The sequence below is a fragment of the Aquimarina sp. genome (assembly GCF_977115655.1).
In genome coordinates this window covers 1-88,852 of the sequence record NZ_CDSBKO010000018.1, presented here as the reverse complement: position 1 = coordinate 88,852, position 88,852 = coordinate 1, and the positions used below count along the sequence as shown (strand labels likewise).

Sequence of the window (88,852 nt, the reverse complement as noted above, 5' to 3'; positions counted from 1 at the left end):
CAAAAATATAGCCTATAAAGAATCTAATCAAGATGTACTTAGACGGATGCATACGTAATAAGATCCAATAATTGTGATAAATGTGTGATAACTAATAATGATTTGTCTTGTTTCATGATTTTTGTTTTTTGATTGATGATTAAAAAACTGCTAATAATTTTAGCAATCTTACTTATAGGACGAAAAAAATAGTATTTTGTTACATAAATTTGATTAAGGGCTAGTGTAATTTTAGAGTAAAAGCTTATAAATCAAAAAACACCTCGCCAAAATAAACGAGGTGTTCCTTACTATATTTAATATCTTTTAAAAAATTAATTTAATTGATGATAAGTTTTTGTGTGTTAGTAGCACCATCGCTACTTACGATTTTTACTAAATAAATCCCAACACCTAAAGATAAATCACGTGTGGATATGGTATTTACTCCTGGCTGTAACTTCAAATATCCTTTTTTACTTCCTAAAATAGTGTAAACTGTAGCTTCAACTTTTCCTTTAGCATACGGATTTATGTGTACTGAAAAAATATCTTTAGCAGGATTAGGAGTCATTCTTAGCCCTGCAAGATCCCCTTCTTCTTCATTACCTAATATTGGAGAAGCAGATTCTAATTCTGCCACCAAATTTTCAGAAGTAGCAGATTGACCACAAGACCCCTCATATATTTTCACATTACTAAATATTGAAGTGTTACCACTACCAGCATCATTATCATTAATAAAAACTAACCTATCCATAGCCCCTGTATAGAAATTCCCAACTGGTATAGTATATTTTTTAGTTCCTGATCCTGAATAATCATCAAAATTACCTACTCCATAATTTTGCGTTCCGTATACTTTAAAATATCTTGAAGAAGTAAGAGAGTTATCATTTTCGAATCCTATACCATGTATTTCTCCTTGCGAAGTACTACTAAAATCAAATTCAATAACGGTATTTGAAGTTACCGTATAATTTAGAGAAATATATTTCCAAGTATTATTTTGCATGGATAATCCTGCCCCATTACTTACAATTGAAAAATTACCTGCAGAATCCTGATTCGAGAATGATGTTATTTGATAATCATTAAAATCAAGAGTTGTACAAGTTGGTGGAGGCGGTGGGTTTCCGTCTAATCCCATAGCGTCCCAAAAAGCAGGTATAGTAGCTCTCTCTCCAGAGTTAGACCCTCCAGATGAGGAACAACCTCCATAAGCATGAACTCCTATTGCGTTTCCTGTAGCTTCGTCTATAATCGGGCTTCCAGAATTTCCTCCGGTTGTATCTGTTCTGTATCTAACAAATGTATTTGTAACCGAGGATAGTGGTCCTGCGTGAGTTTGCTGAGTTTGATTATCAATTCCTGTATCTGTACCAAAACCAGTAATTCTTATAGTACCGCTTGGTGCACTTTGTACTACATTAAACGATTTTCCTTGTGCCTGTATAGGTGTTTTGCCTGTTTGTGAATTTGCACTTGCAGTAAATACAGCCCAGTCATTAGCCTGACTTGCATTATTTGGATAAGGAGATACAAAATTACCTATTGGATATTGATCTTCCGGACCAGGATGCACTATTGTTCTATCTGGATTAGATTTAGGCACATTAAACTCAATTAATTGCGCTCTGCTTCCAACACAATGCCCTGCAGTAACTAATTTCCCATTAGTAATAATCCATCCGGTACAGCCAATTGGCACTATTCTTCCAATAGCATTATCTGCAGAATCTACTCGATCATCTGCTGATCCACATTGTGATTTTACATTAGGATCTTCTTCCCCTACACCTACCTCGGCTATGTTTAACCCTATGGATTTCTCTCCAGGAGCTATAGTTAGTTTTACAATAACTTTATCCCCGTTAAAATAGGCTGTGGTGTTTTTCCAATCCTTTATCGTTTCTGCTGTTAATGTTTGTGTAGCACCATCTAATGCAGAAGTTATAGTTACGGTACTTTTAGCTCCCAGATTTACATCTTTAAAAAATAAACGTAACCATGTTGCTCCTTTTTCTGATATGGTTTGAGTAATAACCTCTGAATCACTTTTGTTGTTATTACCATCAGACTTTAAGGTCATGTCATATTTTGTATAATGACGAGCCAGCTCATCCTGAGCAAAATTAATATATGGCGACAGCATAAAAACCATACATAGTAACAAACTGAACTTTTGTACAGAATGTTTTGAAGTTAAATTAAATGAGTTTGTGTTTTTCATAAGAATAAGATGATTAAAAATTATGTGTTAGACATTAAATATAGTTAGTTTCTAAAGTATTTAAAACCCAAAAGGTTGTAATAAAATAGTATTCCACTAACTGGTCATATAATTTTTAATCAAATGAAAACCAGCGTTTTCTCGTATTCTTTCTATTTTCCAAAAAATTATCTATCTATGCAAAGTAGTGATAATTCCTTCTACAAGATAGAAAAGAAAAACCACTCTTCAAAAAAGTTTAACGTGCAAAATTTAAAATACTTTATTAATGCCTATTTTTGTGTTTCGATATTTAAAATAATGATAACACAAGATACTATCGTTGCATTAGCAACGCCATCCGGAGCAGGAGCTATAGCGGTTATTCGTGTTTCCGGAAAAGATGCTATTACGATTTGTTCTCCTTTATTTCGTTCTATTAGCGGAAAAAAACTAAGTTCTCAAAAAACACACACCATACATTTAGGTCATATTATTGATAAAAACAGGATACTTGATGAAGTTTTGGTTTCTTTATTTAAAGGTACAAATTCGTATACCGGGGAGCCAACTGTCGAAATTTCTTGTCATGGATCGGTATATATCCAACAAGAAATCATTCAATTATTATTGCGCAAAGGTTGCAGAATGGCAAATGCAGGAGAATTTACGCTTCGTGCATTTATTAATGCCAAATTAGATCTTTCGCAAGCTGAAGCTGTTGCTGATCTTATCGCATCAGATTCTGAGGCTTCACATCAAATTGCAATGCAACAAATGCGGGGAGGTTTTTCTAATGAAATTAAAAAATTAAGAGATGAATTATTGAACTTTGCATCCTTAATAGAATTAGAACTTGATTTTGCCGAAGAAGATGTAGAGTTTGCAGATCGCACTCAGTTTAATGACTTAGTTTTTAAAATTACGAACGTATTAAAACGTCTTATTGATTCTTTTGCTGTTGGTAATGTTATTAAAAATGGAATCCCTGTAGCTATTGTAGGCGAACCCAATGTTGGAAAATCAACCTTGCTAAATGCTTTACTTAATGAAGAAAGAGCTATTGTTTCTGAAATTGCCGGAACCACCAGAGATACTATCGAAGATGAAATTAATATTGGCGGAATTGGTTTTAGATTTATAGACACGGCAGGAATACGAGATACTAAAGATGTTGTAGAAAGTATTGGAATAAAAAAAACCTTTGAAAAAATAGAACAAGCACAGGTTGTTATTTATTTAGTAGATAGTTCTCTTTTAACTCCAAATCGTTTACAGGAATTAAAAACAGAAATTGGTAAGATAAAAAACAAATACCCACAAAAGCCTTTACTTATTGTTGCTAATAAAGTAGATAAGCTTAATGATGATCAAATTTCAACTTTACGATCTGAAATAGAAAACATCCATTTACTTTCTGCTAAACAAAACACAGGGGTTGAAGAGCTACAAAATAAACTTTTAGAATTTGTAAACACAGGAGCTTTACGAAACAACGAGACTATTGTAACCAACTCTCGTCATTATGATGCTTTACTAAAAGCTTTAGAAGAAATTCAAAAAGTACAATATGGTTTGGATTCCGGGCTTTCTGGCGATTTAATGGCAATAGACATTCGCCAGGCATTATATCATTTTGGTGAAATAACTGGTGAAATAACCAGTGATGATCTACTAGGAAATATCTTTGCTAATTTTTGTATCGGGAAGTAATTATCTTTCTTTTGTTTTCTAACTACTTGTTTTTATTGATTTTATAGGTTTTTAGCATCTCTTTTTTGTTGCCCAATTGCTCTTTATTTCTTATATTTGTTGTTCAATTGTTGCCCTAATAGCTTATCTGTTGCCTAAATCAAAAAGCAACAAATCAAAGCGAAATGATGCACCATATAGCACCACCAAGCAACATTGAGCTACAAGTAGCACCAAATGAGCAGTACAATTAAAATACCGAAATTCTGTCAATTCTGTGGAATGGCTTTTGTTGCACAAAAGACCACTACTAAGTATTGCGGTCATACGTGTGCAAGTAGAGCTTATAAACAACGTAAGCGAGAAGAAAAAGTACAAACCGTATTATCCAAGCAAATAAATAAAAGCAAGCCTACATCTTCCGAAAACTTGCAAACTCTGCAAACCTTACCTACACAAGCAGGGAATCATATCAACCTAAGAGATAAAGAATTTCTAAGCATTACAGAAGCTGCCGATTTATTAGGTGCAAGCAGATGGACTATTCAGCGGATGATAAAACGCAACCAATTGAGCATTGCAAAATTAGGTAGGCGTACTATTATAAAACGGACAGAAATCGATAATCTCTTTAAAATTTAGCCTTATGAAAGTAACATTAAGAAAACGCAAGAAAGGAAACAAAATCAGTCTGTATTTAGATTACTATGCTAATGGTAAGCGAGAATATGAATATCTAAAATTGTATCTAAAACCAGACCCAGAAAAAGGTTCACTTACTAAGGCAGAGAAAGCCCAAAATAAAACGATACTACAATTAGCTGAAAGTATCAGAGCCAAAAGACATTTAGAAATTCAGAATAACATTTATGATTTTCAAGACAAGGAGAAACTAAAAGGCAGTTTCTTATTATACTTTGATGCACTCACAGAAAAGAGAAAAGCCAGTTTAGGTAATTATGGCAATTGGGATAGTGTTGGGAAGCATTTAAGAAAATACAGTCCAAGAGACATTTCATTTGATAGAGTTAATCGTGAATGGGTACAAGGCTTTAAAGATTATTTAGACAATGAAGCCAAAACCAAAAGTGAAAACGAATTATCACAAAATTCCAAGTACTCCTACTTCAACAAATTAAAGGCAGCATTAAAACAAGCGGTTAGAGATGGCATCTTAAAATACAATCCTGCGGAGCAAGTCCAGGGATTCAAACAAGGAGAACCACAAAGAGAGTTTTTAACCTTAGAAGAAGTACAAGCATTAGTAAAAGCAGATTGCGAAAGCAAGCAGCTAAAAACTGCGTTTTTATTCGCTTGCCTTACGGGTTTAAGATGGTCAGATATAAATAAGTTAGTTTGGTCAGAGGTGCAACATTCTGATGAAATGGGCTACTATATTCGTTTCAGACAACAAAAAACCAAAGGAGCGGAAACCCTACCAATTTCCGAGCAAGCTCGTAATATGTTAGGAGAAGAAAAGGAAAAAACAGAGCGTGTTTTCAAAGGCTTAAAATATAGTGCTTGGCACAATGTTAAATTAGCTCAATGGGTACTTCGTGCAGGTATTACAAAAAACATCACGTTCCATTGTGCAAGACACACCTATGCGACCCTACAGCTTACAATGGGTACAGATATTTATACCGTATCAAAACTATTAGGTCATAGAGAATTAAAAACCACTCAGATATATGCCAAAGTAATAGACAATAAGAAGAAAGAAGCAGCTAATAAAATTCAACTCGATTTATAATATGGAACTAACTATTTTTAAAAGCATCATCTATGGCGACCTAAAACCTTGGGCAAGTGATGCAGTCAATGAAAAGTTTTACAGACAAAATTTGTCTCCAAAATTTATACAGCCAAAACAGACTATAAACGAGTATTACAAGGCATTAAAGGAAATGCACAAGAACAAGCCTAATCTATTCAAAGAAGATGGTTTGGAAATTTATCTTTTGCAACCAGATACAGATATTAGCCACGATATACTGCATCCATTAGTAGAAATCCAATTAGCAGAACCAACCACAGCAACACAAAGGTTTTATCATTACTTGCTTTTGAATGAAGCTACAAGACTATCGGACAGAGTTTTTAAATGTGTGAATAAGGACATTGGAGAAATTCAGAAAAAAGAGATAGTTCAAAATGTAGTGAAATCCTGCAAGGACTTATTATTAAGAATAGGAACAGACCAAGACAGCTTTACCCAAACCGACTTAACAGCTTATGTTATTCCTCAACTCATTACTAACGTAATTCGTTTTCTAAAAGAAACTGAAAAATTATATCCTCAATTCCTTTCGGAATTACCGTCAAACAAAAACGAGCTTTACGGAGAACTACTTCAACAACCCATTCCAGACATAGAGATTGACAAAACAACTCCTGAATTTCAAACCGTAAACAATATTCTTTTAGGTGTAGATGATTATAAGTTTGAAAAAGATACTCGTTTCTCATTCGGTTTTACTGGAGATATAATAAAGCTAAAATCTACCTTATCAGCTCTGAATATTAATGTAGAGTTATTGAATGAAGATAAAACCACAGTTGAACAATTAGTAAGCGTATTAACAAGCAAGGATTTAAAGATAGGTGCTCCTCAAATTCACTTGAATTGTGAAACAACCCAATTCAGTTATATAGTTTCAAAAATGGAGCAACACTTTAGCAATTTTAATCCTACCACTATTGAGCAATCAAACCTCTTTTATTCCAAAAAGGGAACTGATTTAAAACGTAATAATTTGTATAAAAACAAGAACAATTACCCTAAAGAACAAGGCACTATTGATGACATTCTCAGACAACTGTAAATAAAAACAGTAAGATGAGTAAGATATAGTAGTAAGACGTTACCGTCTTACTGATTACCAGCCTGTTACGATAGAAGTTTGCAATAGAATTTATTGTAAAACTTTTAAAAATCGTAACAAAATGAGTAACGAAAATTTAATTTTAGAAAAGCTCAACAGACTTGAGCAAAAGATTGAGGAACAAAACCTCTTAAAGAAAGAAGTACTAAACTTCAATGATGCTTGTAGCTATTTAGATATAAGTGCTTCGCATCTGTACAAACTTACCAGTCAGAAATCCGTTCCGCATTTCTGCCCACAGGGTAAAAAACTCTATTTCAATCGTACCGAGTTAGACGAATGGTTACAGCGTAACCGTCAATCTTCTACGGATGAAATCGAAAAAGCAGCAGCCAATTATCTAATTCAAAACAAACGCAGTTAGAGATGGGCTTTTATCATCCTTTAGACGAAAAGTTAGAACAGATAGACGATAGACTATCAGAACTAACGCTTATGCTTAAAGACAAGCAAAGAAGCAATCCTGAACAAGTGTTTTTCGACACTCAAGAGTTTCTACAGATAATGAATGTAAGTAAGCGTACCGCCCAATATTGGCGAGATAGCGGACTCATAGGCTATTGCCAAATTGGGTACAAAATCTACTACCGCTTATCAGACATACTCCAATTGTTAGACCAAAATTTTAAAGCACCTATCAATGGAAAATAATCACATAAATACTTCTAAAATGGCATCATCAACTATATATAAAAATTTCAATCAACCCATAGAAAATAAAGCCTTACTACTGATAGTAAAGGACGTTATTGAGGGCAAATACAAAGAACCTATTGAAGCTATCCGTATGGCTATTGGAATGGGTAAACCAGAACGAGCAGACCAATTCAAAAAAGAATTAGTTGCCTTTACACCGTCAGCAACTTTTGAAGGTGGTCGTAAAATGGAATACTTTAAAATGTACAGCGGTTTTGTACACTTAGATTTTGACAAGTTAGAACCAGACGAGCTTCAAGAAGCGAAACAGAAAATACAATCCATTCCTTACACTTTTGCTTGTTTCACAAGCCCAAGCGGTAATGGCCTAAAAGTGTTTATTGAAGTTGATACTACTATGGAGCAGCATAAATCCGCTTATGCACAAGTGCAAGCGTATTATGAAAAAGAAGTTGGTATTGAAGCAGACCCAAAATGTAAAGATATTACAAGGTTGTGTTTTGTGTCTTATGACCCTGACGGATATAAGAACATTCAAAACGAAAAGTTCAAGGTAAAAACCGAAACGGTTTTACAACCTATCACACCAACAGCACCCAAAACAGTAGTAACACAAAATCTTAGCAATAATGAAAACAGTAATAGTTCAGAAATCTTTACCGAGTGCATCACATTCACCGAAAACAAAGAAAGTTATTCAGAAGGCAACCGAAACAATTTCATATATCAATTGGCTTGTAATTGCAACAGGAGAGGAATCGTGTATGATGATACTTTGCATCTTATTCTAAATACCTACGACTTAAACCAAGATGAAATAAAAGCATCTGTAAAATCAGCTTATGATAATAATGCTATGCAATTTGCAAGCTATCAAAGTTATAGACAAACAGCACAACCAAATGAGATAGTAAGTGATGAAGATTACCTAAAAAACACACCCACTTTTGACGAGCAGTTATTTGACAACCTACCTGAGATATTAAGAAAAGGTACAATGGCATTTACAGACCCAAGAGAACGTGATGTTTTTTTTACTGGTGCATTATCTATTCTTAGTGGTTGTTTACCAAATGTTTCAGGCGTGTATGCTCAACAGACCGTATTCCCTAATCTGTTTTCGTTTATCATTGCTCCAGCAGCAAGTGGAAAAGGTGCTTTAAAATTTGCTAAAATATTGGCAGACCCTTATCAAGAAAGTGTATTGGAACAAAGCAATCAAGATAAGTCCATTTATGAAGCCGAATTAGCTCAATACAAGGTAGAGCAACGAAACCGAAAGAAAGACGACACAGAAACACCAGAAGAGCCTGTAAAACCACCTTTTAAAGTCGTATTTATTCCTGCAAACACCTCTTATGCAGCTATTTTACAACACATACAACAAAATGAGGGGAAAGGAATTATTTGCGAAACAGAAGCAGATAGTATGGGGGCAGTTTTTAAGCAAGATTGGGGCGGATATTCAGATATGCTCAGAAAAGCGTTTCATTCTGAAACTATTTCTGTTTCAAGAAAAACAGACAATGAATATGTTATCATTAAAGAACCTAAAATTTCTGTGGCGTTATCAGGTACGCCTGGTCAAGTAGCCAATATCATTGCATCCGCAGAAGATGGTTTATTCAGTCGTTTTTTATTCTACACTTTTAAGGTGGAGCAACTTTGGAAAGATGTATCGCCTTTCGGCAATACCTTAAATTTAAACGACCATTTTGAAGCCTTATCACAGAATGTATTAGATATGATTCACTTCTTAGAAGCAAATCCAACGCAAATACACTTATCTAAAGAACAATGGCAAACGGTTAATTACACAGGGCAACAATGGTTGACAGAAGTAACCACCTTTACAGCAGAAGAAGCTGGTAGTGTAGTAAAACGTTTGGGTTTAATTCTATATCGTATTTGTATGATATTATCCACGCTTCGCAAGTTCGATAATGGAGATTGTACCGAGAATGTTACTTGTACAGATGAAGATTTTGAAATGGCATTAATGATAGCAAATGTCTATCTACAACACAGTTTGTTAATGTATAACAACCTACCAAAGAAAGAAGAAACAGGAGTTTTTAAAGGTGCGAATAACAAAAAACAATTCTTTGAAGCCTTACCGCAAAACTTTAAACGTGAAGAAGCCATCATCATAGGGAAGAAATACCAACTCAAAGACCGTTCTATTGATAATTTACTCAAATCCTTATTAGGTTCACATCTCTCACAACCCAGTTACGGACACTATCAAAAAACTACAGACAAGCTGTAGTTTGCAACCTTTGCAGTTTTTGAAATTCTTCTTGTGGTTTTTGTTCTTGTTTGTTTTAAATTTGTCTATTTTTGACAAACGTATTTAATACAAATAAATAAGCAATGAACAAATTCGGAGACTTAATACGGTCTAAAAGAGAAGAACAAGAAATGCTACTCAGGCACTTATCCGCAGAGTTAGACATTGATACCGCAATGCTTAGTAAAATAGAAAGAGGAGAAAAAACCGCTAAACGAGAACACATAGAGCCTTTAGCAAAACTTTTTAAACTCGATTATAACGAACTGTTTTCACTTTGGTTAGCAGACCAAGTGTTTCAGTTAGTAGAAAATGAAGAACAGGCATTGCAAGCTCTACAGATTGCAGAAAAAGAACTCGTAAAACTTAAAAAATAATCAAGTGAGCGAATTAGTACCCAACAATAATAACTTTATTCTGTACACCGCCCCAAGTGGTGATGTAAAAGTTCAGGCTATTTTGAATGATGAAACCATTTGGTTAACTCAAAAAGCTATGGCAGAACTTTTTTCGGTAGGTATTCCTGCTATAAGCAAGCATTTAAGTAACATTTTTGAAAGTGGAGAATTAGAAGAAAATTCAGTTATTTCCATTTTGGAAACAACTGCATCTGATGGTAAAAACTACAAAACCAAATACTACAACTTAGATGCCATTATTTCTGTGGGTTACAGGGTAAATTCTACCAAAGCTACCCAGTTTCGTATTTGGGCTACCAAAACCCTAAAAGAATACATCATTAAGGGATTTGTAATGGATGATGACCGTTTAAAACAAGGTACATCCGCTTTTGGTAAAGATTATTTTAAAGAACTATTAGAGCGTGTACGTTCCATTCGTGCCAGTGAGCGTAGAATCTACCAACAAATCACAGACATATTTGCCGAATGTAGTATAGACTACGACCCAAAATCAGACATTACCAAGAATTTTTATGCTACTGTACAAAACAAATTTCACTTTGCCATTACAGGCAAAACAGCAGCCGAAATTATCTACCTAAAGGCAAATAGCAAAACCGATAATATGGGCTTAACCACTTGGAAAAACGCACCTGAAGGAAGAATTTTAAAACAAGACACCAAAGTAGCCAAGAACTACCTACAAGAAAAAGAAATCAAACAATTAGAACGTACCGTATCGGGGTATTTTGACTATATAGAAAATCTTATAGAACGTAGAAATACCTTTACAATGGAGGCTTTGGCAGACAGCGTAAATAAGTTTTTAAGTTTTAACGAATACAAGGTATTAGAAGGCTTAGGCAAGGTGTCTCACCAACAAGCCATTACCAAAGCAGCAAAAGAGTACGATAGCTTTAACAAAACACAAAACATAAATTCCGACTTTGATAAACATATCAAAGCATTGGAACAAAAAAATAAAAAATCTAAATAACTATGTCATTAGAACTACAAATAAACGGTAACAAAATATTTGCTCCCCTATTAGGGAAAGAGTTGATAATGACTCCTGAAGAACACGTAAGACAAAAATACATTTGCAGATTAGTAAATCATTATGAATACACTTTAGAGCAAATGGCTCAAGAAGTAAAACTAACAGGTTCTAAAAGAGGAACAGGAAGAGCAAGTGCGGATATTGTAATATGGCGTAGCAAAGAGGATAAACTCAAAAAGTTGAATCCAATTATTGTGGTAGAATGTAAAGCCGATTACATTACTATTAAATCGGAAGATTACTATCAAGGTCAAAACTATGCTCGCTTTGCAAATGCTCCGTTTTTTGTAACTACAAACGAAAAAGAAACCAAGGTTTTTAAAGTTAATTTAGCGGTTACACCTAAAACATTAAGTGATGAAATCTTAGATATTCCAAACGCTAAAGAAGCCAATAGCAATGATAAAATTCAAAAGTTATTAGAGCAAACCAAAGCATTTGAAAGAGACGAATTTTCTAAACTACTTTTTCAATGTCATAACGTAATTCGTAATAATGACAAACTTTCTCCAGAAGCAGCATTTGACGAAATAAGTAAAATTCTCTTTATGAAAATCAGGTATGAACGTAATCCTGATGAAGATAATATTTTCACATTAAAGCAATTTGAAAAACAAGAATCTAATTACGAGAAAAATATTCGTCCTGTTAATGTAAAACGTAATGGTCCAAAAGACGACATCCCTTATATGGATTATTGGTTTGAACTAACCAAAGATGAATTTGAAGAAGATGAGCTTTTTGATGTCAATGATAAAATTAGAATCAAACAAGGTTCATTTAAAGAGATAGTAAAGAAATTACAGAAATACAATCTTTCTACTACATCTGATGACGTAAAAGGTATTGCATTTGAACAATTCTTAGGTGGTACGTTTAGAGGAGAATTAGGTCAGTTTTTTACACCAAGAACAGTCGTAGATTTTATCGTAGAAGTATTAGATCCACAAGAAGATGAAGTAATGTGCGACCCTTGTTGCGGTTCTGGTGGTTTCCTTATTAAAGCATTTGAGTATGTAAGAGAGAAAATTGAAAACGATATTAAATTAGAAAAGGACAAGGTTAATAAAACCTTTGACGAGATAAAAACAGCAGACCAAGATGAAGAGAAGCTAAATGATATTTCTAACGAAATCATTCACAAATTAGGTTTTGAAACACAGATAAGAAAACGTGAAGAACAGGAGAAAGCCAAAGAAGCTGGTAAATATATTTCTCGTTTAGAAAAATTATCATCCGCTTGCATATTTGGTACAGATGCCAATCCTCGAATGGCTCGTACTGCCAAAATGAATATGATTATGCACGGAGACGGTCACGGAGGTGTGCATCACAGAGATGGTCTATTAAACATCAACGGAATATTTGAAAACCGTTTTGATGTCATTCTTACCAATCCGCCTTTCGGAGCAAGAGTAGAAAAATCTTTATTGATTACTAAAGCAGACCAATTAACAGATGAAAAGCGTATAGCAAAATACAAGCAAATGTATGGAGAAGAAACATACGCTAAAGCTATGCTTCAAGTAGATAACAATATAGATAAGCCATTATTAAATACCTTACATATTGGCAAAAACGGTATGAGTGGTTTAACGGAAGTATTGTTTATAGAAAGATGTATCCGTCTATTAAAACCAGGCGGAAGAACTGGAATTGTTTTACCCGAAGGCGTTTTAAATACACAAAACTTAGCAAAGGTTAGAGAATACTTTGAGAGTACAGCAAAAATCATCTTAATCACTTCTATTCCTCAAGATGTATTTATGAAAAGTGGAGCTACCGTAAAATCCAGTTTGGTATTCTTAAAAAAGTTTACCAATGAAGAAGCTAAACAATGGAAAGAATATACTGCCCAAGCTACTAAAACAGTAAAAGCAAAATACAAAGACGAGTTAGAAGAGATTAAAACCAAATTAGCCCTAAGAGGTAAAGATGCTTTGGATACAGCTACTAAAAAAGAGCTACGCCAAAACAAAAAGAAAATAGAAGTCCAAATACAAGAAGAAATAAAAGCGATTGTAAAGGAGAAATTTGATTACGACATACCTATTGCAACCGTAGAAAAAGCAGGAATTAGTAGTACGGGTGGCGTAATAGATAATGAACTGACAGACATACAAACAGAGTACACACCTTACAGAATTAAAAATGAACTGTGGAAAGAACTCAAACCTAAGTTTGAGTACAAATGGAGCAGTAAAACAGGCAAAGCAGAACGTATTAAAAACGATACCGAAACCCAATTAATAGAATGGTAATGGAAGTAGCTACTATGCAAAATATAAATTTCATTAAGTTTTCTCAATTATACAATTGGAGTGTTCAATATTTATTGGATGAGCAGTTTTCTTATAATCAGGATTTTCCATTGGTTGCAATTGGCAAATTTTTAAAAAGAAATAAAACCAATATTTTAATTGAAAACGGAAAGACTTACAAAAGGGTAACTATTAAAACCAATAATGGAGGTGTCTATTTACGAGATATTGCCAAAGGAGACAAAATTGGAACTAAAAAACAGTTTACAATTAAATCTGGTCAATTTATAGTTTCTAAAATAGATGCACGTAATGGTGCTTTTGGGGTTGTTACAGATGAAGTTGATGGGGCCATCATCACAGGTAATTTTTGGACTTTTGATGTAGATTATAATTTAATAAATCCTCATTACCTATCTCTTATCACTACTACGCCTGAATTTATTAGATTCTGTGAAAAGAGTAGCACAGGTACAACAAATAGACATTATTTACAGCAAGACCTGTTTTTAGAAGTACAAATCCCTTTGCCACCATTAAATGAAGCAGATGCTATAAAACAAGGTATACCTACAGGTATTACCCAAGAAAAACTCGTAGCTGAATACAATCAAAAAATAAAAGAAGCGGAGCAAGCAAAACAAAACGCAATAGATAAAGAAGCTGAGATTGAAACTTATTTATTAAATGAGTTAGGAGTTAAAAGTACTCTTTCTGTTAATTCTAAAGGGCTACGTTTTATTAAATTTAAAGATATTGACGACTGGAGCACAAAGCAGACAGATACAAATAATTTGTTGTTCTCGTCTAAGTTTAATAATAAGAGAATAAAAGAAATTGCAGAAATAAACCCAACTACCAGTTTTTCTCAATTAAGCAATGATTTAGAAGCTTCATTTATTCCAATGACAAATATATCAGATGTTGATGGTGAAGTAAAACTATATAGTCTAGGTAAAGTAAGTTTATCATCTGGTTATACCAAGTTTGAAGATGGAGATTTATTATGGGCACGAATTACTCCCTGTATGCAAAATGGAAAATCTGCAATCGTTCAAGGTATGAAAAATGGTATAGGATATGGCTCAACTGAATATCATAGAATTAGAACCAACAGTAAAATACTTACAAAGTATCTTCATCTTTTACTAAGAAATAATTTGGTTTTAAATTCTGCTAAAAGCTATTTTACAGGTTCTTCGGGTCAACAACGTGTGCCTAAATCTTTTTTAGAAAATTTATCTATTCCTATGCCTCCTGAATTAGTTATGGAAAATATAATTAATACTATTCATCAAAAAAGAGAAGAAATAAAATTGGAAAATAAATTATCGAAAACACTTCAAAAACAAGCTATTGAAGATTTTGAGAACATCATATTTAAACCTAAAAATGAATGAAACAAAAAACAATCATACAAGTATGGGGCAAACAAGGTTGTGGTAAATCAGGTACTATCAAAATCCTTAGAGAAGAACTTATTAAAAACTATATTAATACTTCGCATAGTTACACCTTACCATTACCAGGAGGAGAAATTTCAGATGTATTAAATTGTTTAGGTTACACAGTTGGTATAGAGAGTATGGGCGATTATTTGTGGGCTTATAACTTACACGACCGCTTAAACGATTATGTATTAAAACATAATTGCGATTTAATTATTTGTGCCAGTAGAGTTAGAAATGACGTATCTCGTCATATCAAACATTTGGCAGATACACACGGCTATAGACTTATTAAAGTCACTAATTACAGAGGAGACGAGCCTCCTTTTATACCAGATAGTTTAAATCAGCCTTCAGCAATTCATTTAGCAAATTTGGCACATCAAGTTTTAACAGGATTAATTTAATAAGATATGCAACTATTAAACCTATACATAGAAGATTATAAAGTACTGCAACAATTTGATATTCAATTTTCAGAAGACTTTACAGTAGAAGATAGTCTTAACGTGATTATTGGTAAAAATGGTGCAGGCAAAACAACATTAATAGAGTGTTTGTTAAAAATATTTTCTTCACTTTATAGTTGCAATAAAGTAGAAGATGTATCAAAAATTACAAATAAAAAGTTAGGCTTTCAATTTACATTATCCTACTTCATAAGAACGGAAAAAATAATTGAGGCAGCATCTACTTTTTCTGAACATAAGATTGATTATGTAAAAGTAACCGTTAGTAATATTAATAAAGAATGGCTCATCTTAGAATATGAGGATAAAAAATTAATCAATCAGGATGTTAATAATTTCCTTTTTAAGTCTCAATACACGCTACAAGATTTATTACCGAAAAACACTGTACTTTATTATGCAGGTTTTGACAGTAGATTAAGTGGTTTTGTTCAAAATTATACTTCAGATTATTTTAAAGAATGGTTCACATTTTTAGAAAATGATAGCAAAGGGTTAGATATTAATGCACCTGTTTTTTATTTTAACCCAATACAGTTTAACTTATTATTGTTCTCTATTTTCTGCAATCAAAGTTCAGATATAGCAGTTTTCTTTAAAGAGAAATTTGGTATTGTAGGCTTTACAGAGATTATTCTAAAAATGAAAATGCCTACTTGGCACAGAAGTAATCCTGCAAGTGAATATTGGGGAGCAAAAGGTATTTTAAAAGAAGCCTTATTAAAGTTTGAAAAGGCAAGTCAAGACACAGAAGTTTCAAAAAGGAGTATAACGCATTCCTACTTTATTCCTGATGTTCTAATTGGCTTGGTTGGTTTTAGTAGTGAAGATTCATTTACAAGCGAAAAAGAGGTTTTTCAATCTTTAGTAGCATTAGATATAATGGGCTTATTAGACGAGATTCAAATAACATTAGTAAAAGACACTAACGGGATTAATAGTGAAATTTCAAGTCAAGATTTAAGTGAAGGAGAAAAGCAATTAATCTCTATTTATGGTCTAAAACAAATTCTTTCGTCAAATGAAGAATCTTTATTTCTATTTGATGAACCGGATACGTTTTTACACCCAAAATGGAAAAAAGAGTTCTTCAAAAACATTTATTACGACCAACAGAACACAAAAATTCACTACGGAGATTTTGATATTATTACTACGCATTCTCCAGAAATCATAGGAAATATAGACTTAAACACATCATTAAAAAGGTTGGTTGATGGTAAAATATATGATAGTCCATTGTTTGTAAAAGGGAGAGATTATAATTCAATCTTATATGAGGCGTTTGATTCAGTTAAAAGAGGAGAATTTGGGAGAGTATTAATAGATGAATTTTATAAACTTCTTGAAAGCAAGCAAATAGATTTAGCTAAACAAAAATTGGATGAAATTATAAATACATTCGGTTTAGATGATGTAGAGACACAGAAAGCAATTGATAATTTTGATGATTACAATTGATATGAAATACATTAATAAACAAATAGCGTTAGAGCCTCAAACTTTAACATTATATCGTAATACTACGCCAAATGCCCATTATAAAGGTTTTGTAGACACCGATAGTTTATTGAAACAGGCTTTATTGAACGAACAAGGTTATTTATGTGGCTACTGTATGAAAAAAATACCTGAAGCTAATGGCAAGTATGTTTCTGTTGAGCATTACATATCACAAGAAAAACACGCAGACTCTAATTTTACTGAACTTAGGCATAGGCAGTCTTCTTTACGCTATAATAATATGCTTGCAGTATGTGTAAATAATGGTGTTCATTGTGATAAATCCAGAGGCAATTTACCTTTTAAAGTACTAAATCCACATCATATTTCTTGCGAGCAAAGAATAACATACACATTAACAGATAAAGTTGAAAGTAAAAATAATGTATCTGTAGATTTTGATATAGAGTTGTTAAAACTCAACTGTCAAAATTTAAAAGAATTAAGAGGTTTTTTTTGGCTTGAGGCCAAAGAAAAATTGAAAAGAAAACATCCAAAAGGTACTTGGACTAAGCAAATTATAGAAGCCGAACGTCAAATTTATATAGATAAAAAAGCTGGTAAGTATAAAGCATTTTGCAATTACATAATTTTTAGATTCAATCACCTTTTGAGTTTGCCAAAATATTCTAAATGATTAGATTATGAATAACCTTACTATAAATATCATCCCATTCAAACACCCTTCTATTCAGAAGGAGTTTGGATTTTATACCGAGAAAAAAGAAGGTTATTTCCCTATACACAGAACCGAGCTTCCCAATGAGTTATGGGATAGTCAAAAAGAAGAAGTTGTAAAACATAAATTCTACTATACTAATTTTGAAGATACAGAAGATTGTGTACTCAAAACAAAAGTAGATTTATACAGCAGTACAAAGTTTGCAAAGCATCTTTATACTCGTTTGGTTTATCAATATTTCATTGCTATTGCAGATGCAATACAGTTCAATTATGTAGGCGATATAGAAGTGTGGTTATTAGATGCTAAAGCATCAACAACCAAATACAACAGTTATAACAAATACACCCTAAAAATTGAGTTTTCAGGTTTAACCAAAAGTCCTGCATTGCTATTATCTTATGATAGCACTTCTAAAGTTGCTACTACAAGTATTGATGAAATCAATATCCCTACGGAATGTTTCAAAACAGTAGTTTACAACAAAGAAATACAGCGTTTTAAGTACCTTACAGAAGATGCAAAACAACATTTAGACCAAGTATATCCATTACTCAATATACCGCTTAAAAACCATTTAGAAATACCGCATACAGTACCAAGAAAAGGAAATAGATACAAACCTTACTTTAATCATATAACCACTTTTTACAACAACTATCTAAATACAGATGAATTTAGAGCCATACTACCATTAGATGAAAATGGCTTTTTTGATATTCCAGAAGATGAAGTGTTGCAAACACATTATCACTCAAACAATTTAAGGTTTTATGATGGTGTAGGTATAGACCCAAAAGCAGGAATGAAAAATCCTGGTCCTTACAAATCAAGTCCACACGATAATGTAAGGTTCTTTTTTATCTACCATAAACCAGATAGAGCAGACTATGTAGTTAAATTATATAACTATTTTGAAAAAGGCTATAAGACGTTCTTTCCACCACTAAAAAAACATATTCGTCAACCATTTTATATGGATAACGATACCAGTTTAGCATTTGAAAGTCCTGATACTGCAATAAAAGAAATCAAACATCATCTAATCAATTTAGAGAAACAACCAAATACAAGATATGTTGCGGTTTATGTAAGCCCAATACATAAAGAGGATGAAGATAACAAACACTTATATTATCAAGTAAAAGAAGAGCTTCTAAAACACGAAATAACCTCACAAGTAATTTACAAAGAGAGTATCAATAATGCCTATTTTGGTGCATTCTTAGAGAATATCACACCTGCATTGTTAGCTAAAATAGACGGTATTCCTTGGCGTTTAGATAGAGAACTCAAACAAGAGTTAATTGTGGGTGTAGGTGCTTTTAAATCAATGGAAACCAATACTCGTTTTGTAGGTAGTGCATTCTGTTTTAATAACAAAGGAGAGTTTAAAGGATTTGATTGTTTTAGAGATAATGAATTTGACTTAATAGCTGGAGCAATAGGAAAACAGATTTTAAAATTTGTTGTGGATAATGATAACAAAGCAGAAAGACTAATTATTCACTACTACAAACCAATAAGCAAAGACGAAATAGACCCTATTCAAAAGACTTTAGGTCGATTAAAATTAGATATTCCAATAGTTATAGTAACTATCAATAAAACAGAATCAAGCGACTATGTAGCGTTTGATACCAATGATGATGCCTTAATGCCTCTAAGTGGTACTATAATAGAAATTGCACATCTGAAATATCTATTATTCAATAATGCCAAATACAGTAGTAACGGTTTTGCAAAAGACCATCCATTCCCTGTAAAACTAAGTCTGTATTGTACAGAACAAGACTATTTTGAGGATATAGCAATTGTAAAAGAGTTGATAGACCAAGTATATCAATTCAGCAGAATGTATTGGAAATCCGTAAAACAACAAAACTTACCAGTAACCATAAAATACCCTGAAATGGTAGCCCAAATATTCCCTCATTTTGAAGGCGATAAACTACCAGACTTCGGTAAAAATAATCTTTGGTTTTTATGATAAATAAAGAAAATAACACACAAACTTCTGATAAAGAATTAGACGTAAAACTTAATAGATTTTCTAAATTATTGATAGCGATTGGTTTTTTGGCAATAGCACTATCATTCTTTGCACCTTATCTGTTTACATTACCAAATTTTAGAGGTTTAGACTTTACTGAAACAGGGCAAATTGGAGATACAATTGGCGGTATAATGAATCCTTTTATTGCAATTGCAGGGGTTATTGCTTCTGGTCTTGCTTTCTATTTACAGTATAGGGCAAATATTTTGCAACGTAATATGTTTTACAAACAGCTCCAAGAAAATAAAACACAATTTGAAACTGAATTAGCAGAGCAAAAGAAGCAATCAAAGTTAGATAAATTTGAAGCTCAGTTTTATGAAATGCTTAGACTTCATAAGGAGAATGTAAATGAACTTGAACTTAAAGCAGCTCGGAGAACAACTTGGAAACCATACGGAGAAGATGGAGATGTAAAATATAAATATGACTATTATACAGTTTCAAAAAGAAATGCTTTTGTAGAGCTGAAAAACGAATTTGAGTACATACTTCTGATTTATAAGAGAGCCAATAATATAACAGAGTTATCCTCAAAAGACTTTCATAATTGTTATCAAACTTTTTTTTGGGGTATATCTATTCCAATAAACGCTACTTTGGTTGAAAGAATGCAGCCTTTTGATGAAGCAGATTATCGTAGTTCATTGTTAGAAATTCAAGCCAAACAGTATTCTGAAGAGATTATGGATGTGCCTGACAATATAAATTTTGACATTCAAGCATTTAGAGGGCATTCAGAGTTTTTAGGTCATTATTTTAGACATATATTTCATACGGTTAAATTTGTTGTAAATCAACCTGATAATTTCATTTCTTATATTGAAAAAAGACAATATCTAAGAGTTTTACGTGCTCAACTATCTAACCACGAGCAAATAATGTTATTTTATAATTGGTTAAGTGGTTATGGTAATCCTTGGGAAAATGATAAAAATAAGTTCTTTACTGAATATACAATGATCCATAATTTATGGTATCAATTATTAATTGAAGATAGTTTCATAAAATCTAAAATTCAAGAGTTACGTGATAAACCAGTTGAATTAAGGAAAGATGAACTTTTTGAAATTGATTAGTTATTTATTATAAGGTGTGCCACAGGCACGTCTTTAATAACGGTTGGTTCCGTAGGTTTCTTTCCCCAGCCTATAAAAATCCAATGTTATTCGTGCCTCATAACTCCTCTGTCTTTTTATAGGCTTCCGCTCTTCCCACGCTACAGTTGTTATTTTCTGTCACACTTTTTGCAAGCCCACGCTAATTATAGCACATTACTATCCTCGTTCCTGCGGTAGTAAAAAGCTATGCCAACACACAAAAGCAAAAAGGCGTATGCACTCCAAAGTACCGCTCTGTGCAACTTGTGCCAGAAAATAACAACCCAAAGCTACATTAACATAATGTGGCATTATAGTACATACCACAAGGGCTTCATTGCATTACGGGCTAAAGCCTATGTCCTATAATAACATTATGTTAAGTATCCGCTCATTGCCAACGCTTTAAACCTACTTCACCAACCGAAAGACCAACAATTCCCCACCACCCTTTTCAGCGGTCAGAAAAAAAATAAACTATGAGTTAATGTCGGTTTATAGCAGGTACATTCCATTCTTTCATTTCGTGCCTACATTCTTTCATTGCATATACCCACTAACACCTAATAATGCAAGCAAGAGTAGCTCATTCTCTACACTCCACTAAGCCACACACTATTCCATTACGCAATCCGTATGCAAGCCCACCGCACAACAACTTTGCAGTAAATTGTAAAGTTTGCAAAGTCTGCAACCCTGCAATGCATACAGTATTGCTTCATTCCATCCCACCGCAATTAGTTCCGTTTCTTTCAATCGCTACACTTGCCACACACCAGCCCACGCTTTTAGAATAGGTATAGTTTATTTTTTTTCTGGTCATATTTCCCCAAAGGAATTGAACAACCAAATAGGCATTTTACAAATAAGAGAGTAAGTAAAGAATGTTATGCCAAAAGAATAAAAAAGGCAGCAAGTATAGGCGGTTACAATTGGTCTGAAAAGGTCAAGCCCTACGGGTTTTAAAAAAAATCTCCACCCACAAGGGGTAGTATTTTCCTTAAAAACCTTGTCAGTCCACTTTCCACCACCAGTTGAATGGCTTTCTTTTTTTTTCGTTTTTTTCTTTGTCAAAAAATTTTGTGAAGGGGATTTCGGAAGCCAACTAAAATTCTCGGAAAATGACAAAATTCACTCTCAAAACTTACAGACCATCAGCCGAAACTGAAAAGCCACATTTCTACATTCTGAACAAAGGGATGAACAGCGGAAAGCCACTAAAACAACCTTGTCCGAATTGCTTCATTTTGATAGCACCCACAGAGGAAGCCAAAGAGCAGTTATATTGGTTATCCTTTGGGCTATGGCGTGCAAAATCCTTTCATTACTATTTAAAAGGTTCAGTTATTCCATTCATCACAAAAAACGACCTTAAACAAGGCATTTTAAATGGATTTGAACAGGCAAATAATGATATTCCAATTTTTAAAAAGTCGGTCAAAGCCTTACAGCTTTTAGAAGAACAAGAAAAGGTTTATCAACTTAACCTAAAACTCATTGATGATGCACGTAGGGCGGTTTTCTATCGCTATATTTCTAAAAAGCGATATTCTTAGGGCTACTCATAATTGAGTACTGTATAAGTCATATTATAGCCCAATATGATTGCACCGTCTTAATAAAAAAATGCAAACCTTACAAAGTGCAAAAAAGAAAAGCCTACTCAAATGAGCAGGCTTTCTTCTAATTCCATAAATCTCTAAAATGGCATCTTAGAATATTTCGGAAATCTTTAAGGCGTTACCTTGTGCAAATACATAGTAGTTTGAACCTACTTCTTGATAAAACTCAATACCGATAGAGTTTAAAACACTTACATCGGTTGTCATAGTTGGAGAACCTGGTAATGTAGCAACCAATGAAACCAAAGAGGTAACAGAATCCACAGGTAAATAAGCAGAATACTGAACATCTTTCAATTCATTCAAACTTGCCTCTTTAGGCTCATAAACCTTTGTAGTTGTGTTGAACTCATAATCAGACAATACTGAAATAGCATTGATAATTCTAAAATGAGTTGCACCGGCTGGAATGTTTAAGTAATTCAACGGATTGAATGCAGGAACATCTAAAGTTGAACTATCACGAGTACCAGCAGGAGTAATTGTGAAAGGAGCATTGAAAGCACCATTGAAAGAAGTAAATCTGTTAAAATCAAATCCTTTCAAATAGTTTGGTACAGCCGAAATCAAAACAGCTCTTTTTCCTCTGGCTTCTGAACCATCTTCTAAATTGATTTTCTTCATAATAGCAGTCAATCTTCCAGTCACTTGACTATCTGCCATATTTTTCATTAGGCTTGCTAATCCGACTCTAACAGATTTACCTGCCATTGCACAACCTCCAAATTCGTTCATATTTTCACGAGTTCTTTGAAATGCTGGGTCAGTAGCAATTTGTTCAGCAGTTGGACCACCAGTCAAACCTGCAAAATAACCTTCATTTCCTTTAATTTTAAAATGTCTAATATCTCCAAGAGTACCGACATATTTTAGGGGACCTTTCTGTCTTGCCATTTTTCTAAATTTTTAAATGTTAATAATAATTCTTACTATTACAAAGATAAGCCTAACATATTGACTGTCAATTCATTAACAAACGTAAACAAATGCAAACAAGTGCTAATAAACAAACAAGGGTAAGACCACACTATGAAGTGGTTAAAATATTGGACGGAGATGGACTAATCGTTAAAAATATTTTTACAAATCTTGAAGAAGAAATAAGGCTATTAGGAATTGATGCTCCAGAGATAAAAGTTTGTAGAAAATTAAAACAAGATGAAAGAGAGGTGAATATCTCAGGCACGTATTTAATTGAGTTGGGTTTTAAGTCTATGAAATTTCTACTTAAAAAAGCCAAACCACAAACAAGCGTTACCATAGTCCAAGAACAATCAAATCTTACTGATGCTTTTGGAAGAACATTAGCTTATATCATTTTGCCAAATGGCAAAACGCTTAATGAAATAATGGTCAGAAGAGGTTATGCAAAGCCATACAACAAGGTTTTCTGTTCAGAGCTACCAAAGTACCAAGCACTTAATTTGAGGGCTAAAACAAAGAAAAAAGGTTTATATTCGCTTATCAATACGTTCTAATCTCCCTACATTTACTTGCTCTTATTGTCTCTTATTTATAGTTTATTGTTGCCTATTTGTTGCCCAATAAACATAACTAAATGATATACAGTATTGCTTTACTTTTTGTATCGGGAAATAAATAGTTATCAATATTTCATAGTGTTTAATTTAAAATCAGACCTGTTTTGGTGAAAAATAAAATCAGAAAGCTCTCATTTCTTGAATTTAACAACTTCATAACTGCTTAAATAATTTTCAAAATATATCTTTATCTTTTTGTAAAAGTTAGTCATGCAAAAAATAAAACAATACTTAAACAAGATATCTCCTATATCCAAAAATTCGTGGAGTCTAATCAAGGAGATGTTTACAGAAAGAACATACTATAAAGGAGAGTTCTTTGCAAAAACAGGACGTATAGAAACCAAGTTGGGAATTCTTCTGGATGGTGTTTTTAGAGCTTATATATCTATAGATGATGGCTCTCAATATACCAAAACTTTTTTTACCCCAATCCATTTTAAAACCCCTGTACCGTTTATGGGGGCACTTTCTTCTATGACCACCAACACCATAAATCAAGTAAATATAGAGGCTTTGACAGAAGTGAAGTTGCTAGAAGGAAAATATGAAGATTGGTTGAGTTTAATAAATAAAAACAGAGAAATTGCCGAATGGAGCCGAAAGCTTACAGAACTTTTTTTTAGAGGAAAAGAACAAAAGGAATTAGAATACTTTACTCTTCAGGCAGATGACAGGTATAGATTATTTAAGGAAAGGTATCCCGAATTAGAAAGTTTAATCAATCAATATCATATAGCACAGTTTATTGGTATTACTCCCACTCAATTATGCCGGATCAGAAAAAAAATGCTACTGGATAAATGATTTATTTACATATGTAAATAGAAAACAAATAAGTCAAGCTTACTTTTGAGGATTACTTCTAATTAAATTTAATGAATTATGAAAAAAGCTTACACCATATCCCTTCTTTTTTTATTGTCTATATCTTGTAGTAATGATGATGATAATTCTTCTAAAGATTGTTATGATTGTAAAAGGGTCATTCAAACCAAAAACGCAGATGGCATCCAGATATTAAGACAAGAAGATATACTTGTATTATGTGACAAAACAAAAGAAGAAATATTGGATTATGAATTAAAAAACACCAAAACTGTAAAAACAGATAGTGGCGGAACACAAGAATTTTTTACTACTTGCCAACTCCAACAATCACAAAAATAAAATCTAAAACGAAATGAAAGCGCTTAAGACAATACTTATTGCTATTTTAATGATATTGGCAGTAACACCTATTATAGCACAAAAAAAGGATCATAAGAAGAAAAATGAAATCACTGCACTTAAGTTATATGAGGGGCCTCAACTCTCAGCAGAGCAACAAGTGCAAATTACAACCGTTAATGAGAAAAAAAAGTATGCTTATTTTATTGAAGTAGATGGCAAAAGTATACCTGGTAATGGTTTGATGAATGGAGCAAAAGGAGTTTTGCTTTTACCCGGAGAGCACAAAATACAGCTTAGGTTTGTTTCCAAAGGACAAATTGCCATTCCGGTAGAGCCCTTTGACCTTTTTTCTTTTGAAGCAGGAAAAGAATATCTGGTTAAATTTGAGTATTTTCATGGAAAAGGAAGCTATCCAAATAATTTGGAAAACACTAGTATAAAGCTTTGGGTTGAAGAAAAAGGAAAAGAGGGTGTGCTGATGGAAAAAACAGTCAATGGATATGGTATAAGTATTAAATAGATTTTTTTTATACCTGTTTTGATTTTCTTTCTTTCAGGAAATCATCATATTACTTCTTACTCGAACACCTGCCGGTATTTAAAGATAATGGATGGATGAAAAAATGGTTAATTTTTATTTTGAAGCATAGACGGGAAAGAGAATTTTATTGCGATAAATTAAAAGTGTGTAAATGGCATAACATCATTATAATCTCAAAGACAGCCTTGCCAAATCAAACAAAAGCTCCAACCATAAAAGATCATCCATTCCTTTATTTACAAGGGTTTATACCGATTATACTAAATTTTTATGCTAACATCAATAACCCCCTTCTTGTTTATAAACAAGAAGGGGGTTATTGATACATGCTACAGATTCGCTGAGCAATTAACAGAAATGAAATTATCTTCCCTGAAGTGCCTCATATATATTTATTGGTAAAAAATTATATCGTTGTTCATTATCTTCTCCATTAGAGGCCGCATACAACTCGTTAAAAAAACGTACTGCACCAACAGAATAATTTATTTTTTCTATCCATTTATTGAAGTTATTTTCTTTTTTATCTGTAGTAGTATATTCAAACACTTTGGCTTTTAACTTTTCTAATCCTTGGTCTGTAAAAACAGGGCGTGATGGAAATATTTCAAACTCTCCTTCTTCAATATCTAATGCTAACTTAATCCAATCCACATCAGATCGGTATTGCTCTAAAAGTTTATTTTCTAAAGAGTGATACATTTCTTCTTCAAATACAATTCTAAGAGTACTTCTTTCATCAATCATATCTTCAATCCTGAAGGTAAGAATACCATTACTAGCCAGGTGATATTGCCCGTCATTATTACTCTTTTCAAGAACAACGGTAAAAGGGATTCCGTTTATGGTACTAACTGTAAACTCTTTGTTATTTATTCGTTCAAGGGATATCTGGTCGTTTTGTGCTTGCATTTGCATAAAAAAGCATAGAATTACCGGTATCAATAATAGCTTTTTTGTGTTCGAAGTCTTTACTCTGTACATAGTAGATTATTTTAGGTTCTCAAAGTTATAATTTCATAAGCTGTTTTCAAAACCTTGTGTGTACTTATTTCTCTTTGTTTCAGAAAAAATGTTATATAAAAAATCTTAGCTCAAAAAACATGTTCATATATAAACAAAAAACTCCAAATAACCACCCTTGATTTACTACAGTTTTAAGTTTTTATAAAAAGTAAAATTTGGAGGAGTTACAAAAATCATTATTTATGTGATTTTACAGGATCAAGAGTTTTCTCCATAAAGTTGTATAAATCCTGCATTTCCTTTTTTCCTGCTTGTTTTCCTAAACTTCCTGCAAAATAAAGTACAAACCATATAATAAACAGGAATATCATTGCAATTACAGATAATAGATACGGTTTTTCTAATCGTATATTAACATACATCCAAATCAGGGCTCCAATAAACAATACAGCAACTACAAAATGTAAAAACATAAATAATGTCCATACTGTAGGACTTGGACCAAAAAGCCCTTTAAGTTGAGGTTGTTTTTCTTCGATTTCATAAATTTCTAAATGAAGTTGTGGCGACCAAAAATGTTGTTTGTTTTTTGGTATTCGTATAAAAACGTGGTGATCTATTCGGCTTACTACAAAATTTGTATTGCTCTTTCCCTCTTTCTCAAAAGCTTGTAATGCTTCTTCTGAGGAAACATTGAGCTCTTTAAAGAATCTGGGGCGTAAAACAATATCTTTTGGAATTTCCATAAATGCAATTAAGCATCAATGTTAAATTTTTTTATGATTTTAATTTATGATTTTTATCAGTTATAATAAAAAAAATAAAGGTAAGAAGTCTTACCCTATTCCTTTCATTGTAAGCAAAGTAGTTACCCAAACAATCACGGATGAGAAAAATATACCGATAGTGTTTGCTACAAATGCTTCTCTTTTTCGGATTTTAAATAAATATGTTGCAATGCTTCCTGCATACACTCCAGTACCAGGTAAAGGGATCATAACAAAAAATAGCAGTCCCCAAAATCCGTATTTCTGAATTTTATCCCCCGACCCTACTTTTGCTTTTCGAGCCACATAGATTGCAGATTTTTTATATGTTTTCCATTTAAGAAAATAATTATTTACCTTTTCCAGAAAAAACATCATTAAAGGAAAAACCAATACATTGGATACAAAACATACCACAAATACCAAATAAATATTCAGCCCTCTGAACATTCCATAGGGAATCCCCACTTTTGCTTCTCCAAAAGGAGAAATACTCCACAAAATTGCAATAATTATATCCTGAATCACAAGTTAACTTTCTTAAGATTTGCAAAGTTACAGTTCTAAATAATTTACACCATACTTTTAAATCATAAAAAACGATTAATTTTTTGTTTCCTACTATTTTCTATCTATGATCTCCCATACCCAATCTATAATTTGCTTACTAATATTATCGTTCCATTCTCCTGGTTTAAAATTATAACTTGAACTATAATCTTTATGAATGGTTGACCAATGATCGAGATCAGTATATTTATATAGCTTATAATCTTGGTTTCCTGATTTTTTAAGTACTTCTATAATCATATCATTGTCTGTTTCAGACATTATCCAATCATTGGTTCCCCATCTTATTCTAACCGGCACTTTAATTTTTTCCCATTCTGCCGCAAAGTTAAAATCCTGTAATTGGTGGTAATATTTCATAGGTCTCCCATACATGTGCTGCAATCCTTGTCGATGATATTTTGTATACAAGGGATTTTCTTCTAATATTTTTTGATAGCTCTTTTTTTCTATAAGCATTTTATAATATAACGGTATGTATACCATATTCATTAAATCATAGATTTCTTTTTGGGATTTACCTTCTATTTCCAAAATCCTCCTTTCTATTTCCAGCATGTGTTCATACCAGGATTTAAAAAAAGTACCATCTGAAATTACTCCTGCCAAATTGTACTTATTTGCTAAGTAAGGTGCTATGGCGCTTCCCATACTATTACCGTACACCACTACCTTTGTTGTGTCAATATATGGTTTTGATTTTAACATTTTAACAGCAGATTCGTATCCGTTTAATTCTGTTATAAAATCTGTTGCGCCACAATCTCCTTCACTATCCCCTACTCCTGGTTTTTCAATCCTTACAAAAACCATATTAGACTTTTCTGCCAAGTCTTTAATAAGTTTTATCCAATTATTACTTCTATCTGAGTATTTTTCGACAGAAGAACAGCTTAATCCCTGAACCAGAAATATAGCAGGTAGCTTAGTTTTTTCTTTGGGTTTTGTTATTATCACCCGTTGTTTTATACCATAATCTGTTACAATATCTTCATATAGTGTATTTACTCCTTCGTTGTTTTCTTTTGGTAAAGGATTTAATTGTACATTTTTTTTGATAAAAAACTCTCCTCTTTTTACTTCAATTATAGTTTCTTGACCTGATTTAATTGCATATAATATTGCACCCCAATCTTCACTATTTTTTATTAGCCTGTTGTTAACCCTTATAATAATATCATTTTCTATAAAACCAGCTTTGGCTAAAGGAGTGTTTATTGTTACTTTCTGGATTTTAACTCCCGGGGTTTTATTGTCTGGCCAGGATATTTTCGCTTCAAATGATGCTCTTCGTGCTAACTCCTGAGTATATACCGATATTGTGAAGAAAAAAAACGATACTATACTTATAAAATATTTTGTCATTTATCGTATTATTAAGATTATTTAATGAGGCAATCTATATTTTTGATTGTTTTGAAATAATAAACTTATACGAAATCCATTACTTTTTATTTGAAAATATAGTTTTACAGGATATATGACCACCGTTTCTGAAGAATTGAGAAGAAAAAAGAAAATAAGCATCCAGATACTATTCTGGGTTTTGTATTATATCTTATTTAGTTTTATCTGGGTAAAAAATAATGATTACAAATCCTCTTTCTATTTAGAATTCATACTACTTCCTATTAGAATATTTGCGGTTTATTTTACTGTTCTTTATTTAATTCCTCAATTTTTACTAAATAAAAAATTTATTAAGTTTATTTTGTATTATGCCATATTACTTATTATAGCAGGAGTATCTCAAAGGTTTTTTATATATTTCTTTTTTGACAATAAAGAAATCTTCAACATTGTTGAAATTCTGGAAATAAACTTACTTATACGATCGATAATACTAATTAACAGCACTATCTTTTTTGTTTCTTCAATTTATATCCTACATCTTTATTTTAAAGAAAGGTCTAAGAAAGAAATCCCTACCAATAACTTTGTTTTATTAAAATCCAACAGACGTGTTTACAGGGTACAAACTAAAGATATTATATACATAGAAGGGTTAGGTAATTATGTTAACTATATGATGAGTGATGGTAAAAAAATTACGGTATATCAAAGTCTAAAAAAATGCTTAGAAAACCTTTCGGATGATTTTATCAGAATCCAAAAATCTTCGATCATTAATAAAAATCATATAAAATCATATAATAATGAATCTGTAGAAATGACCAATGGAGAATTTATATCTATCGGAAACTCTTTTGACTTTAACCTGTTACCAATAGAGTAATACCTGTTTTAAAAAAAATAATTATAGCTTGTTTATTTTATAACATATCCATACATATCATCCATGCTTTTTAAACCCAATAAATTAATTTTAGGGTCTATAAATAATCTTGATGGTCTTCCGTTAAGAGATACTTTAGAGGTTACAAATATGGATATATTATTATATTCTTTTTTATGATATTCTTCTTTTAAATATTGTGCAAATTGCCAAATCATATCTGGTTGAAAACTCATTTGTTTTTCTTGTATACTTGTTAAATGGTCTGAAGGGTATACTGTAAACTTTTTATTGGTATCCTTATCTATAATGGTAAACTCGGTAAAACCATTTTTTTCCATAATCATAACATGCCATGCAAATCGAAGTCCGTTTTCTGTCCACAAAACATTATCGGTCAAAATATAATGTCGTAACGGAAATAAAAATTGAAAAGTGATAAAGAATAACAACAAAGGTATCGCCATTTTATGTGTGACATATCCTTTTGTCGTTGTTTCCCATTTTTTTAAAGGAACACCTATTTTTTTAGAAATAGTTTTCCACTCACTGTTTGTTATAAAAATTAAACTTCCGGCGATCATTAACCAAGGAAACATTCCTATATTAAAAAGTATATAAGTTAAAACATGAAATACAACCACCAAAACATAAGCCCAGGGTCTACTCTGTTTGTTCCATAACAAAAATGGAATACTAAGATCATATAGCATACCACTCCAACTAAAAAAATATGCAGTAGTGTCGTATGAAAACAACGGTCCTAATACTGGTATATCTGTTCTTGCTTTTAGCCATATTTTAAGAGGTTGCCCGTCTAATAACCAATCTGATTTAAGCTTGGCAATACCTCCAAAAATATATACTACTGCTATTTGTATTTTTAAAATATCTATAGTCCAGGATGGTACTCTGGATAGTCTTATCTTTTTTTGTAGTAAAGCATCTACACTATAATTGCGGTGTGCAGGAATCCATATTAATAAAAAGGCTACTAAAGAAGCAAAATAGTAGTGATTTAAGTACCATGATTTTTCTATCAATTCTAAATAAGTAAAGGATAAAAAAAACAAAATGGCAGATACTCTGTACAACAACCCAATACTTATAAAAAATGCAAATACAGCAGATGCAACAACAATTATATACATTGTTGTTGCATCTGCTGGCTTTATCCAATCAAAATATTGATATGTAAAATGCATTTTTGGAGAAATATAACAATCTTCAACCCAACCTTTCCATAAAAAACGTATTTGAGAAAAACACATTAAAATCCCAAAGACTATTCTGTAAATAACTAATGGCACAATAGATGTTGATTTATTGAATATTGCTAATACTTGCTTAATCCCCATCATTGTCATTAAATGTTATCGTGGACCCTAAAATATTAGCCATGTCTACTTTTATAAGCACCAATAAATCCCTAAAGGAGTCTTTAAGTTCTATTACTGATTGAGGGTTCACTATTATTTCTTCTTGTAAAGTGCCATTTATAGCATCTAATTTTGTTTGACAAACAGAAAATTGGGTGCTTATCTTATCAGAGAATTTTTCGTTGCCAATAAGCGTTAAGAAATCTGTAAACCCAACACGAAATGGTGTTTTTGAAAAATCACCGGTAAAACATTTTTCTAAAGCCATGAGGTGCTGTTGAAGAATTTCTTTTGAAAACCCGCTATAAAATGCCTCTAACCGTTTTGGCTCTATCCTACCTCCATTAGTATCCCCCAATGCGTTTCCTAATTTTGAGATTATGATTTCCTCTATTAAAGTTACCATAGCATTTATAACTTGATTTTGGCTACCATTAATTCCGTTTTCCAACGCATTTACAAAACCTTCTTTATTATCTTTCCAAAGCTTTTGCAGATCCGTAGATTTTATTTTTAAGTTTGTACTCAAAGCTAATAAATACTCTAACCTTCGGGCAGCATTTTCACTACCTGTAAACGTATCCAATACTACCTCATTACCTTCAGGAGAAAAAATAAGGTATTCTATCCCTGATATTCCTTTTGAAGAAGATCCTATTGAGGCTATAAAGTTTGTATTAAGCACTGCTGTTCCTTCAATATTAGCATTAATTTTTGCTATATCTGCAGGCCAGCGATTAATTTCAAAAGAAATAAAAGTATTGGCTATTTCACCTAAATCATATAGCTCTAATTGTTTCCAAACCATTTGTACATCCTTCCATTGCTTTTGAATGTTTTGTAGATTGGCAAGTGTTGTTTGTTCTTTAAATAATGAGATCGAAACTTCTAATTCCCCTGTTTGTTTTACAAAATCTGCGCTTAGTGGCACTATCGCATTATCATATATGTTTGTTAATTGATTTTTTTTATAAAACTGCACTTCCGAGGTATATTCTGAATCCTCTTCGCAACTAATAAATAAAGAACTAGCAATTGCTGTTACCCCTAAAATAGCGATGTATACTTTTTTGATTGAAAAATTCATTTATAAAGATTTAATAAAGTCAATTAGTTTTGATCTGTCTGTAGCGGTCAAATTCATAAATTTTTCTTTAGAAGCAGATGCTTCTCCTCCATGCCATAAAATAGCCTCTTCAATAGTACGGGCACGACCATCGTGCAATAAATTGGTATGGCCATTAACTGTTTCTATAAGTCCAACCCCCCATAATGGTGGTGTGCGCCATTCTGTACCTGTTGCTTTAAAATCTGGTGTATTATCTGCCAATCCATCCCCCATATCATGCAATAGCAAATCGGTATATGGCCTGATAATTTGATTTTCTAATGCCTTTATGGGATACGTCCCGGTCTTCATTACAGGAATATGACAAGCGATACAATCTGATTTTCCAAATAATTGTTTTCCTTCTAATATTTCTTGTTTATCAAAATCCCTACGAGCAGGAACCGCTAAAGTTGCAGAATATAATGCTACTTTGTCCAGATTTTCATCTGGTATTTCTGGAGTTCCTCCGTTAGCTATTGTTGCACAATCTATAGTTGGAGGACAATTTTCATCTGGAAATAACGATGACGTAATCCCCAAATCACCTGCAAAAGCACCTGCTACCTGCTGTTTTAAGTTTGGTTGGTTACTTTTCCACCCAAAACGCCCCATCTTTATCGATTTTGTTTCTATATCATATACATAGTTAGGCTTGCCTGAAATTCCGTCCCCATTACCATCTGCTTCATCTGCAAACCCCAATATGGTACTTTCGGGAACTGCATCTAATAGGCCTAAACCAATCATTTGGTTAGCAACCCTAGGAGAAACCTGAACATTACCAGCCATTGCGCCATAGTTTAAGTTTACAAAATTATAAGTAGGTTTTTGTAAGGTTACAGTTACCCCGTCTGGATAGGATACAGGTATGGATTCGTAAGTAATTTTTATATTTCCTTCGACCAATATACCTTGTACTACATCGTCTTGAAACTGCCCACCATAATTGGGATCAGGCAGATTAGCCCCTACTGCATTAGTACCTGGGACACTAAGACGAAATAACAATCCTGATGATTTTTCTCCATCAAATAAAGGGGCGCGTCCTCGTCCATCTTTAAAATGACATCCAGAACAGGAACGAGAGTTAAAAAGTGGTCCTAAACCATCTCTTGCCGTGGTAGATGCTGGAGCTGTAACCCAATTTTGGTTAAATAAAGAGTTTCCTGTAAAAAAAAGTAATCCATTATTTTCATCTAAATTAGGAGCCTGAAAACCAAAGGCATTTGGTGAAATATCAAAAACGGTAGTTTCCCCACCAGAAAAAGCTTCGTTTTCTTCTGGAGCAAGAACTACATAATCAGAATCATCATCGTTTTTACAACTAATGATTACTATTGCCATACTTAGTAATAGTATTTTTTTTAATACGATTTTATGTAGCATTAATTTTAATTTTTCAACCACAAAATCAGAACCCAAAAAGGTTCTGATCTGTATTTTTATTTTAAAATAAATTTATTCTGGTAATTCTGAAGAGACTGTAATACCTAATGCAGTACCACCTTCAACAAACTTATCCCCTAATGCTCTAAGTGCATTAACGGCTTCTAATATTTTGGATCTTTCTGTCGTATCCGAAATTGCAAAATCAAAAGGAGCAGCTGTCGCATTTGTTGCAACTTCTGCTAGTGCTAATTGTGCTGTAATTTGTGCTCCTAAAGTTGGATTTTTTTCAGTTATTAAATCTTCCAGGGAACTCCCATCTACTGTACTATAACTTCCCCTATATACATTTGCAATTCCTGCTAGGTTTAACCTAATGTCCCTATGGGTATTATCACTAAAACAAGAATGTTCATCTTCTTGATTTTGGTTATCATAGGCTACAAAAATTCTTTCCCCTGCTAATTCTGATTTAGCTAATGTAGAAATGCCTGTAAGCATATTTTTTAATGCTGCATCCTCTTCAAGAGCCAAAAATTCGGTACGATACTTACCTCCCAATTTCCACTCGTCTAATAATAGTTGTAAATGGTCTGTCAATAATTCTGCACAGGCAGATAAATAATCCCTTCTCCTACCTTGATTTGTTGCGGTACCACCATCTACAAAGTCAGTATATGGCCGTTGTCCTGCTTTTTTATCTGCTGGTGTGGTTAAATCTTGTCCCCAAAGTAAAAACTCTATTGCATGGTACCCTACACTTACGTTTTCTTCTCCACCAACACCATTTAAGGTTTCTAAAACGGTTTTATTAATTGTTGGATATGTTGTAACATCATTAATGATTCCCGAATTAGGAGCCCCATCTACATAGTCCACATAATTTTCATCTAATGGCCAAGAATTTAGTAATCCCTCTGGGCCATCATTATCATCTATTGGTCCATTTGCAAATCTAAATGCTTCGGTTTGACCGTATGTTTCACGAGCCGTTTTCCAAGCAGTTTTGGCTGCTTCAAAATTTGTTTCTGTTGGTGTTGTAACAAATGTATCAATAGACGTTTGTAATGCTTTAGCCCCATCAAATGCATCCTGATAGTTTTTAAACACCAAATTTGCATAGTTCTCTATTACTGTTGATTTTTTTACTAAAGATGAGTCTGTAATATTACTATCGTCATCATCAGAACATGAAATCGCAGATAGTGTTAATACACTCAAAAAATAATATCCAATTAGTGTTTTTTTCATCCTATATTTATTTAGACTTTTTATAAATAAAGTGCAAATGTATTTTTTCGGTTTAAAAAAAACAAGCTTTATTTAGATTAAATTCAAATAAAACAACTAAGTTATTTATTAATTACTTTTTAAAAAGAATCAAATAAATAGCTCAAAAACAAAACTGACCTCATTCTTATAAAGAACAAGGTCAGTCCAACTCAACTAACTATAATAAGGATTCAACAACTAAATTTACTGCATCATTTTCTGAGACAATTCTTGCAATTGCTCTGATTTTTTCTGCATATACTCACTTAGTTTTACCACATCTTCCCCAGAAAGGTTCCCCATTACTTCCTGCGCTTTTGTCCCCAATTCCTGGCCTTTTTGCCCAAGAGAAGCAAAAGCTGTCATATCCTTACTTTCTACTGCTTTTTTATATTCTTCTATATATGCTTCATAAGCATTTACGTATTCCTGAACATTTTTATCGCTAAAACTTGGAACTCCTGCTGTAGCAGATTCCTTAGAACTATTATCTTCCTTTTTTTCGGTTTTCTCTGTGTTTTCTGAAGATGTTGATGTTTCTTTTGTTTCGCTCTTACAAGAAGCAAACAATATTGCTATAACTAAAGAAAGATTTACAATTACTTTTTTCATGATCTGTTTTTTAATGTTAACTATTAAGATAAACTCTTGTTCTTTATTGATGGTACAAATTTGATATATCTCGCCCTTATCTCAAACACTCTTTTCCGTGAAAACGCAGTACCCCGAAAACAGGGGGGTCCATATTTTGGATCAGTAAAAAGGAAAAGGAAATTATACCTTTTTAACCTTCTCTTTTTTATTAATAATTTATACTCTAACTTTATCCTCTATAGAATTTTTAAAAAGAAAGATTGATTCCTCTTTTAACAATTTAGCTTATGACAGTACAGGATATATTACAATGGTTTGAAAACTACCCGTTTCTAATAATAGGTTATTTTGTAGCCCTTTTTGTGATATCTTTATTGGGTCTTGCTGTAGTTAACAGAAGGAATTTTAAATCTCCTATTACCTATTTGTATAGTATTTTGGTTTATGCAGTAGCTATTCCCGGGTTATTAGCTTTAATTATAACTGTATATAGTTTTTTCTTTTTGAGAACAAATTTGCTCGAAATTAATATTCTCGCCTATTTTGCTCCCATAATTGCTATGGTAATAGTTCTGCTTATTATCAATAAAACAGTACCTATGTATTTAATACCAGGGTTTGACAAGCTTTCTGGATTATTTGTAATTATTGTTATTACTTTTATAATAACCTACATTTTACAAAGAATGTTTTTTGGAGTATTTTTTGTTGGAAAGATTCAATATCTATTGTTATTCTTCTTGGCTTTGCTTTTTATATTAAGATTTGCATGGAAAAAAATCACTAAGTAAGATTTTTCTATAACGATTAAATTAATCTTTATTTTATACTGCTTAGTGTCTTCATTGTTTTTTAATATTTTTATTTACCTGAAGATAAAGCTGTTCTACCTTATCTCTTGCCCATGGTGTTTTTCTTAAAAATTTAAGGCTGGACTTAATTGATGGATCTTTTTTGAAACAATTAATATTGATTTTCCCCGCCAATTGTTCCCAACCATAATGTTCTACCAAAAACTCTAATATATACGCTAATTTCACTCCATGCAAAGGATTATTAGGTTGTTCTTTATTCTGGTTTTTATTATCCATTATAAATATTTCTTAATCCTTCATAAACAACAATACTAACAGCATTAGCTAAGTTCAGGCTTCTAATATGAGTACTATACATTGGTATTTTATAGAGTTTATCCAAATTTTTGGTAGTTATATCTTCTGGCAATCCTACAGATTCTTTTCCAAAAACAAAAAACATATCGTCTTTATAATCTATAGAATAGTGATCTTTTTTTGCTTTACTGGATAAGTAAACCATATTTTTATCCTTATTTAACAAGTAAAACTCTTCTATACTTTCATAAATATGTACAGAAATGTGTTTCCAATAATCCAAACCAGCTCTTTTTAACCGGGAGTCATCCAACTCAAAACCAAAAGGTTTTACCAAATGCAATTTAGATCCCGATGCTAAACTTAGCCGACCAATATTACCAGTGTTCATAGGGATTTCTGGCTCTATGAGTACAATGTTATACCCCATACGTATTTGTGTTGTTTTTAATTGCTATTTATATTTCCTTTTGGAATTAATCTATACATTTTATCATTAGTATCCGATAAAGATTCAAGATTGCTATCACTCTAAAAAATAAGGTTTTATGAAAATTTTTAATATTCTAATAACTAGTGTTTAAAAATAGTTCCTATTGAAAAAACAAAATCTTTTTAATAAAAGTCGAAAGGCAACCTCTCAAATGATTAAAATCCTGAAAATTTAATGATTTAACGGAAGGAGGGGGTAGATACTTTACTTATTTTAACCCGACAACACTAATATTTTATTAGAAATTTAAAAAAACACCTTGCAATCTTACCAAAACCCAAATTACCCAAAGGTATTGTTTCCAAAATGTAATTATAATTTAATTCCAAATGATAATTGTATTACTTCGTTTTTAATTTTATCGTTAGTTTTTACAGTATTAATTTCTGAAAAACCATAATTATAACGAACACCTAAATTAAATATACTCTCAAAACTATAAACAATACCTATATTTAATCCGAAATCAAGATCTTCAAAATTATCATTTATGTCTATTTCTTTTCCATCGACATGAGTTTTTTTGGAAATCAAAAAACCAAATTCTGGACCAAATTCAACATTAAAATTATCTAATACCCTGTATTTAATCATTATAGGTAAATCAACATAGCTTAAATTTGTTACAGTTTCCTTATCCATGGTCATTTTTGAAGAGCCTTGAGTTGAATATAGTAGTTCTGGCTGTAAGCTAAACCTATCTTTAATTAAAAGCTCTGTAAATAAACCAATATGAAAACCTGGTATTCTTTCATATCCAGAAGTATTAAAATTAGAAACATTGATTCCTCCTTTAAAACCTACATTTACATTTTGTGCTTTAACAAACGTTAAATTAAATAGTAAAACAATAAAAATTAATATATTCCTCATTATAACTCATATTCAAATATAAAACAAACAAGCATATTTACGAAGCCAGCATAGTTGCTTTTATTTGCTTCACTACTTCAATATGATCCAGTCCATAGTCTTTCCAAGCCAGATTTAGCTCTTTCATATCAAAATGCTTAACTATGGTGCCATACTCTTCTTTTTTACCATTAATAGTAGGATAGCCAATTACATATATGCTATCTGCCAACTCAACTGCCAGCTCTATATCGTGTGTAGAATATATAATGGTATTAAACTCGTGCGTGGTGGTAATTAAATTAAATGCTTTTTTAACGTCTTCAATGTTTCCTACATCCAAGCCTGAAAATGGCTCATCTAGCACCATATAATGACCAGAACATAGTATTTGTTCTATAATTGCAGTACGCTGTCTCTGTCCTCCTGACAACTCATTAGGATATTGGTCTTTTGCTTTTTCTAACCCCCAATCCGACAGGTACTTCATTATTATAGTATGCTTTTCTTCTTTAGAGATGTTCTTTTTACGCAATGCAAACAATAATGCCTGATATACTGTTTTATTCCTGAACAGTGTATATTTTTGATCTACAAAGCCAATATCTCCCTCGTGTACTTCTTTTGCATCATTTTCTATATCTGTAGTGGTATCTGCTATCAATATTTTACCTGTAGTAGGTTTGATTAAACCTGTCATTGCTCTAAACAAGGTAGATTTACCACGCCCGGACCTACCTACAAAAGCAATTACCTGCCCTGTAACATTGTTTTCTCTAACCACATCTTTTTCTACAAAATTTATATCTTTTATTACTGTTTTATCACCATAAGCGACACTTAAGTTTTCTACATATAATAATGTATTGTGCGTGCTATAATTCATTTATCTAAATTTTGGAGTATCTAAAAAAAGCTTTTCTTAAGTAGTCTAATACAAAATCTATAGACAACCCTACTAGCAATATTACTATTTGTAATGCTATAATCCTGCCGTGGTTCATAAACTTATCTGAGTTCTTGATCAGGAACCCCAGTCCTCCTGCTGCTACCAAAATAGACTCTACCGTAACCAACATCATCCAAACAATTGCTAAGTTTTGTCGGATCACCTCGATAACATAGTCTATTCTTCCTTTTATAACGACTTCCCACAGTACCTCCCATCGGTTACATTGCAAAGATCGTGCATGATCAAATTCTTCTTGCGGTATAGAACTAATCATACTTAATAAAGAGGTGGTAAGATATGTGCTCATAAATACTACCAGCACCCATACTTGCATGGTTCTTGCATCGCTAATAAGGATTGCCAGATAAAATGATATTCCTGTAAGTGGTAAATATCTAAGTTTACTTAGGGTTTTGGCTATTGGCGCCATTACCGGTATTGTAGATAGGTACGTAACTATTAAAGAAATAATTACGGCTATTATTATGGCTTTTACACAAAGTAACAATGAACTACCTATATGTACTACCAAGCCTTCATTATAAAGCTCTGTAAATCCTGTTAACACTTGTTTTGGAGAAGGAAATAAATGTCGCTCCCCCATACTGGAAACAAACCAGAAAACCAAAACTATTGCTACCCATGCACCGATGATTAGCAATCGATTGTTTTTGCTGATTTTTTCAAATGGTTTAAATAAATGCTTCATAAAACTGGTTGCTAAAAGTAGAGCCGTCTTATATACAAAACATATTATCTTTTATATATAAGACGGCCCTTATTGGTTTACTATCATATTACTTTAAAAGTGTAATCACAACTCTTCTGTTTTTGGCTCTACCGCTTTCTGTAGTATTTGCTTCTACAGGTTCGTCTTCTCCTTTTCCTATTACAGATTGAAAACGAGATTGCGGTATTCCTTTACTTCTAAGGAAGTTAACTACCGATTGCGCCCGTCTTTGGGATAAATCATAATTAGATTCTGTAGACCCAGTATTATCTGTATGCCCTTCTAATCTAAGTTTTGTGTCTTCTGCCTGAATAAGAAGGTTGTATATGGTTTCTAAAGTTTTGGCAGAGGATCCTGAAATATTTGCACTTCCTGTATCAAAATTAATATTCCACTCTCCAGAGGCTAGTACTTCTTCTGCTTCTTTTGTATAATCTGCTTTATAAGCTGAACCTGCATCAATATCATTGATATTTTTGATAAAATAAAGATTTACAGCTTCATCATAAGGCACAATCCTTTTTACAGACTCGTTGAACCCAAAAGGGTTAAGCTCGCTTAGATAAGAAGATACCTGATTGTATACTGCTTTATATCGGTTAGTACCATCGGTAATCCCATAATATTGCATTACATCTGCATAGTTGAATACTCTGGATCCTCCCATATTATAATCGATTCCATTTTTGTTTCCTTTTTGTCCTTTAAACATATCATACCAATATTTTGGTGTTTCCAAATCGTATGTTTTTGCAATTGCCTCAGACGCTCTTACTCGCCACTCATCGTATTGTTTCATTTGGTTAGAGGCTGTTAAAGCAGATTTTAAAATATTACTTACAATATCCGGATGTTTTACAGACCATTCTTTTACTGCAATTACCGTTGTTGCCATTTGGTTATTAAACTCTTTTGTCGAGATAATATCTGTAAATCCATTTAAAGCATCAAAAACCATTTTGTCTCCTGGCGTCCAGGTAGCACATCCATCTACTTTTTTATTGATCGTTTTTCCTGTTAGTTTTCCGTTTTTAACTTCTTTAAGAGGAACTGTCCATCCTGCTTTTTGTGATTTGATAAGTTCTTCGGCAGATTTTATATAATCATCATCTTGCGATGGATAAAAGTTTACTGCGTCCGGATCATACGTAGTAACATCTGGGTTTACTTTTAAACCATTAGCAAAAGCATAGTTTAGTGCAGTAACCCAATCCCCGTCTCCAAGTACGGCAGAAATTAAAGATCCTTTCATACTCTTTGGATCTACTTTCCAGCTTGGTGGCCCAATTAATTTATCCTCTCCATAACTAAGTCCTACAGCTCCTACTACTTGTACATGATATTTATCTTTCCCAAATTTATCATCCAGTGCTTGTTGCATGGTACTAATATAAAAAGGTGCCCCATCCCCCATCATCATGATAGCAAATGCACTTTTATCTGCGTCAGGAAATTCTTCGCCTCTATCAAACTCCTCGATAAATTTCATTTGCATATTTCTTAATTCAGAAAGCCAATCCTGACGGATGATCTCTAAATTAACTCCATTCTTTTCCATTAAAGAACCTTTTGTGGTCTTTGGTCCTCCGTTAGACACAATTATACCAGACTGAGCGTTCCATGCATAAGCTGCCATTCTAACAAGTGGCTTATTTTTTACATCACTAGAAAGACTGGTAGATGGTAATTCTAATTTTTCTGAAGTTGTAACGTTATCTACTTCATCTTTATTTATGTTTAGTTGGTCTAATTGTTTAGCTTCTCCAACTCTTAAACCTGGTGCAAAGTAATATACTGCCCCCAGAATACCTCCTAGCAAAATAATTACAAGAATGAGTTCGGATAATGTTGTGAGTTTCTTGGTTCTTAAGATTTTACCCATTTTTTAATTTTTATAATAATTTTTATTCCAGTTAGTTAGTCAAACATATTTCCAAAACCTCCACTAGCATCTTTATCTTCGGCTGTTAGTTTGTAGTTAGGGTTTTTGTATTTTTTAGAATCCGGGATATAGTCTTTTCCCGTTTTAATATTATCTGCCAATGTATCTAATTGCGAGTATAATTCATCACTATCCATATCATACTTAGAGGTTAACATATCAATATCTGTAAGATTTTCTTGTGTTTTTGCTATATCCATGGCAATAGTTTCTGTTATTACATCCAGTGCATATTCCAGTTCCCAGTCTTTGGTGAACAGCATAGCGGATTTAGCACCATCTGTTGCTGCTTTTGCGGATTTAGCAAATTGGTATTCTTTCTCCAGCATTTTGATAGTTACTTCAAAATCTGATATTTTAATATCTATAGCAGTCCCTGCAAGTGTTAGCTTTCTATCTAATTTACCCATTACATTGGCCCTGCTACCATATTTTTGAATAAAGCTTTTACTTTGCTTTAACTGGTGTGCCACTTGTTGTGATTGTGACAGCTTTTTTGCAAGAGCACTATGTAACTCTACATACTCGTCTGTGTCTTTACCTGCCTGTCCTTTTTGAGCTATAATAGCTTCCATCTTACTTCTAAGAGTTTCTGCCTGTTTTTGTAAAGTTAATACGTGGTCTTGAAATTCTTTAGATTCTTTTTCGGCTTTAGACGCCTCTAGTTCCATATTACTTTTTAAAGCTCTTATTTTTGCTTTGGAGTCCTTAAACACTTTTCTGTTCAAAAGCATTTTTTCTTTTTGTTCTTGCAATTCTCCAAAAGGGTCATGTTTAATTAATGATTTATGAATCCCTCTTGTTACTCTTCGCAAAAATTTAAAGATTACTGGTAACATTAAGATAAAAAATATAACAAAAACAGCTACTCCTGCCAATGCTATTACTTGTCCTAATGCGGTAAACAAAGGTGGAAGAACATATATCCACGCTGCATACCCTAATCCTGCAAATAATGCTATTTTAAGAAAAGTATTTAATCCTTTTTCACCATTTCTCCAATTTTTAGGATTTAAAGATATTTCTCCTTTTTCATCATCGAAATGCTTAAGAATAGGAAGATCTAATAAATGACTTTTTGATTCTTGATCCATTAATGTATTGCTTATATATTACTTTTTATTCCGTTTACAACAACTTCTATCGTTTCTAAAATTTTTGATCTTGCTTTATCATTAGCAACTATCTTTTGATCTATTTCTGAAACTTCTGACATTATATCAGCATCTAAAGACTGAAGTAAATCTTTCTTCACGCTTATCTGATTCTGAATTTCAATTAATTTCTTTTCTAAATCAGATATTTCTGTATTTAAGGTATCTTTTTTAGCTTTTTGTTCGCTAAGAATACTTGTTCTTTTAGCATTGCCTTGAGTTTGATACTGCTTATGTACCTTCTCTATTTCATTTATATAAAAATCTGCTTGTGTAAGAAGTGTGTCTTTGGTTACACTTTGGTCTACTCCTTGTGCCATTGTTAATGCCATCTTATATATAGATGGATCATTTGAGCCTACTGCTTTAATCGCTTTAAAAAACTCATAAAAATCGTATCCTGGTTTATTAAGAGAATCAAAACCAGATTCGTACATTTCTATAATTGTATTTAATACAGTATCACTTACCAAAGTTGCTTTTGGTGGTTGTTCTGGAAATTTTGAAACTGGTTTAACAGATTCTGGAAAAGAATTAGAGACAGGTTGTGATTGTGGTGGTATTTCTGTAGTATTTTTTTCTTCAGAAGTTTCTTCGTTTATAAAAAGACCTTTCCAATTAAATTTTTCTTTAGCCATTTAAAATTTTATTTGATAAACGTATTGGTACTAAAATGTTGGTCAAGGTGGTAAATTTATACAAATTCTAATAAACAACACTGTTTTTTTAGTTTTCTCCCGTCCTACAATTATATATTACCATACGTGTTTACTTTATTTTATTAGTGTTATCTTATTGTAATTTGTTACAGTTTATATAGCTCATAAATATTTTGAAACTATATACATAAAATTCTAAAATACGTTTTTTTTACTGTTTTTACTATTTTTTGTACGGGACTTTATTGATATTTTTCTTTATTCTTCTTCTTCAAAAAGAATAATTTCTTTTACTGTTTTTAATATTTCGGGGATATCGTCTTCGGTCAATGTCATTAATATATCTTCGGTAATTGGGCTTATCGAAATAATTCTATTGGCTTGTCTTTCTATAATTTTTTCAAACAGATTTCTAATTGTTCTTGCGTTACCAAACCCTTTATGTCTTTTTTCATAAATCCTGTCTAATATTTCTTTTAATTTTTCTTCAGCATCTTCTGTTAATTTAAAATCTGATTTTTTTGCAAAAAGTTTAAAAATATCCAACAATGCGACTGCATTAAAATGATCAAATTTAAAATATCTGTTAAATCTGGATTGTAATCCGGGATTGCTTTGAATAAATTCTTGCATTTCGTCTGGATAACCCGCTACTACAATAACCAGATCATCCCGATAATCTTCCATTCGTTTTAATAACGCCTCGATTGCTTCTGATCCAAAATCATTCAATCCTCCAGAAGTAAGTGCGTAAGCCTCGTCTATAAACAAAACTCCCCCTATTGCTGATTTAATGATTTCATCTGCTTTGATAGCTGTTTGTCCAACATATCCGGCTACCATACCTGCTCTGTCTGTTTCTACCAAATGTCCTTTTTCTAAATACCCCAGATGTTTATATATTCGACCTAACAGCCTTGCTACTGTTGTTTTACCAGTACCCGGAGGCCCCATAAAAACAGCATGCAAAGAGTTATTCGAGGATTTTAATCCTTTTTCTTCCCGTATTTTTTGAATCTTTAAAAAATTAGTAAGGTCTTCTATATTTTTTTTGATATCACCAAGCCCTATTAATTCATTTAATTCCTGAAGTACAATCTCTATGGTATCTTCTTCTGGCACTTCATTATATCTTGCTTTTTTTACAAATATCTTTGGATTATTTGTTTTATTAGATATTTGCTTTAAAAACTCTCGTTCTTTTTCTGTAATGGTACCGTCTGCGTTTACGATAAGAGAAGCTATTCTGTTAATAAACGAAATAATACTTAAGGTTTGTTCACTTTTAATTTTTAGCAAAACAGAAGGGAAAACAAACTCATTTTTCATCTCCTCTACTGCTTCAAAAAAAGAAGTTTTTCTAATGATATCTATATTTTTATCAAAATGTGAGGATAAAGGAAGCTCGTTTAATTTTTTCAAATCATAAGTTGTACTTAGATCTCTACCTTGTAGCTTTTCATAAAAATAGACTAAAATAAACTTGATCTTTGTTACTACTTTAAAAGACCCCTGATGTATATTCAAAAAATCTTCAAATACTTTAACTACATCTCTTAAAAGAATATGCTCTGCCTTATAATTAGCACCTCGAAATTCATCTTTTACAACGGAAGAAATTGTATTTGTAAATTCTGTTTTAGTATTTAAGTGCTTACAAATTGCAAATACTTTATCTCCTTCTCTTTTAAGGATATTTATATAGTCTGAAGAGATTTCCAATACTTTCTATTTTAAAATTTTTAAACAAATATAGTAACTGGGGGTTATTATCTTGCTAAAAATAAAAAAATGCCTGTTATCATTAATAATTAATAAGCAAACTAACAAGGTATACCTTAATGCATTTTATTTCCCTAATTTTTTTCCAAAGTCCTTTCCTTTCCTTTTTTCAATTGGATCGATATTGGTTACTTTATATTCTGCTTTTGACGCTATAGTTCCTGCTTCTAAATTTTCTTTTTTCTCAATCTGTGCTATTTGTTCCATAGCTGCTTGCCGATAAAGCATAGCTCCTTCCGGATCACAATTAAACAAATTTGAATAACAGGAAGAACTATTTAAATCTATTGGATTAGGTTCAATTACTTCTGTTGCTTCTAGTATACCTAGACTATTATCTTTTGCAAAGTTCAGCGCTTTTAAAAAAACATGTATTCTATTATCAGAAAACAATTGATCTAATTCTTGTCTAATTTCAGGTTCACTATCATAATCATCGATTAATTCTATTACTTTATCTTTAGGAATGTAAACGCCCGAGCAATAATTCTCAATGATTTGATTGTTTACATTTTTAATCCGTTTTTCGTTTGGCAAAAACTCCTCCCATTTTTTAAAATATTTTTCAAGTAATGGGGTTTCAGAAAATGAAAGTGCAGAGCCTCTGGTATAGAAAAATTTCTGAAAAAACCCTTGAACAACAGCTATATAATATCCATGACTTTTATCAAACACATCGTCTGCTTTAGTTTGTGCTCCTATTTTAATTGTTTCGGCATACTTATCTTTATAGAAATCTTCAATATTATTTTCAGAAGCTAATTGTTCTATTAAATTTTGATTGTCTAATACATCAAAGTACCAATCTTCAATTTGTTTTTCTGATATTGGATGATAGCTTATATCCCAACCCATAATTTTTTATTTTTTTAATCTTTTATTGAGTGTATAATTACCCGATACTTGCCCCGAAACAAAATATATTTTCCGGAAGCGCATCCCTTATGAGTTTGTTCCGGAGGTTGTTGTTTTTTCAAAGATAATGAACTCATTTAATAACTAACCTAAATATATACGCCTACAATCTTAATTTATGACAGAATAACAAAACCGTTTATTTGGGGGATAAACGGTTTAAATTAGGCTTAAAGTTACTTTTATATTGCTATTCTATAATTAACTTTCTAACTTGACTGGCAGAAGCCGTTTCTAACAAAATAAAATAAATCCCAGACGGCAATGCTTCCATATTGTAATCAAATGTATATGTATCTTTTTCTTTTCCTGTTCTGGAATTAATTAAGGTATTGTTAACTATATTAAAAATTTTGAGGCTAATATTCTGAGATTTTGACAAGTTCACATCTACTTTAAACCTTCCTGTATTGGTAGGGTTTGGATATACCAAATAATCAATATAACTATTAATTTCAACATTATTTTCGGCTCCTCTTTCTCCTTCAAACTCTTTATCTACAACAACAACTTTTTTAGTAGAAACCGCAGTACATAATCCTAAATATGTTTTCATCGTTATTTCATATTCTCCCGGAGTGTTAAATATCGCTTCAGCATAGTTATTATCTTCAAAGGTTACTTCTGCTTCTTCTGGAAATATCCAATCTACATGATCCGGTATCGGATCGCTATTATCTACAATCACAAATTCTTCTCCTACAAACACTTGCGTAGAAGCAATAAACTGAGCTGAAATTACATCTTCTATTTTATCAATAAATATACTATCCGATGTTACACACCCTTTAGAGTCAGTAACTACTACTTCATAGGTATCTGGTTCACTTATCTTGATTGTTGGTTCTGTACTGTTATACCCATTTGTAGAAGTCCACAAATATGTTGCATTAGGGTCTGTTATAGTTGCATTTAATACAATACTTTGATCTTTACACAAGGTAATGTCTTCTCCTAAATCTACGATTAACTCTTCTGGGCTATCCAGAATTATCTCTTTGGTAATTTGACATCCTTTACTATCAGTTATGACGACATTGTATGTATTTGAGCATATATTGATCAAGTCTTCTCTTGTATCTCCATTATTCCATTGGTATGTATAAGGGGGTGTTCCTCCTGTTGTTTCTAAAAGTATACTCCCGTTACATCCTTCATAACATGTAGGAATTGTAGATATATGACTTACCACTAATGTTTCCGGAGAAATCGTAACAACCTGATTTGCAACATAACATCCTCTTACATCGGTAACCTCAAGACTATATGTGCCTCCTACAACATTTTCTAAAGCATTATTCGTTTCTCCAGTATTCCATACGTAATTATATGGTGCTGTTCCGCCTTTTACCTGAGCTACAATCGCCCAATCTTCACCATCCCCACAATTTTTGAAATCTGTATCGAATGTTATTTCCAATTGATCCGGCTCGTTCAGCTCAAACGTAAGACTTCTTGTCGTTTCTCCGGCTGCATCAGAGATTATCACATAATAATTTCCTGCTCCGATATTTTCTAATACTGCACTATCAACTCCAACCTGCTCATCTGTATCTGCATTATACCATTGATAATTATATTGTTTTGTGTTATTGAATGGTCTCCCGCCCATTGCCAGTGCACTTAATCGTCCTGTTGAAGTATTTCCATGACATGATATAACACTAACCTGGCGAATTGTAGCTTCTAATGCAGGCGGTTCAAATAAGTCTACATCTTTTATAAATAATTCACAATCATTAGTATCTGTTATTGTTAAAGAGTATTTTTCTACACCAACATTGCCAAGAACATTGGTCATACTACTTTGTAACACTCCACCGGTATCTCTCCACTCATAACGATAAGGAGGTGTTCCTCCTCTTATCTCTACAGTAATATTTCCATCCCTGAGCCCATTAGAGGATGGATAATGTCTAATGATATCGCCAAAGACAAACATTGCAAGTGGTTGTTTTACTCTAATTGTTTTTGCTACTGTACAGTTATTAGTATCCTTTATAACAACTGTATAATCTCCGTAGATTAAATCTTTTATATCTTCAGAAGTCTCGCCATTGCTCCATAAATATGTATATGGAGGCACACCGCCACGTACCGTAATATCAATTTCTCCATTAGTCTCCCCCGCACATTTAAGATGCGTTATTGTTTCAGAAACATCTAAGTTTTCAGGTTGAACAACACTATAAGTATCCTTATCTGTGTTTCCGTTTTTATCTGTAACCACTACGGTATAGGTTCCTGCTAAGACCGGAGTTTCTGTAATAGATGTGGTAAACAATATTTTATCAGGATCTGCTTGTTCATACCATTGATAAGTATACTCTCCCACACCTCCATTTACGATTGTTGTTAAAGGTATTATGGTTTTTTCTCCAAAACATTGAATTGCTTGATCATCTGTTAACGGTATAATTGTGACAGTTAATTCTTCTGGCTCTGTAACCTCTTGAGATATTGATATAGTACACCCATTTTTGTCTGTAACCAAAAGTTGGTAATTTCCCCGTTTTAGACCAGAAACATCCTCACTTGATGATGTATATGATGTGTCTTCCAAATTACTCCAATTGTAAATATAAGGTTTTACCCCTCCATTAACATCGAGGCTAATACTACCATTACCTGTTTGGTATCCTGTAAGATGTGTAACCTCGATATTTGATATTTCTAAAGAAGCATCTGGCTGGTTGATTACTACTGCTTCCTTAAGAGTTGTTGTACATAGGTTATCATCAATCACAACTACGTTGTATGTACCTGCGGGCATATCCCGAAGATCTTCTGTTGTAGCTTCAAAATCAGGATCTTCTGCTTTTGTCCAACGATACGTATATGGCAAATAATCCCCTGTATCGGGATTTTTTGGCCCTCCTATTACCGTAACATCAATCCTTCCTGTTTCGTCGCCATGGCACAGGATTTCTGTAAAAGCACTGCTAAGCGTAACTACAAGGTATTCTGGCTGAGTAAGGTCTATAATAGTTTCTGCAGTAGCTCCTTGAGAGTCATTGGTTACTACTTTATAGGTTCCTGCTTTTAGTTTTTCTAAACGATCAAGAGTAACATCTGTATTGATAGCAATATCTCCACTATTTTCTACTCTATACCATCGATATTCAAAATCTGCGGAGGTAGATTCTATTGGATATCCTCCTTTTACTGTAGCTAAAAGTTCTCCCAAAGCATCATCATAACAAAGGATAGGGTTCTTAATCTCTATATCTACCGATATAAGAAGAGGTTGGCTTATTTCGAAAGTTTTTTTGGCTATACAAGCATTGGCATCTTGTACAGAAATCGTATATGCGCCAATCGATAAATTATCTATATCCTTTGTTGTTCTAATAAAACCTGCATCTCCTAGTTTGTTCCAACTATAGGTATATGTTCCTGTTCCTCCTGTAATATCATTCAATATAATACTACCATTAGTACCTCCTACAGTAGTTGTATGTACTATTGATTTTGCGGTAACCTTAATCTCATCTGGTGAGTTAAGTGTAACTGTTTGGGGGGTTGCTATTTCACAACCGTTAGCATCTTTTAACCAAACATCATAGGTTCTCGCCCCTAATTTTTCTAAAGTTAAATTCGTTAGGTCATCTTCTGAAATATATGTCTTTTTATCATCTATAGAAAAATAATAAGGTCTGGTACCTCCACTAGGATTAGCAATGATTTTTCCATCATTACCCAAGAAACATGAAACATGTTTAACCGCAGGAAGTGGTAAAATCAATTCTTTGGGTTCTTCTAGCTTATAAGAAATATCTGTAGATGTATATCCATCCTCTATATGTACACTATAACTACCTGCTTTTATATCTGATAAAGTATTAGAATTTTCATCATTTATCTTTTTGCCATCCTTAAACCATTGGTATGTATATTTTAATGATCCACCTTTTACATTTGCTGTCAATGCTCCTACCTCATTATAACATGGTATACTAATTGTTTCTTTTATAGACACGGTGAGTTCTTCAGGTTCTTCTATCGGTATTACCAATGATCTTACCTCACAATTATTAACATCCTTTACAACGGCAACATAATCACCTGCTGTTAAACCAGAAACAGAGGTGCCAGTATGAGAGGTTAGAACACCATTTCTCTCCCATGTTATGCCATAATCTGGTGTTCCTCCTGCTACATTTATCTCTATTGATCCTTTATTATCATTAAAGATGTTGTTATGTGTTACACCAACAATGCTAATATCTATTCTACTAGGTTGATCTATCAATTGCCTATCAGATATCTCAGAATCACAAGTTATTACATTACGATCTCTTATTCTAAAACGATACCCCGAAGTTGTATTAGCATCTAAGGCAAATACATTACTATCTTGCCAAACCGAAGTAGCTGCACCTGTCCATAATGCGTATTGATACTCTCCGGATTTCCCTCCTATTGCTGTAATGGTTACAGAAGACTTATCTCCATAACACAATATGGGTTGGATATCAATACTGGCAATAGAAATTGGCTGAGGAACATTATCAAACTGAATTCCCGTTTGTTCTGCTCTGCCTCCTCTTTTATCAATAATAACCACATCATAACTACCTAGATTTCCTGTTATTATAGTACCTGTACCATATCCTATACCATCTTTACTCCATGAAACGGTATAGGGTGCATACCCTCCTCTTAAATTAATTATTTCCAGAGATCCATCTGCATCAGAACAATTGGGCTCTTGTTTTTGTATGTCAAATTGTATTGGTAATGGATCTTCTATTTCGGGTAAATTAATTGGTGGAATTGTAGAACATCCTTTTGCATCGGTATATACAATGGTATGGTTTCCTGCCGGAAGATTTGATATCGTTGTACTACTGGCTGTAATTGTACCGCTTGTAAAAGATGTAGAGCCGTTTAAAAAAACTTGATATTTATACATGTATCCCACACCTGTAAATGGGGTGCCACCTCTTACCCTATTTATAGTAATAGTTGCATCTTTTGCATTGGGGACACTGGGATGAACCACTCCATCTGCAAGTATTTGATGCTCGATTTGTGCAATAGCATCTATTGTAACAGGTATACTTTTATTTAGGTCTGTAGCATTATCTTTATCAAAACACCCTCTGGAATCCCTTACTTGTATGTTGTATGTTTTTGGTGGCAACTCTTTAACAGTATAAGGAGATTCTGGTAAAGAAACCCATGTTCTCCCGTTATCCAAACTATATTGATAGCTTCCTGTGCCACCGGAAGCCGTAATTATAATTTGCCCATCCTTACTACCATAACAGACTTCATCTCGTATTTTTTCTGCATCAAATCGTACTCTGGAGGGTGCACTTACAGAAAATAAATACTCGTACTGTTTACAAAAAGGTGTGGCACTATTTCCTCCTCTTTTATATCCGCTAACCTCTATTTTATAGTCCCCTACAGTAATATTTTTTCCAGGTTTGTATTTATACCCCCATGTACTGTTATTAATTTTGGTAAAAGATTTAATATTTGTGTTATTATCGACACTTCGGTATGCGCCTGTTCTAACATCTTTTACCAGTAAATTAATATTAATTGCTTCATGATCCTGTACCTGTCGATCAAAAAACAGTGTAAACTCAGCTGTAGCACTATAGGAACATGCCATAGGCTCTATTTTTGGTACTCTAGCTATTTTTGGCGGTGGTGGTAGATATTGTACTGTTACTGGTGTTACTTTTTTAGGAGAAATATAACAACTTGGGTTTAATCTAATATCTATGTTTTTGGTTAATGCTTTTTTTTGATCTTCTGTATTTGAATATATATCACTAAGTTTTATTGCAACATCAGATCTGCCTCTTACATTGGAAACCAACCTCCATACCGGTACTTCCTCATATTTATCCAGGTCTCCGTTTTCATACTTTTTTAATAAAGCAACAGCTGCTTTCCATTCTATGAGCAGATCTCCACAAGCACCGCCGCTATAATACTTGCAGCTTTCATATCTATATCGTTTATTTTCTTCATCTTTCTTTGCATTTATATATCCAATGGATAACTGTCTTTTTTTATTGATATGATCCAGAAACTCCCATACATATATGTCATTTCCTGATACAAATCCAGATGGTGCTTTTATCCCAATTGCACCATCTGCACACCCTTGGTATATACTGGTATTAGGTCTGCCATCTGCAAAATTTAGTTCCAGATCAGGGGTTATATTGATAGTTGCTTTGCTTCCAGGACCAAATCTCCCCTCAAATATTTCGTTTTTAGTATATGTTTTATAAAAACAATGTGTATCCCCCACAGGTATTCTTTTATTTAAATACCAAGATTCGTTACACTTATCTGATCCCGGTTTTTTATTTCTTTTGATAGTGGCACTATATATAGTAATTTCCCTAATTCTTTTAGATATAGGTATTTTTTTAGAGTAATCAAAATCCTTATTCATTACCCCTACAGTATTGAGCGGTTTATTTAAAAGATAATCCCTGGTACCATCCTGATATACCAAAACAATATTCATTAATCCATTTCCTTTTGCATCTGTACAAGTTGCAGACAATTTTTTTGCTCCTCCATTTATAGTTATATGCCCTTTTATATTAACAGTATATGTTTGGGCAGATATCTTAATTGAGGTTAATACTATTATTAAAATAAATATTATCTTTTTCATAGTTTATGGTTCTAATAATTTACTTCAATTTTTTTTAATGGTGACTTGGCTCCCGAGTTAAACACGGCTTGCAAAATATATGTGTAATTGGTGTTCACCTTTACATTACTATCAAGAAATTTTTGATCATGATCGTCTTTAAACACCTTGTACAAGGTTGGTTTTGTTTCTTCTTCTGCCCTATACAGGACATACTCTACTACATTATTTTCTGTATACTTCCAGTTTAACGAGATTTCTTTTTCTTCTCTATTTACCAATGCCAAAAACTTATTAATTTCGGGTTTTATGTGAGTATCCGGCAAACTAATAGTTAAAGGGGTTACCGGCTCTGATTCTAATCCTGATTTGTCTATAGTAACCAACGTATATAAATATGTAAGCATGGGTCTTGCACTAACATCTTTATATTTACTTTCTGGAATCATAGTCTCGGCAATGAGCTCCCAGGGAGTATCTTTTCCTTTTTCTTTTCGATACACTATTGTTTTTTCTGCATCTGCACTACTACTGGTTACCCAACTTAATTCGATGCCCTCTTGGTCTGTGGTAAAAGATTTAAAAACCGGTTTGGTTGGGGGGATGACGTCGGGTTTTTTTAGCATGATTACTTCAGAAAATGCTGAGGGGTTATACCGTTTGTCAAATGCTTGTACTTTATAAAAAACTTTATCGTTTAGTGTCTTTATATTTACTGTATCTACAATTTCGCTTTTTGGAATAGGACGAAAAGTAATCTGAGTAAACTCTTCTTCCTCCAGATTTGCTTTAAAAACACGGTATCCCAAAAAATCTGTTTCCGTATTTCTATTCCATTTTAATTGTACTACTCCTGTAGAATCAATTATTCCTGTTATCCCAAAAGGTACTGCTGGTGGAATGTCATCTACGGGCTGCACCATTTTTGGAAAAGAAGTTCGTTTTGTTCCGTCCAATCCTACAGCGGTTATAGTAAAATAGTTTATTGCATCCAGGTTTTTGTAGTTGATGGTCCTGGTGTTTTTTGAGATATTAGGCACTACCACCTGATAGTTTTCTTTAAACACATCAGATCGGCTTAACTCAAAATATGCTGTAGATCCCATCCCTTCATCCGGAAACTCCCATATAATCATTGCCGTGCTATTATCCGGCATTAATTTGGCTTCGGTTATGGCGGGGCCGTGCTTTAGTGCTTTTGTTCCTTTACCAATAAATACTTTTGAAGTTGGTCCTACTTCTCCAAAAGGAGAAATTCCTTTTACCCTATAATAATATTCTTTATTATTTTCAGAGATGCTATCGATATAAAACATTCTGTTTGAAGGGTTTTTATCGTTTTCATTTAGATTTACAATGGGTTTATCTGTTAAAGCATTGTATGTACTCCCTTTATCATCAGAGCGCTCAATCATATAATTGGAATATTGATTTTTTAGAAGTGTGATATCCCAGCTCAACATTATATTTTTATCTCCAGAAATACCAATGAGATCTTGTGGTTTGGGCAAAGGTTTATAATCACTTAACCCCATATATACTCCGCCAAAGTCAATTTTTATTTTTTCTGAAGGAACTGCTGCATATACCCTATAGAGATAACGTTCATTTGGTTTTACATCTGTGTCTTTATAGGCCAATCCTGAATATTTTGCTACTTCATAATCCTGATCTGCTGCAAATAAAGCAAAAGAGAATCGTTGTTCTAATCCTCTTGCCTGATTAATAATAGCCATAACATCATTGCCTCCCTCTTCTAACGATACGTCAAAATCTTCTCCGTAAATTGCTTGTGCGGCTATAGCTGCATGATCATTAGTATTCACAAAATCTTCCCACTGTATCATTGGCTTTGGTACTATAGGGGTTGTGGTTATTTTTTTTACAATGGGGTCTTTTAATAACTGACTCCCTATTGCAACTGTAGTGCGCTCTATAGTATATCCGTATGTATTACCATATTTCCATCCCAAAGGAGTATTAGCTGCCCACCTGAGCATAATAGCATTTTTGGTTACTGTTCCTATAACTTTTACAGCGGCTTTTTGATCGCCTACAGGCTTTTGTGCTGCTCCTTGAAATGGTAACATACCGATAACTCCTACAATATATATGTAGATTATAAATTTATTCATAAAGCATATTGGTAAATTTTATAATTTCGTTTCTTCCTTTTTTTACCTGCCCCGGTAATATATATTGGAGTTTTGTTTTATACTTTCCACTTTTCATTAATGGTAACGGATCTATAATCAATTTAGAATATTTAGATCTTACTTCCCATGGCAGGTTAGAATTTACTAATTGATATCGTAGATCTTCATAGTCTTTATAGTAGTAATACGTTAAATTATATCTGTATGGGTTATACTCGCTAATTTCGCCTGTATACTTATTTTCCAGATAAGTAAGATACCATGCCATAGGTTCTACTCCTTCTAATGGAGGAACACTAACTTTATCGGTTTTTCTGGTTACAGAAAATGTACCTTCCAAGGGATAGTTTTGATATAACAACGGATAAATTTGTTTCTGATAATATGAATCATCAGGAATTGCCCGTGCCATAACAAGTGGAATATTTCCTGAATATTTATTTCCCACCAATTCTGTCAAATCAAAAGGTTCTATTGGATCGATAGTTGTATATAAAACCAAACCATAAGGGTAAGGAACATACTCATACAAATCTTTGTTTTGCTTTAGGGCATTCATTTTTTTATGAAAAGTGGTGTATTGGCTTGTTTCAAAATCAAAAACCAATACTTTTCTTTTTTCACCATTTACGAGTACTCCTTCTATTTCTTTAGATCTAATTTCTATTTTATTTCCTGATTCTTCACCTCCTATATCTGCAGACCTGTAAGATTCTTTAACATTATCTGCTATGTTAGCTGTTGAAGGGTTTAAAACAATCTGTACCGTATATTTTGAGTCTGTTGCCATTTCTTTGGGCAAGCCAAAAGTAATTTGTTTATCTCCTTTGTTATAGCTGAATTTTTCATTCATTTTTTCCCCCATAGTACTCTCCATAACCATCGTCTTATCCCAATTGGCCCCACCTTCAAACAAATAAGATTGCCCTCTCTTCAATTTTATATATCCTTTATCGTACTCTTCTATAAAGAAGTTTTTTTGTTCTATCGCAGGGTACATATACGCTATATTGTTTAATGGTATGCTTTCCGGGGCAGTTCCTGTGGTAAAATTAACCTCCTTGGATTCAAGATATGCTTTGCCTTGATCTTCTATTGTTTCCCAATTTCCATTTCTATACTCTTCAAAATGTAGTTGAACATAGGCTTTAAGGTTTGTATTTGGAGGCAATATCTCATGAGAGTAAAATACTACCAAATCATTATTATCATTCCACTCTATCTCTCCTGCAATTTGCTCTTCGTTTTTGGTTACTTCAAATTTATCCATTAGGATACGATATTTTCGATATCCTGTATCATCCTGTAATTCAAACACTTTATTTATTTGTAGATTAAACGCCACTTGTGGTGCTGCAAATACATCCACATCTACAGTTTCTTCTTTTGGGGACATATCCCCAATTACTACAATCCCATCAAGAGCTCCTGCACCATCGATTTCACATTTTTGCCCTATTTGCACTTTAAACCTAAAGCTTCCTTTTACCAATCCTCCCAATATATTATAATTTCCTGCTAGGTATCCTCTTAACCATATCGGGTTAGGTAATTGAGCTTGCAAGAGCACTGCTCCTCCTCCACTAAAAATGGATACCTTTTTCTTTTTTCCAAACAGTCTAACTTTAAGCCCTACTTCTCCTTGCATATATGCATACGCTTGCCCTGTAGAATACCATCCATTTAACCCTATTGGTCCAGAAGATCCTTTACAATGCGCTTCTCCATAATCTTTTAACATAAAATCAAAACCAATTCCTGCATCAAATCGTGCATAAAGAGCCAGAAAACGAAGATCTCCCGTACTTGTACTAAAGTTTGCTCCAAAAGCCATTCCTCTACCTGCTCCCAATGTATTAAGATCCCTGTTGGCATCTAATTGCGCAGCTTCAACACCTAGCAAGTCAGCTAAAATTTCTGGTGGTGGTGCGCTATTAGGTATGTTATCTCCTGCCATAAAGTAACTCTCTGTTCTCATGCTTGATCCAAGCAGTTTTAACTCTACTCCCAGGGGATCGGTTGGTGTTCCTGCCAGAATATGCCATTCGTCTGGCCCTATATATATATCCATCCATCCTGCACGACCATTTGGTCCTATTCCTTTTAAAATTCCAAAATTGACATATAACTCTGCTGTAGAATGAAATATGCCATTTACAAAATCATATCCAATATATACGTCGCCGCTTATTGCTGCAGTAGGGCTTTGCGCAGGGATTTCTAATCCATTAGCCAAGCTTCCTAATTGATCATTAAGTTTATCATAAAAATCTATTGGCAGGTCTGCTATTAATTCACCATGACCTTTAAAATATATCTCTTGTAATCCTCCTGAGTTTAAGAATGATATACCAAATTCTACTGTTGCATGAAATAATTCTTCTGAGTTTTGAGTTATAATTCCTACTGTGGCTTTCAGTCCAAACCCATTTTCTTTATAGGGTTCATAAATTACTCCAGAAGTAGAAGCCCCGATCATATTATAGGCAGCGTCTTCCTCGTATGTAACTCCTGCCATTTTCATGTGGTTATAAACCCCTCCTCCAAAAGAGTTTAATGCAAAACCTGTAAAAATTGGTATTCCTGTTGGCAGAGTCACCTGAGCATCTGCAAACCAATATCTAAACTCAGGAGTACGTCCGAATAATGCCTTAGCTTCAACCTCCAATTGCATCCCTGTACTAAATTTGGCTCCTACAGCCCCAGCAAAGCCTGTTCCGTAAATCGGATCATCTTCAAAAATAAATATAGCTCCTTTAAGTTCTGTTCCCGCAACTTCCATCTTAACAAACAGTCGTTCCAAGTCTATACCATCATATTTCCAATGATCTCTACCATTATCGTTTTCTTCTAATTTAGCTTTAATAGCTAACTTAGCTCCTCCACCATTACCTCCATCACTTTCTGAAGAAAGATTGACATTAAAATCAAAAATAAGTGCTGCTTTATTTCCTGATCGTGTTCTTAATCCAATTTCGTTAACTGTTATCGGGAAATTTGCCAAACTCATTTTACCCTTGTATCCAAAATAGGATACAGAAAATTTTGGGGATTCTGTTTGTAATAACATATTTTCGAAAACAATCCCTTTAAAATCGACTGTTTTATCTCCAGAAGAACCGGATGATGATTTATTTAATCCGGATTGAATACTAACTGAGCCATTAAGGTTTGCCTTGGGTCTAAATTTGTCGTCTTTAACTTTTATTTCTATATACGAATCTTTGGTCAAAGAAACTTTGGCGTTCCACACATCAAAATTAAGTTCTTTGGTACTGGTGACCCGCAAGCTATATTCATCGTCTGGTCGAATAATTGCATCATATTTCAACCGGTCCAGTTCTGAAACCGGCAAAAGCATTTCGCCACTAAATTCTCCTGCTTTCAGGCTGTTGGTTTCAATATCCAAAAGAAAGCGATCTAAAGAAAATTTCCATTTTGATGCTGATCCTTCGTCTATTGTCAATATGTTTTTACCTTCAAACCTTCCTGTTATTCCTTTTTCATCTATAATAAGATTAGAAGCTCCAAAAGTTACTCGTTTATCACTATTATTTTTACGAAAAGATTTAGGCAACAGAACTTCTAATGTGTTTATATAAACTCCTCTCCATAATGCAGAATCCTCTGTATAATATTTATTTAAATAATCCCCAGGCATTGCATCATCGTTACGTAAATCGCTAAAATCAAATATGGCGGTATTAAGTTTAAAAGTGGTTCCTTTTATCCCCTTGATTCCAAATTCGGGTAATGAAATATTAACTATAATATCATTCCAGTCGCTTACAACTGTTTTAAAGTTTCCTTCTACATATCCTAATTTTTCTTTGCCATTTTGATCTACCGGATATAAAAACCCATTAGAAAATCTTAGATTAGCATCTATTCCCAGTTCTTTAAACCCAGAACAGTCTATAGTTGCATAGGTTCCTGGTTTTTCGAAGCTACCATTAAGGGTCACCAGTGCCTGACCATTGTTAATGTTAAAAGTAAATTGAGAGATCAGATTAAGTTTGGCATCTCCAATAATTCCTCCTTCATGAGAAAGTTTTATATCAGATGCTCCTAAAATGAGTACTCCTCTTGCTGTTTCTACTTTTAGAAAAGCCGTAAGCTCTGTATAGGCCGGTTTAAAAACTGCTTTTGCTATCCCAACGGTATATTTTACATTGCTTATTTCTGTAGGACGAATGGCAACGGGTAATTCTTTCAGGCTATCATCAGAAAGTAAATCAACATAATTTTGGGTTTCTTCGATTATAGCAAATGCTTTATTTGCCATATCCAACCATTTTTTATTTACTTCGGCATCAACTGTATTAAATAGAAAGCCTTCTTTGTGTTCTAACCTTAATGATTTATTTTTTACTGGTATCTCATCATATCGTTTAAGAGATTCAAAATTTCTGAGAAACTTTACTGGTTTTACAGTTATTTTTTCTTTAGCCAGAATGGTTATACTGTCTTTAACAGGTCCTGTATTTTTAATTTTTGTTTTTCCTGTTTTTATGCTTGTAGTATTATATTCGTCTTTTGCTAGCAAACTAGTTGTTAACAGACAAACAGATATGAATATTACAATATGTATAAGTTTATTCATGTATTTAGAGTCAAGTTAATTTAACAATCTTTACAGGTTTTATCCTTTTTATAAAATTCTATCTATTATTATTCTTCTATATTCTGGTACAATATTATTTATATTCTCTTTATTAAAAATCACTGAAAACAGTGATCTTAAAAAACATAGGGCTTGTTCTCTTATAATCAAGTAATATCCTAACACACAATCAACTCATGGATACACACTTAATGATTTTTGCAAAACCATTAAGTGTATCCACTATGTTAATTCAACTTTTGTTTTATAATGCTATTGAAAAAGTATATCGTTCTGGAAATTATAAAATAGATTTGTGGTATTTTTATCTGAGGCAGAACTCACATCCAGTATCATATATCCTTCATTAATAATTTTTTCGCACCATTGTTGATTTGCCTTATACAGTAATGTTTTTGGTAATTCACTAGCTTTTATTTCACCATTTTCATCGGTAGTATATATGTTATTTTTATTTCTAAAATCATCTAAAAGCTCCTTCCATGTATAAGATTTACCATCTATCATGAATGTTTTTGAATATTGCGAGGCTTCATTAAAAGTTTCTACCTGTTTTGCTTTTAATAGTTCGATTTTTGAAATAATCTTATTTGCATTTCCTTTTTGCTCATCTATACTTTTAATAGTTTTGCCTACAATAGCTATCTTTTCTTTCAAGCCTTTCTTAATTTTATTGATCCTCATATCATCAATACGATCTCCTGCTGTAACATCTATACTATTGATATCTTTAAGTTCAATACCTATATCATCTCCATTTTGAAGGATTTTGATATTTGCTGTTTTAGACTGGCTTTTTACTGCACCTTCTGTTAGGTATTTTTTATTTCCAACAAGCTTTCCTTTAACAATACGGGCTATTTCTTCTTTTTTTCCATCAACCAGAGTGATAATTTTAACATCCCCTTCCTTTATTCCGCTAATGCTATATTTTAATTGTAGGTTCTCAGGAAATAGTTCATCTGCAAGCCTGAATCCTTGAATAAGATTTTGTTTACTTGCATCACTTCCTTCACTTATCAATTTGTTTAATCCTTTAAATCCGGATTCTTTCTGGTATTCAAACCTTTTACTAATTTTAGCCAGTGCTTCTAGATTATCATTTTTGTTTCTTGTTTTAGAAAAAGGCTTTAGTACTTTCCATGCATCGATTAGATCATGTTTTAAAATAAAATCTGGACGAGCAATTCCTGGTTTAAATTCAAAATCCTTAGTTAACAGAACAATATCCGTATCTGTTAAATCCATCAATTTATCTATTAGTTTAGAGTCTTTAGGTATCGTATTGGTCCATTTTTTAAAATCTTCTATTCCTTCAATATTATCAATTTTGGCTCTTAGTTTTCCTAAATTAGTAACAGGCATACTTCCTATTTTTAAACTTAGATCATCTAAATACTTGTTTATTGTACTTCTAGAGTTTTGACTTAAATCTGGTATGGCATGAACCTTTTTACGAGTGCCCATCAGAAACTCTGATACATCGGATACATCTTTTATGTGCCCTGGCATAGACAGATACATCCCTAACACCGCTAATCTTGATCTTGTGTCTGCATCTATGGTACTTTCATCTAGTGCTGTTGTAACAATGTTTATCCCAGAGCCTATTATGCTGGAAGTATAGGCTGCCTTAGCCAAACGGCTTCCCATAGTAAAAGTTAGTTTTGCTGCTCCTACCCCTATAGCAAAAGATACTATATCGGTAGTTAACCATGCACTTTCTTTTGCTACTGTATTAGTATTATTATTGCTAATTGCTAAAGCATGAATAATAGGCATCGATAGTACCTGACCTTTTTTGAACTTATGATTTAAGAAATTGAAATCATCAACAACATATATTAAGACCTCTTGATTATACTCTATTTCTTTTCCATTTACCTTTACAAAATTCTTTTCATCTCTGGAAACAAATATGTTATCATTTTTGAACTGAAAAATATTTTGCTCTAACTTTATTACATATCTATGATTAGAATTTATTAAGTCTTTCTCTTTCAGGATATCTTCTATATCTTCTTTTTTAAGACGGTTCACCTTTTCTGAATTGGTAATATATTCTCCAAACCAAGCTAAAAATTTACCTAATCGATCTCCAGATAGTTCTTTATAGATTTTATAAAGTCCAATTTCTTCAATAGCACTGATTAGGGTATTGTTTTTGGTTCTAAAGCTGAGTGCTATTTTTAATAATGCATCATTTTGTAAATCTTTGTATATAGGTTTATCTTTTACCGGTTTGGTTATTATATTTTTTAGTACCGCTATCTTTTTATCCGGATCAACACTTCTTAAGGATTTTGCATTTTCGTTTTTGTTGATATGATCTATTATTTCCTGATATTTTTTATCAACACTGGCTATAGTTACAGTATCCCAAAAATCTTTATTCAATTTTTTATATTCTTTGAGGAATATTTTATATTCTTCTCTAAATTTCTTGAAAAAATCCTGATATGGTTTTTTAAGCAGCTCTGTATTTTTTATGTTATCTCTATCATATTGCCCCGTGGCATTACTAAGTACATATGCCCAAAAGAATTTGTTTTCTGCATTTATGGATTCTTTAGAATCATTTAACTTATAATCATACGGTAACACCCAGGATTTACTTCCCACAGATTGTACTGTACCATTATCTAGGCTTATAGTTTCTGATTGTGTAAATTTTGAAAACGCTTCTCTGTTCCTATCCCTGTCTTTTGCTATTTCATAAATAATTTTATAATCCTCCAAATGTTTACAATCTGAAATCAGCATTTCTGCAAACAATTCTACAATTGCCTGTATATCACTTTTATTAGAATAATCGTTTTTTAATGATGAAAAAATAGTAACTAACGATTTCTGTGCTTCTTTATCTTTTTTGAATTTATGGAAAATGTGAAAAGTCTCCTCGAACGTTTGTTTTATTATTTTATTGATTATTTGCCATTTACTATGGTCTGTTTCTAATTGTGCTGTAAGTTCTCCTATTATTTCTATAAATTTTTTAGATTCTTTTTTGCTATCTAATTTATCATAAAGAATTTGAAACATAGTTTCATCCTTTATCTTAGTATCTGTTATTGTAGAAAGAAAATACTCCTTATCCATTGTAGCTAAAGCATCGATTATAGTATAAACTGCTTTTTCTTCATTCGTCAGTTTTTCATCCATATTGCACGATAACAATATTTCTAAAACCGTCCATAGCTTTGATGCATCTATCGTTTTTACTATATGTTTATCAGGTATTTCTGAGAAATATAAATCTACATCATTACAATTTGTTTTTGATTGTATTCCTTCTTTTGGAAATACTTCATCATCAAGATATGTTATAATTGATTTGGAAAATTCTGTTTTTGAAAAGAGATTAGATGTAGTATCAGTTTGTAGATAGTTATAAAATTTTTCAATATCTTCATAATGATCAAATTCAAAAACAAAAACATCTTTTGTTTCTCCTTTTAAAGTTAATTCATAAAAAATATTATATATCCCTACTCCTACTATTTCATTTTTTTCAATCTTAATATTATTATCAATTTTAGATATTTTAATTTCCTTACTTAGATCATTAGGTTGCGAGAGCAATTTAAATGTCAACTCATTATCCTCAGATGTTTTTAACTTATACTCTCTTTTATCTAAACCATATACTGTGATGCTATTGTTACCGTTGCTTATTTCTCTAGCAGTAAATTCCTTCCACTTTAGGACATCATTACCTCCATTGATATTAGTTTTTATATGTTTTAATACAACTAACATTTTCTCTTTCATAGTTTTCAACTTCTTGGTACCATCAACACTCTCCCCTTCTTCATCTCCCTGAAACCAATATAGTTTAAATCCGGGGGCAAATATTTTTTTCCAATCCATGTGGTTAAAAACGGTTCCCTGATTATAATCCATCAAAAACCCTGTGCTTCCTTCGGGAGTACCATACTCACTAAATGGGTGCTTTAACCCAAAAACCCCATGCCCTAATTCGTGAGCTATGGTTATAGCATCATCTTTGGATTTTTTAAATATATATCCAAACTGTCGCTTAAGAGGCATAAATCCGTCTATCTCTTCTTTGGTTGTAGAATTAACCCCCTTAAAATCTGTTACAAAAACATAGTACGCATCTTTTTTATAAGTGCTTTTGGTTTTGAAATATGTATTAATTGCCATCTCTTCTTTACTATAATGAGAGAGAACACCACTATCCCCTGCATTAACCTCATTATATGGTTCTTCTATATCCCATATACTTTCGGGTATCTGTAAGCGTTCTCCAATAGTAATATTAAAATTAGCTCCTGCTCTACTATAGATTTCCTTAATTTTTCTTTCTACAGCCCTACTTATAATAATATTGTTTACAGGTACTAATACTATATTAATATCTGTAAATTCTTTACTGCCTAAATGAATTACATTAAGGACTCCTGCTATGGTATGTTTTTTGTTTTTTTCTTTGGGCTTTACAGTTGCCAATATTTTGGTCACTGCATAATCAAATGTTTTTTCGAGGGTTAATGTCGCCACATTTCCATTCCATGTTGCAGGGATCAAAACTCCACTTTTTGTTTTAAATATAATATCTTCTGTAGTAATAGATGTATCCTTAAAATCTGCATAAGCCGTTACAATGTCGTTTCCATTAGTATTTGAAATCGCTTTAAAAGCCGGGGTATATGTACCACCTCCTACTATCGGAACAGAAGGATATAACTCTTCTATTCCTAAAACACTTTCTGCTCCTTCTGGCAATTCATCAAAATAATAGTACCCAGAATTTTTAAACGTTACAAGTACTCCTGTTGCTGAAATCTGAAGAATATCACCTCCTTCTACTCCTTCAGTATTATTACTATCAGAAGCACCTTCTTCAGCAATTTCTCCTACTTCCTTAGTGTTACCTTGTTCGTCCACATTCCATACTTTTCCTTCAGAGTCAACCACTTGTATATCCTGACCGCCGGGAATGATAGCTTCTTCTTCATTAACGCCTGTTATAACGACCGCTCCATGTTCATTAATTCTAATATCTTTTATGGCAAAACCAACTTCTACTTGTGTGGTTTCCCCTTGATCTCCATTGATCACTTCTACTACATCAGTGTTAACATCTACAGTCATCGTTTCTCCCTCTCCTAATTCGGGATCATAAAGGGTTATAATTTCACCTTGCGCCAACTGACTATCTGTATTAATTAAAATATTATTGAACTTTACTCCAAAACGAGCAAATTTTAAATATGGGATCGCCACATATCCTCTTCCTGTAATTCTTCCTTCAGACTGGCTTTCGATTTCTACCAATGTTACCACAAAGTCTCCTGCTGTAATTCGGTTTCCGATATCTAGCCCCGGGTGTGGTTCTCTATTAGTTATGGCAATAGCATCTGGCACAATCCCACAATTGTAATTCGCGGTTTCATCTTGTGCTGTCTCTGTAGTGATTTCTTGTATGTCTGAGTATTCTCCGTATTGATATTTACATTTCCCTTTTACCTTATATTCATAAGTTGTTCCTGATTTTAAATCCCATATTGTGGCCCAACTACTATTGGTTTTTATTGTAAACCAATAGGCATTAGCTTTGTTAGCTTCCCTATATGCTATGGTATATTCTTGGTACACAGACGGGTCTTCATCCCAAAAAACATTGATCTTTGATATTCCTTTAGGCTCTGCATACACATTGAAAGGAATACTACATGGTGATGTTCTCGAAAACCAAAACACCTCACTGTAACCTCCGTTTCTAAACAGACCAATCTCTTCGGCTCCTTGTATTGCTTTGGCTTTTACTCTCCATGCATAACGTTTTTCTGGTAGTAATAAAGGTTGTGCCGGACCATATATAAATGATGTGCCTCTGATTGTTGTTTGAAAAACAGGAGGCAATGATAAAAAAGCCGTTTGTGGATCTACAAAATCATCCCAAATCTCTACTATGCTAAGTTCGTATTCTACGTTGCTTACATTAATATGTCTTGGTGTCCATTGAAAAACAATATTATCTACTTCTGAAGGTTCAATATTGGTTTCTTTGAGTGGCAAGTTTAATATTGGCGGTTCATTTTTAAGGATATAAGTTGTTGTACAAGTTTTTGAAGACAAGCGATTACCTGTAGAATAGTCATACACCTCAAAGCAGAAATCAAAGCTTCCCTCGGGAATACTGCTTCCATAAATATTGGGGTTAATTCCCTGTATATTTTGAAGTTCAAAATATGGGGCTAATTCTGTATTTGTCAATACCATAGGAATGCCTCCGTCTATAAATAACGACGAAGCACCTACAATCACATCCTTGCTTTCAAAAGCAATACCATTACCTTCAAAATATACTTTTAAACGAATTTGCTCGTTAGTAATGGTTATATCATTAAGTAATAACTGTACGCGTAATGGGCTATTGATTGTAGTCCCATCTGCATAGTTATAAAAATTTACAGGTACTGGTGGATTAACTTGTGGAACAATAGTTATGGGAAATCGCTGTGCAATAACCTGACCAGAACCATAAAGTATAATAAACAGTAAAAGAATAAGTTTCTTCATAAATTAGTTTTTTTCAATATATTTTAAATCAAATTTATCTGGACTTGTATAGTTAAGAGATTTTTTCAGGTAAAAATCGATGATTTGGGTAATCATATATAGTTCGATTTTTTGTTTACCTTCTTGTTTATCCATCATACGGAAAATATTATCTTTTTCTTGCTCCATTATTTCTCTAAGAAATTCATCGGGGTTTTCAACTTTATCTATGGTGGTATAGCTTTGAATAATCGGAAGCGTCCATCGATGTCCTATCAATCTGGCTAACGCATTCTTTGAATTTTGCTCTAACTCTGCATATTTCTTTTTCAAAGCTTCATGAGCTTGTACACGCTCTTCCACAGTTTTATTATGTAAACTATGATTATCCACTGCTATTTTAGCTCTTACAAAACCTTTTTCAAAGGCATAATCCAAACGCAACATATCTTTTCTTAACTCTGTAAGCATTTCAAAAACCAACTGATTATACCCTGCAAGAAAATCCTCATAACTATATAACTCTTTCAGAAAAACAATGGCTTTTGGCTTATATTCTTTTGCTTTTCTTTCGTCTGCAACTGCCAGACGTAATATAGTAAGCTCTTGTTTTTTATACTCAGGAATATGATCAAAGTGAGAATGCTTTTGAAGATCTGCCAATTGCCCATCAATTTGATCCATTGTACCTTGGTATAACGAATCTCTATACCTGAATTCTAAAATCTCATCACTTCTGAATTTTCTTCCTTTTTTTGGCCTTTTCTTCTTTTCTTTTTTATGCTTTTTTAGGAGTTTTAATTTAGGTTTGAACTTATCAAAAGTATAGTTATAACCAAAAGTTACTGTTAGATCTGTACTAGATGTTGTAGCACTTCTAAATTGGGATAATGCATTAAGGTTAAAGTTATGTTTCTTACGATATGTATAGTTACCACCAACTCTTATATTAGTAACTTCTCCTTGTTTCTCTCCATTATTTCTACTCTGATTATAGCTAACCGAGCCAGTCACTCGCAATTTTTTATCAAAATATTTTTTATTCACCGATACCATAGGACCGTATGTCAAACTGTTATCTACCCCAATTGTACTATAACTTGCATTTACCGAAGCAGAAATATTCAGATCAATTAATGGATAACCTAATGTATATGACATATTTCCATTATAGAAGTTAGACTCCCCATTTTCTATAGTATGCCCGTCTTGTTTGTTTGTTGCGTTTTGAAAAGACAATCCAATACCAAGATTTCGGTTTTGTGTTTCTGTATCTTTTAATATGTAATTGGCATTAAGATTAGCATTCTGGGATATTTGCTGAAAATCCAGTGTATCCAGGTTATCCGAAAGAGAAACTTCGTTGATATAATCAAATTGATTCTTGATATTGGTAAATGATTGAAAATTAGAATACCCCCCTGTTACACTTAGTTTTTCTGATGCATTATAGTTTACATTTATGGCACTTACTACTCGTTGTAGTTGTGTGCTTTTTTTGTTCTCCAAATCATCTCTCTGTAAACCAGCATTAAAAGCAATGCTAATTTTATCCCCAAACAAATTTTGACTGGCATTAAGAGTTATGTTTTCCAGATCATTATTAAAAAAATAGGCTCCTAATGTTCTGTATTCCGGATCTATATATTCATACCCGACACCCACTGTACCATGTCCTACAGGATAAGAAAAATCAATATTATATGCTTTATAATTTTGGGTAGTAGAATTATTTTCAAGCAATGTTGACAACAAAAAAGAACCTTCTTTTTTATCTTCAGAGTTTGTGTTCTCTGTTATTGCAGATGAAGCTACCTCGGCATGAATTTCTCCTTTATCAAAAAGTTTTACTTTTCCTTCAAAACTTACCACTACATTTTCTTTTGGCTGTAATTCTAATTCTATTGGAAAAGGGTTCCTGACAGAGTTTTTATCATCAGAGGCTTTGAAGAAGATCGCCCCGATGAAAACCTTTTCAAAATCATAAGAAACTTTAAAGCCGTATCCCATTCTTTTATATGCAGGTTGGGATTGAGGATCGTCTGGATTATATTCTGATTCCTTAAGTAATCTACCATACATTGCGCTAATCTTAAAAGGTCCCTCCGGAGTAAAATCTACACCAAAACCAGTAAATTGATGAGCATTTAAAGTATATGGAGAAAATGTCATACTTACATCTCCAATATGTGTCGTTACCCATTTATAAGATGGATGTATACTCAACCTGTTAAAAGAAAAAGGATTACTACTTTGAAACTTTTGGTTAGAATAAGAAAAGGAAACAGGAATATTATATACCCCACTAATATTCAGATTAACATTTCCTGTCAGAAAATATGTAAAAGGCTCTCTGTTAGATTGTCCATCATAAAAGATTGCATTTGCTGCCATACCACCTGTTAACTTAAATAATTTTGCTTTTCCTATTTGGCTTAAATCCTGACCAGATGCAATAGTTACGAAGCAAAATAAAAAAGTGAAACACAGTATTCTTAGGATTGCATAACTATATTTTCCTAATAAAAAACCTACTACATTATTCTTTTTCAACGTGATATCCAAAAAAATAAAATACTTTTAATAAAACTTCTTAACACTATTTACATTTCAGATATACCATCAATAAAATTAAGGATATGCTACATTTTTACTAGCACGCACATGTATAGTTTTACTTGTACAAGTATCTATTTATGCCATTATAAGCAAGCCTTCATTTTTTATATGATGATATACCATACTATTTAATATGATCCAAAAATACCTTGGAATGTTTTCAAAAAAACCACGGTTTTCAGGGATTTTTTATAGTACGTTAAAAAAATATTAAATCCATAACCTCGGAGCTAGCTGAGGCATGTTTCTGGGAATATGCTCTAGTTGTATTATAAAATATTAATAACCAATAATTTACTACTGTACTAAATATTCTATTTCTTTTAAACAGGAATTGTAAAATAGAAAGTGCTTCCTGATCCTTGTTTAGATTCTAACCAAATTTTACCACCATGAGCTTCGACTATTTTTTTACAGTGCGCCAAACCAATGCCTGTACCCTCATACTCTTCTCTGGAGTGCAACCTTTGAAAAATAGCAAATATACGCTCCTGATGTTCTTTTGGTATTCCTATACCGTTATCTTTTATCCTAAATTGCCAAACTCCTTTAGATAGGTTTTCTGGATCATTTATCTGTGCAGAGGATATATTTATTATTGGTATGGTATTCGGTGCCCTAAATTTTATTCCATTACTAATAAGGTTTTGAAACAATAAGCGAAGTTCTATTTCTGACCCCTTAATGACTGGTAATTTTTCTATAGTAATTTGTGCTTTTGTTTTTTGTAAGGTATTTCTTAAATCATTTTTTAGTTCTGTTAAGATTAGGTTACAATCTACATTTTGATAATCTCTGCTCCTGCCTAATCTGGAGTATTCTAACAAAGCATCAATTAGTTTTTTCATGCGTATGCTCGCATCTTTTATATAAGTCATACTCTCTTTGCCTACATCATCAAAGTTTTTTCCATAATCTTCTTCCAGCATCCCTATAAAACTGGATATCGTATTTAAAGGCTCCTGAAGATCATGACTAGCTATATATGCAAATTGTTCTAATTCTTTATTTTTAATTTCCAGTTCTAAGGATTGTGTATGTATAGCTTGATTTTTGTTTTCTAATTTTTCATTAAATTTTTTCTTTTCTATATATCCTCTGTATATAAAAAAACTAACTCCAATTGCCAAAAGGATCAAAACAATAAGCAGCATATTTATTTTTTTTTGCAAGCTAATTTTGTTTGCTTGTTGATCGAGTATTGCTTCTTGTTTTTTGATTTTATCTATTTGTTGTATTAAAAAATCTTTTTGTCTCTTAATTTCCTCGTTACTTTGCTGTATTTTTTCGTTCTGGTTTTTTATAAAACTTACTTGTTCTTGAATATTTTTTTCTAATTCCCGCTCTATTTCAATCTTTTCTTCATACTTTTTTAGTTGTATTTCACTTTGGGTATATAATTTTTCAATTTCTCCTTCTTTGATAAATATTTCTTTTTGGTGATCTCTTATTCTGTTTTTTTGATATTGTATTTGGTCATCTTTGTCTTTTATAACGATATCCTGTTTTTTTTTATCTTCTATTACTTCATCCAGTACTCTTTCTGTTTTGCGATATAAACGCTTCCATTTTTCTGAAGAAGTGATGGCATATTTTTTTAATGAGGGTGTAAAAACAAATCCTTCTTTATACATCCGGTTTGTATTTATTTCATATTCAAAAGAGTCTCCTACATTAACCATATTGATCATTGAGGCATTAAAATTATAATCCTCACTAACCAATAGTATATCTTTTCCCGAAATTTTACTTAAAATATAATGCATATCATAATTATATTTATGATTTACATATAACAGTTGAATATCTTTTACATCTTTAATAAACTGAAACCTAACTATCTTGACATTTTTATCCTGTATTTTACGTTTTTCTGCCATGGTAAAAAGATCTGATATGGTTTCATCCGGACCCAAAACCCCTATTTTAAAATCCTGATCTTTTTGCAGGTTCTGCCAACCTACCTGTTGCGCAAAATTAAAGATGAATATAGCTCGTTGTAATCTTTTTACCTCTTCATTTTCTATCTCTTGAGCTTCTATTTTAAAAACAGGAAACAAAGTGATAAAACATAGAAAAATTAAAATAAAATTAGAATGTAAGATGGATAAATTTTGATGTCTACATATCATAACCTAAGTAATAATCGTAAATAATAATTAGATCCATTAACCCCAAACTGTTGTACTCGTCTGCTATACCTAAAATTACCTTCTTCTGTATTTGCAGAATGTGTATGTTTATCCGGATATACATTAAAGATATTATTACCCCCAATCGTACATTTTATAAAGTCACTAATTTGATACGAGATTGCCGTATTTGTTACTATTTTAGGAGAAAATGTCTGATCTCTGGTCTCTGGTACTCCTGTAAAATCATTCACTACCCAATTAGCAGGGTTTCCATCATTGGGGTGCACAAATTTCACTTTTCCAAAGAGCGAATTTATTAATTGAAACCTAAACCTGTCTAACTCATAAGATAGTAAGGAATTTACTTTATAATCTGGCTGAGCAGATTCTACTCTTGCTATTTCTTCTCTATTAAAAAGCACTTCTTCTTGTCCTGCTAATGCCTTAGATACCTTAATCGGTCCTTTTACCTTTGTTTTTGTCAAATTAGCGCCTATAGATGCATTAAATTTTCCTTCTCCCAGCATAGTTTTATAAAATAATGACATATCTAAACCAGAAGTTCGGGAATCTATAGCATTGGTAAAAAACTGAGCTGCACCAACATCAAAAGGTTTTAATATATCCTCATAACCATTTGCAAACCTACCAGATAATACAATCCTGTTTTTGATATTGATTGAATAATAATCAAAACTAAAGGTAATATTCTTATATAATTTTCCGCTTATTCCTGCACTTAAATGACTGGATAATTCTGGTTTTAGTTTTCCTATATCAAAGGCTTCTGCCGTAACAGCACTTTCATTATTAAAGGTACCAACCTGCATGCTCTCTCCATTAATAAATTGTGTGCTTATGTTTTGAAAAAACACCTGATGAAGGGATGGTGCTCTAAACCCTGTAGAATATCCCGCTCTAACACTAATAGCATCTTTAACTCTGTATCTTCCCGATAGTTTCCAAATAGCCTGGCCTCCAAAATCATTATAGGCTTCGTATCTGGCAGCTGTTCTTACCAATAATTTATTGGTCAAATTTACTTCAACATCCATATATCCTGAGCTGTTGGTCCTAAAACGATTTAACTCATTTTCGGGTTGAAATCCCGGAAAAACCTGTGCCCCAACTATTCTTGGCAATTCTATTCCCAGGGTATTGGTATAAGTGTTCCCCCCGTTAATATACGATGCTTCTTCTCCTGCTATAATTTGATAGTTTTCTACTCTTAATTCTGCTCCAAAAGCTATATTTACCCCACTAAACCAATCAAATGTTCTTGATATATCAAGATTAGTGGTATTTTGTTTATATAAAAAACCTCCTGCATAAAAAGTTCTGGGCGAAATCCCTCCCATAGATGCATTATTAGAATTATTTACGGTATAGTCCAATCTATTTACCCCTATAGAATGGCTGAAATCTACGTCCCAATTATTTTTTATCCCTCTTATTCCTCCTGTTATTGCATCATCTTGAATATCGGTAAGAATTTCTGGAGAAAAACCATTAGGAAACAGTTCCAAAACTACTCTGCCCTGATTTTTTGGAAAACGATAAAACCCTTTAGACTTGCCTTCTCTATAATTTCTGCCACCATGCATATAAAATGTTGCATAATCTGACATGGATATTTCTCCATTAAAAGATAATGCAAGATTTTGTGTCTCTGCACTACCAATTTCCATTACCTGCTTACCAGAATACGCATTTTGAGAAAAAAAATCATTTTGATCTATTAATACCTTATCATTAGCAATATCATTTGTGTATACAGTACCTGTATAATCCCCTGCTCTGTTAACAGATTCTCTGTCCCTGTATTCTGCGGTAACATTAATGTATCCTTCTTCTCCTATTTTTAGTCCAAAATTTGCCGAAGAATACAGATGAAGTCCATCTCCTTTTGTATTTATACCAACCCTGTTATCGACTTGAATAATTTCTACCTGTTTTTTTAATATAATATTAATTACACCGGCTATTGCATCAGAACCATATTGTGAGGTAGCCCCATCCCGCAATATTTCGATACGTTCTACAGAAGCTATGGGTATTGCATTAAAATCTGTACCTACAGACCCTTTGCCAACGGTACCATTAACATTTAATAACGAGCTATTGTGCCTTCGTTTACCATTAATCAATACCAACACTTGATCTGGTCCTAGTCCTCTAACGGTTGCCGGATCAATATGATCTGTACCGTCTGCTATGGTTTGATTTGTAGAATGAAAGGATGGCATGAGGTAATGTAAGATATGAGACAATTCTACCTGAGGGGAGTTCGTTAATTGTTGTGGGGATATAATATCTACTGCTGCTGTATTTTTTAAAAGCGATTTCGGTTTAGCTCTTGATCCCAACGAAATTGGTTGGTCTATAGAAAACCCTGTTTCTAGAATAAAATCAACTTTTACTGTATCTCCTGCTTTTACTGTTATCGATTTAGAAACAGATGTATACATAACAAATCCTGATGTAATGATATACTCCCCCTCATCTGCATCAAAACTATAATTACCATTAATATTGGTAGTTGTATTTTTGTCTGTACCCTCAATAAAAACTTTTGCCCCGGGCAAATTACCAAATTGATCAGAAACATTACCCGTTATAATTGCTCTTGATTGAGAAAAGGCCCCAAAAGCAATACAAAAAAACAATAAAAAAATACTATGCTTTTTATAGTATTTTGATAAACTTTGAGGGTTCTTTTTTATCTTAATTTTAATGATATTTATATTTTAAAAGGTTACCTTATATATTTTTTCAAAACTATCATAAATAATTGTATTACAAAACCATCGCTTTTGCTTTTATGATATCAAATCGTTACATATCTTAGAGTTTATATTGCCATAATATTTGGCTACTATATCACAAACAACATCTTTTGTTAGCATTTTATCCTGAAATTCCTTGACTTCAGAAAAACTTTTTGCTTTTTCAACTTCTTCTTTATTAAGCTTTGTACCAATCATTAAAATAATAATGACAGATTTTTTTAAGTCGTTGTCCAGTTTTTGAAATTCTTCCAAAAACTCCCATCCCCCCATAACCGGCATATTAATATCCAAAAAAAGTATTTCTGGAATTACCCCTGATTTTAAATAGTCTAGTGCCTCCTTACCATTTTTTGCAACCAATACCTCCTCTACACACTCCGTTTTTTTGATTATTGTTTTATTAAAAAAATTAGTAGCATTATTATCATCTACCAGAAGAAACCGTTTTATTTTTCCCATCTTTATATATTTTTTTACAATCAGATTCCCAAAACACATTTTGTTTGTAATCACCAAAATCGTTCCAAATCTTTTTATAAGTCTACAGATTAGTATAAAACTTGCAATTCTGACATAATATCCAGTTCTTTTTCTTTTTTTATAAAGGAAGGATGTTTTGTTTACTATACATCTATAGCAAAACAATTTAAAAAATTAACATTACAATAAAATGTTTAAAAAACAGAGTATTGTTTTATGCTAAAACATATAAATATCCGACAAAAAGACACCGAAGTAATTTAACCGTCAAAAAAACAAAGTAAATTTTTAATTCATAGACCTTATGTTATTCAAAAAATATTATGTACTAAATAAAACAATTTTTAAAAATGATTTTCTAATACATTATCTAACAAATCCAGGGATAATGGTTTGTTAATAAAATCATCAACCGAGTGATTCTTAGAAGAGGCTTTAACATCATCGGGGTTAGAAGATGTAGACAACAAAATAACCTTAATATCTTCTGTTATTTTGTTATCCAGCTTAGAAAACTCAGTTAAAAACTCCCAGCCATTCATTGCCGGCATATTGATATCCAAAAAAATAAGATTTGGTTTTGTTGCTTTGTCATTTCCTACACAGATAAGATATTCAAGAGCCGCCATACCGCTTTGTACAGTATTTACTTCTCTAAATCCTTCGTGTTTTATTACAACTCTTTTGTTAAAGAAATTAGTAGCCTTATCATCATCTATTAATAAGACACAGTCAACCAATATATTCATTATAAATTCCCAATTACAATCAAATTAAATAAACTTAATCCAAATTACAATCACAAAACCAAATTTTATGAAACTGTTTTCGTTCAAAAACATAAATTCCCTGTTAAAATGTTTTAGATTACAAATATTTGTATCAAATTATGGTTTTTGAAGTCCTTTTAAGAAAGACTCTAAAAAATAAATGTAAATTTGGAGCGCATCAGGCCTCGTCTGTCTGAAAATTTCAGCTAGGGATATATGACTCATAAATCAAAAAGCAAATACAAAAACGTATCTCTTCGATATGTTTTTTATAATAATATCGATGACATCCCTATTATTAACTGGAGCTTGCCAAACCCCAAAAAAAACATTTTCCTTTCCCTTTCTTATTTAAAAGCACTAGAATACACTCTTTCTGAAACTATTCGTTTTAGATATATTCTTTTTTATGATGAAGAGACCCCTGTTGGATTTGCAGCAACACAGCTTATAAAATTTAATCCCGAGAAATTAAATTTTCAAGGGTTCCCGTGTAAAATAAGCGATACTATCAAAAATACTTTATTTAAAAACACCGAAGTTGGGGTTTTAATTTGTGGAAACTTATTTTCCTGTGGTGAGCATGGCTATGTATACAATTCTGATTTTGTGTCCCCAGAAATAATATTGGACGGTTTATTGAATGCTTTAAACGAAATACGAAAATCTGAAAGCTCGAATAAACCATCTTTTATATTATTAAAAGAATTTTGGCCTGCATCTTTTGATCAAACAGATCATATTAAAAAATATAATTTCAGAGAGTTTAATATTGACCCTAATATGGTTTTAAAAATACATCCTTCCTGGAATACTTTTGAAAGTTATCTGGCTGATCTTAGAACAAAATTCAGATCCCGTGCAAAAAATGTTTTAAAAAGATCAGAAAACATCACTACAAAAGATTTTACTGCTATGGATATTGATGTCTATAAAAATGAAATCAACACTCTTTATTTATCTGTTATTGAAAAAGCAGATTTTAAAATAGGAAAATTAAATGCTTCTACTTTTAAAAGTTTAAAAAAAGAACTAAGAAATTCTTTTATATTTACCGGCTATTTTTTGGAGCATAAATTAGTAGGGTTTGCTACTTCTTTTATACATAACAATATAGTAGAAGCAAATCATATTGGTATTGATTATAGCTATAATACAGAATATGCTGTCTACCAAAAAATGTTATATGATTATGTTATTTTGGCTATTTCAAAAAAGGCAGATGAGCTTAGGTTGGGAAGAACCGCTGAAACTATAAAGAGTTGTGTAGGTGCTGTACCTGTGGATATGAAACTGTATGTAAAACATGGAAACTCTATTTCTAATACCCTTTTAAAACCATTGGTAGAGTTAATTTCGCCTAGTGAGCATGAAATAAGAAACCCTTTTAAGCTATTATCAAAATAATGGATTCATTAACTCAAATTGTATTAGGGGCAGCCGTAGGAGAAGCTGCTTTGGGCAGAAAGGTTGGTAACAAGGCTTTACTTTGGGGTGCTATTGCAGGTACTATCCCCGATTTGGATGTATTATCCAAGTTTTTTGTAGATAATGTTACTGCAAACGAATTACACAGAGGGTTTTCGCACTCCATCCTGTTTTGTGTTCTTGCCGCTCCTGTATTAGGATGGGGAATTGCAAAAATTTATAACAATAAAGAAGCTAATTGGAAAGATTGGACCAAACTTATGTTCCTGGGGCTTTTTACCCACCCTGTTCTTGATGCATTTACCACTTGGGGAACACAGCTATTTTGGCCTTTTACATACAAAGTCTCTTTTAAAAACATCTTTGTTGTAGATCCATTGTATACATTACCGTTCTTGGTTTTTGTGATTTTAGCAATGTTTTATAAACGCACACATCCCAAAAGAAAAACTTTTAATACTATTGGGTTATATATTAGTAGCACATATATGATTATAACATTGGGGTTAAAATGGTATACATACGGTGTATTTCAAACAAATTTAGATAATCAACATATAAGCTATAAAGAAATACAAACCAAACCTACCCCCTTAAACAGTATTTTGTGGTCTGCCAATATAGAAACTAAAGATTCTTTTTTGATCGGTTACTATTCATTACTAGACAAAGACCCTGTGGTTACTTTTGCTAAATTTCCCAAAAACCACCACCTTCTTGGAGATATGAAAAACGATCCTCTGCTACCCAGACTAATTACATTATCTGAAGGTTGGTATACCATAGAAAAAAGTCCCGATGGAAAATTGTTTTTTAATGATTTAAGGTTTGGACAATTAGGAATAGGCAACGAAGCCAGTAGGTTTGTTTTTAGTTATGAACTATTTTATAATGATAAAAAAATTCTTGAAGCTAAAGAACGGGGAAGAAATGTGGAAGAAGCTTCTCCCCTATTAAAAAAACTTTTCACTAGGGTTTTAGGCAATAAATCTTGATTTCTGGCAATAAAAATGGTTTTAAAATTTTTAATACTCCATAGAGATTGCCCCCTATGAAGTATTGCTTTTTTATATTTCTTTAAAAAACTACCTTCTCTATAGTAAACGTTTCTATAGCAGGAGTTGTACCTCCAAAAAAATCACTCAATGAGCTATTTATTACGTAAACAGTTTTAAAATACGCATTAGCTAGTGTAGTAGGAGAACTTCCCTGTACAGGATAAGAATCTGTCAATTCTATAGTTTCCCAAATATCCTTGCTTTCAAATTTAACCACATTAGCAAAATTACTCACGCTATATATGGTATTAAAATCAACAATCTGTATTCCATCAAGACCTCCTACCGGCAGATCGATAACCTTAAAAGACTTTGGATTATTAACAGGCACTTTAAACAATTTAGGATCACTGCTTGCTACCAATAAAAAGCCTAGTGGATGGTAGGTTATTCCGTTAATTCCAAAACCAGCAGATGGTTTTAACCTTTCGTCTTGCAAAAATACAGAAGCTTTCCCTTTTGTATTTATTTTATAGAGTACAGAGGATGCTGTATCGGTAACATATATATTCCCCATAAAATCTGTAATCAAATCATTAGGGAAAATATTTGCATTAGGCAGAACATCTACCAAATCAACATATAAAACCCGTTTTCCTGTTTTGAGATCATATCCTGCAATCCCCCCTTTTCTTTCAAAAAAACTGGCAATAGCAACATAAATCCTGTCTCTTATATTATCAATATGAATACCTACAGTATTCGTTAAAATTTCATCTTCTATAAAAGGAGTATACACTCCATCGTTTGTAACAATTCCGATAGTGCCACGGCTAAGTGAACTTACATAAAAACGATTCCTCCTGAAATCAAATTCTATTCCTTCCGGATACAGCCCCGAAGCTTTAAAAGAAACTAAATTTGGCAGAAAAGTGAATTTTTTACTTGTGGGAGCCAGATGTGAATAATCTTCAATAAAAGACGAAGTATCTTCTACCTCTTCCGTTTCTGAAGCAGTAGAAATTTCATCTACAAAATCATCACTACAAGAAGTTGTCAAAAAAAATAAAAAGATGCATGTAAAAATAAATGGTTGTGTTCTCATAAAAGTTGGATTTAAAATTTTGAGTAAAATTAAATTAAACTTTTATGAGTTACTACCCTGAAAACAGGGTACATCATTTTTTTTTATGAAATTTTGGTTTTAACAAGTGAGAGTACACATTATAGCTATATGTAATAAACCTATGATTTTATGAGCCCGTTTTTAACAAAAAAAGTCTCTTTATTTTTTTATATTGAACTCGTTTAAACTTTTTTGATTAAAGCAAAAAAGTTTAAACGAGTTCTTAGACCGATTTCTTACTTAAAGTATCCTGCCAACTCTTTTTCTGTTACTAATCAATTTTCAAAATCCCTCTTGTCAGGGTAATTAATCGTATAGAATGTAAAAATGAGAATCGAGATAGGTTCAAAAACTTCAGAAATAAAAAACCTCACAAGATAAAAACTTATGAGGTCTATATTTTCTTTAAGCAAACTGGCAAATAACCCCTCCCATTAATGCTAAACATACTATCCAATATCCAACATTAACAGCAATATATTTAAAACCTTTCTTTTCAAATAAAGCATTGGTACCCAATACTGGCAATACAAAAAGCAACCCAGACATTGCACCATGCAAAGCACCATGACCAAAAGTTCTAAAATTATTACCATACTTTGTCATGTAATCCTGTGCATATTCGTAAACTTCTGTTCCCGCCTCTGTTAATCCGGGTTCATTCATCATGCTGGAAAAAAAGCCAAACTGGTGAATCACAAAAGTGTTTAGTATAAATGCCAAAAAAAAGCTAAAAACATACGCCAGAATAAAAATCAAAGGCATGTTCCCTCCTTTTAAATCTTCTGGAGTAAACCCACAGGCATTCATCCAGACAGTACCAAAAACTTTTGGGTTATACCAAATAAACCCCAATACCATGGGTATTAATGCTGCAAGTGCTGTAATTAAAAAGTTAAATTCCATATTGATCTGTATTTAAAGTTGTTACCCAAATATAACTAAAAATAATATTGCCTTATTTTTACCAAACAAAATACAATAACCGTAAAGAGAACACTATTAAAACACCCCCTGTAATTTTAAAAACCAAGGATAGCCTTTGTGCAGAAATAAACCTCTTAACCTTTTTGGACAAAAACACTTTCAAAAGATCTGTTGTTAATATACCTGCCAGAACCGCACTAATAAAAACTAGTAACACCCTATCTTCGGGATATGCATACTTTCCATAATTATACACTCCGATCCAAACAACAAACACAAAAGGATTAAAAAAATTAATACCAAATCCTTTTAAGAAAAAACCAGAAAGCCTTTTAGGCTCGATAGAAAATAGTATCGTTGGGCGAGCTTTTTTTAATACATAACTAATTCCTATCCCAAAAAGTAAAATACTACCAATACTCCCTATCCAGAATTGATGTTGTGGCTCTATTATAAAAGAGGACAAACCAAAGTAACATAATCCCACACAAACTATATCGCTAAAAACTATACCTAAAGCTACTGCAACTCCTGCTTTAGAGCCATACTGAATACTACTGTTTAATAACAAAAAGAAAACAGGACCTATAAAAATAATCATTCCTAATCCTATAGCATATCCTTCTAATAAATACATCAACCCCCTTTTAACACTTTTATACTATTCACCTTTTATGTTTACAACCTAAACAGAATTATCAAATATATAAATAACCAGACTATATCGCTTTAATACATTTTAAGATGTATTAAAGTGATAGCCCATAAATTTAAGAAATAAACTTCTACTTAATCTTTGGTACTTTTTAATATCTATTTATATCTTGCATATCAAATATTCACACATTATGCATAATACATACAAAGTTGGAGTTGATAAAGCTTTTGAGTTTGACCTTACAGATCAGGATATTTCAGAAATAAATTCTATAAAAAACTCAGATACCTCTTACCATATACTCTACGACAACAAATCTTATCATGCAGAGATTGCACAATCAGATTTCACTTCCAAAAAATATTCAATAAAAGTTAACAATACCACCTATCAGGTTTCAATAGCTAATAATCTGGATATTAGGATTGCAGAAATGGGATTTTCTGTAGGTTCTTCAAAACAAATAAATGCTATTAAAGCCCCTATGCCCGGTTTACTGCTAGACATACAAGTAAAAGTCGGGCAAGAAGTTAACGAAGATGACCCTTTACTTATTCTGGAAGCCATGAAAATGGAAAACCTTATCCTTTCACCCAGAAATGGGGTTATTAAAGCCATTTCGGCAACCAAAGGAGATGCTGTAGACAAAGGACAATTGTTAATCGAATTCGAATAAACGCTGATTAGGCATGTTATAACGCCATTGGTTTTAAGTTAAAATAGTAATTAGCAAATTCTACACCTGTACCCTACCAAGTTAAAGTATAATTAAGGGGTACAAGAACAAAAAACAAACAGATGAAAAAAATATTAGTTGCTAACAGAGGTGAAATAGCGATTCGGGTAATGACAACTGCTCGTAAAATGGGAATCAAAACCGTTGCTATTTACTCTACCATAGATAGAAATGCACCACATGTAAAATTTGCTGACGAAGCTGTATGTGTAGGCGAAGCCCCTTCTAATCAATCCTATTTATTAGGATCTAAAATCATTGAAATTGCAAAACAATTACAAGTAGATGCCATACACCCGGGATATGGATTTTTAAGTGAAAATGCAGACTTTGCAGAAGAGGTAGAAAAAAACAATATTATTTTTATTGGTCCAAAATCCAAAGCCATACAAGTAATGGGCAGCAAATTAGCCGCAAAAGAAGCTGTTAAAGCCTACGATATCCCTATGGTTCCTGGTATCGACGAAGCCATTACCGATGTTGCCAAAGCAAAATCCATTGCCACAAAAATAGGATATCCTATTTTAATCAAAGCCTCTGCAGGAGGTGGCGGAAAAGGAATGCGGGTGGTAAATGAAGAAAAAGAACTAGAGTCCCAAATGAACCGTGCCATTAGCGAAGCCACTTCAGCATTTGGAGACGGATCTGTATTTATTGAAAAATATGTGGCATCCCCCCGCCATATCGAAATACAGGTAATGGCAGATAGCCATGGTAATGTAATACACCTTTTTGAAAGAGAATGCAGTGTACAACGGCGACACCAAAAAGTAGTAGAAGAAGCCCCGTCTGCGGTACTTACCCCAGAACTACGTACCAAAATGGGAGAAGCAGCCGTAAAAGTAGCCAAAGCATGCGATTATCTGGGAGCAGGAACCGTAGAATTTCTTTTAGATGAAAAGCATAACTTCTACTTTCTCGAAATGAATACCAGACTACAAGTAGAACATCCTGTTACCGAACTTATAACAGGAACAGATTTGGTAGAACTACAAATAAAAGTTGCCAGAGGAGAAAAACTGCCAATACAACAAAAAGATCTACATATACAAGGACACGCTTTAGAACTGCGTGTATATGCCGAAGATCCTTTAAATGATTTTTTACCAAGTGTAGGACATCTGGATACCTATAAAATTCCTGAAGGAAAAGGAATCCGGGTAGACAACGGGTTTGAACAAGGCATGGATATTCCTATCTATTATGATCCAATGTTATCGAAACTAATTACCTTCGGAAAAACCAGAGAAGAAGCCATACAATTAATGATACAGGCTATCGACGGCTATATTGTAGAAGGAGTACAAACCACATTGCCATTTGGTAAATTTGTATGCGAGCATGAAGCATTTCGATCCGGAAATTTTGATACCCATTTTGTAAAAAAACACTATACCCCCGATATCCTGAAATCTGCAACAGAGCAAGAAGCAAAAATAGCAGCGTTAATTGCTTTACAACAATACATCGAAGATCAAAAAACAGTACGCATACCAACACTATAAGTATTATGGAATCAAAAATTAAAATGTTACAAGATAAAATTGCGCAGGCAAAATTAGGTGGTGGAGAAAAACGTATTCAAAAACAGCATCAAAAGAAAAAATTAACCGCACGAGAACGTGTAGAATATTTAGTAGACGAAGGATCGTTTGAAGAAATTGGTATTTTGGTAACCCACCGTACTACCGATTTTGACATGGATAAAGAAATTTATTACGGGGATGGTGTCGTTACGGGATATGGTACCGTAAACGGAAGATTGATCTATATCTTTGCACAAGACTTTACCGTTTTTGGAGGTGCTTTGTCTGAAACCCATGCCGAAAAGATTTGTAAAGTAATGGATATGGCAGTACAAGTAGGTGCGCCAATCATTGGTCTTAATGACTCTGGCGGAGCAAGAATCCAGGAAGGAGTCCGGTCTTTGGGCGGGTATGCCGATATATTTTATAAAAATGTACAAGCATCCGGAGTTATCCCCCAGATTTCTGCCATTATGGGACCTTGTGCCGGTGGCGCCGTGTACTCCCCTGCTATGACCGATTTTACAATGATGGTAGAACAAACCAGTTATATGTTTGTAACTGGTCCTAATGTGGTAAAAACAGTAACTAACGAAGAGGTAACTTCTGAAGAGCTGGGAGGAGCAAGCACACACTCTACAAAATCAGGGGTAGCACATATAACCTCTGCTAATGATGTAGAATGTCTGGAGGATATTAAAAAACTACTAAGCTACCTGCCACAAAGCAATAAAGAGCTTCCTAAAAAATTAGAATACGCCTTGCAGGATGAAATAAGAGAATCCTTATCCTCTATAGTACCCGATAACCCCAATAAACCGTATGATATGCACGAGGTGATCGGGGGTATTATCGATACTGGTTCTTTTTATGAAATTCATAAAGATTATGCCGAAAATATTATTGTGGGTTTTGCCCGTCTGGGCGGAAGAAGCATCGGGATCGTAGCCAATCAACCACAATTTTTGGCAGGGGTATTAGATGTAAACAGCTCTAAAAAAGCAGCCCGGTTTACACGTTTCTGCGATTGTTTTAATATCCCGCTATTAGTATTGGTAGATGTACCGGGATTTTTACCGGGTACCGATCAGGAATGGAACGGTATCATAGTGCACGGCGCCAAACTTTTATACGCATTAAGTGAAGCCACAGTGCCCAAAGTAACTGTAATAACCCGTAAAGCCTATGGCGGCGCTTATGATGTAATGAACTCTAAGCATATTGGGGCAGATCTTAACTTTGCATGGCCATCTGCAGAGATTGCCGTAATGGGTGCCAAAGGAGCCAGTGAAATTATTTTTAGAAGAGAAATACAAGCAGCACCAGATCCCGAAGCCAAACTGGCAGAAAAAGAAGCAGAATATGCCGAAAAATTTGCGAACCCATACCGTGCAGCACAACGCGGGTTTATAGACGAAGTAATTTTGCCAAAAGATACCCGCAAAAAACTAATAAAAGGATTTAGCATGCTAGAAAACAAAACGGTTAACCGACCAGACAGAAAGCATGGCAATATCCCTTTATAAAAAATAAAAACAAGTGTTGTTGCACTTAAAAACACTTCAAAAAAAAAACAGTTATAAACATAGATTTGTAACTGTTTTTTTGTTTTCACGGTATAGCATGTATCCTTTAGATTTACAAAGTAGTATTTCCTGTCAAAAACTCCCCTTACTGATGTAAAAACTTTAAATCAGACCCCTTGCCCTCTTTAGATATCTACTAAAAATTTTATTCAGGTAGTACACCAACACCTGTCAGTAGTTATTTATTCCATAATCTTTCTCCTCACCCCTCCTTCTACCCTGCAAAACCCCTTCATTTTACCTTAGTCATCTTTTTTATTTCCATAAAAATCAAAAATAATTTCCGAAGTATCAAAAAACGAAACTACTATGTTGTATCCTTGTGTCCTATTACAAGATAAACGTACTTCTCGACACCCCATAAAGATTCGTTGTCTTTTATACCCGATTTACACCGTAAAACGGGCAAAACCTAGTATTAATCTTTAATTATTTATTGTATGTCAAAACAAAATTATGACCACAAGTTTATGGTACTGGATGCCATAGCAACAAACGATGTAAAAGCCCCTAACATACCTGTGGACAACGCATTACAAGAAGCCGAAGACCTGTACATCTGGGCAGAGGCAGATAAAGAAGCCCTGCTTAAAAGCTCTGGGGTGGATTGGGAGCAGTTTGTTGTGGATATCCCTGTGCGCGCAGGAGCATTGCGCCATGCACAATCGTTATGGGTAAAAGAACGTTATAGCCAGGAAGAAGCTAACAAAATCTGGAAAGAAGAATCCCCCAAAGCTTATGAGCTTAGAGATGATTTACTCGATGATTTTAGATATGCATTTAGAAAACGCAAGGATCTTTTGGGGCGGGTTAAAGAAATTTATAACGGTAACGGAGATGCAGATATGATACAGGATCTTAGTGATCTTAGCGTTTTAGGAAAAAGTAATACCGAAGAGCTTATCGCCGCAAAATTTAAAATGAAAAACCTGAATATTGCTGCCGAATTATCGAATAATCTGGCAGAAATGCTTGCTAAAGCCAATGGTGCTACTCTGGAAAACTCAAAAGCAAAAGTAATGCGGGACAAAGCTTTTACACATCTAAAAGAAGCTACAGACGAAGTTCGGGAAGCAGGCAAATATGTGTTTAAAAAAGATCCTGTGCGCTATAGAGGATATATCAGCAGGTATAACAAGAAATAACCGCAGTACACTATATAAAAGATATACTGGTTAAGGAGGTACCGGTTGGTTAACAATCATTCCTGATGGTATTCTTTATTGTACCGCTATACTTTAGCAACTCCCGGCGCTCTTTATTTGCTCCCTTGCCGCATGTACACTCGTCCCGGCGGCAGGGAAACATAAAAGAAGCGCCGGGACTGTATACCAACCTGACGGGAAAGGGTAAACTACCTGCGGGAGAGGGTAAACTACTTACGGGAGAGGTCATCCTACTGCCGGGAAAGGGCAAACCATTTACGGGAAGCATATTTTAGTGCCGGGAAAGGGTATAGCACCTACGGGAAGCATATTTTAGCACCGGGAAAGGGTATGATACTTACGGGAAACGTTTTTTAGTGCCGGGGCAAGGATATTTTAACCTATAGTAACCGATGTTCTTATTTTACATGCCCGGATAACCTTTTTGTCCAATTTTTATATGTCATTTCAAACTTTATTTCTTCTATTTCATGGATTCCGGCTTCTTCCCAACCGGCTTTTCTATAAAACAATTCTGCCCTGGTTCTTGGGGTTGTCCCTAACCAAATAGTCTCTTTTGTTTGTGTAAAATACCAATCTAAAAGAATATCATGCAGCTTTCTGCCTATTCCCTGTTTTTCAAATTTAGGAGCTATAAACAATGCCCATACATTATTGTTTTTAAGATCCACTATAGAAAATCCTGTTACAAGATTATTTTCTAAACAAACCCATCCCTTACCACGAACCGTTATAAATTCTTTATAATCTGCTTCTGTAACCAAATCGGGATTAGATAACGTATTTTCGGTAACCGAAGTTCTTACTATGTGCATTTGCGGGATATCTTTTATAACTGCTTCTCTGATCATCATTTTTATATTCTTTTTTTTTACTACCAAAGATCTGAAAAATAATATCTCCAATTTACATTATAGAATTCAAATAGTTGTATGAAAGATAAACATCTCAGGGCAAACACATTTAAGATCAATATATGTTAAGAAGATTGTTTTTGTTTGTTTTTTTGTGGGATTTTTCATTCCAGCGTAGGCTGGAATCTATTTTTCAATCCAAAAAACGAGATCAAACCTATATAAATTCAGCTTTTTTTCCTTTAAAGTAGAAATAGTTTTTTTAAATGTGTTTACCCTGTAAACATCTATAAAGATTTTTAGTTCCCGATGATTCTATTCTTGTTGTAGTAAAGCAGAAATACGTACTGCCCTGTTTGCATTACATACAAAGGATATGTACAGATATGCATTTACGTTTTATAACGAACTATGAAAGCAAGTATTGATTTTGAAAATACCTTGTAAGATTTTAACTTGCTGCCATCATTAACCCTGCTAAATAATAATAGTTACCCTGACTATGAACAATCGAAAAATTACCAAATATGCTATCTATACCGTTGCTGTTTTATCTGCTACGTTAATTAATGAATTTATCATAAAGTATGTAAAAAAATATATCGACCAACAAGGGTATATTTTAGTATTAATAGATATGCTAATTGTGGTATTGATCTTTGCTCCTGCTTTTGCTTTGGTATCTAATTATACCAAAAAAATATCCAAAGCGTATTTAAAGACCTCTAAAAAGATGTCTGGTAGTAATAATGGCATTTTACTAGGGTTTATAGTAGCTATAATTATTCTATTTGTATTATTTGCGAGTCTTAGACATAATATTAGTGTAATAAGAGATCTAAAAGCTTTGCTGCCATAAAAAATATATAGAAAACCAATTACCGCTTTTATCTACCGCAACGAAATGCCCTTTGCTATTGGTTATTGCTTATAAAATGAAATATATACGTCGTATAGCTATTAATAATTTTAAATCCATTAGAAATATCATAGATTTGTAAATAAACATAATAGAAATATGTGTACCGGTACACATACTTTATTGTTGTATGTAATTAAAGATTCTCAATGAAATTCAAAAGAAAGAAGAAGCTGTTTATAGTAATAATCACTTTATTAGTACTATTCCCTTCATTGGCTTTTATTATAACCAAGGAGTTAATGAGAAAAAGATTGGGAGGATATACAGAAATTATCGACCCAAAACCTTTTTTTACGGACTACAACACTATTGGTATTAAGAATGTTAATATTCTAAATCAAGAGGGTAACGATTTTATTGCTAATCAACAAATAATATTAAGAAATGGAGTGATTCAAAGTATTGACTCTATTAATGTTTTGGATAAATCTATAACCTATATTGATGGGAAAGGAAAGTATTTAATTCCTAGTTTAACAGACACACACGTACACTTAAAACACAGCAAAAATGATCTCTATTTATATCTAGCTAATGGTGTTACAACGGTTTGGGAGATGTTTGGAAGTGATATTCATTTAGAATGGAGAGCTGAACAACAAAATGGAGCTATAAGTCCAAAACTATTTGTTGCATCTCAGAAATTAAATAGTCAAGAAGGGTTATTACAATGGTTGAGAAAATACGCCTGGTGGGATATCAATATCACTTCGGTAAATGATGTTAGACCTTGGATTCAAAAAATAAAAAGTAAAGGTTTTGATGCAATCAAAATAGGAAGTTATCTCAATAAGCAGATTTTTGATGCTATTCTTAAAGAAGCCAAAAGTGAGAATATGATTGTAATGGGGCATCTACCATTGGAAATTAGTTTTGAAGAAATTTATGCTTCTGGTATATCAGAACTTGCCCATATAGAAGAAATTGCTAGACGGATGGAAAATGATTTTGGAGGACTGACTTATAATAATTTTGACGAATACATTGCTTATATGCAAAAGCATGCAGATTCAGTAGCCATAAGATTAAGAGAGAATAATATCGCGGTTTCGACAACTATTTGGCTAATGGAGAGTGTTCCTTCTCAAAAGTTCGATACAGAAAACTTTATAAAAACAATAGAAATTGAATACGCAAATCCAACCATTTCTGAAGGCAAAATACTCAGTTTTTTAATGTTTAAAGGTTGGTTTCCAAATCATAATGAGTATGAAGATTTAGAGACTTTAAATGATCCAGAATGGAGGGAAGATTATATTAATCTTGTTAATACTTGGCTAAAAGGAATTCAAATTGTTACGAAAGCACTTCATAAAAATGGAACAACAATCCTTGCTGGAACAGATGCAAATGCTACAGGAGTTGTAGCAGGATTCTCCTTGCATGATGAACTTCAAACTCTAGTTGAAAATGGATTTACTAATGCGGAGGCACTTTACACTGCAACTATAAGCCCTGCAAATTGGGCTAATAAAACAAATGGAATTATACAGCAAGGGTTCGATGCAGATTTACTTTTATTAAATAAAAATCCTTTGGAGGATATCAAAAATACTAAATCTATAGAAATGGTGTTTTTTAATTCATTTTATCTTGAAAAAGAAAGTAGAGCAAAGCTACTTACGGAAATAAAAAAAAGTAACGATAAAATCAGAACAATAGATATTTCAATGTGGAAATAATAACTACATACAATCGAGTAGCCCGACACGGTAAATTAATTTACCGTGTTGAGGCTCTCACACCAC

The 88,852-nt window shown here is 32.9% G+C and carries 65 protein-coding genes; 31 read left to right on the top strand and 34 right to left on the bottom strand.

Annotated elements, in window-relative coordinates; translation table 11 throughout:
• Window positions 1-319: 319 nt before the first annotated feature.
• Entirely contained in the window at window positions 320-2,212 is a 1,893-nt protein-coding gene (locus ACZIYX_RS09840) for a trypsin-like peptidase domain-containing protein (RefSeq protein WP_462682056.1), read from the bottom strand.
• Between the two features lie 300 nt (window positions 2,213-2,512).
• On the opposite strand from ACZIYX_RS09840, the gene mnmE reads away from it, so the two are divergent.
• The 17 genes from mnmE (at window position 2,513) to ACZIYX_RS09755 (ending at window position 22,252) form a co-directional block, all read left to right on the top strand.
• On the top strand, window positions 2,513-3,904 hold the full coding sequence (gene mnmE / locus ACZIYX_RS09835; protein WP_462682055.1) for a tRNA uridine-5-carboxymethylaminomethyl(34) synthesis GTPase MnmE: 1,392 nt from the start codon (window positions 2,513-2,515) through the stop codon (window positions 3,902-3,904).
• 261 nt (window positions 3,905-4,165) lie between these two features.
• On the top strand, window positions 4,166-4,525 hold the full coding sequence (locus ACZIYX_RS09830) for a helix-turn-helix domain-containing protein (RefSeq protein ID WP_462682054.1): 360 nt from the start codon (window positions 4,166-4,168) through the stop codon (window positions 4,523-4,525).
• 4 nt (window positions 4,526-4,529) lie between these two features.
• The gene (locus ACZIYX_RS09825) at window positions 4,530-5,636 is read left to right on the top strand and encodes a phage integrase SAM-like domain-containing protein (RefSeq protein ID WP_462682053.1); all 1,107 of its coding nucleotides are present in this window, start codon (window positions 4,530-4,532) and stop codon (window positions 5,634-5,636) included.
• A gap of 1 nt (window position 5,637) precedes the next feature.
• Window positions 5,638-6,708, top strand: coding sequence for a DUF6617 family protein (locus ACZIYX_RS09820; protein WP_462682052.1), 1,071 nt, complete (start codon window positions 5,638-5,640; stop codon window positions 6,706-6,708).
• A gap of 121 nt (window positions 6,709-6,829) precedes the next feature.
• Window positions 6,830-7,132, top strand: a complete 303-nt coding sequence (locus tag ACZIYX_RS09815) for a helix-turn-helix domain-containing protein (RefSeq protein ID WP_042292012.1) — start codon at window positions 6,830-6,832, stop codon at window positions 7,130-7,132.
• A gap of 2 nt (window positions 7,133-7,134) precedes the next feature.
• A complete protein-coding gene (locus ACZIYX_RS09810) occupies window positions 7,135-7,419 on the top strand; it encodes a helix-turn-helix domain-containing protein (protein ID WP_462682051.1) in 285 nt (94 codons plus the stop codon).
• Complete coding sequence (locus ACZIYX_RS09805; RefSeq protein ID WP_462682050.1) at window positions 7,409-9,694, top strand: DUF3987 domain-containing protein; 2,286 nt, start codon at window positions 7,409-7,411, stop codon at window positions 9,692-9,694. The genes ACZIYX_RS09810 and ACZIYX_RS09805 overlap by 11 nt, the downstream gene beginning before the upstream one ends.
• Window positions 9,695-9,798: 104 nt before the next feature.
• Complete coding sequence (locus tag ACZIYX_RS09800) at window positions 9,799-10,092, top strand: helix-turn-helix domain-containing protein (RefSeq protein ID WP_462682049.1); 294 nt, start codon at window positions 9,799-9,801, stop codon at window positions 10,090-10,092.
• Between the two features lie 4 nt (window positions 10,093-10,096).
• Entirely contained in the window at window positions 10,097-11,113 is a 1,017-nt protein-coding gene (locus ACZIYX_RS09795; protein ID WP_462682048.1) for a virulence RhuM family protein, read from the top strand.
• A 2-nt stretch (window positions 11,114-11,115) separates the two neighbouring features.
• Window positions 11,116-13,437: an N-6 DNA methylase gene (locus tag ACZIYX_RS09790; protein WP_462682047.1), complete on the top strand. Its 2,322-nt coding sequence runs from the start codon at window positions 11,116-11,118 to the stop codon at window positions 13,435-13,437.
• Entirely contained in the window at window positions 13,437-14,837 is a 1,401-nt protein-coding gene (locus ACZIYX_RS09785) for a restriction endonuclease subunit S (protein ID WP_462682046.1), read from the top strand. The genes ACZIYX_RS09790 and ACZIYX_RS09785 overlap by 1 nt, the downstream gene beginning before the upstream one ends.
• A complete protein-coding gene (locus tag ACZIYX_RS09780; RefSeq protein WP_462682045.1) occupies window positions 14,834-15,292 on the top strand; it encodes a hypothetical protein in 459 nt (152 codons plus the stop codon). Before ACZIYX_RS09785 ends, ACZIYX_RS09780 begins: the two co-directional genes overlap by 4 nt.
• A gap of 6 nt (window positions 15,293-15,298) precedes the next feature.
• Window positions 15,299-16,816, top strand: a complete 1,518-nt coding sequence (locus ACZIYX_RS09775) for an AAA family ATPase (protein WP_462682044.1) — start codon at window positions 15,299-15,301, stop codon at window positions 16,814-16,816.
• Entirely contained in the window at window positions 16,803-17,495 is a 693-nt protein-coding gene (locus tag ACZIYX_RS09770; protein ID WP_462682043.1) for an HNH endonuclease family protein, read from the top strand. The genes ACZIYX_RS09775 and ACZIYX_RS09770 overlap by 14 nt, the downstream gene beginning before the upstream one ends.
• Window positions 17,496-17,502: 7 nt before the next feature.
• Entirely contained in the window at window positions 17,503-19,530 is a 2,028-nt protein-coding gene (locus ACZIYX_RS09765; protein WP_462682042.1) for a Piwi domain-containing protein, read from the top strand.
• Window positions 19,527-20,675 (top strand): putative phage abortive infection protein, encoded by a 1,149-nt coding sequence (locus tag ACZIYX_RS09760; protein WP_462682041.1) that lies wholly within the window; start codon window positions 19,527-19,529, stop codon window positions 20,673-20,675. The genes ACZIYX_RS09765 and ACZIYX_RS09760 overlap by 4 nt, the downstream gene beginning before the upstream one ends.
• Before the next feature lie 1,142 nt (window positions 20,676-21,817).
• On the top strand, window positions 21,818-22,252 hold the full coding sequence (locus ACZIYX_RS09755) for a DUF6943 family protein (RefSeq protein ID WP_462682040.1): 435 nt from the start codon (window positions 21,818-21,820) through the stop codon (window positions 22,250-22,252).
• A 156-nt stretch (window positions 22,253-22,408) separates the two neighbouring features.
• Here ACZIYX_RS09755 and ACZIYX_RS09750 read toward each other — a convergent pair whose 3' ends face one another.
• Complete coding sequence (locus tag ACZIYX_RS09750; protein WP_462682039.1) at window positions 22,409-23,212, bottom strand: hypothetical protein; 804 nt, start codon at window positions 23,210-23,212, stop codon at window positions 22,409-22,411.
• A gap of 92 nt (window positions 23,213-23,304) precedes the next feature.
• On the opposite strand from ACZIYX_RS09750, the gene ACZIYX_RS09745 reads away from it, so the two are divergent.
• From ACZIYX_RS09745 to ACZIYX_RS09730, 4 genes are all read left to right on the top strand, one after another.
• Entirely contained in the window at window positions 23,305-23,796 is a 492-nt protein-coding gene (locus ACZIYX_RS09745) for a thermonuclease family protein (RefSeq protein ID WP_462682038.1), read from the top strand.
• A gap of 273 nt (window positions 23,797-24,069) precedes the next feature.
• The gene (locus tag ACZIYX_RS09740; RefSeq protein WP_462682037.1) at window positions 24,070-24,666 is read left to right on the top strand and encodes a Crp/Fnr family transcriptional regulator; all 597 of its coding nucleotides are present in this window, start codon (window positions 24,070-24,072) and stop codon (window positions 24,664-24,666) included.
• Window positions 24,667-24,744: 78 nt separating this feature from the next.
• On the top strand, window positions 24,745-25,029 hold the full coding sequence (locus ACZIYX_RS09735) for a hypothetical protein (protein WP_462682036.1): 285 nt from the start codon (window positions 24,745-24,747) through the stop codon (window positions 25,027-25,029).
• 13 nt (window positions 25,030-25,042) lie between these two features.
• Complete coding sequence (locus tag ACZIYX_RS09730; protein ID WP_462682035.1) at window positions 25,043-25,552, top strand: hypothetical protein; 510 nt, start codon at window positions 25,043-25,045, stop codon at window positions 25,550-25,552.
• A gap of 384 nt (window positions 25,553-25,936) precedes the next feature.
• On the opposite strand, the gene ACZIYX_RS09725 is transcribed toward ACZIYX_RS09730, so the two are convergent.
• From ACZIYX_RS09725 to ACZIYX_RS09710, 4 genes are all read right to left on the bottom strand, one after another.
• Window positions 25,937-26,557 carry a hypothetical protein gene (locus ACZIYX_RS09725; protein WP_462682034.1) on the bottom strand — a complete coding sequence of 207 codons (621 nt, stop codon included), beginning with the start codon at window positions 26,555-26,557 and terminating at the stop codon, window positions 25,937-25,939.
• Between the two features lie 218 nt (window positions 26,558-26,775).
• A complete protein-coding gene (locus ACZIYX_RS09720) occupies window positions 26,776-27,285 on the bottom strand; it encodes a GTP-binding protein (protein ID WP_462682033.1) in 510 nt (169 codons plus the stop codon).
• A 90-nt stretch (window positions 27,286-27,375) separates the two neighbouring features.
• Window positions 27,376-27,834, bottom strand: a complete 459-nt coding sequence (locus tag ACZIYX_RS09715) for a COG2426 family protein (protein WP_462682032.1) — start codon at window positions 27,832-27,834, stop codon at window positions 27,376-27,378.
• Between the two features lie 93 nt (window positions 27,835-27,927).
• The gene (locus ACZIYX_RS09710; protein ID WP_462682031.1) at window positions 27,928-29,241 is read right to left on the bottom strand and encodes a PDZ domain-containing protein; all 1,314 of its coding nucleotides are present in this window, start codon (window positions 29,239-29,241) and stop codon (window positions 27,928-27,930) included.
• Between the two features lie 346 nt (window positions 29,242-29,587).
• On the opposite strand from ACZIYX_RS09710, the gene ACZIYX_RS09705 reads away from it, so the two are divergent.
• Window positions 29,588-30,112 (top strand): LytR/AlgR family response regulator transcription factor, encoded by a 525-nt coding sequence (locus ACZIYX_RS09705; RefSeq protein ID WP_462682030.1) that lies wholly within the window; start codon window positions 29,588-29,590, stop codon window positions 30,110-30,112.
• 32 nt (window positions 30,113-30,144) lie between these two features.
• Here the strand turns inward: ACZIYX_RS09705 and ACZIYX_RS09700 are convergent, their stop codons facing one another.
• From ACZIYX_RS09700 to ACZIYX_RS09680, 5 genes are all read right to left on the bottom strand, one after another.
• Complete coding sequence (locus tag ACZIYX_RS09700) at window positions 30,145-31,473, bottom strand: HTTM domain-containing protein (protein ID WP_462682029.1); 1,329 nt, start codon at window positions 31,471-31,473, stop codon at window positions 30,145-30,147.
• A complete protein-coding gene (locus ACZIYX_RS09695; protein ID WP_462682028.1) occupies window positions 31,460-32,578 on the bottom strand; it encodes an imelysin family protein in 1,119 nt (372 codons plus the stop codon). The genes ACZIYX_RS09700 and ACZIYX_RS09695 overlap by 14 nt, the downstream gene beginning before the upstream one ends.
• A complete protein-coding gene (locus tag ACZIYX_RS09690) occupies window positions 32,579-33,988 on the bottom strand; it encodes a di-heme oxidoreductase family protein (RefSeq protein WP_462682027.1) in 1,410 nt (469 codons plus the stop codon).
• Window positions 33,989-34,060: 72 nt separating this feature from the next.
• Window positions 34,061-35,239, bottom strand: coding sequence for an imelysin family protein (locus tag ACZIYX_RS09685; RefSeq protein ID WP_462682026.1), 1,179 nt, complete (start codon window positions 35,237-35,239; stop codon window positions 34,061-34,063).
• Window positions 35,240-35,464: 225 nt separating this feature from the next.
• Window positions 35,465-35,872 (bottom strand): hypothetical protein, encoded by a 408-nt coding sequence (locus tag ACZIYX_RS09680; protein ID WP_462682025.1) that lies wholly within the window; start codon window positions 35,870-35,872, stop codon window positions 35,465-35,467.
• 269 nt (window positions 35,873-36,141) lie between these two features.
• On the opposite strand from ACZIYX_RS09680, the gene ACZIYX_RS09675 reads away from it, so the two are divergent.
• Window positions 36,142-36,645 (top strand): hypothetical protein, encoded by a 504-nt coding sequence (locus tag ACZIYX_RS09675; protein ID WP_462682024.1) that lies wholly within the window; start codon window positions 36,142-36,144, stop codon window positions 36,643-36,645.
• A gap of 51 nt (window positions 36,646-36,696) precedes the next feature.
• On the opposite strand, the gene ACZIYX_RS09670 is transcribed toward ACZIYX_RS09675, so the two are convergent.
• From ACZIYX_RS09670 to ACZIYX_RS09580, 19 genes are all read right to left on the bottom strand, one after another.
• Window positions 36,697-36,945, bottom strand: coding sequence for a VF530 family protein (locus tag ACZIYX_RS09670; protein WP_462682023.1), 249 nt, complete (start codon window positions 36,943-36,945; stop codon window positions 36,697-36,699).
• On the bottom strand, window positions 36,938-37,396 hold the full coding sequence (locus tag ACZIYX_RS09665) for a tRNA (cytidine(34)-2'-O)-methyltransferase (protein WP_462682022.1): 459 nt from the start codon (window positions 37,394-37,396) through the stop codon (window positions 36,938-36,940). Before ACZIYX_RS09665 ends, ACZIYX_RS09670 begins: the two co-directional genes overlap by 8 nt.
• Window positions 37,397-37,771: 375 nt before the next feature.
• On the bottom strand, window positions 37,772-38,332 hold the full coding sequence (locus ACZIYX_RS09660; protein ID WP_462682021.1) for a porin family protein: 561 nt from the start codon (window positions 38,330-38,332) through the stop codon (window positions 37,772-37,774).
• Window positions 38,333-38,369: 37 nt separating this feature from the next.
• Window positions 38,370-39,197: an ATP-binding cassette domain-containing protein gene (locus tag ACZIYX_RS09655; RefSeq protein ID WP_462682020.1), complete on the bottom strand. Its 828-nt coding sequence runs from the start codon at window positions 39,195-39,197 to the stop codon at window positions 38,370-38,372.
• A gap of 4 nt (window positions 39,198-39,201) precedes the next feature.
• Entirely contained in the window at window positions 39,202-39,972 is a 771-nt protein-coding gene (locus tag ACZIYX_RS09650; RefSeq protein ID WP_462682019.1) for an ABC transporter permease, read from the bottom strand.
• An 88-nt stretch (window positions 39,973-40,060) separates the two neighbouring features.
• Window positions 40,061-41,875, bottom strand: coding sequence for an OmpA family protein (locus tag ACZIYX_RS09645; protein ID WP_462682018.1), 1,815 nt, complete (start codon window positions 41,873-41,875; stop codon window positions 40,061-40,063).
• Window positions 41,876-41,910: 35 nt separating this feature from the next.
• Window positions 41,911-43,029: a TMEM70/TMEM186/TMEM223 family protein gene (locus ACZIYX_RS09640; protein WP_462682017.1), complete on the bottom strand. Its 1,119-nt coding sequence runs from the start codon at window positions 43,027-43,029 to the stop codon at window positions 41,911-41,913.
• Between the two features lie 11 nt (window positions 43,030-43,040).
• Window positions 43,041-43,727 carry a zinc ribbon domain-containing protein gene (locus ACZIYX_RS09635; protein WP_462682016.1) on the bottom strand — a complete coding sequence of 229 codons (687 nt, stop codon included), beginning with the start codon at window positions 43,725-43,727 and terminating at the stop codon, window positions 43,041-43,043.
• A 279-nt stretch (window positions 43,728-44,006) separates the two neighbouring features.
• A complete protein-coding gene (locus ACZIYX_RS09630) occupies window positions 44,007-45,470 on the bottom strand; it encodes an AAA family ATPase (protein ID WP_462682015.1) in 1,464 nt (487 codons plus the stop codon).
• Window positions 45,471-45,596: 126 nt separating this feature from the next.
• Window positions 45,597-46,385: a hypothetical protein gene (locus ACZIYX_RS09625; RefSeq protein WP_462682014.1), complete on the bottom strand. Its 789-nt coding sequence runs from the start codon at window positions 46,383-46,385 to the stop codon at window positions 45,597-45,599.
• A 250-nt stretch (window positions 46,386-46,635) separates the two neighbouring features.
• Window positions 46,636-53,097, bottom strand: coding sequence for a T9SS type A sorting domain-containing protein (locus ACZIYX_RS09620; protein ID WP_462682013.1), 6,462 nt, complete (start codon window positions 53,095-53,097; stop codon window positions 46,636-46,638).
• Window positions 53,098-53,108: 11 nt separating this feature from the next.
• Window positions 53,109-55,211 (bottom strand): hypothetical protein, encoded by a 2,103-nt coding sequence (locus ACZIYX_RS09615; RefSeq protein WP_462682012.1) that lies wholly within the window; start codon window positions 55,209-55,211, stop codon window positions 53,109-53,111.
• Window positions 55,204-59,835, bottom strand: coding sequence for a hypothetical protein (locus ACZIYX_RS09610; RefSeq protein ID WP_462682011.1), 4,632 nt, complete (start codon window positions 59,833-59,835; stop codon window positions 55,204-55,206). The genes ACZIYX_RS09615 and ACZIYX_RS09610 overlap by 8 nt, the downstream gene beginning before the upstream one ends.
• 273 nt (window positions 59,836-60,108) lie before the next feature.
• Entirely contained in the window at window positions 60,109-66,405 is a 6,297-nt protein-coding gene (locus ACZIYX_RS09605; protein ID WP_462682010.1) for a fibronectin type III domain-containing protein, read from the bottom strand.
• A 3-nt stretch (window positions 66,406-66,408) separates the two neighbouring features.
• Entirely contained in the window at window positions 66,409-68,937 is a 2,529-nt protein-coding gene (locus tag ACZIYX_RS09600) for a TonB-dependent receptor (protein WP_462682009.1), read from the bottom strand.
• A gap of 389 nt (window positions 68,938-69,326) precedes the next feature.
• A complete protein-coding gene (locus tag ACZIYX_RS09595) occupies window positions 69,327-71,135 on the bottom strand; it encodes a YfiR/HmsC family protein (RefSeq protein ID WP_462682008.1) in 1,809 nt (602 codons plus the stop codon).
• Window positions 71,132-73,804: a TonB-dependent receptor gene (locus ACZIYX_RS09590; RefSeq protein ID WP_462682007.1), complete on the bottom strand. Its 2,673-nt coding sequence runs from the start codon at window positions 73,802-73,804 to the stop codon at window positions 71,132-71,134. Before ACZIYX_RS09590 ends, ACZIYX_RS09595 begins: the two co-directional genes overlap by 4 nt.
• A gap of 153 nt (window positions 73,805-73,957) precedes the next feature.
• Window positions 73,958-74,386 (bottom strand): response regulator, encoded by a 429-nt coding sequence (locus ACZIYX_RS09585; RefSeq protein WP_462682006.1) that lies wholly within the window; start codon window positions 74,384-74,386, stop codon window positions 73,958-73,960.
• Window positions 74,387-74,751: 365 nt separating this feature from the next.
• Entirely contained in the window at window positions 74,752-75,156 is a 405-nt protein-coding gene (locus tag ACZIYX_RS09580) for a response regulator (protein ID WP_462682005.1), read from the bottom strand.
• A gap of 237 nt (window positions 75,157-75,393) precedes the next feature.
• On the opposite strand from ACZIYX_RS09580, the gene ACZIYX_RS09575 reads away from it, so the two are divergent.
• Both ACZIYX_RS09575 and ACZIYX_RS09570 read left to right on the top strand, forming a co-directional pair.
• Complete coding sequence (locus tag ACZIYX_RS09575; RefSeq protein ID WP_462682004.1) at window positions 75,394-76,584, top strand: hypothetical protein; 1,191 nt, start codon at window positions 75,394-75,396, stop codon at window positions 76,582-76,584.
• Window positions 76,584-77,600, top strand: coding sequence for a metal-dependent hydrolase (locus tag ACZIYX_RS09570; protein ID WP_462682003.1), 1,017 nt, complete (start codon window positions 76,584-76,586; stop codon window positions 77,598-77,600). Before ACZIYX_RS09575 ends, ACZIYX_RS09570 begins: the two co-directional genes overlap by 1 nt.
• Before the next feature lie 82 nt (window positions 77,601-77,682).
• On the opposite strand, the gene ACZIYX_RS09565 is transcribed toward ACZIYX_RS09570, so the two are convergent.
• The 3 genes from ACZIYX_RS09565 to ACZIYX_RS09555 all read right to left on the bottom strand — a co-directional run bounded on the left by ACZIYX_RS09565 (window position 77,683) and on the right by ACZIYX_RS09555 (window position 80,293).
• Complete coding sequence (locus tag ACZIYX_RS09565; protein ID WP_462682002.1) at window positions 77,683-78,708, bottom strand: hypothetical protein; 1,026 nt, start codon at window positions 78,706-78,708, stop codon at window positions 77,683-77,685.
• 426 nt (window positions 78,709-79,134) lie between these two features.
• On the bottom strand, window positions 79,135-79,635 hold the full coding sequence (locus ACZIYX_RS09560) for a DUF1761 domain-containing protein (protein ID WP_462682001.1): 501 nt from the start codon (window positions 79,633-79,635) through the stop codon (window positions 79,135-79,137).
• 58 nt (window positions 79,636-79,693) lie between these two features.
• Window positions 79,694-80,293 carry a LysE family translocator gene (locus ACZIYX_RS09555; RefSeq protein WP_462682000.1) on the bottom strand — a complete coding sequence of 200 codons (600 nt, stop codon included), beginning with the start codon at window positions 80,291-80,293 and terminating at the stop codon, window positions 79,694-79,696.
• Window positions 80,294-80,504: 211 nt separating this feature from the next.
• On the opposite strand from ACZIYX_RS09555, the gene ACZIYX_RS09550 reads away from it, so the two are divergent.
• The 4 genes from ACZIYX_RS09550 to ACZIYX_RS09535 all read left to right on the top strand — a co-directional run bounded on the left by ACZIYX_RS09550 (window position 80,505) and on the right by ACZIYX_RS09535 (window position 85,307).
• Entirely contained in the window at window positions 80,505-80,990 is a 486-nt protein-coding gene (locus ACZIYX_RS09550; RefSeq protein WP_462681999.1) for an acyl-CoA carboxylase biotin carboxyl carrier protein subunit, read from the top strand.
• Between the two features lie 122 nt (window positions 80,991-81,112).
• Entirely contained in the window at window positions 81,113-82,555 is a 1,443-nt protein-coding gene (gene accC / locus ACZIYX_RS09545) for an acetyl-CoA carboxylase biotin carboxylase subunit (protein WP_462681998.1), read from the top strand.
• Between the two features lie 5 nt (window positions 82,556-82,560).
• The gene (locus tag ACZIYX_RS09540) at window positions 82,561-84,102 is read left to right on the top strand and encodes an acyl-CoA carboxylase subunit beta (protein WP_462681997.1); all 1,542 of its coding nucleotides are present in this window, start codon (window positions 82,561-82,563) and stop codon (window positions 84,100-84,102) included.
• 500 nt (window positions 84,103-84,602) lie between these two features.
• On the top strand, window positions 84,603-85,307 hold the full coding sequence (locus tag ACZIYX_RS09535; RefSeq protein ID WP_462681996.1) for a hypothetical protein: 705 nt from the start codon (window positions 84,603-84,605) through the stop codon (window positions 85,305-85,307).
• A gap of 419 nt (window positions 85,308-85,726) precedes the next feature.
• Here the strand turns inward: ACZIYX_RS09535 and ACZIYX_RS09530 are convergent, their stop codons facing one another.
• The gene (locus ACZIYX_RS09530; protein WP_462681995.1) at window positions 85,727-86,182 is read right to left on the bottom strand and encodes a GNAT family N-acetyltransferase; all 456 of its coding nucleotides are present in this window, start codon (window positions 86,180-86,182) and stop codon (window positions 85,727-85,729) included.
• A gap of 502 nt (window positions 86,183-86,684) precedes the next feature.
• On the opposite strand from ACZIYX_RS09530, the gene ACZIYX_RS09525 reads away from it, so the two are divergent.
• Together ACZIYX_RS09525 and ACZIYX_RS09520 are read left to right on the top strand one after the other, a co-directional pair.
• A complete protein-coding gene (locus tag ACZIYX_RS09525) occupies window positions 86,685-87,041 on the top strand; it encodes a hypothetical protein (RefSeq protein WP_462681994.1) in 357 nt (118 codons plus the stop codon).
• Window positions 87,042-87,250: 209 nt separating this feature from the next.
• Entirely contained in the window at window positions 87,251-88,786 is a 1,536-nt protein-coding gene (locus tag ACZIYX_RS09520) for an amidohydrolase family protein (RefSeq protein WP_462681993.1), read from the top strand.
• Window positions 88,787-88,852 lie beyond the last annotated feature (66 nt).

What these genes read in the sequence shown, in the direction of transcription:
- ACZIYX_RS09685 (WP_462682026.1), bottom strand. Translation starts at nt 35,239, where the DNA reads ATGAAAAAAACACTAATTGGATATTATTTTTTGAGTGTATTAACACTA.
- ACZIYX_RS09800 (WP_462682049.1), top strand. Translation starts at nt 9,799, where the DNA reads ATGAACAAATTCGGAGACTTAATACGGTCTAAAAGAGAAGAACAAGAA.
- ACZIYX_RS09570 (WP_462682003.1), top strand. Translation starts at nt 76,584, where the DNA reads ATGGATTCATTAACTCAAATTGTATTAGGGGCAGCCGTAGGAGAAGCT.
- ACZIYX_RS09840 (WP_462682056.1), bottom strand. Translation starts at nt 2,212, where the DNA reads ATGAAAAACACAAACTCATTTAATTTAACTTCAAAACATTCTGTACAA.
- ACZIYX_RS09620 (WP_462682013.1), bottom strand. Translation starts at nt 53,097, where the DNA reads ATGAAAAAGATAATATTTATTTTAATAATAGTATTAACCTCAATTAAG.
- ACZIYX_RS09670 (WP_462682023.1), bottom strand. Translation starts at nt 36,945, where the DNA reads ATGGATAATAAAAACCAGAATAAAGAACAACCTAATAATCCTTTGCAT.
- ACZIYX_RS09730 (WP_462682035.1), top strand. Translation starts at nt 25,043, where the DNA reads ATGAAAGCGCTTAAGACAATACTTATTGCTATTTTAATGATATTGGCA.
- ACZIYX_RS09755 (WP_462682040.1), top strand. Translation starts at nt 21,818, where the DNA reads ATGACAAAATTCACTCTCAAAACTTACAGACCATCAGCCGAAACTGAA.
- ACZIYX_RS09790 (WP_462682047.1), top strand. Translation starts at nt 11,116, where the DNA reads ATGTCATTAGAACTACAAATAAACGGTAACAAAATATTTGCTCCCCTA.
- ACZIYX_RS09775 (WP_462682044.1), top strand. Translation starts at nt 15,299, where the DNA reads ATGCAACTATTAAACCTATACATAGAAGATTATAAAGTACTGCAACAA.
- ACZIYX_RS09810 (WP_462682051.1), top strand. Translation starts at nt 7,135, where the DNA reads ATGGGCTTTTATCATCCTTTAGACGAAAAGTTAGAACAGATAGACGAT.
- ACZIYX_RS09825 (WP_462682053.1), top strand. Translation starts at nt 4,530, where the DNA reads ATGAAAGTAACATTAAGAAAACGCAAGAAAGGAAACAAAATCAGTCTG.
- ACZIYX_RS09605 (WP_462682010.1), bottom strand. Translation starts at nt 66,405, where the DNA reads ATGAAGAAACTTATTCTTTTACTGTTTATTATACTTTATGGTTCTGGT.
- ACZIYX_RS09675 (WP_462682024.1), top strand. Translation starts at nt 36,142, where the DNA reads ATGACAGTACAGGATATATTACAATGGTTTGAAAACTACCCGTTTCTA.
- mnmE (WP_462682055.1), top strand. Translation starts at nt 2,513, where the DNA reads ATGATAACACAAGATACTATCGTTGCATTAGCAACGCCATCCGGAGCA.
- ACZIYX_RS09740 (WP_462682037.1), top strand. Translation starts at nt 24,070, where the DNA reads ATGCAAAAAATAAAACAATACTTAAACAAGATATCTCCTATATCCAAA.
- ACZIYX_RS09820 (WP_462682052.1), top strand. Translation starts at nt 5,638, where the DNA reads ATGGAACTAACTATTTTTAAAAGCATCATCTATGGCGACCTAAAACCT.
- ACZIYX_RS09815 (WP_042292012.1), top strand. Translation starts at nt 6,830, where the DNA reads ATGAGTAACGAAAATTTAATTTTAGAAAAGCTCAACAGACTTGAGCAA.
- ACZIYX_RS09660 (WP_462682021.1), bottom strand. Translation starts at nt 38,332, where the DNA reads ATGAGGAATATATTAATTTTTATTGTTTTACTATTTAATTTAACGTTT.
- ACZIYX_RS09725 (WP_462682034.1), bottom strand. Translation starts at nt 26,557, where the DNA reads ATGTACAGAGTAAAGACTTCGAACACAAAAAAGCTATTATTGATACCG.
- ACZIYX_RS09650 (WP_462682019.1), bottom strand. Translation starts at nt 39,972, where the DNA reads ATGAAGCATTTATTTAAACCATTTGAAAAAATCAGCAAAAACAATCGA.
- ACZIYX_RS09665 (WP_462682022.1), bottom strand. Translation starts at nt 37,396, where the DNA reads ATGGGGTATAACATTGTACTCATAGAGCCAGAAATCCCTATGAACACT.
- ACZIYX_RS09700 (WP_462682029.1), bottom strand. Translation starts at nt 31,473, where the DNA reads ATGATGGGGATTAAGCAAGTATTAGCAATATTCAATAAATCAACATCT.
- ACZIYX_RS09640 (WP_462682017.1), bottom strand. Translation starts at nt 43,029, where the DNA reads ATGGATCAAGAATCAAAAAGTCATTTATTAGATCTTCCTATTCTTAAG.
- ACZIYX_RS09710 (WP_462682031.1), bottom strand. Translation starts at nt 29,241, where the DNA reads ATGACAAAATATTTTATAAGTATAGTATCGTTTTTTTTCTTCACAATA.
- accC (WP_462681998.1), top strand. Translation starts at nt 81,113, where the DNA reads ATGAAAAAAATATTAGTTGCTAACAGAGGTGAAATAGCGATTCGGGTA.
- ACZIYX_RS09530 (WP_462681995.1), bottom strand. Translation starts at nt 86,182, where the DNA reads ATGATGATCAGAGAAGCAGTTATAAAAGATATCCCGCAAATGCACATA.
- ACZIYX_RS09565 (WP_462682002.1), bottom strand. Translation starts at nt 78,708, where the DNA reads ATGAGAACACAACCATTTATTTTTACATGCATCTTTTTATTTTTTTTG.
- ACZIYX_RS09560 (WP_462682001.1), bottom strand. Translation starts at nt 79,635, where the DNA reads ATGGAATTTAACTTTTTAATTACAGCACTTGCAGCATTAATACCCATG.
- ACZIYX_RS09520 (WP_462681993.1), top strand. Translation starts at nt 87,251, where the DNA reads ATGAAATTCAAAAGAAAGAAGAAGCTGTTTATAGTAATAATCACTTTA.
- ACZIYX_RS09610 (WP_462682011.1), bottom strand. Translation starts at nt 59,835, where the DNA reads ATGAATAAACTTATACATATTGTAATATTCATATCTGTTTGTCTGTTA.
- ACZIYX_RS09635 (WP_462682016.1), bottom strand. Translation starts at nt 43,727, where the DNA reads ATGGCTAAAGAAAAATTTAATTGGAAAGGTCTTTTTATAAACGAAGAA.
- ACZIYX_RS09645 (WP_462682018.1), bottom strand. Translation starts at nt 41,875, where the DNA reads ATGGGTAAAATCTTAAGAACCAAGAAACTCACAACATTATCCGAACTC.
- ACZIYX_RS09680 (WP_462682025.1), bottom strand. Translation starts at nt 35,872, where the DNA reads ATGAAAAAAGTAATTGTAAATCTTTCTTTAGTTATAGCAATATTGTTT.
- ACZIYX_RS09765 (WP_462682042.1), top strand. Translation starts at nt 17,503, where the DNA reads ATGAATAACCTTACTATAAATATCATCCCATTCAAACACCCTTCTATT.
- ACZIYX_RS09690 (WP_462682027.1), bottom strand. Translation starts at nt 33,988, where the DNA reads ATGCTACATAAAATCGTATTAAAAAAAATACTATTACTAAGTATGGCA.
- ACZIYX_RS09580 (WP_462682005.1), bottom strand. Translation starts at nt 75,156, where the DNA reads ATGAATATATTGGTTGACTGTGTCTTATTAATAGATGATGATAAGGCT.
- ACZIYX_RS09805 (WP_462682050.1), top strand. Translation starts at nt 7,409, where the DNA reads ATGGAAAATAATCACATAAATACTTCTAAAATGGCATCATCAACTATA.
- ACZIYX_RS09745 (WP_462682038.1), top strand. Translation starts at nt 23,305, where the DNA reads ATGCAAACAAGTGCTAATAAACAAACAAGGGTAAGACCACACTATGAA.
- ACZIYX_RS09615 (WP_462682012.1), bottom strand. Translation starts at nt 55,211, where the DNA reads ATGAATAAATTTATAATCTACATATATATTGTAGGAGTTATCGGTATG.
- ACZIYX_RS09760 (WP_462682041.1), top strand. Translation starts at nt 19,527, where the DNA reads ATGATAAATAAAGAAAATAACACACAAACTTCTGATAAAGAATTAGAC.
- ACZIYX_RS09625 (WP_462682014.1), bottom strand. Translation starts at nt 46,385, where the DNA reads ATGGGTTGGGATATAAGCTATCATCCAATATCAGAAAAACAAATTGAA.
- ACZIYX_RS09750 (WP_462682039.1), bottom strand. Translation starts at nt 23,212, where the DNA reads ATGGCAAGACAGAAAGGTCCCCTAAAATATGTCGGTACTCTTGGAGAT.
- ACZIYX_RS09540 (WP_462681997.1), top strand. Translation starts at nt 82,561, where the DNA reads ATGGAATCAAAAATTAAAATGTTACAAGATAAAATTGCGCAGGCAAAA.
- ACZIYX_RS09535 (WP_462681996.1), top strand. Translation starts at nt 84,603, where the DNA reads ATGTCAAAACAAAATTATGACCACAAGTTTATGGTACTGGATGCCATA.
- ACZIYX_RS09830 (WP_462682054.1), top strand. Translation starts at nt 4,166, where the DNA reads ATGGCTTTTGTTGCACAAAAGACCACTACTAAGTATTGCGGTCATACG.
- ACZIYX_RS09695 (WP_462682028.1), bottom strand. Translation starts at nt 32,578, where the DNA reads ATGAATTTTTCAATCAAAAAAGTATACATCGCTATTTTAGGGGTAACA.
- ACZIYX_RS09785 (WP_462682046.1), top strand. Translation starts at nt 13,437, where the DNA reads ATGGAAGTAGCTACTATGCAAAATATAAATTTCATTAAGTTTTCTCAA.
- ACZIYX_RS09575 (WP_462682004.1), top strand. Translation starts at nt 75,394, where the DNA reads ATGACTCATAAATCAAAAAGCAAATACAAAAACGTATCTCTTCGATAT.
- ACZIYX_RS09770 (WP_462682043.1), top strand. Translation starts at nt 16,803, where the DNA reads ATGATTACAATTGATATGAAATACATTAATAAACAAATAGCGTTAGAG.
- ACZIYX_RS09720 (WP_462682033.1), bottom strand. Translation starts at nt 27,285, where the DNA reads ATGGAAATTCCAAAAGATATTGTTTTACGCCCCAGATTCTTTAAAGAG.
- ACZIYX_RS09550 (WP_462681999.1), top strand. Translation starts at nt 80,505, where the DNA reads ATGCATAATACATACAAAGTTGGAGTTGATAAAGCTTTTGAGTTTGAC.
- ACZIYX_RS09780 (WP_462682045.1), top strand. Translation starts at nt 14,834, where the DNA reads ATGAAACAAAAAACAATCATACAAGTATGGGGCAAACAAGGTTGTGGT.
- ACZIYX_RS09595 (WP_462682008.1), bottom strand. Translation starts at nt 71,135, where the DNA reads ATGATATGTAGACATCAAAATTTATCCATCTTACATTCTAATTTTATT.
- ACZIYX_RS09655 (WP_462682020.1), bottom strand. Translation starts at nt 39,197, where the DNA reads ATGAATTATAGCACGCACAATACATTATTATATGTAGAAAACTTAAGT.
- ACZIYX_RS09585 (WP_462682006.1), bottom strand. Translation starts at nt 74,386, where the DNA reads ATGGGAAAAATAAAACGGTTTCTTCTGGTAGATGATAATAATGCTACT.
- ACZIYX_RS09735 (WP_462682036.1), top strand. Translation starts at nt 24,745, where the DNA reads ATGAAAAAAGCTTACACCATATCCCTTCTTTTTTTATTGTCTATATCT.
- ACZIYX_RS09525 (WP_462681994.1), top strand. Translation starts at nt 86,685, where the DNA reads ATGAACAATCGAAAAATTACCAAATATGCTATCTATACCGTTGCTGTT.
- ACZIYX_RS09555 (WP_462682000.1), bottom strand. Translation starts at nt 80,293, where the DNA reads ATGTATTTATTAGAAGGATATGCTATAGGATTAGGAATGATTATTTTT.